The organism is Oceanobacillus sp. CF4.6, from assembly GCF_051262635.1.
Classification (GTDB): Bacteria; Bacillota; Bacilli; order Bacillales; family Amphibacillaceae; genus Oceanobacillus.
The window spans coordinates 1-115,343 of sequence record NZ_JBIMEX010000008.1; the positions used below are offsets into that span (position 1 = coordinate 1).

Annotated in this window: 109 protein-coding genes, 1 tRNA gene, 1 other RNA gene and 1 riboswitch (1 of these 112 running past the window's edge); of the genes, 78 read left to right on the plus strand and 33 right to left on the minus strand. The window is 37.6% G+C overall.

What is annotated here, in order from left to right; all coding sequences use genetic code 11:
- Positions 1-143: 143 nt before the first annotated feature.
- A complete protein-coding gene (locus tag ACHABU_RS12795) occupies positions 144-1,199 on the minus strand; it encodes a C45 family autoproteolytic acyltransferase/hydolase (RefSeq protein WP_435765292.1) in 1,056 nt (351 codons plus the stop codon).
- Positions 1,200-1,351: 152 nt separating this feature from the next.
- On the opposite strand from ACHABU_RS12795, the gene ACHABU_RS12800 reads away from it, so the two are divergent.
- Positions 1,352-1,615 (plus strand): hypothetical protein, encoded by a 264-nt coding sequence (locus tag ACHABU_RS12800; protein WP_435765293.1) that lies wholly within the window; start codon positions 1,352-1,354, stop codon positions 1,613-1,615.
- 29 nt (positions 1,616-1,644) lie between these two features.
- On the opposite strand, the gene ACHABU_RS12805 is transcribed toward ACHABU_RS12800, so the two are convergent.
- Together ACHABU_RS12805 and ACHABU_RS12810 are read right to left on the minus strand one after the other, a co-directional pair.
- Entirely contained in the window at positions 1,645-1,896 is a 252-nt protein-coding gene (locus ACHABU_RS12805) for a hypothetical protein (protein ID WP_435765294.1), read from the minus strand.
- Between the two features lie 116 nt (positions 1,897-2,012).
- Entirely contained in the window at positions 2,013-2,465 is a 453-nt protein-coding gene (locus tag ACHABU_RS12810; RefSeq protein WP_435765295.1) for a YndM family protein, read from the minus strand.
- Positions 2,466-2,576: 111 nt separating this feature from the next.
- Between ACHABU_RS12810 and ACHABU_RS12815 the strand changes: the two genes are divergently transcribed.
- The 5 genes from ACHABU_RS12815 (at position 2,577) to ACHABU_RS12835 (ending at position 5,160) form a co-directional block, all read left to right on the plus strand.
- Positions 2,577-2,795 (plus strand): YdbC family protein, encoded by a 219-nt coding sequence (locus ACHABU_RS12815; RefSeq protein ID WP_435765296.1) that lies wholly within the window; start codon positions 2,577-2,579, stop codon positions 2,793-2,795.
- An 875-nt stretch (positions 2,796-3,670) separates the two neighbouring features.
- The gene (locus tag ACHABU_RS12820) at positions 3,671-3,946 is read left to right on the plus strand and encodes a hypothetical protein (protein WP_435765297.1); all 276 of its coding nucleotides are present in this window, start codon (positions 3,671-3,673) and stop codon (positions 3,944-3,946) included.
- 134 nt (positions 3,947-4,080) lie between these two features.
- Positions 4,081-4,266 carry a hypothetical protein gene (locus ACHABU_RS12825; RefSeq protein WP_435765298.1) on the plus strand — a complete coding sequence of 62 codons (186 nt, stop codon included), beginning with the start codon at positions 4,081-4,083 and terminating at the stop codon, positions 4,264-4,266.
- Between the two features lie 12 nt (positions 4,267-4,278).
- Positions 4,279-4,533, plus strand: a complete 255-nt coding sequence (locus ACHABU_RS12830) for a spore coat protein (protein WP_435765299.1) — start codon at positions 4,279-4,281, stop codon at positions 4,531-4,533.
- A 183-nt stretch (positions 4,534-4,716) separates the two neighbouring features.
- Positions 4,717-5,160, plus strand: a complete 444-nt coding sequence (locus ACHABU_RS12835; RefSeq protein ID WP_435765463.1) for a GNAT family N-acetyltransferase — start codon at positions 4,717-4,719, stop codon at positions 5,158-5,160.
- Positions 5,161-5,308: 148 nt separating this feature from the next.
- Here ACHABU_RS12835 and ACHABU_RS12840 read toward each other — a convergent pair whose 3' ends face one another.
- Positions 5,309-5,656: a winged helix-turn-helix transcriptional regulator gene (locus ACHABU_RS12840; protein WP_435765300.1), complete on the minus strand. Its 348-nt coding sequence runs from the start codon at positions 5,654-5,656 to the stop codon at positions 5,309-5,311.
- A gap of 125 nt (positions 5,657-5,781) precedes the next feature.
- Between ACHABU_RS12840 and ACHABU_RS12845 the strand changes: the two genes are divergently transcribed.
- From ACHABU_RS12845 to ACHABU_RS12865, 5 genes are all read left to right on the plus strand, one after another.
- Entirely contained in the window at positions 5,782-6,840 is a 1,059-nt protein-coding gene (locus ACHABU_RS12845) for an LLM class flavin-dependent oxidoreductase (protein WP_435765301.1), read from the plus strand.
- Positions 6,841-6,852: 12 nt separating this feature from the next.
- Entirely contained in the window at positions 6,853-7,419 is a 567-nt protein-coding gene (locus ACHABU_RS12850; protein ID WP_435765302.1) for an NADPH-dependent FMN reductase, read from the plus strand.
- A 413-nt stretch (positions 7,420-7,832) separates the two neighbouring features.
- A complete protein-coding gene (locus ACHABU_RS12855) occupies positions 7,833-8,060 on the plus strand; it encodes a hypothetical protein (RefSeq protein WP_435765303.1) in 228 nt (75 codons plus the stop codon).
- Positions 8,061-8,185: 125 nt separating this feature from the next.
- On the plus strand, positions 8,186-8,407 hold the full coding sequence (locus ACHABU_RS12860; RefSeq protein WP_435765304.1) for a heavy-metal-associated domain-containing protein: 222 nt from the start codon (positions 8,186-8,188) through the stop codon (positions 8,405-8,407).
- A 430-nt stretch (positions 8,408-8,837) separates the two neighbouring features.
- On the plus strand, positions 8,838-9,554 hold the full coding sequence (locus ACHABU_RS12865; protein ID WP_435765305.1) for a Crp/Fnr family transcriptional regulator: 717 nt from the start codon (positions 8,838-8,840) through the stop codon (positions 9,552-9,554).
- Between the two features lie 155 nt (positions 9,555-9,709).
- Here ACHABU_RS12865 and ACHABU_RS12870 read toward each other — a convergent pair whose 3' ends face one another.
- On the minus strand, positions 9,710-10,237 hold the full coding sequence (locus tag ACHABU_RS12870; protein ID WP_435765306.1) for a ribonuclease H-like YkuK family protein: 528 nt from the start codon (positions 10,235-10,237) through the stop codon (positions 9,710-9,712).
- A 155-nt stretch (positions 10,238-10,392) separates the two neighbouring features.
- Here ACHABU_RS12870 and ACHABU_RS12875 point away from each other — a divergent pair, with 155 nt between their 5' ends.
- Positions 10,393-10,788 (plus strand): hypothetical protein, encoded by a 396-nt coding sequence (locus tag ACHABU_RS12875; protein WP_435765307.1) that lies wholly within the window; start codon positions 10,393-10,395, stop codon positions 10,786-10,788.
- A 50-nt stretch (positions 10,789-10,838) separates the two neighbouring features.
- Here ACHABU_RS12875 and ACHABU_RS12880 read toward each other — a convergent pair whose 3' ends face one another.
- On the minus strand, positions 10,839-11,813 hold the full coding sequence (locus tag ACHABU_RS12880) for an L-lactate dehydrogenase (protein ID WP_435765308.1): 975 nt from the start codon (positions 11,811-11,813) through the stop codon (positions 10,839-10,841).
- A gap of 858 nt (positions 11,814-12,671) precedes the next feature.
- Here ACHABU_RS12880 and cydD point away from each other — a divergent pair.
- Both cydD and cydC read left to right on the plus strand, forming a co-directional pair.
- Positions 12,672-14,402: a thiol reductant ABC exporter subunit CydD gene (cydD, locus tag ACHABU_RS12885; RefSeq protein ID WP_435765309.1), complete on the plus strand. Its 1,731-nt coding sequence runs from the start codon at positions 12,672-12,674 to the stop codon at positions 14,400-14,402.
- A complete protein-coding gene (cydC, locus tag ACHABU_RS12890; protein WP_435765310.1) occupies positions 14,399-16,120 on the plus strand; it encodes a thiol reductant ABC exporter subunit CydC in 1,722 nt (573 codons plus the stop codon). The genes cydD and cydC overlap by 4 nt, the downstream gene beginning before the upstream one ends.
- Positions 16,121-16,194: 74 nt before the next feature.
- Here the strand turns inward: cydC and cydS are convergent, their stop codons facing one another.
- The 4 genes from cydS to ACHABU_RS12910 form a co-directional block, all read right to left on the minus strand.
- Entirely contained in the window at positions 16,195-16,305 is a 111-nt protein-coding gene (cydS, locus tag ACHABU_RS12895; RefSeq protein ID WP_379497106.1) for a cytochrome bd oxidase small subunit CydS, read from the minus strand.
- A 5-nt stretch (positions 16,306-16,310) separates the two neighbouring features.
- Complete coding sequence (locus ACHABU_RS12900) at positions 16,311-17,336, minus strand: cytochrome d ubiquinol oxidase subunit II (RefSeq protein ID WP_435765311.1); 1,026 nt, start codon at positions 17,334-17,336, stop codon at positions 16,311-16,313.
- The gene (locus ACHABU_RS12905; RefSeq protein WP_435765312.1) at positions 17,333-18,673 is read right to left on the minus strand and encodes a cytochrome ubiquinol oxidase subunit I; all 1,341 of its coding nucleotides are present in this window, start codon (positions 18,671-18,673) and stop codon (positions 17,333-17,335) included. Before ACHABU_RS12905 ends, ACHABU_RS12900 begins: the two co-directional genes overlap by 4 nt.
- 250 nt (positions 18,674-18,923) lie before the next feature.
- A complete protein-coding gene (locus ACHABU_RS12910) occupies positions 18,924-19,694 on the minus strand; it encodes an NRDE family protein (RefSeq protein WP_435765313.1) in 771 nt (256 codons plus the stop codon).
- A gap of 746 nt (positions 19,695-20,440) precedes the next feature.
- On the opposite strand from ACHABU_RS12910, the gene proB reads away from it, so the two are divergent.
- The 4 genes from proB to menC all read left to right on the plus strand — a co-directional run bounded on the left by proB (position 20,441) and on the right by menC (position 24,918).
- A complete protein-coding gene (gene proB / locus ACHABU_RS12915) occupies positions 20,441-21,556 on the plus strand; it encodes a glutamate 5-kinase (protein ID WP_435765314.1) in 1,116 nt (371 codons plus the stop codon).
- Positions 21,556-22,803, plus strand: a complete 1,248-nt coding sequence (locus ACHABU_RS12920) for a glutamate-5-semialdehyde dehydrogenase (protein WP_435765315.1) — start codon at positions 21,556-21,558, stop codon at positions 22,801-22,803. The genes proB and ACHABU_RS12920 overlap by 1 nt, the downstream gene beginning before the upstream one ends.
- Before the next feature lie 155 nt (positions 22,804-22,958).
- Positions 22,959-23,750, plus strand: a complete 792-nt coding sequence (locus tag ACHABU_RS12925) for a GNAT family N-acetyltransferase (RefSeq protein WP_435765316.1) — start codon at positions 22,959-22,961, stop codon at positions 23,748-23,750.
- A 52-nt stretch (positions 23,751-23,802) separates the two neighbouring features.
- A complete protein-coding gene (gene menC, locus ACHABU_RS12930) occupies positions 23,803-24,918 on the plus strand; it encodes an o-succinylbenzoate synthase (protein WP_435765317.1) in 1,116 nt (371 codons plus the stop codon).
- A gap of 37 nt (positions 24,919-24,955) precedes the next feature.
- On the opposite strand, the gene ACHABU_RS12935 is transcribed toward menC, so the two are convergent.
- Positions 24,956-26,059, minus strand: a complete 1,104-nt coding sequence (locus ACHABU_RS12935) for a 5-methyltetrahydropteroyltriglutamate--homocysteine S-methyltransferase (protein ID WP_435765318.1) — start codon at positions 26,057-26,059, stop codon at positions 24,956-24,958.
- A gap of 54 nt (positions 26,060-26,113) precedes the next feature.
- On the minus strand, positions 26,114-27,217 hold the full coding sequence (locus ACHABU_RS12940) for a 5-methyltetrahydropteroyltriglutamate--homocysteine S-methyltransferase (protein WP_435765319.1): 1,104 nt from the start codon (positions 27,215-27,217) through the stop codon (positions 26,114-26,116).
- Positions 27,218-27,300: 83 nt separating this feature from the next.
- Positions 27,301-27,404: riboswitch (SAM riboswitch) on the minus strand.
- Positions 27,405-27,655: 251 nt separating this feature from the next.
- On the opposite strand from ACHABU_RS12940, the gene ACHABU_RS12945 reads away from it, so the two are divergent.
- From ACHABU_RS12945 to ACHABU_RS12985, 9 genes are all read left to right on the plus strand, one after another.
- Positions 27,656-28,630, plus strand: coding sequence for an MBL fold metallo-hydrolase (locus ACHABU_RS12945; protein ID WP_435765320.1), 975 nt, complete (start codon positions 27,656-27,658; stop codon positions 28,628-28,630).
- Positions 28,631-28,649: 19 nt separating this feature from the next.
- Entirely contained in the window at positions 28,650-29,342 is a 693-nt protein-coding gene (locus tag ACHABU_RS12950; RefSeq protein ID WP_435765321.1) for a CBS domain-containing protein, read from the plus strand.
- A gap of 73 nt (positions 29,343-29,415) precedes the next feature.
- Positions 29,416-30,030, plus strand: a complete 615-nt coding sequence (locus ACHABU_RS12955) for a 3'-5' exonuclease (protein WP_435765322.1) — start codon at positions 29,416-29,418, stop codon at positions 30,028-30,030.
- Between the two features lie 354 nt (positions 30,031-30,384).
- On the plus strand, positions 30,385-31,989 hold the full coding sequence (locus tag ACHABU_RS12960) for an acyl-CoA synthetase (protein WP_435765323.1): 1,605 nt from the start codon (positions 30,385-30,387) through the stop codon (positions 31,987-31,989).
- Between the two features lie 240 nt (positions 31,990-32,229).
- Positions 32,230-32,952: a DUF421 domain-containing protein gene (locus tag ACHABU_RS12965; RefSeq protein ID WP_435765324.1), complete on the plus strand. Its 723-nt coding sequence runs from the start codon at positions 32,230-32,232 to the stop codon at positions 32,950-32,952.
- 152 nt (positions 32,953-33,104) lie between these two features.
- A complete protein-coding gene (sspL, locus tag ACHABU_RS12970; protein WP_379497094.1) occupies positions 33,105-33,245 on the plus strand; it encodes a small, acid-soluble spore protein L in 141 nt (46 codons plus the stop codon).
- A 10-nt stretch (positions 33,246-33,255) separates the two neighbouring features.
- Positions 33,256-33,513, plus strand: a complete 258-nt coding sequence (locus ACHABU_RS12975; RefSeq protein WP_435765325.1) for a sigma-G-dependent sporulation-specific acid-soluble spore protein CsgA — start codon at positions 33,256-33,258, stop codon at positions 33,511-33,513.
- A gap of 69 nt (positions 33,514-33,582) precedes the next feature.
- A non-coding RNA gene (gene ssrS / locus ACHABU_RS12980) (6S RNA) lies at positions 33,583-33,767 on the plus strand.
- A 251-nt stretch (positions 33,768-34,018) separates the two neighbouring features.
- The gene (locus ACHABU_RS12985; protein ID WP_435765326.1) at positions 34,019-35,458 is read left to right on the plus strand and encodes a DHA2 family efflux MFS transporter permease subunit; all 1,440 of its coding nucleotides are present in this window, start codon (positions 34,019-34,021) and stop codon (positions 35,456-35,458) included.
- Between the two features lie 31 nt (positions 35,459-35,489).
- Here the strand turns inward: ACHABU_RS12985 and ACHABU_RS12990 are convergent, their stop codons facing one another.
- Positions 35,490-36,449 (minus strand): DMT family transporter, encoded by a 960-nt coding sequence (locus ACHABU_RS12990; RefSeq protein ID WP_435765327.1) that lies wholly within the window; start codon positions 36,447-36,449, stop codon positions 35,490-35,492.
- A gap of 244 nt (positions 36,450-36,693) precedes the next feature.
- Between ACHABU_RS12990 and ACHABU_RS12995 the strand changes: the two genes are divergently transcribed.
- The 3 genes from ACHABU_RS12995 (at position 36,694) to ACHABU_RS13005 (ending at position 38,591) form a co-directional block, all read left to right on the plus strand.
- Positions 36,694-37,068, plus strand: a complete 375-nt coding sequence (locus ACHABU_RS12995) for a hypothetical protein (protein ID WP_435765328.1) — start codon at positions 36,694-36,696, stop codon at positions 37,066-37,068.
- A 21-nt stretch (positions 37,069-37,089) separates the two neighbouring features.
- On the plus strand, positions 37,090-37,701 hold the full coding sequence (locus ACHABU_RS13000) for a YdcF family protein (protein ID WP_435765329.1): 612 nt from the start codon (positions 37,090-37,092) through the stop codon (positions 37,699-37,701).
- Positions 37,702-38,087: 386 nt separating this feature from the next.
- The gene (locus ACHABU_RS13005) at positions 38,088-38,591 is read left to right on the plus strand and encodes a DNA-deoxyinosine glycosylase (protein ID WP_435765330.1); all 504 of its coding nucleotides are present in this window, start codon (positions 38,088-38,090) and stop codon (positions 38,589-38,591) included.
- Between the two features lie 82 nt (positions 38,592-38,673).
- On the opposite strand, the gene ACHABU_RS13010 is transcribed toward ACHABU_RS13005, so the two are convergent.
- Entirely contained in the window at positions 38,674-39,774 is a 1,101-nt protein-coding gene (locus tag ACHABU_RS13010) for an SDR family oxidoreductase (protein ID WP_435765331.1), read from the minus strand.
- Positions 39,775-40,042: 268 nt separating this feature from the next.
- Here ACHABU_RS13010 and ACHABU_RS13015 point away from each other — a divergent pair, with 268 nt between their 5' ends.
- The 8 genes from ACHABU_RS13015 (at position 40,043) to carB (ending at position 50,830) form a co-directional block, all read left to right on the plus strand.
- Complete coding sequence (locus tag ACHABU_RS13015; RefSeq protein ID WP_435765332.1) at positions 40,043-40,852, plus strand: cytochrome c oxidase assembly protein; 810 nt, start codon at positions 40,043-40,045, stop codon at positions 40,850-40,852.
- 223 nt (positions 40,853-41,075) lie between these two features.
- Entirely contained in the window at positions 41,076-42,035 is a 960-nt protein-coding gene (locus tag ACHABU_RS13020) for an alpha/beta hydrolase (protein WP_435765333.1), read from the plus strand.
- A 190-nt stretch (positions 42,036-42,225) separates the two neighbouring features.
- Positions 42,226-43,266 (plus strand): N-acetyl-gamma-glutamyl-phosphate reductase, encoded by a 1,041-nt coding sequence (gene argC, locus ACHABU_RS13025; protein ID WP_435765334.1) that lies wholly within the window; start codon positions 42,226-42,228, stop codon positions 43,264-43,266.
- 15 nt (positions 43,267-43,281) lie between these two features.
- Positions 43,282-44,502, plus strand: coding sequence for a bifunctional ornithine acetyltransferase/N-acetylglutamate synthase (argJ, locus tag ACHABU_RS13030; protein ID WP_435765335.1), 1,221 nt, complete (start codon positions 43,282-43,284; stop codon positions 44,500-44,502).
- A 9-nt stretch (positions 44,503-44,511) separates the two neighbouring features.
- Positions 44,512-45,315, plus strand: coding sequence for an acetylglutamate kinase (argB, locus tag ACHABU_RS13035; protein ID WP_435765336.1), 804 nt, complete (start codon positions 44,512-44,514; stop codon positions 45,313-45,315).
- Positions 45,308-46,510 (plus strand): acetylornithine transaminase, encoded by a 1,203-nt coding sequence (locus tag ACHABU_RS13040; protein ID WP_435765337.1) that lies wholly within the window; start codon positions 45,308-45,310, stop codon positions 46,508-46,510. Before argB ends, ACHABU_RS13040 begins: the two co-directional genes overlap by 8 nt.
- Positions 46,507-47,607 carry a carbamoyl phosphate synthase small subunit gene (locus ACHABU_RS13045; protein ID WP_435765338.1) on the plus strand — a complete coding sequence of 367 codons (1,101 nt, stop codon included), beginning with the start codon at positions 46,507-46,509 and terminating at the stop codon, positions 47,605-47,607. Before ACHABU_RS13040 ends, ACHABU_RS13045 begins: the two co-directional genes overlap by 4 nt.
- Complete coding sequence (gene carB, locus ACHABU_RS13050; protein WP_435765339.1) at positions 47,594-50,830, plus strand: carbamoyl-phosphate synthase (glutamine-hydrolyzing) large subunit; 3,237 nt, start codon at positions 47,594-47,596, stop codon at positions 50,828-50,830. Before ACHABU_RS13045 ends, carB begins: the two co-directional genes overlap by 14 nt.
- 226 nt (positions 50,831-51,056) lie before the next feature.
- Here carB and ACHABU_RS13055 read toward each other — a convergent pair whose 3' ends face one another.
- The 3 genes from ACHABU_RS13055 to dat form a co-directional block, all read right to left on the minus strand.
- Positions 51,057-53,060, minus strand: a complete 2,004-nt coding sequence (locus tag ACHABU_RS13055; RefSeq protein WP_435765340.1) for a S9 family peptidase — start codon at positions 53,058-53,060, stop codon at positions 51,057-51,059.
- Between the two features lie 175 nt (positions 53,061-53,235).
- Positions 53,236-53,649 (minus strand): hypothetical protein, encoded by a 414-nt coding sequence (locus ACHABU_RS13060; RefSeq protein ID WP_435765341.1) that lies wholly within the window; start codon positions 53,647-53,649, stop codon positions 53,236-53,238.
- 62 nt (positions 53,650-53,711) lie between these two features.
- Positions 53,712-54,587 (minus strand): D-amino-acid transaminase, encoded by an 876-nt coding sequence (gene dat / locus ACHABU_RS13065; RefSeq protein WP_435765342.1) that lies wholly within the window; start codon positions 54,585-54,587, stop codon positions 53,712-53,714.
- A gap of 236 nt (positions 54,588-54,823) precedes the next feature.
- Between dat and ACHABU_RS13070 the strand changes: the two genes are divergently transcribed.
- The 8 genes from ACHABU_RS13070 (at position 54,824) to ACHABU_RS13105 (ending at position 65,615) form a co-directional block, all read left to right on the plus strand.
- Positions 54,824-54,897, plus strand: a tRNA-Gly gene (locus ACHABU_RS13070).
- A gap of 160 nt (positions 54,898-55,057) precedes the next feature.
- Positions 55,058-56,755, plus strand: coding sequence for an ABC-ATPase domain-containing protein (locus ACHABU_RS13075; RefSeq protein ID WP_435765343.1), 1,698 nt, complete (start codon positions 55,058-55,060; stop codon positions 56,753-56,755).
- Positions 56,756-56,775: 20 nt separating this feature from the next.
- On the plus strand, positions 56,776-57,924 hold the full coding sequence (queG, locus tag ACHABU_RS13080; protein WP_435765344.1) for a tRNA epoxyqueuosine(34) reductase QueG: 1,149 nt from the start codon (positions 56,776-56,778) through the stop codon (positions 57,922-57,924).
- 84 nt (positions 57,925-58,008) lie between these two features.
- A complete protein-coding gene (locus ACHABU_RS13085) occupies positions 58,009-58,857 on the plus strand; it encodes an amidase domain-containing protein (protein WP_435765345.1) in 849 nt (282 codons plus the stop codon).
- Between the two features lie 144 nt (positions 58,858-59,001).
- The gene (gene trmL / locus ACHABU_RS13090; RefSeq protein ID WP_435765346.1) at positions 59,002-59,475 is read left to right on the plus strand and encodes a tRNA (uridine(34)/cytosine(34)/5-carboxymethylaminomethyluridine(34)-2'-O)-methyltransferase TrmL; all 474 of its coding nucleotides are present in this window, start codon (positions 59,002-59,004) and stop codon (positions 59,473-59,475) included.
- Between the two features lie 443 nt (positions 59,476-59,918).
- Positions 59,919-62,786, plus strand: coding sequence for a 2-oxoglutarate dehydrogenase E1 component (locus ACHABU_RS13095; protein ID WP_435765347.1), 2,868 nt, complete (start codon positions 59,919-59,921; stop codon positions 62,784-62,786).
- On the plus strand, positions 62,773-64,038 hold the full coding sequence (gene odhB, locus ACHABU_RS13100) for a 2-oxoglutarate dehydrogenase complex dihydrolipoyllysine-residue succinyltransferase (RefSeq protein ID WP_435765348.1): 1,266 nt from the start codon (positions 62,773-62,775) through the stop codon (positions 64,036-64,038). Before ACHABU_RS13095 ends, odhB begins: the two co-directional genes overlap by 14 nt.
- A gap of 389 nt (positions 64,039-64,427) precedes the next feature.
- Positions 64,428-65,615: a NupC/NupG family nucleoside CNT transporter gene (locus ACHABU_RS13105; RefSeq protein ID WP_435765349.1), complete on the plus strand. Its 1,188-nt coding sequence runs from the start codon at positions 64,428-64,430 to the stop codon at positions 65,613-65,615.
- Between the two features lie 57 nt (positions 65,616-65,672).
- On the opposite strand, the gene ACHABU_RS13110 is transcribed toward ACHABU_RS13105, so the two are convergent.
- The gene (locus ACHABU_RS13110; protein ID WP_435765350.1) at positions 65,673-67,022 is read right to left on the minus strand and encodes an MATE family efflux transporter; all 1,350 of its coding nucleotides are present in this window, start codon (positions 67,020-67,022) and stop codon (positions 65,673-65,675) included.
- Between the two features lie 159 nt (positions 67,023-67,181).
- Here ACHABU_RS13110 and ACHABU_RS13115 point away from each other — a divergent pair, with 159 nt between their 5' ends.
- Positions 67,182-68,252, plus strand: a complete 1,071-nt coding sequence (locus tag ACHABU_RS13115; RefSeq protein ID WP_435765351.1) for an undecaprenyldiphospho-muramoylpentapeptide beta-N-acetylglucosaminyltransferase — start codon at positions 67,182-67,184, stop codon at positions 68,250-68,252.
- 55 nt (positions 68,253-68,307) lie between these two features.
- On the opposite strand, the gene ACHABU_RS13120 is transcribed toward ACHABU_RS13115, so the two are convergent.
- The 4 genes from ACHABU_RS13120 to ACHABU_RS13135 all read right to left on the minus strand — a co-directional run bounded on the left by ACHABU_RS13120 (position 68,308) and on the right by ACHABU_RS13135 (position 72,747).
- Positions 68,308-69,462, minus strand: a complete 1,155-nt coding sequence (locus ACHABU_RS13120; protein ID WP_435765352.1) for a Ger(x)C family spore germination protein — start codon at positions 69,460-69,462, stop codon at positions 68,308-68,310.
- Positions 69,452-70,573, minus strand: a complete 1,122-nt coding sequence (locus tag ACHABU_RS13125; RefSeq protein WP_435765353.1) for a GerAB/ArcD/ProY family transporter — start codon at positions 70,571-70,573, stop codon at positions 69,452-69,454. The genes ACHABU_RS13120 and ACHABU_RS13125 overlap by 11 nt, the downstream gene beginning before the upstream one ends.
- Positions 70,574-70,581: 8 nt before the next feature.
- The gene (locus ACHABU_RS13130; protein ID WP_435765354.1) at positions 70,582-72,084 is read right to left on the minus strand and encodes a spore germination protein; all 1,503 of its coding nucleotides are present in this window, start codon (positions 72,082-72,084) and stop codon (positions 70,582-70,584) included.
- A 111-nt stretch (positions 72,085-72,195) separates the two neighbouring features.
- Positions 72,196-72,747, minus strand: a complete 552-nt coding sequence (locus ACHABU_RS13135) for a beta-class carbonic anhydrase (protein ID WP_435765355.1) — start codon at positions 72,745-72,747, stop codon at positions 72,196-72,198.
- 183 nt (positions 72,748-72,930) lie between these two features.
- Here ACHABU_RS13135 and ACHABU_RS13140 point away from each other — a divergent pair, with 183 nt between their 5' ends.
- From ACHABU_RS13140 to ACHABU_RS13170, 7 genes are all read left to right on the plus strand, one after another.
- Positions 72,931-73,167, plus strand: a complete 237-nt coding sequence (locus tag ACHABU_RS13140) for a hypothetical protein (RefSeq protein ID WP_435765356.1) — start codon at positions 72,931-72,933, stop codon at positions 73,165-73,167.
- Positions 73,168-73,759: 592 nt separating this feature from the next.
- Positions 73,760-75,508: an ABC transporter ATP-binding protein gene (locus tag ACHABU_RS13145; protein WP_435765357.1), complete on the plus strand. Its 1,749-nt coding sequence runs from the start codon at positions 73,760-73,762 to the stop codon at positions 75,506-75,508.
- Positions 75,508-77,538 (plus strand): ABC transporter ATP-binding protein, encoded by a 2,031-nt coding sequence (locus ACHABU_RS13150; RefSeq protein ID WP_435765358.1) that lies wholly within the window; start codon positions 75,508-75,510, stop codon positions 77,536-77,538. Before ACHABU_RS13145 ends, ACHABU_RS13150 begins: the two co-directional genes overlap by 1 nt.
- 26 nt (positions 77,539-77,564) lie before the next feature.
- Positions 77,565-78,383, plus strand: coding sequence for a S1C family serine protease (locus ACHABU_RS13155; RefSeq protein WP_435765359.1), 819 nt, complete (start codon positions 77,565-77,567; stop codon positions 78,381-78,383).
- Positions 78,384-79,037: 654 nt separating this feature from the next.
- Positions 79,038-79,769 carry a PRC-barrel domain-containing protein gene (locus tag ACHABU_RS13160; protein ID WP_435765360.1) on the plus strand — a complete coding sequence of 244 codons (732 nt, stop codon included), beginning with the start codon at positions 79,038-79,040 and terminating at the stop codon, positions 79,767-79,769.
- Between the two features lie 331 nt (positions 79,770-80,100).
- A complete protein-coding gene (gene sigI, locus ACHABU_RS13165; protein ID WP_435765464.1) occupies positions 80,101-80,829 on the plus strand; it encodes an RNA polymerase sigma factor SigI in 729 nt (242 codons plus the stop codon).
- Positions 80,826-81,980, plus strand: coding sequence for an anti-sigma factor domain-containing protein (locus tag ACHABU_RS13170; protein ID WP_435765361.1), 1,155 nt, complete (start codon positions 80,826-80,828; stop codon positions 81,978-81,980). Before sigI ends, ACHABU_RS13170 begins: the two co-directional genes overlap by 4 nt.
- A gap of 42 nt (positions 81,981-82,022) precedes the next feature.
- On the opposite strand, the gene ACHABU_RS13175 is transcribed toward ACHABU_RS13170, so the two are convergent.
- A complete protein-coding gene (locus ACHABU_RS13175; protein WP_435765362.1) occupies positions 82,023-82,256 on the minus strand; it encodes a YhdB family protein in 234 nt (77 codons plus the stop codon).
- A 168-nt stretch (positions 82,257-82,424) separates the two neighbouring features.
- On the opposite strand from ACHABU_RS13175, the gene ACHABU_RS13180 reads away from it, so the two are divergent.
- The 6 genes from ACHABU_RS13180 to ACHABU_RS13205 all read left to right on the plus strand — a co-directional run bounded on the left by ACHABU_RS13180 (position 82,425) and on the right by ACHABU_RS13205 (position 86,928).
- Positions 82,425-83,072, plus strand: a complete 648-nt coding sequence (locus tag ACHABU_RS13180) for a YhcN/YlaJ family sporulation lipoprotein (RefSeq protein WP_435765363.1) — start codon at positions 82,425-82,427, stop codon at positions 83,070-83,072.
- 138 nt (positions 83,073-83,210) lie between these two features.
- Positions 83,211-83,849, plus strand: coding sequence for a class I SAM-dependent methyltransferase (locus ACHABU_RS13185; RefSeq protein ID WP_435765364.1), 639 nt, complete (start codon positions 83,211-83,213; stop codon positions 83,847-83,849).
- 23 nt (positions 83,850-83,872) lie between these two features.
- Entirely contained in the window at positions 83,873-84,334 is a 462-nt protein-coding gene (locus tag ACHABU_RS13190; protein WP_435765365.1) for an S-ribosylhomocysteine lyase, read from the plus strand.
- A gap of 158 nt (positions 84,335-84,492) precedes the next feature.
- Complete coding sequence (locus tag ACHABU_RS13195) at positions 84,493-85,860, plus strand: dipeptidase (RefSeq protein ID WP_435765366.1); 1,368 nt, start codon at positions 84,493-84,495, stop codon at positions 85,858-85,860.
- 98 nt (positions 85,861-85,958) lie between these two features.
- Positions 85,959-86,714, plus strand: coding sequence for a (S)-benzoin forming benzil reductase (locus ACHABU_RS13200; RefSeq protein ID WP_435765367.1), 756 nt, complete (start codon positions 85,959-85,961; stop codon positions 86,712-86,714).
- Positions 86,715-86,808: 94 nt separating this feature from the next.
- Positions 86,809-86,928 carry a YjcZ family sporulation protein gene (locus tag ACHABU_RS13205; protein ID WP_379497047.1) on the plus strand — a complete coding sequence of 40 codons (120 nt, stop codon included), beginning with the start codon at positions 86,809-86,811 and terminating at the stop codon, positions 86,926-86,928.
- 54 nt (positions 86,929-86,982) lie between these two features.
- Here ACHABU_RS13205 and ACHABU_RS13210 read toward each other — a convergent pair whose 3' ends face one another.
- Both ACHABU_RS13210 and ACHABU_RS13215 read right to left on the minus strand, forming a co-directional pair.
- On the minus strand, positions 86,983-88,623 hold the full coding sequence (locus ACHABU_RS13210) for a putative ABC transporter permease subunit (protein WP_435765368.1): 1,641 nt from the start codon (positions 88,621-88,623) through the stop codon (positions 86,983-86,985).
- A complete protein-coding gene (locus tag ACHABU_RS13215; protein WP_435765369.1) occupies positions 88,616-89,341 on the minus strand; it encodes an ABC transporter ATP-binding protein in 726 nt (241 codons plus the stop codon). Before ACHABU_RS13215 ends, ACHABU_RS13210 begins: the two co-directional genes overlap by 8 nt.
- Before the next feature lie 260 nt (positions 89,342-89,601).
- Here ACHABU_RS13215 and map point away from each other — a divergent pair, with 260 nt between their 5' ends.
- A complete protein-coding gene (gene map, locus ACHABU_RS13220) occupies positions 89,602-90,354 on the plus strand; it encodes a type I methionyl aminopeptidase (protein WP_435765370.1) in 753 nt (250 codons plus the stop codon).
- 34 nt (positions 90,355-90,388) lie between these two features.
- Complete coding sequence (locus ACHABU_RS13225; RefSeq protein WP_435765371.1) at positions 90,389-91,150, plus strand: cobalamin-binding protein; 762 nt, start codon at positions 90,389-90,391, stop codon at positions 91,148-91,150.
- Between the two features lie 91 nt (positions 91,151-91,241).
- On the opposite strand, the gene nhaC is transcribed toward ACHABU_RS13225, so the two are convergent.
- Positions 91,242-92,612: a Na+/H+ antiporter NhaC gene (nhaC, locus tag ACHABU_RS13230; RefSeq protein ID WP_435765372.1), complete on the minus strand. Its 1,371-nt coding sequence runs from the start codon at positions 92,610-92,612 to the stop codon at positions 91,242-91,244.
- A 430-nt stretch (positions 92,613-93,042) separates the two neighbouring features.
- Here nhaC and ACHABU_RS13235 point away from each other — a divergent pair, with 430 nt between their 5' ends.
- On the plus strand, positions 93,043-93,726 hold the full coding sequence (locus ACHABU_RS13235) for an AzlC family ABC transporter permease (RefSeq protein WP_435765465.1): 684 nt from the start codon (positions 93,043-93,045) through the stop codon (positions 93,724-93,726).
- A complete protein-coding gene (locus ACHABU_RS13240; protein WP_435765373.1) occupies positions 93,723-94,016 on the plus strand; it encodes an AzlD domain-containing protein in 294 nt (97 codons plus the stop codon). The genes ACHABU_RS13235 and ACHABU_RS13240 overlap by 4 nt, the downstream gene beginning before the upstream one ends.
- Before the next feature lie 21 nt (positions 94,017-94,037).
- Here the strand turns inward: ACHABU_RS13240 and ACHABU_RS13245 are convergent, their stop codons facing one another.
- Positions 94,038-94,916 carry a cation diffusion facilitator family transporter gene (locus ACHABU_RS13245; protein ID WP_435765374.1) on the minus strand — a complete coding sequence of 293 codons (879 nt, stop codon included), beginning with the start codon at positions 94,914-94,916 and terminating at the stop codon, positions 94,038-94,040.
- 319 nt (positions 94,917-95,235) lie between these two features.
- Here ACHABU_RS13245 and ACHABU_RS13250 point away from each other — a divergent pair, with 319 nt between their 5' ends.
- A complete protein-coding gene (locus tag ACHABU_RS13250; protein ID WP_435765375.1) occupies positions 95,236-95,469 on the plus strand; it encodes an IDEAL domain-containing protein in 234 nt (77 codons plus the stop codon).
- 265 nt (positions 95,470-95,734) lie between these two features.
- Positions 95,735-97,039: an MFS transporter gene (locus ACHABU_RS13255; RefSeq protein WP_435765376.1), complete on the plus strand. Its 1,305-nt coding sequence runs from the start codon at positions 95,735-95,737 to the stop codon at positions 97,037-97,039.
- Between the two features lie 69 nt (positions 97,040-97,108).
- Here the strand turns inward: ACHABU_RS13255 and ACHABU_RS13260 are convergent, their stop codons facing one another.
- Complete coding sequence (locus ACHABU_RS13260; protein ID WP_435765377.1) at positions 97,109-98,023, minus strand: zinc dependent phospholipase C family protein; 915 nt, start codon at positions 98,021-98,023, stop codon at positions 97,109-97,111.
- A 288-nt stretch (positions 98,024-98,311) separates the two neighbouring features.
- Here ACHABU_RS13260 and fumC point away from each other — a divergent pair, with 288 nt between their 5' ends.
- A complete protein-coding gene (gene fumC, locus ACHABU_RS13265) occupies positions 98,312-99,697 on the plus strand; it encodes a class II fumarate hydratase (protein WP_435765378.1) in 1,386 nt (461 codons plus the stop codon).
- A gap of 139 nt (positions 99,698-99,836) precedes the next feature.
- On the plus strand, positions 99,837-100,037 hold the full coding sequence (locus ACHABU_RS13270; RefSeq protein ID WP_379497034.1) for a small, acid-soluble spore protein, alpha/beta type: 201 nt from the start codon (positions 99,837-99,839) through the stop codon (positions 100,035-100,037).
- A gap of 139 nt (positions 100,038-100,176) precedes the next feature.
- Here the strand turns inward: ACHABU_RS13270 and ACHABU_RS13275 are convergent, their stop codons facing one another.
- Complete coding sequence (locus tag ACHABU_RS13275; protein WP_435765379.1) at positions 100,177-101,274, minus strand: ABC transporter ATP-binding protein; 1,098 nt, start codon at positions 101,272-101,274, stop codon at positions 100,177-100,179.
- 91 nt (positions 101,275-101,365) lie between these two features.
- Entirely contained in the window at positions 101,366-102,256 is an 891-nt protein-coding gene (locus ACHABU_RS13280) for a PucR family transcriptional regulator (RefSeq protein ID WP_435765380.1), read from the minus strand.
- A 154-nt stretch (positions 102,257-102,410) separates the two neighbouring features.
- On the opposite strand from ACHABU_RS13280, the gene ACHABU_RS13285 reads away from it, so the two are divergent.
- Positions 102,411-102,767, plus strand: a complete 357-nt coding sequence (locus ACHABU_RS13285; RefSeq protein WP_435765381.1) for a YlbF family regulator — start codon at positions 102,411-102,413, stop codon at positions 102,765-102,767.
- 66 nt (positions 102,768-102,833) lie between these two features.
- Here ACHABU_RS13285 and ACHABU_RS13290 read toward each other — a convergent pair whose 3' ends face one another.
- Positions 102,834-103,019 carry a YhzD family protein gene (locus ACHABU_RS13290; protein WP_435765382.1) on the minus strand — a complete coding sequence of 62 codons (186 nt, stop codon included), beginning with the start codon at positions 103,017-103,019 and terminating at the stop codon, positions 102,834-102,836.
- Positions 103,020-103,157: 138 nt separating this feature from the next.
- Between ACHABU_RS13290 and ACHABU_RS13295 the strand changes: the two genes are divergently transcribed.
- From ACHABU_RS13295 to ACHABU_RS13305, 3 genes are all read left to right on the plus strand, one after another.
- On the plus strand, positions 103,158-104,057 hold the full coding sequence (locus tag ACHABU_RS13295; protein ID WP_435765383.1) for an ABC transporter ATP-binding protein: 900 nt from the start codon (positions 103,158-103,160) through the stop codon (positions 104,055-104,057).
- Positions 104,050-105,303, plus strand: coding sequence for an ABC transporter permease (locus ACHABU_RS13300; protein WP_435765384.1), 1,254 nt, complete (start codon positions 104,050-104,052; stop codon positions 105,301-105,303). The genes ACHABU_RS13295 and ACHABU_RS13300 overlap by 8 nt, the downstream gene beginning before the upstream one ends.
- Before the next feature lie 203 nt (positions 105,304-105,506).
- Positions 105,507-105,767, plus strand: a complete 261-nt coding sequence (locus ACHABU_RS13305) for a metal-sensitive transcriptional regulator (protein ID WP_379497027.1) — start codon at positions 105,507-105,509, stop codon at positions 105,765-105,767.
- A gap of 66 nt (positions 105,768-105,833) precedes the next feature.
- On the opposite strand, the gene ACHABU_RS13310 is transcribed toward ACHABU_RS13305, so the two are convergent.
- Positions 105,834-106,439: a YdhK family protein gene (locus ACHABU_RS13310; RefSeq protein WP_435765385.1), complete on the minus strand. Its 606-nt coding sequence runs from the start codon at positions 106,437-106,439 to the stop codon at positions 105,834-105,836.
- Positions 106,440-106,589: 150 nt separating this feature from the next.
- Positions 106,590-106,919: a four-helix bundle copper-binding protein gene (locus ACHABU_RS13315; protein ID WP_435765386.1), complete on the minus strand. Its 330-nt coding sequence runs from the start codon at positions 106,917-106,919 to the stop codon at positions 106,590-106,592.
- 916 nt (positions 106,920-107,835) lie between these two features.
- Here ACHABU_RS13315 and ACHABU_RS13320 point away from each other — a divergent pair.
- The 6 genes from ACHABU_RS13320 to ACHABU_RS13345 form a co-directional block, all read left to right on the plus strand.
- Positions 107,836-108,138, plus strand: a complete 303-nt coding sequence (locus ACHABU_RS13320) for a metal-sensing transcriptional repressor (RefSeq protein WP_435765387.1) — start codon at positions 107,836-107,838, stop codon at positions 108,136-108,138.
- A gap of 13 nt (positions 108,139-108,151) precedes the next feature.
- Entirely contained in the window at positions 108,152-110,536 is a 2,385-nt protein-coding gene (locus tag ACHABU_RS13325) for a heavy metal translocating P-type ATPase (protein WP_435765388.1), read from the plus strand.
- Between the two features lie 32 nt (positions 110,537-110,568).
- The gene (copZ, locus tag ACHABU_RS13330; RefSeq protein ID WP_435765389.1) at positions 110,569-110,775 is read left to right on the plus strand and encodes a copper chaperone CopZ; all 207 of its coding nucleotides are present in this window, start codon (positions 110,569-110,571) and stop codon (positions 110,773-110,775) included.
- A 225-nt stretch (positions 110,776-111,000) separates the two neighbouring features.
- Positions 111,001-112,245 carry an NAD-dependent epimerase/dehydratase family protein gene (locus ACHABU_RS13335; protein ID WP_435765390.1) on the plus strand — a complete coding sequence of 415 codons (1,245 nt, stop codon included), beginning with the start codon at positions 111,001-111,003 and terminating at the stop codon, positions 112,243-112,245.
- Positions 112,246-112,375: 130 nt separating this feature from the next.
- Positions 112,376-113,596: a metallophosphoesterase family protein gene (locus tag ACHABU_RS13340; RefSeq protein WP_435765391.1), complete on the plus strand. Its 1,221-nt coding sequence runs from the start codon at positions 112,376-112,378 to the stop codon at positions 113,594-113,596.
- Between the two features lie 5 nt (positions 113,597-113,601).
- On the plus strand, positions 113,602-115,343 hold the 5' portion of the coding sequence (locus ACHABU_RS13345; protein ID WP_435765392.1) for an AAA family ATPase. Its footprint extends 1,219 nt past the window's final position; the window shows 1,742 of its 2,961 coding nt (coding positions 1-1,742); the start codon lies at positions 113,602-113,604; its stop codon lies off the right edge, out of view.

Consider the following 115,343-nt stretch of genomic DNA (forward strand, 5'->3'; position numbering starts at 1 on the left):
AAAGCGAAGTGTATTTCTCAGAGCGGTTGCCGAAGTTTCTGCTTACTGATAGAAAACCAGCAGTTACTTCGCAGTTTATAGAAAATGCAATGAAAAAAGCAAAAAAAATAATAAAAGAGCCTTGAGCAGTGTTATTTTCAGCCCTATTCTTCTGGGATAGGTGAGTCATTTATAAAAGTGTCCGTGGAATCGAGTTCTCCTTTTATTCGGGTTATATTTAGTTTTTCGCCATTCAGCCATTTGGTGAAATCAAATATTAGTGGAGGTCTATTTCCTCCTAGAGCAAACCAGGCTTTCATTTCTTTTGGTAAGTAAGCAGCAGTATGTAGCGTGCCTGCCCATGCTCCGTACTTCTTTGAGAAAATACCCTTGTCTGTATCATTTAACATCTTATAGGCTTGGAATGGATCTGTTATCGTTATTTGCTCTTGCTCCATCACTTCTTGTCTTCGAATTGAATCATCCATCTGATAGCGATTTTCTACAGTTAATTTTTCAAAATGGTTGGTACATATATTAGATTGGCGAATAGTTACGTTTCTTGGTGAAATTTCAACAACTACAGATTCACCCGTTGGATCCAGCAGAACATAACTAAAGGAATGGCGATGTGGAATTTCTTTCAAAAGTGAAATAGCTTCCTTCACACTGGCACAGGTTTCCAATATAATACGTCCAACCATATTGCAGAGAAATCCATCATCGGATTTCTTACGATTGACAAAGTTATAGCCCATGACCAGACCTTTTTCATTTAAGCCATCTGTCCTTCCTGTTATCTGCATCGAAGGTCCAATTACTGCGTATCCGCTATCTGTTGGCTGGTAAAGTAAATACCGTCCTTCATAGGTAAGTGGGGCATTATCATAGTTACGAATCATATAGTCCGAATCAGCAAAAATAGAGCAGCCACTACGCCCATACTCATAGTAATATCCGCCGAACTCACGGATGGAATCCTCAAAATCCATGGACAGCGCATCTGCAAGACCGTGAAGCTCTTCCCATATTGCCGGGGCAAAACGTGCGAATGCTTGTCTTACTTCACTTTCTTCAAAAAGAAAATGCCTCCAACGATTTTTCGATTGTTTTTTACGATGATATAGGACCTTGGAATCTTTTAACAGCTCACCTTGCATATATCCAAAATCATAATGATTACCGCGAAACTGAATAATATCGCTAAATACTTTTGGCATTATTTTTCTCCTTCATTGCTTGCTATATCCTCAAGCAAGAGTTTACTGGAAAATGATAGCTAATGGAATGAATTTGCTTCATTCGGGAATAGTATCCTAAGTTAAGACCTTATCTCGATCCAGAAGTAATTTACGAATTACCTAGAGACGTGATGCTTTTGTATGCATTTGATAAGCCGATATTCGTTGTTGATGCATATGCCAGAAGGATTTTTTACAGATTGGGAGTTAACATGCCCGCAACCTATGATGGTTTAAGAGTGGAGGTTGAAAAGGAGTTACCAAGTGATTTAAAACTGTATAATGAGTTTCATGCATTGCTAGTAGAACATGCAAAAGTACATTGTAAGTCAAATCCTATTTGTGAGTGCTGCCCATTAAACACTATCTGTGAGCAACGTCTTACGAAACGATAATAATTAACAGGAGAAACTCCATAGAATAACTAAGGATTTCTCCCGTTCTGAATTTGGTCCATCTTTTTCTGCAAATCATCAATCTGTTTTTGCATTTGGTTGAACTGTTGCATGGTGAATTGTCTTTCATTCTCTAAAGGACTAGGCTCCGAAAACTCACTTTCATAAATGATCGTTGAACCGACAAATGCAATCACACTTCCAATTGTTGCAAGCATTCCTCCATAATATAATAGTCGATCACCAATGTCTGGGGGAGTATCTTTGTACGAGTTATTCATCACAGTACACTCCTGTAAAAAGTTTATAAGATAGCATATGAATAATTGGAAGAAATATTTACAAAAAGATACGTGTCAAAATTTTATCGTATCGTGGAATCGTGTGGCAGATATCATCAATCATCTTCCGATTTTGGCTTTAAATTATGTATATCGTCTTCTTCAGCGACTTCTATCTGCATCTGATTAAGTTTACGAAAATAACCAATTTCATACGTTTGCTTGTTTAATACTTTTTCTTTCATGTAGATGTGAAAAATCGATTCACTAATGGTCATACTTAGACCAGTTGCCAATGATGCTATTAGAATGAACTCACCAGTTCCTATGAATAGGGTACTTAGAAACCAGACTGAAATAGTGGCAAGCCCAAAGTCAGCTATAGCTGCAAGAAAATAACCGAACCTGGGTAAGATGAAGAGATCCCCGATTACATATGCAATACCTGTTATAAGTACACTCATGAAAAATATTTCACCTAACCCAGCTGTTAAAAATATCGTTAAAATAGAAAAAAGTACAATGGAAGTTATTGCAAATTTAATAGCTAATGCTTTTACATGTCTCAAAGGTCTTACCTTCCTTTCTAAAAAAGATGTGAAACGATGATACTTAGTATTAGAATTTTTTGATTTAATATACGGTGTAAATTACAATATATAAAAAGGAGTCGATACATGATGGCAGAGCTGAAATATGAAATTATTGAAACAATTGCAGTACTTTCCGAATCACCAAAGGGTTGGACAAAGGAATTAAATTTAATCAGCTGGAATGGAAGAGAACCTAAATATGATTTGCGGGACTGGGCACCTAAAAAAGAGAAGATGGGAAAAGGAGTAACGCTTTCTGAAGAGGAATTAAAAAAATTGCAAGAAGTCATGGCTGCGTTGAAGTAAGTTAAAAGTAACTTTAAAATTACTTTCGATGGTATTTTTATAAAAGTATATAGGAGAATGCGAGCAGTAGTTTCTTTGAATTACTGCTCTTTTTTGTGGGAAAGGAGGATTATTCAATTAAGAAATAGAAGTAATAGTTAGGCATTGCGAAGATGTAAGAGAATGATAACCATAAGACACGTATTACATTTATTATAAAAGATAATTCATGACGGGGGAGATCAAATTTACAGAAATCATTAAAAATAACCAAGATATTCTTATATTCCTATACTGTATTGTTTTATTATGGACGAATATAGGATACTTAAAAGAGCACAAAAGTATAAGAGAAGGAATGAAAAATATCTCTTCTGAGGACGAAATAGAGATCGATGTTAATCGTTTTTCACTTGTTATTTTCAGATTAATATTTCAATTTTTTAGAAGTTGGTTAATATATTTGATTGTCTTTCAGCTAACAGAAAATGCCATGATTATTCTTATACTTGGTGTCTCAATAATAGCTGATTTATATCATTCCTTCTACAACTCAAGTTTAGAAAATCTAAGTAAGTCTAACCTAAACTTATATCGGATAGTAGCAGATACACTATTTATTACCGCCTTTGTTATTTATTATTTTGCACTTTCATAAGGAATTTGGAAAAGTAGAAGAGTGATTCATAACTCCGTCTTATCTGATGCTGGGAGTTATCAGTGAATGAAGGTGGTAAAACGAAATATACCTCGTCTTTAGGCAATTTTTGTCTTAGGGCGAGGTTTTTTGTTTTTATTATTAGTGAATTTATAACGATTACCTGCACATAATGCATTAAATCTGAGGAACAATAGATAAAGATTTTTAGTGACTTAAAAAAACGGAGGGTATGTATATGGTCGAGCAGAACATACATCAGCAATTACAGCAGGCAAGTCAGCAAATAAAAGAAGCGCAAGATGCTATTCTAAGGGCACAAGGTTACGATCGCCAACTATTGGAACAAGCAGAGCAGCAACTGCAGCAAGCGGAACAGGAATTGGAAAATACACAAAACGAGGCAGGTACAGAGGCAACAGAGAATCCGCAATTTCAGCAAGCATACGAAAAACTGCATAATACAAGACAACAAGTTAAAGAAGCGCAACAAAATATTAATGATGTTCTATAAGAGAGGCTAGGGAACTGGAACTTAAAGGTAGGTTTTCTGTTTTATTTGTACAGTGAATTTTTTACTTTTTTTATGAAGTATTTCTTTTTTTGTAATGGGTAAATTAAAGGTGATCATGGAGGAGGGATACAATTATGAATAATTTAACAGAACTTGAAGTTGAACATCTGCGCCATATTATTGGTGGGCATGGTACGATTGCGAATAAATTGGATAACTATGCACAAAGTAGCACAGATCCAGAGTTTAAAACCATTTTACAAAAAGATGCCCAAGCAGCAAGACAAGCCAAACAACAATTAATGAACTTTTTAGGATAAGGAGGAATAACAATGTTACAAGACAAAGATATGGTCAATGATTATTTAGCGGGTTTAAATGCTAGCTTAACAGGATATGCTGGCTACATTAGTGAATCCAATAATGCTGAATTAAGACAGACCCTCATTCAATTAAGAAATCAAGATGAAGTTCGCCAACGAACACTATATGACTTTGCTCTTCAAAAAGGCTATTATCAGCCTGCTGCTCCAGCTTCACAAGAAGTTGTACAACAGTTAAAAACGCAATTGAACACTGGACAGTAACACATAAATTCTTGCCCTAATCATTAAAATAAGTAGTGCTTACCAAGTGAGACAGGTAGCACTGCTTTTTTTATCCTGAATTTATTGCTTCCCTTCTCAAAATAAGTGTAAAATGAAGATAAATCGTAATTTCTTAAGATAATACATATTTAGAATTATTGGAGAGGAAGATGTTGTTTGGCAATGATTGAACGTGCAACAAAAGAAGATGCAAACGAGATTTTAGAGATCCAAAAACTTGCTTATATTAGTGAAGCAGAACTATACAATAATTATGATATCATGCCTTTAAAAGAAGATATCGAAACTGTTATCGAATCATTTGATAAGAATGTAGTGTTAAAATATTTCAACGATGGTAAAATTGTCGGTTCCGTCAGAGCATTTGAGGAGAATGGGAACTGTCACATTAATAAACTCATGGTACATCCCGAATATCAGAATCAGGGTATAGGGAGAAAATTGATGGAAGAAATCGAAAAGTACTTTAATCATGTTACTTTTAAACTGTTCACGGGCAGCCGCTCAACGAAGAATATAGCACTTTATGAAAAACTTGGTTACAAAGGATACAAAACAGAAAAATTGGACATTGAGGATACGGTGTTTCTATTTATGGAAAAGTAAAAGGACTCAGGAAATAGAGTCCTTTTATACATTATGATTTTGCATATTCTTATGTTCAGTGACGACCAGAAGAGAATAGCAACAAGCGGTATTAATAGGTTACTAATTCCTATCATCCGAGCCCCTTATGTTGTGTTTATCTTTCACATTATAAAATTTCTTGATTCATTTTTTTCCTTTTATGCAATGTGTGATTTGTACCCCATTCATGCATGGCTTCTAAAATCGGTTCCAGGCTTTTGCCGTATTCTGTAATGGAATACTCAACTTTTGGAGGAACTTGTGGATAGACAACGCGTTGTATAATATCTTCTTTTTCCAGTTCGCGTAACTGTTTGGTTAGCATCTTTTGTGTGACTTCAGGCATGCTACGTTTTAATTCACTAAAACGTTTTGTACCCTCCTGCAGTAAATGTAATAAAATAATCGGTTTCCATTTTCCAACTAAAATACCTAATGCATCCTCTACGCGGCAATATTCAGGTATCTTTTCCATAAAACATTCTCCTTAGTATCTTTTTGTATACTATACCACTTTTAAGTGCGTACTTCCTATCATTATTAATATAGTCTATAATAACAGTAGAAAGTACATCGTTGGATAGAAGGGTTGAGTCATAAATGGAAAAATATCGTATTGATCAAAGTAAAGGATTGGAGTTCGGACTTTATACATTGGGAGACCACATACCAAATCCATTAACAGGAGAGAGGATTTCTGCTGAACAACGTATTCATGAAATCATTGAATTAGCGCAGTTAGCTGAGCAGGCAGGGATTGACTTTTTTAGTGTGGGTGAAAGTCATCAGGAGTATTTTACAACGCAAGCGCATGCTGTTGTTTTAGCAGCGATTGCTCAGGCTACAGAAAAAATTAAAATCGCTAGCTCGTCTACGATCATCAGTACATCTGATCCAGTGCGTGTGTATGAGAATTTTGCTACACTTGATTTGATTTCCAAAGGACGCGCAGAGATTATTGCTGGTCGTGCATCTAGAGTTGGGCTATTTGATTTATTAGGCTACAAACTTCGTGATTATGAAGCGTTATATGAAGAAAAGTTTGAGTTGTTATTAAAGATCAACAGGGAAAAAGTTGTCAATTGGAGTGGAGAGTTCCGTGCACCATTAAAAAATGCAGAAGTTATCCCCCGTCCGCAAAACGGTTCCATGCCGATTTGGCGTGCTGTAGGTGGACCACCTGCCAGTGCAATTAAAGCGGGTTACGCAGGTGTGCCAATGTTCCTCGCTACTTTAGGAGGGCCAGCTACCAGCTTTAAGTATTCCATTGATTCTTACCGTGAGGCTGCGAAAAGCAGTGGTTTCAATCCGTCGGAGCTTCCGATATCTACTGCTGGTTTCTTCTATGCTGCTGAAACAACACAGCAGGCCCAGAAAGAAATATATCCACACGTTAACCAGGGACTGGAGCTCATTAACGGTCGAGGCTATCCGAAACAGCAATTTGCTCAAGGAGCGGATAAGCGAGATGTGATGAATATTGGTAGCCCGCAACAAATTATCGAAAAAATTCTTTATCAGCATGAACTATTTGGTCATCAGCGCTATATCGCACAAATCGACTTTGGTGGTGTACCATTTGATAAATTAATGAAAAATATTGAGTTGATCGGTACAGAAATTCTACCGGCAATCAAAAAATATACGGCACAAACGTAAGGAGTTGAGATAATGAAGGTTGTTGGAGTATCCGGTTCAATCGTGGGATCAAAAACAAGAACGGCAATGGAATCCACCGTTAAAGCAGTTACTGAAAAGTACCCGGAAGCATATGTGACATTAATTGATTTAGCTGATTATGATATTCAGTTTAGTGATGGCCGTAATTATTTGGAGTATACAGGTGATACAGGATATGTAACGAAAACTTTGATGGAAGCCGATGCCATCATTTTCGGTACACCAATTTTCCAAGCGTCCATACCAGCCACATTAAAAAACATCTTTGATTTACTACCAGAGCAAGCTTTTCTGGATAAAGTTGTTAGTATGGTTGTAACAGCAGGTTCACCAAAACATTATTTAATTGCAGAAAATCAATTAAAACCTATTTTGGGTTATATGAAAGCACAAATGGTTCAGACGTATGTATTTATTGAAGAAAAGGATTTCTATCGAAAAGAAATTACGAATGATGATGTGTTATTCCGTATCGATCGCTTGGTTGAAGATACAGTCGTATTAACGAAAACATATACCGAAATTCGTGAAGCAAAAGAAGCAGAATATGGATTTTGAAAATAGAGTTGAAAAGATGTTATACGAAGAGTACTTGATAGAGAGCGCTAATCTGCAGAAAGGATTAGTGCTCTTTATTTATTTAGAATCTGTCAAATACACTTTTTAATCTTGGGTAAGAAAGAGGCTTTTTTATCATCACAGAGTTGAGATAAACTCCCTTAGATAGATTCGATTTACTTTTAAATGCTGCGAAGTAACTGCTATCTCGCCGTCCGGGATCGCTCTGGGCGGATGCTTTCCGCGGGCACGGCCTCAGCCTCCTCGAGAAACCCACTCTGCGGGGTCTTCGGACACGTGCTTTTCCCGCAGGAGTCACCGCCCGCCGCTCACCCGGACTGGTGTAGGCAATAAAACGTAATAAACAGAAACTTTTTAAGTAATTATTCGTAGGAAAGTATAGGAGGTGCAACGTGAAAAAATATTTCGCATTTATTATCAGTTTTATTTTATTGTATTTTGTCTTCCAGATTGGAACAGGGTTACTACTCACAAATGGTTATACTCCGAACATGTCTTCAATTGGTGGAAATCATAATCAGCAAGTAGAATTTGGATTTGTTTCAGGTTTTCCACTACTGCTAATTTTAATGATTGCTACATTAGCCTATTTCATATCTCAGAAATTAGTAAAATCGTAAAAAGTACCGAATAGTACATTTAAGCTAATTTTATATGTAAATTACTCCGAAACTTGATGCTAATCAAGTTAATCTTATGAAATACGCATTACAATAAGGATATAAATAAGAGGGAGGAAAACAAAATGAGTAAAGGCGTATTTCAATTAGAAACCCTAAGTTGCCCATCATGTATTAAAAAGATTGAAACAACATTAAGTAAAACAGAAGGTATCGAATCTGCTAAAGTTTTATTCAATTCCAGTAAAGTACGAGCAGAATTTGATGATACTAAAATTGAAGCAAGCAAAATAGAAGAGACAATTAGTAAATTAGGTTATCCAGTGAAATCAACAAAAGTTTCTTAATATAGATTTTTAAGAGAAAGGCATCTGAAATTCAAAAAGAATTTTCATATGCTTTTCTTTTTTTATGCCGTAATTGATTTTGGTCAATTTTTTTAATCAAGAATAGCACTACAATGAAGACATAAAGAAAACAATAATGGAGAGGAGAAAGTGGAGAAGTGATGGATAATTTCTCCAAAGTGGATACACTTATTTTTGATAAAACAGGTACATTAACAAAAGGGAAACCGGAAGTTACGGATATAAAGACATTAAAAAAATCGTAATGCTGACAGGGGATAATCAACATACAGCTGAATTGGTTGCAACGAAGTTAGGCCACAGAGTAAATCCTTTACATTAAAGGGATTAAATTCTACGATAGATATACACATCAAAAAAAAATATAACAACAAATCCAACTAGTAATATAGGTGAAGGAGTGAAACAATTGAGTAAAGATGAACTGCATTCTTCGACACACTGCATTCATCATACCAATGATGCGCATCAATCATGTGTTTCATTGGTACCGATTTTTAATCATCTCGAAAACGACCAAATGAATGAGATAATGACAACAGCACAATCTGTTTCATTTAAAAAGGGTGAAATTATTTACCATGCAGGTGAACAATCGGATTCCTTATATATTGTGAATAAAGGGAAAGTGAGAATCTATCGATTAGCAGAATCTGGAAAAGAACAACTGGTGCGAATATTAAATATAGGAGAATATACGGGAGAATATGCGCTATTCAATGAATCCACGCACGAATCATATGCAGAAGCGATCATGGATACAAGTATTTGTAAGATTAAACGATCCGATTTACAAATGCTGCTTTTAAAATATCCCTCCATTTCCTTTAAAATTCTCACGGAATTCTCTAAGAGACTGGACCAGTCAGAAACACAAACGACACGCTTTGCGACTGAAAAAGTAGAGACTAGAATAGCACTTTTTTTAGCTGAGTGTGTGGATAACGAAGCACAAACGGACGAATTTATATTGCCGATGAGTAAAAAAGATTTAGCTTCTTATTTAGGAACTACACCTGAAACCGTTAGCCGCAAATTGGCAGATCTTGAGGAACAAGGACTAATTAAGCAGAAGTCACATAAAAGGATTGAAGTTTTTGATTTAGATGGTCTGCTCCTAGTGTGACACCTTGGCATTCTTATAGTAAATCGAAAACAAATTTCAATCTAATCAATTTACTACATTTTCCTCTACCGGATATCCTTGTATGACTTCTTCCACGCCCTAAAGTACACATCCGGGCGTTTGTTTCTTTTTCAAGCACATGTATGTAATTCCAGTTATTTTGTGAAATGATTCGCGTAAGAACTCGCGACAAAAGAATCCGGCTTGATTTTTGGTTCGATCCCTAAAATTTCCATTCGCAATACCATTTCATCGACAAAGATTTTTGTTTTGTTTCTGCTTCCAGATCCAATGTCAATATGACCTTCAATCGAGAAGGATGCACCTTTATATATATTTGGTAAAATAATGTCAATTAATTGTTCTATCTTTTCGTCGCTGAACATAGAAACTACTTCTTCTGTTAATGTAGTTTCTAAGGAGATTCTCTCATGAAGATTAATCATCTTCCTTGGTACCATTACTTTTCGAATACAAGCCCAGGCACCCTTCGTTTTACAATGAATAACAATACCGGTTATAAATCTTGTATAGTCAGGGTGGACTTGCGAATCGGTACCAAACATCAGCTTATAGCAACCGTTTGGTTCTTTTTCCATAAATTGTTTGATATACTGAAACACCTGACTGAATGACATATTCTTTCTGCTCAAATTTTGAAAATCATCGTTTAACTTAGTCATAAATTGATAGCCTCCTACTACGATTGGAGTTATTAATTTTCTGAAGCCTATACTATAATTATAAGTAATACATGTTTAAAAAATTCCTAAATTAATGTAAATTACCATGCTGAGTGAAAAGTTAGTCTGGAGAATAAATAAGTTGGAGGTTTCAGGTGAAAGAAATAGTTATTATACTAGCAGAAATCGTCAATCAAATACATGATATTTTAGTAGATATGCTTGGCTTAACCATGTCGGATAAAGAACTGCATTTTTGGGTCATTGGTGTAATCGGAATGGGTACTTTTTTCGTCGTTTATTTCTTTTTCAAACTTCTAGAAAATATGAGATGGAGTACAACTATTTTTTCATTCATTTATACGTTTACCATCATGATTGTAATTGTGTTTGCGATAGAGCTTCAGCAGGCCATAACGAATAGAGGGAATATGGAATTTGCTGATGCAGTAATGGGACTATGGGGCTTTATGGTCATGTTTTTTGTCTACGCAGTTATTGCATTGGTTATTTATCTCTTTGTAAAGTTTAATAAAAATAGAAGAAGGTAGTAGTAACAAAAAAAACGAGCGTTTTGAGCTCGTTTTTTGTTTGTATAGGATTAGCTTTTTGGTTTACATTCTTCAAAATATGGTGCCAGGATATCCTTTAATACGTTGACACTGTTGCTGAATTTGTATTTCTCATCCTGATCAAGGTCGATTTCTACAATCTCTCGAATTCCATTTCGGTTAATAATTGCAGGTACACCAATATAGACATGGTCTTCCCCATAGCTGCCATCCAAATGAGCCGATATTGTCAGAATGGAGTTCTCGTTTGAAAATATTGCCTTTGTAATCCTAGCAAGTCCCATAGCAATTCCGTAATAAGTTGCACCTTTACTTTGGATAATGGAGTAGGCAGCGTCCCTAACATTCACAAAAATTTCATCAAGATCTTCCAGCTTGTATTTATCATTCCTGCTAATAAGTTTTCGGATTGGTGTCGTTCCTATACTGGCAGAGCTATACACAGGTAGTTCGCTGTCTCCATGTTCTCCGACAATATAGGCATGCACATTATTCGGTGCCACTTTAAAGTATTCACCTAATGAATAACGAAATCTTGCTGTATCCAATATTGTACCTGATCCGATAACGCGTTCTTTTGGCAGACCACTGAATTTCCATGTAGCATACGTAAGAACATCGACAGGATTGGTTGCTACAAGGAATATGCCATCAAAGCCACTATCCATAACTTGATCTACAATGCTTTTGAAAATTTTCAAGTTCTTTTCTACCAAATCAAGTCTGGTTTCCCCAGGTTTCTGATTGGCACCAGCACAAATTACAACTAAGTCTACATTTTTACAATCTTCGTATGTACCAAAACGAATGTTCATGGGACTTGGCGCAAACCCTTTTCCATGATTTAAATCAATTACATCTCCTTTTGCTTTATCCTCATTCAAATCGATCATTACTAAATCATTCACGATCCCTTGATTCATTAAAGCAAATGCATAACTAGATCCAACAAATCCTGTTCCGATTAAAGCTACCCTACTGATACGTACATTATTGTCTATCATGATAATGACCTCCATACGTTTAAAATACCTTTAGTTATATTGCCCTAAACCTAATAAAATTTCACGTATAATGATAACTGTGGGAAATTTAGAATGTCTCTACTAATCACCTTGCTAAACTTGGTGAAATATGGATATTTTAATGTCTGTTGATTTATAATCTTCGCTATTGAGATAAACTGCGACGTAACTTCTATCATGTTAGAAATCATTTTCAGGAGAAATGTGCTCTTGCTACCGTCCGGGATTGCTCTGGGCGGATGCTTTCCACGGGCACGGCCTCAGCCTCCTCGAGAAAATCGCTCTGCGGGGTCTTCGGACACGTGCTGTTCCCGTAGGAGTCACCGCCCAGAGCAATCCCGGACTGGTGAAGTTGTATGATGTTATTTTAGCACCCGCAAGTATAGTAATTGTTAGCAACCTTAACTAGCTATGGGAAATACACGGAGACTCCAACGGGAAGAGAGGCATAGGTGAGACACTGAAATGCGTCAGCATGAAGGGGCTCACCAGCCGCCCGTGGAAAGCGCAGTGTATTTCCCATAGCGGTCGCCGAAGTTTCTGCATACTGATAGAAAACTAGCAGTCACTTCGAAATTTATAGAAACTCTGAAGTAAGAAAAGTAACTAAATTAATAAAAATCCGGAATGCTTAGGACAAACAGTTATCCAAAGTCAACCGGAGCAGTGTATCACGATTCCTCCTCATAATGTATCCATTTCATTCTGCGAAAGTTGAGTGATAATAAAATCGACATTTGTGTTAACTCAGGGTAGTAGAATTTACTACGATGAGTCAAATCATGTATACTTATGTGAAGGTGTTCACTAACCTGATTGCATATAGGAGGCATAACAATGAACAAGCTTAAAGAAATGACGATGGAGCAGAAAAATAAATTGGTCCTTCTGATCATTTTAGCTATAATATCAGGTTTTGCGATAATTGGACAAGGTTATCTGTTTGTTATGATTGTTGATCGTATATTTTTGAAGGGTAATTCCTTTTCTGAAATTATACCACTATTAGTAGGACTAGTGGCAGTTCTTTTAACTAGAACCTTTTTCACATATTTGAGTGGGAGAACAGGGATTAAGATGGCTTCGATCGTGAAGGGGAAATTAAGACAGTCCCTTTTAAATAAATTTTCGAATAACCCTAGGCAAGCATCATTGCATGGGCAATCCGGACAAAAGGTGAGCGTAATGATGGATACGGTGGATGAAATCGACAGTTATTATAGCAGCTATCTTCCGCAAGTTATCCAGTCATCTATCATCCCAATCATGCTTCTTATTGTCATTTTCATGGAACACTGGACAACAGGTGTCATTATTCTGGTTACGGCACCATTTATCCCAATCTTTATGATGGTCATTGGATTTAAAACGAAAGATAAATCGGAAGAACAATTTGATAAAATGGCTGCATTTTCAGGGACATTTCTTGATACATTACAAGGGTTAACGACACTTAAATTGTTCGGACGTGCCGAGCAGCAAAGAGATAAAATTCGAAAAAGCAGTTTGGATTTCCGTGATGCAACAATGGAGGTACTGAAGGTAGCATTCTCAAATTCGTTAGCACTTGAATTTATATCCATGCTAAGTATTGGTCTTGTGGCACTGGAAGTTGCGGTGCGCATGATTATTTTTCAGGATATTACATTTTATACCGGTTTCTTAATGCTCATACTTGCTCCGGAGTTTTATACCAAATTGAAGGATTTAGGTAGTGCCTTTCATACTGGAAGAACGAGCATGGGAGCTGCGAAGAAATTGGAAAATGAGTTATCTGAACAGGAACAGGCAGTTGAATGGGGAGAAGCGTCTATTCCAACGAATCAACCACCGTCCATTGAACTGGCTGGCGCTGGGTTTAGCTATGAATCGAACGGGTTTGCTGTTGAAAATATCAGTACGGTCATTCGTCCTTATGAACAGGTTGCAATTATAGGCAAAACTGGTGCAGGAAAATCGACACTTCTAAATATGATAGCAGGTCTTGTTTCACTAAAAGAAGGTGAGATGAGGATCAATGGAGAAAAAAGAGAGCTCATAAGTGAAAAATCCTGGTTTGATAGCCTAAGTTATATTTCCCAGGATCCATATCTTTTTTCAGGAACCATTGCGGATAACATCGCAATTGGTTCCATAGCGGAAACGACACGTGAAGAAATAACCAAAGCAGCTGAGAAGGCAGGAATAAATAAGCTAATCGATACACTTGAAAAAGGGTATGATACACCAATTGGAGAAGCTGGAAGAGGAATCTCTGGTGGTGAAAAACAGCGGATTGCTATTGCAAGAGCCTTTTTAAAACGTCCCTCTATCATTCTTTTTGATGAGCCAACTACCGGATTGGATTTGCAAACAGAGCAAATTCTCCAATCATCTATCAAAGAGCTTGGAGAAAATTCAACAGTTATTACCGTAGCTCACAGACTACACACGGTTAAGAGTGCAGATAAAATTCTGTTGCTGGATAACGGAGAACTACGCGCATTCGGTACACATACAGATCTGTTAGAGTTAGATGAAATGTATCGAAATATGGTAACTGTACAGCAGGGAGGGGAAGCGCAATGAAAGGTTTAAAGTCTGTAATTCTCGTTTTGCTGAAGGAAAAAAAGGATATTGTTCTTTCCATTATCTGTGGATTTATTGCCGGAATTACTGCTGTCGGTCTTTTTTCATCTAGTGGATATTTAATTTCACAGGCCGCACTTGCTCCGCCTATTTACACATTAATGGTGCTTGTTGCCGTCGTCAAACTGCTTGGAATTATTTCCGCATTAAGCAGATATGGGGAGAGGTATTTTTCCCACCGAGGGACTTTTACGATGCTTGGCAACCTGCGTGTGTCTTTTTATGAAAAACTCGAACCACTTGCTCCAGCAATCTTTCAAAAATATAGAAGTGGGGATTTGCTATCCAGAATCGTTGGAGATGTGGAGACATTGCAAAATTATTTCCTGCGGGTTTTCTATCCACCTATCGTTATTGTACTTGTATTTCTCGTTACGATATTTTTTACAACATTCTTATCCATCGAAACGGCATTCATTCTCGTTGTTGGGTTGCTCTTGACAACTTTTGTTGTTCCAGCACTTTTTGGATACAGCCAACGAAAAGTGGATCGTAAAGTGAGGCAGCGCAGAGGGAAACTATCGACAGATGTCACGGAGTTTTTATATGGTTTTCGTGATTTGAAAATATATCAGCAAGTAAATGACAAAGAAAAGGATTTAATACAGTCATCGAATAATTATGTGGAGGAGCAGGAACGGGAAAGCATCCATCATTTGTTTAGTGAATCGGTAAATACCTTTATATCACTTCTCGTCTCTGTAACTATTTTGGCAGTGGGAGCTTACTTGGTTACAGAAGGGCAATTGGACGGAATATTTCTTGCATTGCTTGTCATGATATCACTGACGGTATTTGAAAATACAACTGCCATGGCTGCGTATCCAAGCCATTTACAGGATAGCAGACAAGCTGTAGCGAGATTGGATAATGTTGTAAATGAAGATGAGCCGTTACCGCAAAATCAGACAGAAACGATAGAGCAAGGAATCGCTCCCTCCATTGAATTTAAAAATGTGCGTTTTTCCTTTCCTGGAGAATCAAGTGATACACTGAAAAATATATCCTTGCATCTTCCAGCAGGATCCAAAACGGCAATCGTTGGACCTAGTGGCTCAGGAAAATCGACAATCATGCAACTGTTACTGAAAATATACCCTGTCCGTAATGGGGATATCTATTTCAATAACCAATCCTTCTTGCAGACAACACAGGAAAGCGTCTGGGAAAATGCCAATGTTGTACTGCAATCGAATCATTTTTTCTATGGAACAATTAGAGAAAATCTTGAACTTGCAAAGGACGGCTTGAGTGATGTCGAAATGAAGGAAATCCTCCGAAACGTAGAGCTCGGCCAATTGGATCTCGATGATCAAGTGCTGGAAAAAGGGGAGAATCTTTCGGGTGGAGAGAAGCAACGATTAGCGATAGCCAGAGTTATGGCACGAAAAGCCCCTTTCTGGTTACTGGATGAACCGACCTCATCGATTGATGTATTAACAGAGTCTAAACTGTACGAGCGTCTTTTTGAAGTTGCGAAAGATGATACCGTTATTCTTATTAGTCACCGACTTACAGGTTTAGAGAAAATGGATCAAATTATCGTAATGGAACAGGGAACAATTATTGAATCCGGAACTTATGATGAATTGATGAATCAAAAAGGCTACTTCCAACAGATGAAAGAGATTGAAAAGAGCGTATTTCTAGGGGAGTAAATAATTTCGTCTATACCCATAAGAAAAAGGCAGTCTAAGGTATACCACCTTTAGACTGCCTTTTAAGCATTCCGTTAATCTTTCTTAGTAACTATTTCATCTTTTCCAGCTACCAAAAATGCGAGTGCGATTGCGACGATAATAATGAGAAAGGGAGCAACAAAAATTAGAAAATCGTTAAACATCTGGATCACTCCTCCTTATTTTTATTACCTTGTACATAGTTCTTATCAAAAAGAAACAGTTTCATTAATAAATATAATGATGGGAGCAAGAGAGCCATTCCCAGAATAAATACGACGACAAGTGAGATTGCCATTGCTGTATTGGTGAATCCTTCATATATGGTCAGATGTGGATAAAGTAAATATGGATAATGTGATATTCCATATGCGAAAAATGCCAAAGCGAATTGCCCTACAAGAAAGCCGAACGCCAGTCCATAATTTTCCCGTTTCCATAGAAGCCAAACGGTTCCAATCCATAATACGAATGATAAGGCGAACATCCACCAAAGATCCATAATCCTGGAAAAGTGTTCTTCATTATGAGAACTCAATTCATAGATAATTCCACTAGCTGCAATGATTAATGGTATCGACCAACCGATTGCATATTTTCGCATGAGATCCGTAGCTTTAACATCACCGGTTTTATTTGCGTACCAAGTAAGGAATACAGCCGAGATATAAAGTACAGCTCCAATACTAAGAACAACAATGGACCATGTTAATGGACTCGTGAATAAGGCTGCATAATCCAGTACCGGGTTTCCGTCAATTATGGATACAAAACCGCCTTCTGAAATAGTCAGCACAATGGATAAAGAAGCTGGAATCAATAAGCCTGAAGCTCCATACATAAATGCATATCCTCTGTGACCGCTAGTTCCATACGATTCAAAAGCATAGTAGGAACCTCGAATTGCAAGCAATATCAAACCAATACTTCCCGGAATGAGTAGTATTGTTCCGAAATAGTATGCTGTTTGTGGAAAGAACCCGACAATTCCTACGAAAAAGAAGACAAAGAATACATTTGTCACTTCCCAAACAGGGGAAAGATAACGTTGAATTATTTTTGATAGAATATGCTGTTTGCCTGTGATGATGCTGTGGGCATTAAAGAAACCTGCGCCATAATCAATGGACCCGACAATAACATATCCAAACAGGAATAACCAAAGTACGGACATACCAAGAATCTCTAAACTCATGATGGATCACCACCTTGCATTTTTTCGAGCTCTTTCTCTACGGGATCATTTTTGAAAATTCGCCTGAGCACGACAACTGTCCCAATTCCAAGAACAAGGTAAAGACCTGCAAACAGGATAAACATATGTCCGACATATTCACTCGTTGTTGCTGCTTGATCGACCGTCATAATCCCTCTTAATATCCAAGGTTGTCGACCAACTTCAGCCATCCACCATCCTGCTTCAATTGCAAGGAAGGATAATGGTCCACCGAGCACTATTAGCCAACGGTACCAATTTGCCTTAACAAATGGCCAAGATCGTTTAATGCCAATCCAGTAAACAAGGGATAGGAAAATCATAAATCCGCCAATCGTAACCATGGTGTCAAAGAAATAATGTATGACCAATGGAGGTTGTTCTTCGACAGGGAATTCATTCAACCCGATAACCTCAGATGTAGGATTTCCGTGAGCAAGCATACTTAATGCAAACGGAACCTGAATTGCATACTTAACTTCTTGTTTATCGTCCAATACGCCATACATGAGCAATGGTGCGCCTTCTTCTGTTTCAAAATGCCATTCAGCAGCAGCCAGTTTTTCTGGTTGGTATTCTGCTAAGTATTTACCGGAGAGATCCCCAATTAATGCAGTAGCTATTGCGAATACAAGACCAACTTTCATTGTCATATACAACGCTTTTTTGTGATATTCATGATTGGATCCTTTAATTAACTTGAAAGCTGCAATCGCTGCGAGCATAAATGCTACTGTCATATAAGCTGTAGCTAAAACATGCGATACCTTTGTAGGCATGGATGCAGTGAACATTGCTGCCAATGGGTTTGCATTCATCAGTTGCCCATTTATAATATCAAATCCACCTGGTGAATTCATAAACGAATTTACGATCGTAATAAAGAAAGCTGACATACCCGCTCCGAGGGCAACAGGGATTAACAATAGGAAATGTTTTTTAGGATTTTCAAATCGATCCCACGTGTACAAATAAATCCCTAAGAAAATTGCTTCAAAGAAGAAAGCAAATACTTCCATAAATAAAGGTAGTGCAATAATGTTACCGGCAAGTTCCATAAATCTAGGCCACAGTAAAGAAAGCTGTAGTCCAATAATCGTACCTGTTACAACACCAACGGCAACTGTCACAACAAAACCTTTCGCCCATCTTCTTGCCATCAAAATATAATGATTATCATTCTTTTTGATTCCAATCCATTGTGCGATCATAATCATTAGTGGTACCCCAACCCCGATTGTTGCATAGATAATGTGAAAGGATAAGGTTAGGAGGGTTAGTAATCTGCTAGCGTATACTGGATCATCAAATAACAATGTGAAATCCTCCTCTTTAAGTACGCAAGTATACTGTCTGAGCATAAATAAGCGTTTTTTTATAATCATTATTAACAGTTTGTTAAATAATGCACATAGTTTTATTATAACCTTATAACTGACGGAAATGTAATTTATTTATGGCAACTTTTCAACATCGAAATGAATATCTTGTGAACAAATATATTGAATTCAAGTGATAATGCAAATCGAATATACCTACGTTTAAATTAACCTAAGAGTTACCGTGTTACCCTTTTTTAATATCGAATGTGTAATGATTCTCAGTTAGAAAAACTCCCTTTTCATAAGTTCGTTCCGCAAAAGTGACATGATTGTTATGATCGATTAATACAACCGTAGAAGAGCGTGTTCCGTAATCAGGTGTTCGAATGAATAGAGGAGACAGCTTTCTTTCCAATTCCATACCTACGCCAGTTTCCGGTAAATCTGTATCGTCTACTTCTTCGGCATTCGATACAATATCAAATAGATTTTCAATATGAACCGTCCGATTTTGTTGGAGATAATCGTTTAACATACTTCGTCCTTTTGTTACCTTTGGCCATGGAGTATTAAGAAAATGATTACTCAGCGCATGCGTGCCATGACTGATTCTGGAATATTTGTCTTGAATATTATTATAATAAAATAGCTGATCAGCATCTCCGACAATAACATTAAACCCTGCATAATTTTCACGGTTTTTACTTAATCCGTTTAAAAATTCCTCGGAAGTCTTGTTGCTTTGCAGATAGTCCGTCACGATTTCACCACGTGATGACTTCCTTTTTTCTTCCATTTTCGGATCCCGATAATTTGTCAGTGCGGCAAAGCGGCCACTTTTCGTAATTCCGAGCCATGTCCCCATCAGCAATAAATCCCTACCTGCCAGGATTTCAGGATTGTCTTTCCAATAGTGAGCCTGTTCGGTTGGACGCTCGTAAAACTCATCTCGGTTAGCTGCTATTACTAATTTATAGTTCGAATGATCATGAAGTTGAAAATTAATTAAACACATCGTTAAAATCTCTCCTTTCTACCTTATTATAGAAGGAGGAGAAGTTTATAATCAAAAATATTGATCATTAGAGCTTGGAGATAAACCTAGTTTTCTTAGAAAACTTGGTTGTCACCAAGCCTTTCGGTGACAACCTTAGTTGCACTTATGCAGGTAGGAAAGTTTTATACTTTCCTACCTGCTAAAAAAGACCTGGTCTCCCGTTCAAAATAATGCTATACTTAACAAGCGATGAGCTGATTTGTGTAAGACGGAAGGATAACGTATTACATGTGATGTGAACCACATGATCCTGCGCCACAATTATTAAACGCATAGAAAGAGGCTGACTTAATTTTTTAAGCAGTCTTTTTTTTATGATTTACATTAAATTAATAATTTCCCTATTGACATAATCTCTTTTACTATACATAATAATAGCAACAATAATGAACGTTAATGAAGGATTAGTATGCGGACAATTGATATGAAAGAGAGCGGGGTTTATCAGCTGGAAGACCCTGTCGTATTCTATCCGCAGAACCTGCCTGCAGAGTCCCGTGCCAATACACGGGCGCTTCTCCAGCGTTATGGATTCAAGCGGAATGTGCATACATTCAAGTAATGGTGGTACCGCGGAAGTAGAGTTCTTTCGTCCTTATAATTGAGGATGATTGGGCTTTTTTTTATTTGCAACTAAGGCATTCGCTAAAGGCTTGGCGAATGCAAAGGTTTTCTAATAAATAATGAATTAGGGGTAATGCATGATGCGTAAACAGAGAATCGTAGTCAAAATTGGAAGCAGTTCTTTAACAAATGATAAGGGTGAAATCGATCAGCAAAAACTCGATGATCATATTCATGCATTGGCTGCGCTTCGACATGCTAACCATGAAGTAATTCTCGTATCATCAGGTGCGGTCGCGGCAGGCTTTGCAAGACTTGGTTATTCCTCTAGACCAGTTACATTAAAAGGAAAACAGGCAGCAGCGGCGGTAGGACAAAGTCTGTTAATCCAGACATACATTGAAAAATTTAACAATTACAAAATTACATCCGCTCAGTTACTTTTAACGAGAGGTGATTTTTCCAACCGGGAGCGCTATCGAAATGCTTTTGCAACGATTATGGAGCTTTTGGAAAGAGGGATTTTACCGATCATTAACGAAAATGATACCGTGTCAGTTGAAGAGTTGACATTTGGTGATAATGATATGCTGTCAGCCTTAGTTAGTGGATTTATCCACGCAGATCAACTGATTATTTTAACGGATATTAATGGGATATATAGTGGTAATCCAAGAACGAATCCATCGGCTATAAAATATGATTTTCTAGATACTATTACAAATGAAATGATTGGTGTTGCGGATACGAACGGTTCCAAAGTGGGTACCGGCGGGATGAAATCAAAACTGATGGCTGCCAAAACAGCAACATCACTTGGCGTACCAGTTTTTATCGGACATGGAAAAGGTAGGGATAAACTCCTCGACGCCTTAAAAGGAGAAGGGGATGGGACATATATCGCTAGTCATTCGAATTCTCCCATTAATACAAGAAGGCAATGGATATCTCTTCATTCAGAATCGATGGGGAAATTATATGTTGATCAAGGTGCGGAGGAGGCTATTTTATATCACGGTAGCAGTCTTCTTTCGCCAGGAGTTTTTAAAGTAATTGGAACATTTCAACGAGGAGATGTTGTACAGGTGTTTGGCTTAGATGAACTACTTGGCAGAGGGCAGGTTAGCTGTTCATCCGACGATTTGAAAAAATTGACTGAGAACCGAATGGGAAATGAAAAGGACCATTTACCAACGATAGAGGTTATTCATCGTGATGGTTGGGTGAAAGCAAAAAAAACGGGGAGGAATGTATAATGCGTGAAGTAATCCAAAAGGGTAAGGCTGCCAAAGCTGCAAGTTATCTGATGACAGGAGTAACAACAGAAGAAAAAAATGTAGCATTATGTTTAATGGCAGAACAATTAATCATCGACCAGCAGTTCATTCTTCGTGAAAATAAGAAAGATATTGAAGCAGGTAAAACAAAGGGTTTGTCACAGTCCGTATTGGACCGGATTATGTTAAACTCAGAAAGAATGAAGGGAATTGCGGATGCTATAACTCAGGTTACCGAACTTAAAGACCCCATCGGTGATACGTTGGAAACAATTGAGAAAGAAAACGGACTTCATATTCATAAAAAGCGGGTGCCAATTGGTGTTGTCGGTATGATATATGAAGCAAGACCGAATGTGACGGTTGATGCAGCTGCACTTACTTTAAAAACTGGAAATGCAGTTATTTTAAGAGGGAGTTCGTCAGCAAGGAACTCCAATATTGCGCTCGTTACATCGATACACCGTGCATTGGAAAAAAGCGGAATTCCGACGGATGCAGTTCAATTAATTGAAGACACAAGCAGAGAGACAGCAAAGGAGCTATTCCGCTTAAACGACTATTTGGATGTGTTAATACCAAGAGGTGGAAAAAACCTGATCGATACAGTAATTAGGGAAGCTTCTGTACCCGTTATTGAAACTGGTGCTGGCAATTGTCATATCTTCATTGATGAAACTGCAAGCAAGAAGATGGCAGAACAGATTGTATTAAATGCGAAGCTGCAGCGTCCATCCGTTTGTAATGCAATTGAATCCATTCTGATCCAATCGCAATGGTTTAACGTACATGGAGATGAGCTATTGCATAAGCTTTTAGAAAATGATGTGGAAATTTATGGGGATGATAAAGTGAAGGAAGTGTATCCGCAGGCAAATAAAGCATTGGAAGAAGACTGGTATAAAGAATATCTCGGTCTAGCGGTAAGCATCAAAATAGTGGATGGTGTCACAGAGGCAATACAGCATATTAATAAATATGGAACAAGACATTCCGAAGCGATTATTACAGAAGTTGAGGAACATGCAGAAATGTTTTTGAAAAATGTGGACGCCGCTGCAGTATATCATAACGCATCCACCAGATTCACAGATGGCTTCGAATTTGGTTATGGAGCTGAAATCGGAATCAGCACCCAAAAGCTGCACGCCAGAGGGCCAATGGGGTTAGAGGCATTAACATCGAGTAAATACTTTATCAAAGGAACTGGCCAAACGCGAAACTAGCGGCAACTTAGATGTCCCCGCCCAATGTAAACGATATTCGACAAAATTCGGGGAGTGACAGGCACTGTTCGGTTTTGAGAATTTTGTAGTAGGATTATTGATTAATAACGAATGGATGATAGAGTTTCTGAATCACATTAAAAGGGGCTTTTTTTATGGAAGATAAAATTAAAATAAAGCAATTAACAAAAATGGAACAATTAAAGGAAGTACAACATATTGAGGAATTGGTTTGGCATATGCCTCCCACCCCACTACATCAAACCTATACAGGAATCAATAATGGTGGAATGATTTTAGGTGCTTATGAAGGTGACAAAATGGTCGGATTTCTTTATAGTTTCCCGGGATTTGACGGAAAAAATGCTTATCTATGTTCGCATATGATGGGGATATTGAAGGAATATCGTAAAATCGGAATCGGCAAAAAAATAAAAGTGAGACAGGCGGAAATTGCAAAAAAGATGGGTTATGAAATGGTTACATGGACGTTCGATCCGTTGGAAAGTGTCAACGCTTATTTAAACTTGCACAAACTTGGAGCAAGAGGCACGGATTTCAAAGGAAACCATTACGGCGATTTGCAGAATGAATTCAGCGAGGGACTGCCATCTGATCGAATACAGATTATGTGGGATATCAGTGAACCATGCAGGGAAAAGGATGCAGTCGTTTTTGATGAAACAAAAGTCTTAATTACCATGGATGTAGAAAAGAGACCGGTAATAAATGATAATTTTCACGTTCATTATAACAAGCATAGTGACGTATGGTTCGTGGAAATTCCAACAAACTTTCAGGAAATCAAGCAGAAAGATTTGGAACTTGCAAAAGACTGGAGACAGGCGACAAAGAAGGTTTTCAATCTGCTATTTGATGACGGATATCAAGCAGATGATTTTATTCACTCTCGTTCAGAATGCAGCTATTATATTTTCACGAGATAAAAACGCTTTATTATCCCCTCTAATGGGATAGTTTGGTTAAGGGAGGCACATAATGACGATACCTATGAAACAATTTAAGTTGCATAAGTTGACGATGCGTTTAAAGAATCCGTTTCGTACAAGCTTTGGTACCTTTCAGGAGAAGGAATTTTTCATCACTGAAGCAATTGATTATGAAGGAAATCGTGGATTTGGTGAATCTGTTGCATTTTCAAGCCCTTGGTACAGCGAGGAAACGGTGATGACAAATTTACATGTGATGGAAGACTTTCTGATACCTATTTTAAAAGAAAATGAAATAAAACACCCCGATCAGGTAACGGAACTCTTTCGACCGATTAGACGTAATAATATGGCGAAAGCTGCATTGGAAGGTGCCATATGGGATCTATACGCAAAACGGGAAAATCTGAGTTTAGCAAAAGCCCTCGGTGGTGGCAAGAAAGAAATTGATGTTGGAATAAGCATTGGGATAAAGCCTACCATACCTGATTTAATTGAAAAGATCCATCAATTTGTAGAAGAGGGTTATAAGCGGATCAAACTTAAAATTAAACCAGGTTGGGACTATGAAGTATTAAAAGAAGTTCGAAAGCATTTTCCGGATACGCCAATCATGGCAGATGCGAATTCAGCATATACTCTAAATGATATGGACAAGCTACAGCAATTGGACGAATTAAACTTAATGATGATCGAACAGCCACTGGCACATGATGATATTGTCGATCATGCTAAACTTCAGTCGGTAATGAAGACACCTATCTGTTTGGATGAAAGTATTCATTCGATCGAGGATACAAAAAAAGCCTATGAACTCGGTAGCTGCAAAATCATTAATATTAAGATTGGCCGTGTTGGCGGACTGACAGAAGCAAAGAAAATTCATGATTTCTGTCAGGAAAAAGGAATGGAAGTGTGGTGTGGTGGAATGCTAGAGGCTGGTGTTGGACGAGCCCATAATATAGCTTTAACCACATTAAACCAATTTGTATTACCAGGAGATACAGCAGGCTCATCCCAATACTGGGAAAAAGATATTATCAAACCTGAAGTTGTTGTAGAAAATGGGGTAATTGATGTTCCTGAACGGCCAGGTATAGGATATGAAATCGATGAAAAAGCATTCAATCATTTTACAGAGTGGACAAAGAATTATCATTTTTAATAAAAAGGGAACAGCATAATTGCTGTTCCTTTTACGTTTATCCCCAAATTTCTTTGGAAAGATCAACGATATATTCTAATTTTGCCCATTGCTCATCTTCTGTTAATTTATTGCCGTGATGTGTAGAAGCGAATCCGCATTGTGGGCTAAGGCAAAGCTGTTCTAATGGAACGAATTCCGATGCCGCTTTAATGCGTGCTTTGATTGCTTCTTTATCTTCCAGTTCACCGGATTTAGATGTAACTGCACCAATAACTACTTGTGCTCCACCATTTGGAATATATTTCAAAGGTTCAAAACTCCCGGAACGCTCATCATCATATTCAAGGAAGAAACCATCTACCTTTTCTTTAGCGAATAGAGTTGGAGCAATTTCCGCATAGCTTCCAGTAAACGCCCATGTAGAACGGTAATTTCCTCGGCATAAATGAGTTGTTACATACAAGTCATCTGGTTTATTTTCAAGGGATTCGTTTACAACACGCAATGCCAGTTCAATTAATTTCTCTTTTGAATATCCATCTTCCGTTAATTGGAAGTCAGGAGATGACAGACCTGCAATATATACATCATCTAATTGTAAATAACGTACACCTGCATCATAGAAAGCTTTAATCGCATCTTGGTATGTTTTTATGATGTCATTGGCATATTCTTCAATATCCGCATAAATTTCCGGATTCCGTATACCTGCTTCAAACAATTGATTAGGGCTCGGAATGGCTTGCTTTGGAATTGCACGGTCACCAACGATTTCTTTAAAATCAATAAAATCTTTCACAAAAAAATGATCTGGGTTAAATGAAATTTTACCGGTATTGCGAATGTGATGTTTATCTGTTTCGATGCCATCAAATACATACCCTTTTTCTTTTTCATAGCCTTCGATACCATTCAAATTTTCCAGGAAATCGAGATGCCACCAGCTACGGCGGAATTCGCCATCTGTAACTGCCTGTAATCCAATTTCAATTTGCTTATCGACAATGCGCTCGATTTCTTTTGTTTCGACTTCACGTAATTGGGAAGCTGAAATCTTTCCTTCTTTAAAATTTTCTCTTGCCTGGTGCAAATTTTCTGGTCTCAGGAAGCTTCCTACATGGTCTGCTTTGAAAGGAGCTTTAACTACTGTTTTTGTCATTTTATTTCCCCTTTTCTAATATGTAATGTTATTTCTAAAATAGTGATAGGGAGCTTAACCCCAAAGTTCTTTTGAAACGTCAACAACGAATTTCAATTTGTCCCACTGTTGTTCTTCAGTAAGTTTATTACCGTGATGTGTCGACGAAAATCCACACTGTGGGCTTATACATAATTGTTCAAAGGGGACATATTTCGCCGCTTCTTTTACCCGCGTTTTAATTGCCTCTTTATCTTCGAGTTCACCAAACTTGGATGTTACTGCACCGATAACTACCTGTGCTCCACCATTTGGAATATATTTCAATGGTTCGAAACTTCCAGAGCGTTCGTCATCATATTCCAGGAAAAAACCATCTACTTTTTCTTTTGCAAACAGTGTTGGTGCAATTTTTGCGTAGCTTCCTTCAAATGCCCACGTAGACTGATAGTTTCCGCGACATAAATGGGTTGTAACGGTTAAATCCTCTGGTTTATCTTCCAGAACTTCGTTGACAACTCGCAATGCTAAATCTATCAGTTGCTGTCTGGAATAGCTGCCTTCTATAGATGGATTGTCATCTGCTGATAGTCTTGCAATATACACATCATCCAGTTGAATATAACGTGCACCGACATTGTAAAATGCTTTTAATGCAGCGCGGTAAGCTTCGATAACATCATCTGCGTATGCTTCAATGTCCGGATAAATTTCCGGATTTCTAATACCAGCGATAAATAACTGATTTGGACTTGGAATCGTTTGTTTAGGAACTGCACGATCGCCTACCATTTCTTTTAACTCCATAAAATCATGAATGAATGGATGGTCCTCGTTGAAAGAAATTTTTCCAGTGTTTCGTACACTGTGTTTTTCTGTTTCAACACCATGGAAATTCTGTCCTTTCTCTGGTTCAAATCCTTCAAGTCCATTCAGATTTTCTATGAAATCATAATGCCACCAGGTACGTCTGAATTCTCCGTCGGTTACTGCTTCTAAACCAACTTCAATCTGCTTATCTACAACTCTTTTAATTTCCTTTGTTTCCACTGCCCGTAATTCCTCAGCAGTAATGTTTCCATCTTTAAATTCTTTTCTCGCAATATGTATGGCTTCCGGACGCAGTAGGCTTCCTACATGGTCTGCTTTAAATGGTGCATTTCCTTTTTTCTTGGACATTACTTCACCTCATCTTAAGTTTTACAAACAAAAAAACCTCTTCCAAAGATAAGAAGAGGTTTAGATACCGTGACTAGTTTCTCTTCTTATCTTCAAGCAGATCACTGCTTCTGGAATTGGCACAGTACATTTTCAGTCTGTTGCCGAGGCTTCAAAGGGCCAGTCCCTCCACCTCTCTAAATAAGAAATACATATTTAATTAACTGTTAATAGACAGAATACATGCTAAAATCGAATAAGTCAAGAATAGATTAAATAATCTACTAAAAGATACGTCACTTACTTCGTTAATTCTTGTTGTGGAATTCTATAAAGCAATAGAGATTACTTAAGAAACTGTTTGCTTGGCATTTAATAGTAGTAACGATAAAATAGAAATTATAAAGTTTTAATCTTATTGTTGCATCTACTGGAGATTAATGAAAAGGGGACAGTAATATGTTAAGTAAAGTAACTGAAAATATATTCAAACTCGTTATCCATATTCCCGGTGGAATGCATGAAGTGAACAGTTATCTTATAAAAGGAAATAACGGTTATACAGTTATTGATACCGGTTTATATTCAAAAGAAGCGATGGACACGTGGAAAATAGTATTGGAATCAGGTGTAGTAGTTGAAAAAGTTATTTTGACACACACCCACCAGGATCATATCGGTCTTGCAAAATGGTTTCAGGAGCACATTGGTGTTCCTGTTTTTACTTCTAAGCTTGGATATAAAGAAATGTTGAAAGGCCGTAACGCCGACGCTTCTAATAGGAAACTCAAAGGGCTAATTAAGAAACATGGTATTCCTGAATTACCCGATCATCTTAAAAATGATTCACTTATTTATGATTTTGAGCCCGATGGTTTCTTTGAAGAACATGATAAAATCCAATTTGGCAATGATTTCTATGAAGTAGTCTGGACACCTGGTCATGCTCCCGATCAGTATTGCTTTTACCAAAGGGAAAAAAAGGTAATGATAGTGGGAGACCATGTATTAAAAAATATCTCTCCTGTAATTGGACTATGGACAGGAGAAGAATTAAATCCAATGAAAGAATACTATCATTCGCTTGCAAAAATAATCAATTATCCGGTCGATATTGCGCTTCCAGGTCATGGTGAAGCGATTATGGACTTAGAGGAACGTGTGCAAAGAATAAAAGAAAAGCATGATTATCGTCTGCAGCAACTGTTGGAACATATATCTGAAAAAGGGAAGACAGCAAACGATTTATGTGAAGTAATTTATGGGGAGTCAACGATTCATACATATATTAGTCCATTTATGGCTACGTTAACCCGATTAATTTATTTGGAAGCAGTAGGCGAACTTTTGAGAGTGGAAGAAAATGGAATCGTATTCTTCAAAAAGTCGATACACGGAAGCAACGCTCAGAGCAAGTTCCTAAAAAACCTTTAATTTCACGGGAGAATTTATCATGTACAAAAATTCGGAACGATTTATAACTGCATTTAATCGAATTGAAAAAGAGATAAAAGCATTGCTTATTAAAAAAGAAATGGGTTTTTCCAGAGCTGTCAGAGTGCTTCGAGATTCTAATGCAATTATTAAACGGTACACGGATGACTTACTGGAATTTGCTGAACTAAGAAATGCGATTGTTCATAACAAAATTGATATGGCTTTTGCGATTGCTGAACCACATGATACTGTCGTAGAACGTATCGAAAGAATTGAACAGGAACTCACCCGTCCACGCAAAGTAGATCCACTTTTTATAAGAAAAGTGATATCCTTTCAGCAAAATGAGCCAATGACCAATATGCTGGAAGTCATTAATCACAAGGGGATAACAAAATTTCCTGTTTATAACGATGACGAATTCCAAGGGTTGATTACGCATAAGGGGATTACGAAATGGCTGGCAAAAGGAATGCAAGATGGTACAGTACCTTTATTGGACACCAAATTGAAGGAAATCCTTCAATGTGAGAAAAATGATAATTATAAATTTATATCAAGAGATACATCTGTATATGAGGCAATGGAAATTTTTAAGAAGCAGATTGGAAAAGGATATCGCCTGGAAGCATTGCTCATAACAGGAAAAGGAAACTCTCAAGAGAAACTATTGGGAATCGTAACAAACTGGGATATAATGGAAATATAATTCCCTAATTGATTTGACCAATAAAGTTTTTAAGATGACCAAGAAGGTAATAGCTGTAAGAGGAGGGAGAACCATGAATTTCGTATCCATCGATTTTGAAACAGCGAATGAAAAACGCCACAGTCCGTGTGCTGTTGGTCTTGTTGTCGCCAACGAACATGAAATTATTGATGAATATTATAGTCTAATTAACCCAATGACGGATTTTCGTCCGTTTAATACATATATTCATGGGATTACCGAAGAAGATGTTGCAGATGCTCCTACATTTGCTGAATTGTGGCCAACACTTCATGCGTATTTGATGAATAATTTGGTTGTCGCGCATAACGCGAGCTTTGACATGAGTGTGATCCGTAATACACTCGATTATTTTAAACTGCCATATCCATTCATGGACTATCTATGCACCGTGAAAATTTCGCAGCGTATGTGGCCTGAATTATACAACCATAAGTTAAATACATTAGCATCACATCATGGCATATCATTTGAACACCACCATGCCTTGGAAGATGCACGAGTCGCTGCAAAAGTTTTTATGAAAGCAATGGAAGAATATCCAACAAGTTCAATGGACATCTTTTTAGATGAATGTAATCTAACAAAAGGTAAAATTTATGAACGGGGCTATATGCCACCAAAAACAAAACGAGCAAAAGGCAGCAGGAAAATTTCTTTTAAATAATCAAGGACTAAGCGATGTATGCTTAGTCCTTTCGTTTACATGAAAGTTATCTTTTTTCGACAAATAGTAAGATTAACGTTGCAATTGGATTGGACCGATGAATAAAGAAAGAAAAAACCAATTAAATCCGGTTCTGTTTTTGCGTTATGCTAATCCTGCATTTATTAATGCTAAGCTTCCCCATCCAACAAAATAGCCGTTATCCATATAAAATTTTTTCTATGTTGAGTATATCTTGATAAGCAAAGAAATTTAATACATCTCGTACTTGCTATTAAAAGTTAACTGAAATAAACTAATAGAAAGAATATTCAGCATGAAAATCATCTTCAACCCTATTTAAGGAGTGGTGTAATGAGTATAAATGCAAAAGTGCAGGATGACCTTCGTAAGATTGTAAGCCGAGCACGAAGAAATACGCTTGGTGATTTATTGGATCGCACGAAAGACCGTATTCCCGATAAATTTGCAATCGCTTACAATGGGCAGCGATTAACCTTTTCGGAACTCGATAATTTAGTGAATCAAACGGCGCAATCCTTCCTGAGTGATGGCATGAAAAAAGGTGACATGGTAACTGTTATGTCAAAGAACAGCCTGGATTTCGTCGTCGTTAATTTCGCGTTGGCCCGTATCGGGGCTGTTATGATTCCAATAAATTATATGCTAACACGAGAGGATATAAGATATATTTTGGAACATGCTGAAGTTAGTGGACTAATTGCATCGGAGGAATATGCTCAAGTGCTGGATCAGTCGGCCGTTAGTCTGGAAATCAGACACCGCTATGTAATGGATGTGACGAAGGATTACGCTGGAGAACTTTCTTCTTGGGTTGCTTTGTCTAAGGCACGTGAAGGACAGCCGGTTGAATTTGTCGATGTCGAAATGGATGATGATGATTTAGCACATGTATTGTATACAAGTGGAACGGAATCAAGGCCAAAAGGAGTTATGCTAACACATAAGAGCATTATAAGTGAGTATGTAAGTACAATTATTGATGCAAAAATGGAAACAACAGATGTGGCTATACATGCATTACCGCTATACCATAGTGCACAGCTTCACGTATTTTTAGGTCCGAGTGTATACGTTGGTTCGAGTGGAATTGTATTAGAAGCTGCAAGTCCAGAGCTCATACTTAAAACGATTGAAGAAGAAAAAGCGACACAACTATTCTGCCCGCCGACCGTGTGGATTGCTTTGCTTCGTCATCCTGATTTTGATAAGCGGGATTTGTCATCGTTAAAAAAATGCTATTACGGAGCGGCAATAATGCCGATGGAAGTTATAAAAGAGCTTACCAAACGACTGCCAAACGCAAAGTTATGGAATTGTTATGGACAAACAGAAGTAGCGCCACTTGTAACGGTATTGCAACCTGAGGATCAATTAACCAAACTGGGTTCTGCAGGTACACCTATATTAAATGTACAAACTAAGATTTTCGATGAAAACGACAAAGAAGTTCCACGTGGTGAAATAGGTGAAATCGTTCATCGCACCCCACATGCGATGAAAGGCTATCTGCATGACCCTGATAAAACAGCTGAAGCATTCCGCAATGGATGGTTCCACAGTGGTGATCTTGGGGTGATGGATGAAGAAGGCTATATTACCATTGTTGACCGTAAAAAAGACATGATTAATACTGGGGGAGTAAATGTTTCAAGTCGGGAAGTAGAAGAGGCCATCTATCAACTAGAAGGAGTTTCGGAAGTTGCCGTAATCAGTATTCCCGATGCATATTGGATAGAGGCAGTAACAGCTATCATTGTATTAAAAGACGGTGCTAAATTAACGGAAGAAGATGTCATTCAATTTTGTAAAGAACATTTATCGAAATTTAAAATTCCAAAGTATATCGATTTCACTAAAGAATTGCCGAAAAATCCGAGTGGGAAGGTGCTGAAACGTTCCTTGCGTGATCAGTATGAAGGTTTAAGTCAAAAGTAGTTTTTTTAGCAGTAAAGAAAGTATATCCATATTTCTTTCTGCATAAGTGCAACTAAGGCATCGCCCACAGGCTTGGCGAATGCCAAGTTTTCTAAAAATGCTGTGAGTCTCACAGCATTTTTTTTATTAGGTAAGAATCTTCATGCAGTAAAATCCAAGTTATTTATTTCAGCCCGTTACATAGTAATTCTCACTTTGATACATTCTAAGGAATAACTCAATTAACTTGGAGGTGCATATGTGGAATTGGCAAAAGAGCTTTTAATTTTATTAGTTCGAATTATAACCATACTACCATTACTTCTTATGGTGACCTTATTTATGGGGAAACGCTCGATCGGTCAGCTTCCCGTTTTTGATTTTCTTATTTTTCTTTCACTTGGGGCGGTTGTTGGGGCTGATATCGCAGATCCGAAAATTGAACATATTCATACAGCTGTTGCTATTATCTTAATCGGAATTCTACAAAAAGTAATATCAAAATGGAAAATAAGAAATAGAAGTGTTGGTAAGAAGCTGACGTTCGAACCAACCGTTGTCATGAGTGATGGGAAATTTATCATTGAAAACATGAAAAAAATACAGTACTCCATTGATAATGTGCTGATGATGCTTCGGGAAAAGGATGTATTTGATACGAGCGTTGTTAAAATGGCAATCATTGAAGCAAATGGAAATTTATCCGTGTTAAGAAAACCCAGTAAGTCTCCAGTAACCAAAGAAGATATGAATATGTACAATAAACCTCCTGAGTTCTCCTATCCGGTTATTGTTGAAGGCAAACTTTATACAGATGTACTGGAATATTTGCATCTAAATGAAACGTGGTTAAAAGAGATGTTAAAGAAATTGAGTATTACTAACATGGACAATGTCTTTTTTGCTTCTGTCGATTATGAAAATAATCTACATGTGACTTTAAAAACAGAAAAGATCAATAAATTGCCACGCGTTTATCATTAGTTCAAGAAAGACTTTGCCAAAAAGATTGAACAAGATTACCGATATATCCTGAAATATAATCCGAATCATTCATCTTTAAAGAATTTTTTTATAAAACAGTAGTTGGATAAAAGTAATTATTCTTGAAAGACTATTTAATGGAGGTGTTTTCATTGGCTAAGAAAAATGATAATTGGAGCAAACAAAGAGTAAACTCCAGTGTTAATCCGCAGGGGCTGACTGAAGATGTTGCAGATCAACAACCAAAGTCCCAGTTAGAACAACGTGCAAAAAAGAAAAATACGAAAATATAAGTAAGCAGGAGTGATTATCATCGATCAAACATTGCAGTATTTACGTGAATCTTTGTCTAATTATATGGAGAATGACGTGTGTCAGCAAATACTAAGCAAGATAGAAGCCAATAATTATACAAGTGAAGAAAGCTTTGTAAGTGACTTGGATGGTAAGGAAATGGACTACTTGGATATGGTGCTTGAGAATGAACTTGACTATGCAAAAAATGTACAAGATGATACAAGAGTGAAAGAACTGAACGAAGTATATGAACAGTTATTTTAATTAAACACCCGAAGTTAAATAGTAAAAATTTACCATTGTACTTTCTGGTGAAAAAGGTTATTATATATTTACAAGCTACAATGTTCGTATTTAATTAAGTTTTAACCTCTAATTAATGTATAGGGAGTTTTACATCGAGATTGGAATGTCGCGCCGCCAATAGCAGTGGAAGACAGGAAGGTTTCTGCGAACACCCACTTTGCGAAGTGGTGGTTTAAAACTTGTTATAACAATACGGCATTTGTGGCCTGTATACATAGCTTATTATTGACCAGTCTCCTTCTCAGGAGCTGGTCTTTTTGTGTTATGTGAAAATTTTGCATAATACAATCATTCTTAAGTGCTTAAGGAGTATCAAAGAAGTAGGAAAGCATCAAGTTGCTTTCCTACTTCTTTTTTATTTAACGCTACGTATATAAAATAATTCCAAATTTTCTATAGACAATAAGGCATTCATTCCATATAATTCAATGTAGTCTTAACAGTTACGTTGAAGGAGATTCAAATGAAAAATAGAGAAATAGAAGATATACAAAATATAAACAGAAAACCAATTGTTGCTGTACTTATAACAGGAGCATTTCTAGCGATTTTAAATCAAACATTACTTGCAACGGCTATTCCACATATCATGCAGGATTTGAATCTTACAGAAAATACAGCCCAATGGCTGACAACTATATTTATGTTAGTGAACGGAATTATGATACCAATCACAGCATTTTTAATAGATACATTTACGACAAGACGTTTATTTATGATTGCGATGATCACGTTTACACTAGGTACCCTTATCTGTGCATTTTCGCCGAACTTCGCTGTCTTAATGACAGGCCGTATTATTCAGGCTGCTGGTGCAGGTGTGATGATGCCGTTGATGATGACTATATTACTCCTGATATTCCCGATTGAAAAAAGAGGCAGTGCCATGGGAATGGTTGGTTTGGTTATCGGTTTTGCTCCTGCGCTTGGTCCTGTAATTTCCGGATGGCTAGTTGAACAGTATCATTGGCGATCTTTATTTTTTCTAGTGTTGCCGCTGGCAGTTATAAACATAATCATATCCTACTTTGTAATGAAAAATATTACGGAACGAACATTTCCCAAAGTGGATTACCTGTCCATCATCCTCTCCACACTTGGTTTTGGCGGTTTGTTATATGGCTTCAGCAGTGCAGGGAATTATGGATGGACAGATACCGTCGTTATTAGTTCTATGATTATTGGTGCTGTGTCACTTACTTTCTTTATCCTGCGACAGTTCAAGCTTAAACAGCCAATATTGGAATTTCGTATTTTTAAAAACAAAATTTATACGATGACAACCATTATTGGGATGATTACTTTTATTGGTTTAATTGCCTCCGAAACGATTTTACCGATCTATATGCAAAATATGGCGGGGTTTAGCGCCTTGGAATCAGGAATGATGATCTTGCCGGGGGCTTTGATTATGGGATTCATGTCACCGATTAATGGGAGGATTTTTGATCGGTTTGGTGCCAGGTATTTGCTTATTATTGGTTTGTCCCTTTTGACGATAACATCTTTTTTGTATACGAATTTGACACCTGATACATCGCTAATCTATCTCACAATTGTTTTTGCATTTCGAATGTTTGGCATTTCTATGATTATGATGCCTGCTACAACACAAGGTCTCAATCAATTGCCAAGACGTTTGTTGGCACACGGATCTGCTATGACAAACACAATGAGGCAGGTAGCTGCTTCGATTGGAACAGCGATTTTAGTTACAATCATGACAACTACGGCACCAAATACTGGTGAGCAGGCTTTACCGATGGAGATGGTTCATGGTGTTAACATGGCATTCTATGTGGCAGCAGCTATATCGCTTATCGGGCTTATCTTATCCCTTTTGATTAGAGGTGGAACGCCTGCAGAAGAAAGGGATCGCATGAAAATGGAAGGAAATGAATAATAAAAAGGGATAGAGCTGTATATATTCAGCTCTATCCCTTTTTTTGTGTAACGTTCTGGTAGAATGCTAGTTTCTTCCGATTACCTAATGCAGAAACAACGCTATGTAAAATCATACCAAAAATGAGAAGTCCCATCCCGATAAAAGAAACGGTGCTAGGCAATGGGGCACCTAATATTAGAATTTCGCCAATCAAGGCGAAAATAACTTCGCCCGATTGCGTCGCCTCTACACCAGCTAACTTCTGATTGTCGTTTTGAACCATTTCTGTAGCATAGAAAAATAGAACAGTCGCAATAATTCCAGATGAGACTGCTACGATAAAGGACTGGATTACTTGACTCTGACTAGGTAACCCATGTGTTGCGAATCCATAAATGGAAAACATGAACCAAAACGGCATCGAAGCAATAGTCATACCGAGAATACGTTGAAATGAATTCAAATTTCCATTTACAAACATCATCATTTTACGGTTGCCAAGCGGATAGGCAAACGAAGCAATAATAATAGGCACTACACATAATACTACATTTACAATTGGAACAGATGAGGCATGGTCGATCTGCATGATAAACACACCAGCAAGAATAATGAGTGAGATGAATATCCCTTGGATTGGCATACGTTGTTTCTTTTTTTTATTTAAAAATGGGACAAGTAATGAACCAGCAACGATGGTAAACTGAAACGTTGCAGCTCCGAGCCAGCCTGGACCATAAATGGCTGCAAACGTAAGTGGAGCATAAAATAATCCAAATCCAATCGTACTCCATAGGAACCAAGGGGCAGGACTGTTCTTCATATGTTTCATGACCGGCTTTATATTTCGCTTATAGCCAACAATAATAAATAAAATGGGTAACATAAATATGTATCTCAGTGATGCACTCCAAGCCCAGCTTCCACCTTCTAATTCCATTGACCGGTTCAAAACAAAGGTCACGGAAAAGAATAAAGCAGCTATAATACCGATAAGTATAGCTTTCACAACATCACCTCAGATAATAGAAAGTAAATTTAGTAGTATCATAACAGAAATTGCTATGGGAAAATATATTTCTCCATAAAACATATCTGACTATCCTTCTTTCATATAAATATAGTGCAGGAATACTTTCTTTCAAAAGAGGAAGGCGACTTTTGTTCTTTAAAGAAATATGCTTGTTAAAGCAGGATGATTCATTTCTTTGCCGAATTAAATAAAGGTAAGGGAAGTTTTTGGGGGGATTGAAATGGAAACATTACCAAATTGGTTCTGGGTTCTTTATTACATCATCATTTTCCTGACATTAGTTAGTGGAATCATCAATTGGGTGCGTCAAATATATAGTCCTTTAGCAGCTGTTACAATTATATTATCGCTTCTCCTACCGCTTGTTGGATTTCTTTATAGTATTGGCAGACCAGAAGGGGTAAATGAGTATGAATATGTGTGGGCACAATTCCAAACGAGAAATCTTTGGTCTGTATTTATCATCTTCGTACATATTTACTTAATTGTATGGTGGTTTTTATTTTTGAACGCATGGCATTATTTAAATAAATTAACACCTTATAAGGATATGCTGGTTGAAAAAATCAAAAATTTAAAGAAAGAAGAAGTATAACCAAAACGAAGAAGGTGACTTATGAAAATATCACAATTACAGCCTGGGAAACTGACGGATGCGCAAATGACAGAGTTGCTTTATAACAATATGGAGGACGACCATAAGAAAGGCGATTGTATTTTTGTTCCAGGAAGCAGTAAGGCCGTCATATACCGTTTGCCTAAAGCAGTTGAATTATATAAAAATGGAAGATCCAAGAAAATATTATTTTCCGGTGGAGTCGTTTGGGAGGACGCCGTCTTAACGGAGGCGGAATTACTTCGAAATAAAGCAATTGAAATGGGAATTCCCGACGAAGATATTATAATTGAAAAAGAATCCCTACATACGAAGGAAAATGTATTGGCTTCATTACTTGTGCTCGACCGGGCATTGGGATTGCATAATATCCAAAGATTGATCGTTGTAACTACGAATATACATATGCGGAGAATGCATCTGTCCTTAAAAACGTTTATGCCACCATGGATTTCATTTTCATTATGTATGGTAGATGATAAAACAACTACACAGGGTAACTGGTTTGAGTATCCATATGGTAGAAAAAGAGTGGAAATGGAAGTTGAAAAAATCATTAATTATGTAAAACTTGGATACATCATGGATGAAGAGATAGCTATTTCTGATTAACAAGAAATAAAGGCTAAGCGAGGGCATTATTCCAATAACCTCACTTAGTCTTATTTAAATATTCACGTTCATACGTGTTTTCTCCATTATACTTCAATAGTTTATTCTCCACATAGCTATCATTCCAGCTTCATTGGCCGAGGTTGCTATCTGTCTCATTGTATCCCGTATAACGGAGTGGGGTGAGGTGATAATCAACGGTTCTCCTTGTTTCCGGTCAGATTGATATAGACTTTTTGATGTTATATTCCAAGCTTCCTTACCGATTAATATTTATATTATTCTATTCATAAATGGGCATATGTGTTATTTGGATCTTTCCGTTTTGAACAGGAACGATTCATTGGGGTATGATGATAATAAAACGTATGATTGGAGGAATCTTCATGGAGGAAAAACTACTATCGTTCTCTCCTGTTTTGCCTGAAAAACCGAAAGTACTAATTCTCGGGTCGATGCCTGGAGGGATGTCGTTGACAAAGAGCGAATACTATGGAAATCCCCGTAATCATTTTTGGGCGATCATGTTTGAATTATTTCATGAACAACCTACGCGTGATTACGAGGAGAAGATTAAATTGATTAAAAGGAATGGAATAGCGCTCTGGGATACGATAGGGTCCTGTTATCGAAAGGGAAGTCTTGATGCGAGCATTAGAGACGAAGAGACAAATGACATAGAAGGTTTACTTCGGGGAAACCCATCCATAAAATTGATAGCCTGTAATGGAACGAAGTCATATCAAACGTTTACGAAAAACTTTCCAGTCGAAAAACGTACGAATGTGAACGTGGTGAAAATGCCCTCGACAAGCCCAATTCCAGGACGATATACAAAAACATTTGAAGGTAAAGTGGAGGAATGGAGCAAAATCCTAGATTATTTGTAAGCTGAGTGGAGAAGGTGATACGTAAAAAATGGAAGCCAAATCCGTACAAATGTGTGAGGAGCTCCATCAAGCCCCACACCAATCATTTAATTTCAATATGTTTGTTCCCATCATGCTTATACTTACGATAAAAATCGATCATTGGTTCAATCGTATCTTTCAAATCAGGACAAACGATACCGGATCTTTCCAAATCCTTGACGGTCTGGGTGCTGTCATACGAAGCATGAAAGGTGAAATAATCCATTGCTTCTTTTTCCACTTGAAGCCATTTGCGAATAGATGGAATGGATAAAGGAATCTTTGAATATGTTACGGGCATGGTTCCACAAGGTATCTTCCCAAGATATGCTTCAGAAATGATGCGGTATAATTCACGCATCGTATATGGATTCGGATCTGTTAAATGGTAAGTCTTTCCCTTGCCGATTTCGTTAAGCGCTAAATAGCTTGTTGCCTTAAATACATAATCAGATGGAACAAAGTTACCTTCTGCACTACCTTCGCCTAAATAAGGGATCACCGGTAAATGACGTAAATGTTCAAACATGTTCAATAAAAAATAGATGCCATCAAATTTAACCGTAAACCCTGTTTCAGAATGACCTTTAACAATACCTGGACGAATAATCGTTGTTGGCACCGACTTTTTCATATCTTCAACAAGTAACTCTGCTTCATATTTTGTTTGTTCATAATGATTTTTAAATGTTTGCCCTTCCGCAAGTTCGTTTTCATATATGCGTCCTTCACGAGTTCCAGATACATAAGCCGTGCTGAAGTATATATAGCGGTCAAGACTGCCTAATGTCTTCACCCAGTTATTTACATTCGCAGTCCCATTAACATTTATGTTATAAGCAAGTTCTGAGGGGACAGCCAAATCATAAATCGCTGCCAGGTGGAAAACATGTGTGATTGATTCCTGCAATTCACGATTCATATCTGTGTCCATAGACAGATTTGATTTTGTAATATCGCCAGTAATGATGGAGAAGAAAGTGGGATCTAAATCATTACTTTTAGCAAGGTATCTAATTTCTTCCGTTGCCTTTCTTTCTTGATCTGGCAAGACAAGCAAATAAATATGTTCAATATGATCTCGCTGATCATGTAAAAGTTGACGGATCAGACTGCTTGCCAAGAAACCGGGGTAACCGGTAATGAAATAGGTTTGAATCAATATGTACAACCCCTTAAACAAATTATTCTACCATTATACCACGATATTTTTATACTTTTCTAACATTTATTGATTAAACGAATACACTCCGTATAATTACGATAATAAACCATGTGATAACGGTAAAGCCAGCATGGGATAGAATGTTTCTTATAACGGATTCTTTGTTGAATGTGTCATAAGATTGTTATATCTTTGTTTCTTCTATTGCTCTATATGATTTATAATTTAAGTGCACGCTAACATGAACGGAAAGGTGGTGGCACTTATGCTCGATATAATTTTGGATGAATTCCATTTCTCCACATTATGGAATGGTGGAATATTGATATTTTCCATGTTTGCAGCAATCATCTATTTCTTCTTGCTTCCTACATCAAGGAAACATCCTTTATGGAAATCGATTGTTTTTGTAATCGGTTTAATTGTTATATTTATTGCAATTGGGAGTCCGTTGAATGTGACAGGCAGAATAAAATTCAGTAGCCATATTTTCCAAATGGTACTATTATTACTTGTTGCTCCTCCATTATTAATTGCTGGATTGAAAACAGAAATTTTGGAGCGGTTAAAGTCTTTTGCCTTTTTGGAAAGGGTAGTAAATGAGCTAAGAAGGCCAGTAACAGCAATACTTATTTTTCAACTATTTTTTTATGGTTATCATATTCCATTCATCTTTAATTTTGCACGAATCGATCTTTATTTGAATTACTTCTTTTTATTGGCGTTATTTATCTCTGCTATCATACTCTGGATCCCAATCATGTCTTTAACGCAATTAACAGATGAAAAAAAGTGGAAGTATACCTTAATTAACATGGTTTTACTGATTCCCTTTAGTGTTCTATTGTTTGTGGCTAGTGAAGGAATTTATGCAATCTATTCCGATATTGATTTGTTTATGTCCGCACTCGCACTTTGTTTGCCTGATTTAACGGACGTACCAGTAGAATTTTTTGCCTCCCTTTTACCTTTTGATCCAGTACAAGAACAAAAAATAGGTGCAATCATTTTCCTAGTTAGTCAGGTGATTTTTTTTAGTGTTGTTACATTAGTTGGAATTAAACGAAGGAAATAGAAACATAGAAAAACGTTTCGCTTTCGCGGAGGGTTTTTTTATTTGCCGTTAAGAAAGTATAAACTACTTTCTTACTGCATAAGTGCGGGCTTTGGCTGTCACCCAAAAGCTTAGTTGCAACCAAGCTTTCTAATAAATCGTTTCCATACCAAAACATGGATACCTATTTATGTAAATTTTCTAGTATAATTGTATTATATAATTATAGGAAAGGGGCGTTCATGTGCAGAAAAAGAAAATATGGAAGAAAATTGCTTTGGGACTAATTGCGGTTCTGTTGATTATAGATATTATTGCTGGTTTTTTCTTTTATGACCTTGCAATTGAACGAAATGTTAAAGATTTTTTGACGGGTAATACTGATTTGGAGGTTTCCGCTGAAACAATGGAAATGCTGTTAGATGGAGATTGGCGTGACTGGTCTGCAGAACAGGATTTCCAGCAGTGGGAAATGGAGTCATACGATGGTTTAGACTTGAAAGGGTATTATTTAGAAGGAGAAGTACCAACAAATAAGACGGCCGTGTTTGCACACGGATATCTTGGACGGGCAAATGATATGTCATTGTTTGGTAAATATTACTATGAAGAGTTAGGATATAATATGTTCACGGCTGATCTTCGTGGACACGGCCAAAGTGAGGGAGATTATATCGGATTTGGCTGGCATGATCGTCTGGATTATATGGATTGGTTAGACAAAATTCTGGATGAGCTAGGTCCCGATACCGAAATTGTAATGCACGGTGTTTCGATGGGGGCAGCGACTGTTTTAATGGCAAGTGGAGAAGAACTGCCAAAGAATGTGAAAGCAATTGTTGCGGATAGTGCCTATACTGGAGTCGAGGAACTGTTCTCTTACCAGCTTGAGCGCATGTTCCATCTTCCTGAATTTCCGATTATATCGACAACAGGAATCGTAACAAATTTGAAAGCCGGCTACACGCTAAAAGAAGCTTCTGCACTGAAGCAAGTACGGAAATCAGAGATACCTATCCTTTATATTCATGGCAATAAAGATACTTTTGTACCAACTGCGATGGCAGAAGAATTATATGAAAATACGAAAAGCGATGCTGAACTAGTCATATTCGAAGAGGCAAGTCATGGTGAATCCTTCGTGAAGGATAGGGAGAAGTACATGAATAATCTTTCAGCATTTCTAAATAAATATATACCTTAACCGGAAAATACCCCTTTAACATAAAAGGGGTATTTTTTATGCATAATTTATGCGTTATATTCAATTAAAACAGATTTATTATTAATTTTTATGTATAATTATAAATATTTTTTTATAATTATACTTGCATAAATGTCCGGTTATCACTATAATAATGAATAATTCGAAATTAATGAAGGGGCGGAATTCTTTGAAGAACGTAGGTATCATCGGGGGAACTGGATATGGAGCAATTGAGCTTATAAGACTACTGCAAACACACGAACATATGCAGTTGAAAAAGATAATCTCTCATTCACAGCATGGCGAACACATTGCGGCTATTTATCCACATTTAACTGATTTCATAGAGGATCCAATGCAAGAATTACAGATTGAGAGTTTGAAAGAGGAAGTGGATATATTATTTTTTGCAACACCTGCTGGAATTGCAAAGGAGATCATTCCTCAGCTTGCTGGGTCTTCGATTCAGTGTATCGATCTTTCTGGTGACTTGCGTTTGGATTCACCATCTGAATACGAATATTGGTACGGAAAGAAAGCAGCACCAAAGCAATTGATTGATAAGGCAGTTTATGGTTTGTCGGAAATTTATCCAGAACAAATAAAACAAGCAACGATTATTTCCAATCCTGGATGTTTTCCAACCTCAGCATTGCTCGGTCTGATTCCGGCTTTGGAAAACAAGGTTATTCTAGAAAGCGGAATTGTTATCGATGGAAAGACAGGGGTATCTGGTGCTGGAAGAACACCGACAGCAATGACCCACTATTCAGAGACGAATGAAAATATTAAACCATATAAGATTGGCAAACATCAGCATATTCCTGAAATCGAACAATACTTAACGGCTCAGGCAAAGGAACCGATTACCGTTGCATTTACGACACATCTTGTGCCGATGACAAGAGGATTGATTTGTACGATGTATGGCCAATTGGCGAAGGAAACGTCAACAGAGGAAGTTATCAAGCAGTACCAATCCTTCTACGAAAAGCATCCATTTGTAAGAGTTCGGGAAGAAGGATTTTTTCCAACTACGAAAGATGTTTATGCGAGTAATTATTGTGATATTGGGATTCACGTGGATCAGAGAAGCAATCGGATAATTATCGCATCTGCCATCGATAACCTCGTTAAGGGTGCGGCAGGTCAGGCAATTCAAAATGTGAATTTGATGAATGGCTGGGAAGAAACACACGGATTATATACAATACCGGTTTATCCATAAGGAGGCGGAAGCAAGATGGCAATAATGACAGAGAGTACTATACAGGTCTTGAAGGATGGACATGTGACAAGTCCAAAAGGGTTTACGGCAGGCGGGGTACATTGTGGACTAAGAAAAAAGAAACTAGATTTCGGCTGGATCCATTCCGAAAACCCTGCCGCGGCTGCAGGAGTGTATACATTAAATGCTTTTCAGGCTGCACCATTAAAGGTTACGAAAAATAGTATCGAACAGAATAAGCAAATACAGACAATCATCGTAAATTCAGCAAATGCCAATTCCTGCACAGGTGAACAAGGGTATAGCGATGCATTAACAATGCAGCAATGGGCGGCAGAGAAAATGGATGTATCTACGGACCATGTAGCTGTCGCTTCAACAGGATTGATTGGCGTACCTTTACCAATGGACAAAATTAAAAAAGGGATCGACTTAATGGGAAGCGAAACTTCTACCGAAAATTTTGAGCATGCAATCTTAACGACAGATACCGTTACGAAACATACTGCAATCCAATTGGAAATTGATAATAAAACGATAACAATCGGTGGTGCTGCTAAAGGTTCGGGGATGATTCATCCGAACATGGCGACCATGCTATCGTTTATTACAACAGATGCAGCAGTAGATCCAGATAGTTTACAGCAAGCTTTACGTGAAGTTACCAATAAATCATTTAACATGATTACGGTTGATGGAGACAGTAGTACGAATGATATGGTGCTAGTCCTTGCAAATGGACAGCAAAATAACAATCTACTAAATGAGTCACATCCAGAATGGGCGACGTTTATTCAAGCATTGCAATTGATAAGTGAGGAACTAGCAAAGATGATTGCCCGTGATGGCGAGGGAGCAACAAAGCTGATCGAAGTAAATGTGAAAGGTGCTCCAACAGAGGAATCGGCAGGCCAAGTGGCAAAAGCAGTCATTTCTTCCAATCTCGTAAAAACAGCGGTATATGGTTCAGATCCAAATTGGGGAAGAATTGTATGTGCAGTTGGCTATAGCGAGCAACCACTTGACCCAGAAAAAATTGGTGTATCCCTTGGTGATATTGAGGTGGTAAAAGACGGTCTGCCACTGGACTTTGATGAGAGCGAAGGTAAAAGTTATCTGGAAAACAAAACGGTGAAACTAGGGATTGATCTACAAAATGGTAACTGTGAAGCAACTGCCTGGGGCTGTGATTTAACTTATGATTATGTCAAAATAAATGCTTCCTATCGAACGTGAGGTGAAAAGATGAATATCGTTGTGTTAAAAATGGGTGGCAGTGTATTGGCGAAACTTCCTGATTCCTTTTATAAGATGGTCGTAAATTTAAAGGAACAAAACATATGTCAACCAATTATCGTGCATGGTGGTGGTCCGGAAATAAACCATGCTTTAAAGCAGTTGAATGTTAAAACCGAATTTATTGATGGCTTACGTGTAACGACAAAGGAAGTGCTAGATGTAGCTGAGATGGTAATGAGTGGTTCAATTAATAAAAAAATTGTTGGTAAACTGCAAAAAGAAGGTGGAACAGCTATTGGGATGAGCGGTGTAGATTGTTCCCTTCTTCAGACAATACCTATTGATTCAGAATGTTCACTCGGATTTGTCGGGCAGGTGGAAAAAGTAAATTCTTTCTGGTTGCAGCTGATTATCGAAAATGGAGGAATACCGGTTATATCTCCAATTGGCGTGGATATTTCAGGTCAACGAAATAACATTAACGGTGATATGGCTGCAGCAGCCGTTGCGCAGGCTCTAAAAGGAAAACTGGTATTGATCAGTGATATACCTGGGGTAATGGAGGAAATTTCTGGTAAAAAGATTGTCCATGAACAACTGACAGAAGAAGAAATTGAGGCAAAAATAGCATCTGGCATTATCTATGGAGGCATGATTCCAAAGGTTCGATCTGCATTAAAAGGGTTATCCGGTGGGGTAAAGGAATCCGTTATCTTAAACGGTCTTGACCCAGAGGATTTAAAAAAGTTCATGGAAGGAAAGCAGGCCGGAACAAAAGTAATTCAAAACAAGGAGGTACAGCATGTCTAATACAGTGATTAATCAACCTGCCCATTCCGTAATGCATACGTATCAGCGTTTCCCACTTACAATCGTGAAAGGCAAGGGAAGCTATGTATGGAACGAGAAAGGGGATAAATTTCTGGATTACACATCTGGAATTGCAACGTGTAATTTAGGGCATGTACCCGAAAAGGTACATCAGAAACTGAGTAATCAGCTTAATCAACTATGGCATTGCTCCAATCTGTACGAAATACCTTCGCAAAATGAGCTTGCAGCATTATTAACAAATAACAGTTGCTATGATAAAGTATTTTTTTGTAATAGTGGTGCAGAGGCAAATGAAGCTGCAATTAAATTAGCGAAAAAATATGCAAAGGACAACAGTCATCCGGAACGTACCGAGATAGTAACGTTTCACCAATCATTTCACGGTCGCACAGGCTCAACAATGGCAGCAACAGGGCAAGAGAAAATTCATCAAGGATTTAGCCCATTAACATCAGGATTTCGTTATTTGACCTATAACGATGAAGCGTCTCTAGAACAAGTTGATAATGGTACAACAACGGCAGTACTACTCGAGTTGATTCAAGGTGAAGGTGGCGTGAATAAGGCGGAGCAGGCTTGGGTTGAGAAACTATCTGTTATCTGTAAGGAAGCGGATATTTTACTGATGGTTGATGAGGTGCAAACGGGGATAGGTAGAACAGGTACATTGTTTGCTTATGAGCAATACGGAATAGAGCCGGATGTCATGACACTCGCAAAAGGTCTTGGATCTGGATTTCCGATAGGCGCCTTGCTTGCTAAAGAAAAAGCTGCAACCACATTTCAGCCTGGAACACATGGCAGTACTTTTGGCGGTAATCCACTTTCAACGACCGCAGGAATTGCGACAATCGAAACCTTGTTAGATGAAGAAATACTAAACCAAGTGAAATCCAATAGTAATTGGTTAATGGATCAGCTGGAAGCGTTAATGTTAAAACATGAAATGATTCAGGATATTCGTGGACTCGGCTTTCTTATTGGAATGGAATTGACTGTAGAAGCAGCTTCATTAATTGAAGCTTTCCGTGAAAAAGGTGTACTCGTTTTATCGGCTGGAATGAATGTATTACGGTTTTTACCTCCACTAACAACTACAAAACAGGAACTGGAGAACTTTCTTCAGTTATTCAAAGAGGTCATAACAGAAGCGGAGGGCATTACATCATGAGCAAAGGATACCTCATACTTGAAACCGGTGAACAATTTGAAGGTGATTGGATCGGTGCAGAGCAGGAAATAAGTGGTGAAGTTGTATTTAATACGAGCATGACGGGTTATCAAGAGATGATGACCGATCCTTCTTATGCTGGGCAAATATTAACATTTTGTTATCCGATTATTGGTAACTACGGTATAAATGATATGGATGATGAAAGCCATAAACTGTCCGTGACCGCTGTAATCGCAAGTGATATTTGTGATGAACCAAGTCATTATCAGTCCACTTCATCATTCTCGGAAAAACTAAAGGAAGCAAATATTTCAGGATTGAAAAATGTGGATACACGTTCACTCGTTGCTGCAATTCGTAAACATAAGACGGTAGTTGGAAAAATTGTTAGCGAAAAAGAGAAAGATAAGGAGCAATTGTCTTCCGATTGGGGAAAGATGGAAAATATGGACCTGGTGAATCGTGTTTCCGTTAAATCTCCCCAAACGTATGGGAATGGTTTATACCATGTTGTATTAATCGATTATGGTTATAAAAAGTCAATTCTTCAGGCATTGCTAGCACAATGCAAAGTTACAGTCGTTCCTTATCACACTTCTTTGGAAACGATAAAATCCATGAATCCGAATGGAATACTACTGAGCAATGGTCCTGGAGATCCAATGGAATTGAAGGAATATTTTCCAGTAATCAAAGCACTAACAGAAAACTACCCTACACTTGGGATTTGCCTTGGACATCAGCTTATTGCGCTTGCCTATGGAGCTACTACAAAGAAAATGCCTTTTGGTCATCGTGGGGCTAATCACCCTGTTAAGGATCTACTGACAGGAAAGGTACGCATGACATCACAAAACCATGGTTATGTCGTAGAAGAAAATAGTATTGATTCTCGTGATTTTCAAGTTTTATTCAGAAATGTGAATGACCGCTCGCTTGAAGGAATGAAACATGTAAGCAAACCAATACAGTCTGTACAGTTTCATCCAGAAGCACACCCCGGTCCAAGTGATACAGAATATATTTTCAATGCGTTTATCCAGCAAGTAGTTACTGCAGCTCAGGAGGGAGTACCAGCATATGTCGAAGCATAATTCCATTAAAAAAGTATTGGTCATTGGTTCCGGACCAATCGTGATCGGGCAGGCAGCAGAGTTTGACTATGCAGGTACCCAAGCATGTCTGGCATTAAAAGAAGAAGGTATTGAAGTCGTTCTAGTTAATAATAATCCGGCAACCATTATGACGGATGATCGTATTGCTGATCATGTCTATATGGAGCCATTAAAGGCTGAGACGATTGAAAGAATCATTGCAAAAGAAAAGCCAGACGGATTGATAGGAAGTCTTGGAGGACAGACCGGATTAAATTTAACAGTGGAACTTTTTGAAAAGGGAATACTGGAAAAATATGATGTAAGACTGTTGGGGACGAGTGTATCCTCAATAAAAAACGGTGAGGACAGGGAATTATTTCGTCAACTCATGATTGATATTGATGAACCTATATCAGAATCAAAAATTGTCCAGTCGGTTGAAGAAGGATTGGCGTTTATTAATGAAATCGGTTTTCCAGTTATTTTGCGTCCTGCCTATACCCTTGGAGGTGAAGGTGGAGGATTTGCATATAACGAGGAAGAGTATAAGAATCTATTGAATAAAGGACTTATGTTAAGCCCCATTGATCAAGTACTTGTTGAGCGGAGCATTAAAGGATGGAAGGAAATCGAATACGAGGTCATGCGTGATGCAAATGATACGTGTGTGATTGTATGTAATATGGAAAATATGGATCCGGTCGGTGTGCATACAGGTGATTCCATTGTGGTGGCACCTTCCCAGACATTGTCCGATGTCCAATATCAAATGCTTCGTACTTCATCCCTAAAGGTCATCCGTGCACTGGATGTTGTCGGAGGATGTAATATTCAATTTGCTCTAAATCCGGAATCCAATGAGTATTGTATTATTGAAGTAAATCCAAGGGTGAGCAGATCTTCTGCACTTGCTTCCAAGGCGACAGGTTATCCGATTGCCCGAATAGCTGCCAAATGTGCAATTGGCTATACACTTGATGAAATTTTAAATCCGATTACAGGAAATACATACGCATCATTTGAACCAGCGTTGGATTATATTGTAGTAAAACTTCCACGTTTTCCTTTTGATAAATTTACGGAGGCAGATCGAACACTTGGCACACAAATGAAGGCAACTGGCGAAGTTATGGCTATTGACCGGACTTTTGAAGGGGCATTGAATAAAGCAATACGATCATTGGAAATGAATGTTTACAGTTTCCAATGGCCAGGGATGGCTGCTAAGTCAGAGGATGAACTTCTGGAACTTTTGGAGATTCCGAATGATTTGCGTATTTTTGCAATCGGAGAAGCCTTAAACCGTAAAATGGCAATAAAGAAATTGATGGATATCACAAAAATCGATTATTGGTTTTTACGTAAAATCGATCGAATTATTCAATGTGAAAATGAATTAGAAAAATACGAATGGCCACATATCCCGTTTGAAAAGGTGAAAGAAGCAAAACGATTTAATATTAGTGATATTCGACTAGCTGAACTGTTTGGTACAACGGCTAAAGAGCTAAGAAAATCATATAAGGAAAATGCAATTATCCCGTCCTATAAATTGGTTGATACTTGCGCTGGGGAATTTGACGCGATAACGCCGTATTATTATTCGACATGGCATGGCACGGATGAAGTAGTTGTAACGGAGAACACGAAAAAAGTGCTCGTTCTAGGTTCAGGTCCAATTCGGATTGGGCAGGGAGTTGAATTTGATTACTGTTCTGTACATGCCGCTTTAGCCCTTAAAAAAAATGGCTATGAAGCAGTGGTTATTAATAATAATCCGGAAACAGTCAGTACAGATTACTCGGTAGCAGATCGTCTCTATTTTGAGCCTTTGGCACTTGAAGATGTGTTGGCAGTAATCGAGAAAGAAAATGTTGCTGGAGTACTGATTCAATTTGGAGGTCAAACGGCGATTAATCTCGCTAATGACTTGAAGGATGAAGGAATTGAGGTGCTTGGTACATCACCGGAACGTATTGATCAGATGGAGGACAGGGAGCAATTCTATGAATTTCTGAATCAATTGGATATTCCACATATTGCCGGACATATTGTTCATCAATCGGAAGTACTACCAACATTGGTTTCAGAGCTTGGTTTTCCAGTATTAATTCGACCGTCTTACGTTATTGGTGGTCAGTCCATGTTTATTTGCTATAACGAGACAGAGCTGCACCATTATGTCGCTAGAATACAAAAGGATACAAATGACCGTTGCTGGCCATTACTGATTGACCAATATCTTCCAGGATTAGAATGTGAGATTGATGTCATCAGCGATGGAAAACAAATCATCGTGCCTGGTATTTTTGAACATATCGAAAAAGCCGGCGTTCACTCCGGAGATAGTATGAGTATCTTCCCACCGACGACACTGGATGATAAACAGAAAAATGGCATCGTCCAAATTGCACAGAAAATTTGTAGTAACTTGCCAATCATCGGGATGATGAATATTCAATTTGTTATTCATGATCATATCATTTATGTGTTGGAAGTGAACCCAAGATCTTCTCGGACAGTTCCAATTATGAGTAAGGTAACAGGAATTCCGATGATTGAATGGGCGGTAAAAGCGCAATTAGGAATTCCATTACATGAACTGAGTGATGAAGTTGGTTTAGTTGAGGAACCTGCCTATTTCACGGTAAAAGCTCCTATATTTTCAGCAAGCAAATTAAAAGGTGTTGACCATGTTCTTGGACCAGAAATGAAATCGACCGGTGAGATTATAGGAATGGCTTATAATAAAAAAGAAGCGCTTAAAAAAGCTTCTCCATTAGCTATTCAAACGGAGGGAAAGACAATGCCTATCCAATTGTTTGTCTCTGTCTCTGATCGTTTGAAAGAGGAAAGTTTACCTCTAATTCGTGAATTTTCAAATTTGGGTGCAACGATCACAGCAACAGCTGGAACTGCATTATTTTTAGAGGAGAGCGGAATAAAAACAACGGCTATGGTAAAGAGTAAAGGTGATTTGCTCGATCACTGGCAACAGTATAAGCCACATATTGTTCTGAATATCCCTAATCAAGGGCGAGAAAAAGAGAAAATTGGCTTTTATATCCGTGAGTTATCTGTCCGTTATCAGGTACCATATTATACGAGTCTGGAAACATTAGAGGCTGTAATGGATTGGTATAATAGCGATATTACAGAAGCAGAACCGCTATCACTGCAGGAATATATAAGCAGCATACCCTTAGCAGAATATCAATAAATAGGAAAACAGTAGGCATACGCCTGCTGTTTTCTTTTTGGAAAAGAAGAGAGAGGCGATTCGCCGATAAATGAGCTAAATGAGCCGTTAAAATTAAAAAAATGCCGATAAACTACTCATTTTCGCCGATAAAATCAAAAATCAGCCGATAAAACACAACAATCCGCCGATAAACAAAACAGCTGCTTACCCTATAGGTAGTAGCAGCTGTACGTATCCATATTGTTTATAAATAGTTATCAAACCAGCGGCAGATGTGATCAAGTCTAGCAATTCTCATTTCCGGTTTTCCGCTCCTGCTTAATTCATGAGTTGCTCCAGGGAAGCGTACAAATTCTACTTCCTTGTGAAGGTGCTTTAATGTAATAAAGAGCTGTTCGCCTTGCTCTATTGGACAACGGAAATCTCGTTCGCCATGTAATATTAATAACGGTGTTTCCACATTTTCGGCATACTTCAATGGTGAAATATCCCATAGTTTGGCGGGATCATCCAATAAATTTAACCCATGCTCCCATTTCGTGAAAAAGAAACCGATATCACTCACACCGTAAAAGCTCAACCAGTTTGAAATAGAGCGCTGTGTTACTGCAGCTTTGAAACGATTCGTTTGACCGACAATCCAGTTCGTCATAAAGCCACCGTAGCTTCCACCAGTTACGCCAAGTCTTGATTCATCTATAAAACGGTAATTTTTAAGTGCATAATCAACAGCACTCATCAAGTCGGTATAGTCGCCTTTACCGTAGTTGGAACGTACGGCATCCACGAATGTTTGACCATAGCCATGACTGCCGCGTGGGTTCGTGTAAAGTACGACATACCCTTTTACGGATAGTAATTGCATTTCGTGGAAAAATGTTTGCCCATACATCGCATGAGGACCACCGTGAATTTCAAGTACAAATGGGTATTTTTTATTCTCCTCAAAACCATAAGGGCGCAGCAGCCAACCTTGTATTTCCATCCCGTCTTCAACTGTAATTGTTAATGTCTCCGGTTCTGTGATTGCTACTTCCTCAAGAAACGTTGCGTTGGCATTTGTTAAACGTGATAATTTCCTATTTGCATCCAATTTATAAAAATTACATGGATTTGTAGGCGTGCTGATCCCGAGAATAAACGAATCGGATGCGTCATGATAAGTGAAACCAAAAATATGATTATCATCTTTGTATCGTACTTTCAAATCGCCATCGATTGTAACTTGATAAAGCCCTGTTGCACCGTAATCTGTAGCAATAAAGAAAATGCTGTTCTCATCCTGTGCCCATACTGGCCCAGTTGTTGAATCCCCTAATCTTGTATCTCCTACCATCACATCGCCAAGCTGCATATCCCAATCCGTACTCAGCGAAGTTCGTTCCGCCGTCGCCTTGTCAATCAGATATAATTCGCTTAATGTCGCACCACTATATTCATAGTCATGACCGAAGCAAATAACCTTATCGCCACTTGGGGAAAAGCTTGCACGATGGTTCGTACCTGTTCCCTTCGTCAGTTTTGATACTTCTTTGGTTTTGAGATTCATTGTATAGAGATCGCTAATTAGTTCAGAATCAGCGTTTTCACTTAAATTCGCGCTAAAGAGAATTTGATTTCCATCTGGTGAAATATCCTGAAAACCATGATCTGCTTCATCACTGGTCAATTGTGTGAATGTGCCTTGTTCGAAACTATATAATACGATTTGTACTTTTTTGTTATCGTGAAACCCTTTTGAATCCGATTTGTATTTTAGCGTGTTAACAACAAGTGGTTGTTTGTTTATTTCTTCATTTTCTTTTTGTCGCTCTTCTTTAGATTGTTCTTTTTGACTTGTTATATCTTCTGAATCATCCAGAGAAGCACTGAATACGAGATATTTTCCATCTTTTGACCATGTCGGGTTATATGCTCCATTTTTAAACGTAGTTAATGGTCTTGCTTCACCGCCATCTGTTTCAATCAGCCAAAGCTGAGGGAGCCCGCTTCTTGTTGATTGGAAAACAGCTTTTTCCCCGTGTGGAGAAAAGCGGAGGTTACTGTTTTTGTCACTTCCGAAAGTCCATTGCTTCGCTTTTTCATCGTCCATTTTTTGAAAGAATAAGTTGGACTGGTATTCATCCTTTTCATTTATAATCGTAGAGACGTATGTATATGCATTTCCATTTGGTACGTATTGAGGGTCACTAAATACTTCTATGTTCTTCAAATCTTCAGAAGTGATAGCTCTTTTGGAATGACGCATTGAATTACCTCCATATTGAATTGTCGAAACTCTATCTTTGTCTATTCTATTTCGTGTTACGAATCCATTGGGAAGTTAGGGCGACTACTCTCCAATTCTATGAGATAGTTTCTTAGTTGTTTAGGAGATTTGAATACGAGTATCGTTTTATTTTCCAGAAGGGATAAGCGTTTATTTATTGCAGGCACTTTTGTTCTGTTGAAGTTTCTAACCCAATTAAAAAATTCCCAATCAAGCTTTTCTGGGCAGTCATTTCCCATATCAGGTCGGGTTTTGTTATGGTATTGTAAGCGTCGTTTGGTGATGCCATACAGACAGCGAATCGTTTTAAAATGGAGAAAGATAATGATATCCGCTTGTGATAATCTCTCATCCATCGTACCACCATAATTTCCATCGATAATCCATGCATCATTTTGCAGGATCTTTTGCTGTTCGTTACGAAATGCTCCTTATTGGTGGGTACCCATCCCGGCTGCCAGAAAAGGGCATCCAAATGATAGACCGGAAGATGAAGCATGGCACCCAATGTTCGTGCCAAAGTGGATTTTCCTGATCCGCTGCAACCAATAATAGCTACCTTTTTCATAGAAACCTCCAGTGTGAAAAATGCCACCACATTGTATATATGTGGGGCATTTCCTTAATTTATTAAACCGTGTGTTTTGTTTTGGTTTCATGGATATTCGCATCCAACTCATAGGCAGTTTGTAATTGAAGCGTAATTTGACCAGGTTTTCCGTTAGCAATTTGAATATGATCCACTTTAACGATTGGTGTAATTTCCGATGTGCTACTGGAAAGGAACATTTCGTCAGCGAGACTGATATCTTCAATTGAAAATGCTTCCTCAATGAATGGAATGTTCATCTCTTTGGTAAATCTTTCAATAGCCATTCGTACACAACCGTGTAAAATATTATTTGTTGCCGGATGTGTATAAATTTTACCATCTTTCACCATATACGCATTTGATGAACTGCATTCGGTAACCGTACCATCTTTATGAAGGATTGCTTCGTAACAACCATTTTCCTTTGCGGTTTGTTTGGCAAGGACGTTTGGCAAGAGGTTTAAGCTTTTAATGTAGCAATAATCCCAGCGGTGATCTCTATGGGTAATTGTCTTTACACCGTTTTCCATGCCTTCCAAGTTACGAGGTTGATCCTGTACATATGCGTAAATATTAGGCATGATTTCTGCAGGGAATACATGATCACGGGGAGCAGACCCACGAGTTACTTGCACGTATAATTTACCATCCGTTTTCATTTCATTCTTCTCAAGCAGTTCAAGCAATTGACTGGTTACCTCTTCTTTATTAAATGGAAGTTGTATTTTTATGGCTTCCGCAGATCGGAATAAGCGATCAACATGCGCTTCTAATAAATAATATGTTCCATGGTAAATACGTATTACTTCATATATTCCATCACCAAACTGAAGACCACGTTCTTCAAATGGATATTTTAAATTATCTTTGTGTGTGAATTTGGATTGTGTCATAATTATTGGATAAACAGACATCGATCCATCCCCTCTCTAAAAATATATATCTAGTTTATAGCCTCATTACAGTAATGTAAATATTTAATAGTTCTGAAATTAATTTTATTTACATAAAACACGATAGTATCAGCACTTGTAACAGTAGTTTAAATTTTTTGTAAAAAAATGTTGAATTTCCTGTTGATTTGTTCCTACGTACTTGCTATAATAGATTCTGCAATCAAAAACGTATTGCACAGCACAATTTAATTTATGCGGGTGTAGTTTAGTGGTAAAACCTCAGCCTTCCAAGCTGATGATGAGGGTTCGATTCCCTTCACCCGCTCCATACATATGTGATAACGCAGTGTTTCGTAAGATAAATTACGAAGCGTTGCGTTTTTGATTTTTATCCTAACGCACATAGGCCTCCGCATATCTGCCACTTGAATACTTCTTCTCCAACATAGTATCCTATAGAAAATACAATCAAAATATGAGGGATATAAATGAATAACCTTTTTCGTGAATTAACACAATTGGATAATAAAGGCTATAAAGCTTATAAAAGTATACAAGGTCACTTTAGGTTTAATGACTTTGAGTTATATATAGATTATGTGCAAGGCGATCCTTTTGCGACACCTTCTAAAATTCGAATCGTCATTTCAAATGAAAAGCGCGCAATTCAACCTGCGTGGCTCGGGTCACCGAAACGCAAAGTTGCAGTAGAAGATGCTTTTGCAAGAGCAGTTGGTAATGCTGTTGCAGGTGAGCGTTTTGCCGTAAAAGGATCGGGGAAAAGTGGAATGATTCTTTTCGATATGCCGGGACAGGAAGTCATTGAACGGACGGCATTACAACTAAATCATAAAGCAATTACCGTTTGTATTTCTGTTGGTTTACCTGCAAATGGTCGCCGGATCAATGGCAGAGAAGCTGAAAAACTTTTTGCTGAAATAATTCCTTCTATCATAAAAAAATCGATATTTAAAATTAGGGATGAAGCTATAAATCATGCCATCATACTGGCCGACCAACAGGAGGCAATCCATAATGAAATGACTAAAAATAATTGGATTGCTTTTCTTGCTAATGGTTCCATCCTTCCAAGGGAGAGTGGTATCAGTAATCGACCGCTTCGGAAAGCTGTTCCTTTTCAGAGCCCTAAAGAAACGGAAGTCACCATCGCCATCCCACATCAAGAAGAAGCCTTAACAGGGATGGCGATAAAAAAAGGCATTACGTTGATCGTTGGTGGAGGATATCACGGGAAAAGTACCATTTTAAAAGCCGTGGAACGTGGGGTATACTTTCATACAAAGGGAGACGGGCGTGAATTTGTTATTACGGACCCGGATGCTGTAAAGGTTCGTGCGGAAGATGGCAGACAAATATCATCTGTCAATATATCACCGTTTATTAATAACGTACCACATCTGCAAACGACCCATTCTTTTTCAACCGAAAATGCCAGTGGCAGTACATCACAGGCAGCAAATGTAATGGAGGCATTGGAGACTGGTGCCACGACTTTACTAATCGATGAAGATACTAGTGCAACCAACTTCATGATTCGTGATCATCGGATGCAGCAGCTTGTAAAACAGGATAAAGAGCCAATTACTCCTTTTATCGATCGAATAAGACAACTTTCAAATCAGTTGGATGTCTCTACCATACTTGTTATGGGAGGATCTGGTGATTATTTTTCAGCAGCAGATACAGTGATTATGATGGATGAATATATCCCACATGATGTAACGGATAAGGCAAAAACAATTATGCAGGAATTTCCAATCGAACGTGAACCTGCAAGTAAGGCGGATTTCGGTCAGATTATAAATCGTACCTTCCAGCAACAATCACTACAGTTGGATAAGGGAAACCGAACGAAAATCCAGGCAAAAGGATTACATCAAATCATTTTGGGGAGAACAGATATCTCTTTTAACTATACAGAACAACTGGTTGATATCTCACAGACACGTATGATAGCTGAGATGATTAACCATTTGCATCGAACAAATGGATTGCAAAATAAATCATTGCGAGATGTTCTAAATGCGATTGAGAAACAGATGGATCAAGCAGGGCTATCCTCTTTAACAACTTTTAAAGAAAAGCATCCAGGAGATTTGGCGCGTCCTCGCAGACATGAAATTGCTGCAGTACTCAACCGGATGCGGACAGCTAAAGTGAATTAAAATGGAAGGGAGGGATCATGATGCAAACGGAACAATTGAAACAGGAGATTATTCAATATGCCAAGAAAATTGGAATAGATAAAATTGGCTTTGCTTCAGCAGATATATTCGGGGAACTAAAAGAACGGTTGAAGAGACAACAGGAATTAAGCTACCAGTCAGGTTTTGAAAAAGGTTCTTTGGAAGAACGAACGGAACCACAACGCCTATTACCTGAAGCACAGTCGATTATATCGATTGCGATTGCATATCCCTCACGTATGAAAAATGCTCCGAAAAGTACAAAAGAAGAACGTCGGGGATTATTTGCCCGTGCATCATGGGGGATTGATTACCATGTTGTATTGCGTGAACGTTTGGAAAAACTTTCAGCCTTTATACAAGAGCAAGTTCCAGATGCAGTTAATAAAGTAATGGTAGACACCGGGGAACTTTCGGACCGTGCTGTTGCCGAAAGGGCAGGTATCGGGTTTAGTGGAAAAAACACTTCCATTATTACCCCAGAGTATGGCTCCTTTGTTTATCTTGGTGAAATGATTACCAACATCCCATTTCTACCAGATGAACCTCTTGAAGACAGCTGTGGAGACTGCCGGAAATGTATGGATGCCTGTCCAACGGGGGCATTAGTCGGTGATGGTGGACAGTTAAATGCTCAGCGTTGTATCGCTTTTCTAACACAGACGAAAGACTTTTTACCGGATGAGTTTCGAACAAAAATTGGCAATCGTGTTTATGGTTGTGACACATGTCAGCAAGTTTGCCCCAAAAACAAAGGAATCGACTTTCATATTCATCCGGAATTTGAACCGGAACATGACATCGCGAAACCAAAATTAATCCCAATGCTGCAAATATCAAATCGGGAATTCAAAGAGAAATTTGGTTCTATTTCTGGAGCTTGGCGTGGGAAAAAACCACTTCAGCGCAATGCTTTAATAGCTCTTGGGCATTATAAAGACAAAACAGCCATTACAGAGATGATTGAAGTAATGAATAATGATCCAAGGCCTGTTATTCGTGGTACAGCTGCATGGTCATTGGGGAAAATTGGTACTGAAGAAGCTTTTCAAGCCATTAAAGATGCAATGAAAAAAGAGACAGATGAACAAGTTTTATTTGAAATAGAGAAAGGTCTTGCGTTTCAGAAACCATCGGCCGTACAATAAAACAAATTTTATCTAAGGTGCTTCCGGCAAATAAATCGTTAAACAAGCATCCCCTCCATATACTTTAATTGGAGGGGATTTTTTATGGAAAAAATAAGAGAACTTTGGATTGATTTTTTTCATGAGAAAAGACAAGAAGAAAATTGGTGGAGCAGAAAGGAGAAAATATGGGAAAAAAGAAATGCTGAAATTATTCGAGTGGAGGGAAGAGGAAAGGTTTTCCGAAAGCTTGTTTACGATAACGAAATTTTCTACCACTATTTCATGCATTTAACGTACGTCATCAAACAGAAACAAAAAATTCACATAGAAGAGCAGATGATACCATACCGTTTTCGCTTGGTAGACGGTATGATAAAGGATCATGAAGAAATCGAAAGAATGGAAGATGAAGTCAGGCAGGACCCGGTTGATTCCTATGAAATAGGTGAACAAATCAGTGATCGTTTTAAGTATAATCGATTGGCAGCGGTTCAATATGCAGAAGCGTGGTGGAACAGTTACAATCCTGCATATCGTGTATTCGATGTGGATTGCACCAATTATATCTCTCAATGCCTTCGTGCTGGCGGTGTACCAATGTGGGGGGAGCCTGTTAGGGAGCGGGGTTGGTGGTATGGTTCCAATACGTGGAGCTTTAGCTGGGCAGTTGCTCATTCCCTTCGATGGTATCTTAGCGGTTCAAAGCAAGGATTAAAAGGGAAGGAAATGGAGCGTGCTGACCAACTTATTCCAGGTGATATCATTTGTTATGATTTTCAAGGGGACGGAAGATGGGATCATAATACAATTGTTGTAGCTAAAGACGCGGAGGGAATGCCTTTAGTAAATGCCCATACAGACAATAGTCGACATCGTTATTGGTCCTATGAAGATTCCACGGCTTATACACCAAATATAAACTATAAATTTTTCCGAATAGGGGATGATTAATGGTATAATAGGTGAGTTATCCCTTCTTATGCAATTAAGAAAGTATAAACTTTCTTAATTGCATAAGTGCAACTAAGGCATTCGCCGAAAGGCTTGGCGGATGCCAAGTTTTCTAAGAACCCTAACTTGTAAGGAGAATGAATTTTGAGTTTACATGTCGTATTATATCAACCTGAGATACCAGCAAATACTGGTAATATAGGCAGAACTTGCCTAGCAACAGATACAACACTTCATCTAATACGTCCACTGGGCTTTTCGACGGAAGACAAAATGCTACGTAGAGCTGGATTGGATTATTGGAAAGATGTTGATGTTCATGAGTACGATTCGATCGAGGAGCTTTATGAGAAATATCCGGATGGAGACTTTTATTATATTGAAAACTTTGGAACGAAGCATTATTCCGATTTTAATTTTAATAAACCGGAGGAAGACATATTCTTTATGTTTGGCCGGGAAACAACTGGAATTCCAAAAGAACTTTTAATCGGTAAAGAAGAACAATGTCTGCGCATTCATATGAACGATAAAGTCAGATCATTGAATCTGTCTAATACAGCAGCAATTATTATTTATGAAGCATTGAGACAGCAACGATTTCCAAATTTAACATGAACTTATTTTATTGGCACAAAAAAACCGTCATGCATTTCCTGCATGACGGTTTGCTAATTATTGATCCTGTTTTGGAACACCAGGTTTTGCTTCATAGCCAGAAGTAAAGCATGAAACGATAAATGTTATCATGACGCCGAATAATAGTGCTAATTTCATAAAAACATCCTCCTCAATTTCTATAGAGTAAAGCAATATTCGTTAAGTATACCCCTATTATAACCAAAAAAATAGATTATGTGAACTATCAACAAAAATTTTGTGAATAGGAGTGATTTGTATTGTCTTTTCTGAAATTTTCTAGATTCACGAAATTATTTGTACAAATGTTGTAACAGTGCGAAAAATAAGGTATATTAGTTGAAGAAACAAATAAGGAATTCTATAATAAAATTGAACCGTTTACATAACGGAAAAGTTAACTTCTAATGGGGGTATCAGACGTGGCAGAAAATGGAGAATCTGTAGAAAGATTCTGGGGGCAGTTTCATGGACCAAACATGGGGTATTTAGAACAACAATATGAGTTGTACAAAGAGGATCCAGAAGCTATTGAATCATCTATAAAAGAGATTTTCGATACTTACGGAGCTCCTGCATGGCTGCAGTCATCAAACAGCGCAGACCAGACAGTGACTCAATCAATATCAGAATACGATGTGAAAAAACTTACCTCAGCGATGAAACTTGTTGAGGCTATTCGACGTTATGGTCACACCGAGGCAGATATTTATCCGGTAGGTGGCTATAAAGGAGATATAACAGAATTATTAAATTTAGAAACCTATGATTTAAGTGAGCAAGACTTAGAAAATATTCCGGCGTCCTGGTTGTGGGAGAACTCACCTGGTGATGTGGAAAACGGATTAGAAGTAGTTAATAGATTAAAGAAATATTATACAGGTACGATTACATTTGAGTATGATCATGTTAATAACCATGAAGAACGCAAATGGCTTTTTGATTTAATTGAAGATGGCAAGGCACGTTTGGAATTATCACCTGACCAGCGGAAAGCAGTTCTGCAACGCCTCGTAGATGTGGAAGGGTTTGAAGTATTTTTGCAAAAAACGTTTGTTGGACAAAAGAGATTTTCCATCGAAGGTCTGGAATCCATGATACCAATGATTGATGGCATCGTTAATAATGCTGCTAAAGATAAAATTGAACATGTCATGATGGGGATGGCTCACCGTGGCCGTTTATCGGTGCTTGCCAATGTTTTAGGGAAACCTTATGACAAGATATTTTCTGAATTTAATTATTCCAAAGAAAGAGAGTTAATGCCTTCGGAGGGATCGATCGGAATTAATTATGGCTGGACTGGGGATGTGAAATATCATTTCGGAGCTAAAAAAGAAGTTAATACGGGGGAGGAAATTAAAACACGGATTACATTAGCTCATAATCCATCCCATTTGGAGTTTGTAAATCCAGTTGTGGAAGGATTTGCACGTGCTGCACAGGATAATCGCTCCGATAAAGGTTATCCGAAACGTGATACGAATAAAGCCATTCCTGTATTGATTCATGGGGATGCGGCTTTTATCGGTGAAGGTGTCGTTGCCGAAACGTTGAATCTAAGTGGACTTCCAGGATATAACACTGGTGGAACACTTCATATCATTGCAAATAACTTGTTAGGTTACACAACAGATCGTGAAGATGGGCGTTCAACGCGCTATGCAAGTGATCTAGCTAAAGGCTTTGAGATTCCGGTCATCCGTGTGAATGCGGATGATCCAGTATCTTGTATTTCAGCTATTAAAATAGCATACGAATATCGAAAGAAATTTAACAAAGACTTTCTCATAGATTTGGTAGGGTACCGTCGATATGGTCATAATGAAATGGATGAACCAAGAACAACTCAACCAAAACTATATCATGAGATTGATAACCATCCATCTGTAGCAAATCTCTTTGCTGAAGCACTCGAAAGTAAAGGAGTTATTAAAGCAGGGGAATTTGACAAGATCAAGGAAGCTTTTGATACGAAATTAAGCGATATTTATAACAATATGATTGCAAATGAAATTGGGCAGCCGGAAGCAAAACTGATGCCTAAAGTACTGCTGAATGGATTAGATAAATTTAAAACAGCAGTAGATCTGGATACACTAAAAGCCTTAAACAAGGAATTATTGAACCGTCCAGAAGGATTTAACGGATTCAAAAAGACTGAAAAGATTCTTAAACGTCGTGCGGATGCTTTGGAAGAAGGTAATAAAGCTGATTGGGGTACTGGAGAAGCATTGGCATATGCATCTATTCTAAGAGACGGTATTCCGATTCGTTTGACTGGACAGGATTCTGAAAGAGGCACATTTGCACATCGACATATTGTATTGCATGATACGGAAACGAATGAAAAGTATAGCCCGATGCATGGAATATCAGGTGCCAATGTAACATTTGATATCAGAAACAGTCCGTTATCTGAGACGGGTGTGCTTGGATTTGAATATGGGTACAGTGTCCAGTCACCAAATACATTGGTAATCTGGGAAGCACAATTCGGTGACTTTGCAAACGCTGGACAGGTTATATTCGATCAGTTTATTTCCTCATCAAGAGCAAAATGGGGAGAAAAATCAAATATGGTTATGCTTCTGCCACACGGCTATGAAGGACAGGGGCCAGAACATTCTAGTGCTCGTCTAGAAAGATTCCTGCTAATGGCAGCAGAAAACAACTGGATTATAGCGAATGTGACGTCTTCTGCACAACTTTTCCATTTGCTTCGTAGACAAGCAGCAATGCGTGGTCGTGAAGAAGCCAGACCATTAATTTTAATGACACCGAAAAGTAGTTTAATCCGCCATCAACGCATGGCTTCATCTGCAGAGGAATTCTCTGAAGGGAAATTTCAACCGTTACGGAATCAACCAAATTTGGAAGTTAGTACCGAAAATGTAACACGTCTACTTATCGGAAGTGGTAAAGTTATGGTAGATATTGAGGAAGTTATTGATAATTCAGAGCAGAATTTCGAGTGGCTACGTGCTTTAAGACTGGAGCAAATTTATCCATTTCCTGCGAAATCTCTAAAAGAAGAATTGGAGCAATTGCCTAACTTGAAGGAAATTGTCTGGGTACAAGAAGAACCGAAAAATATGGGAGCCTGGAATTTCGTGGATGATTATTTAAGAGATTTATTACAAGAAGGCCAAAATTTACGTGTGATTAGTCGCCCGAATCGTTCAGCACCAGCTGGAGGTATACCGAGCGTTCATAAAACAGCACAAAATAAAATTATAAATCAGGCATTAAACATATCTGAAGGAGGAAATTCCAGTGCAAGAAATTAAGATTCCAGAACTAGCTGAATCCATCACAGAAGGTACCATCGCCGAGTGGCTCGTGAAAAAAGGCGATAAAGTAGAAAAGGGCGATCCAATCGTGGAATTGGAAACGGATAAAGTAAATGTGGAAGTAAATGCTGAAATTTCCGGTGTTATCACTGAAATTATAAGCTCTGAAGGCGACGATGTGGCAGTAGGCGACACGATTGCAAAAGTGGATGAAAATGGAGAAGCTGGTGGAGATGCATCTCCTGCAGAGGAAGCTCCCAAAGAAGAAAAAGAGGCACCTGCTGCAAAAGAGGAAAAAGCAGAAACACCTAAATCTTCGGAAAAAGACGAGCCTGCAAAGGAAAGCAAAGGTGAAGTTATTGCTTCTCCAGCTGCGAGAAAACGTGCGCGTGAACTAAATATTGATTTAAGCAAAGTTGCTGCACGGGATCCACTTGGAAGAGTCCGCCCAGAAGATGTGGAAGCTGCAGCGAAAGCTGGAAATGAATCAAAACCGTCCAATACGAAAAAGCAGGAAGCACCTAAAGCTGCGAAAACGGATTTTGAAAAACCGGTCGAACGTGTGAAAATGACACGTCGTCGTCAAACAATCGCAAAAAATCTGGTTAATGTCCAACAAGAGACAGCGATGCTGACTACATTCAATGAAGTAGATATGACTGCAGTCATGCAACTTCGTAGTGAACGGAAAGAGAAATTTGTAAAGAAAAATGGTGTGAAACTTGGATTTATGTCGTTCTTCACAAAAGCAGTGGTTGGAGCATTAAAAGAATTCCCATTACTGAATGCGGAAATTCAAGGCAACGAACTCGTTATTAAAAAATTCTATGATATTGGTATTGCCGTATCCACGGACGATGGATTAGTCGTACCGATTGTACGTGATGCAGACCGTAAAGACTTTGCAGGTATTGAACAATCGATTGTTGATATGGGAACAAAAGCACGTGATAACAAACTAGCATTGAGTGATTTACAAGGTGGATCGTTTACAATTACAAATGGTGGTACATTCGGTTCGATGATGTCCACACCAATTTTAAATGCTCCACAAGTTGGTATTCTTGGAATGCATAACATCGTAAAACGTGCGATGGTGATGCCGGACGATTCTATCAAAGTTCGTCCAATGATGTACCTGGCACTTTCTTATGATCACCGTATTGTAGATGGTGCAGAAGCAGTACAATTCCTTGTACGCATCAAGCAAATGCTGGAAGATCCATATGATTTATTGTTGGAAGGTTAATAAACAAAAGCTGAGACGACTGTCCCTTGCTTATGACGGCAGCTTCTAGGAGCCGAAGCTGGATGAAATAAAATAACGAAAAGAATCCCATTGCTGTATGAAGCAATGGGATTCTTTTGATTATAAAAAATGCTGTACTTTTCTGTAATCTGCTTATCTATTAATCACTACCTATACCTATTTAAAAAACCCTCTATTTTACCATTGCAAAATAGCACGCAGTCGAATATTATAGTAAACGTTGGTTAAATTATAGTAGCAGTTCATACATAGTATCGTTTTTTACTTTAAAGATTGGAACCGAAAGATAATAAAAGTCATTTATCTTGTTAATAAAACTGGAATTAGGGAAAAACTAATTTAATACCTTAATTAAAGGAGGCATCACCGTGGATATTCTTCTCGGTATTTTAGCAATCATTATTACATTGGGATTAGCCTATTTAATGTCCAATGATAAGAAACATATTAATTATAAGGGTATAGGAATCATGCTTTTATTTCAATTGCTGATTACTTGGTTCATGTTTTCCACAGAACTAGGTAAGATCATTATCAATGGCATATCTGCAGGATTTAATAAATTAATTGAATTTGGTACGGAGGGTATTATGTTCGTACTAGGTGGATTTGTAGTTGATGAGGGTGGCGTATTCTTCTTCAATGTTTTGCTGCTTATTATCTTTTTTGCGACAATCCTATCCGTACTTACCTATCTGAAAATACTACCGACGATTATTAAGTACTTTGGTGGGCTTATTTCGAAAATTACCGGATTACCTAAAATTGAATCATTTAACGGAGTAAATAGTATCTTTTTTGGTCAATCGGAAGCCTTAATCGCTATTCGATCCCAGTTTCACCATTTAACCGCAAATCGTTTGTATATTGTTAGTGCTTCTGCCATGAGCTCAGTGTCTGCCGCGATTGTTGGTGCATATATCCAAATGCTCCCTGCAGAGTACATCCTGGTAGCACTTCCATTAAATATGTTCAGTGCATTAATGGTTGCTTCCATTATTGCACCTGTGACCGTACCGAAGGAAGAAGATTATGTTGATGTATCTAATGTAACAGAGGATAGAAGTGTTTTTGAAGCAATGGGGAATGGTGCACTTGAGGGTGGTAAAATTGCCTTAATTGTAGCAGCCATGCTCATCGCCTTTATAGCATCTTTGGAGCTTGTCAACTGGATAATTCAAGCTGTATTTGCTGGTGTAACCCTTCAACAGATCTTAGGATATATTCTTGCACCGATTGGAGTTTTAATGGGAATTGCACCAAATGAAGTCATTGAAGCCGGTTCTATAATGGGTACCAAGATTGTTACCAATGAGTTTGTAGCTATGCTCGAATTCCAGCCGTTGCTTGATACAATGTCTGAGAAAACAATTGGTATCGTATCGGTATTCTTAACAAGCTTTGCCAACTTCTCTTCGATCGGAATTATCGCAGGAACAGTGAAAGGTATTGATAGTGAGAAGGCTGGCATCGTTTCTGGATTTGGTATGAAATTATTGGGTGGTGCGATCCTTACTTCCATCTTATCTGCAACGATAGCAGGCTTGTTCCTATAAAAATTAGAATAACGTGTTAAAAAGCTCATCCGCACGTAATGCGGATGAGCTTTTTCCTTATATTTTGGCGTATTTCTTTTGAATATGAATTAACCTCCATAACAATGCTACTGCACCACAGCTAAGACCGACGATAATACCGACCCAATATCCGAATGGTTCAAGGGATGTGTAATTTGCTAATATCCATCCTATTGGGAGCCCGATAACCCAATAGGAAACTAATGCGATAATTAATGTCATGTTTACATCTTTATAACCCCGAAGTGCACCTTGAATCGGCGCTCCAAATGCATCTGCCAATTGATAGAAGATAGCAAAGAAGATAAATTGCTTCGTAAGCTCAATTACTTCTGGATTCGTATTGTATAGGGCTGCAACTGGACCCTTAAAAACGAACAGAATAATTCCGGCGAATATGGCAATAAATACACCGCCACTCATACCAATATATCCGTAGATCCGTGCTTCTTTATAACGGTTAGCTCCAGCTTCAAATCCAATAACTATCGTTAACGCCATCCCAACACTTAATGGGATCATGTATAGAAGTCCGGCAAAGTTTAGAGCAGCCTGATGTGCTGCGATCGTATATGTGTCATAGGCACTCATTAATAAGGTTACAGCAGAAAAGATACTTGTTTCAAAAAAAATCGCGGCCCCAATCGGAACACCAATTTTTAATTGATTTGCCCATAGTCTGAGTGAGGGAAGGTACCAATTGCCAAATATATTATATTTCCGGAAAGGGTGTACTCGAAGCATTACAATAAGAGAAATGATACATACGACCCAATACGTCAGGGCTGTAGCGATACCAGCTCCAATCCCACCAAGAGCTGGAATTCCAAGTTTGCCGAATATAAAGATATAATTAAAAAAGACATTAAGGGGTAAGGATATTAAGATAATGATCATGGAAGCCCGAGTCTGTCCCAATCCGTCCATAAAACAACGGATCGTATTAAAAATAAATAATGGCATAATCCCTGCGCCTATAGAAATAAGATAGTATTTTGCGATATTGCTTACTTCTGGCTCCAAATCCATTAACGAAAGTACCGGATTCAGAACAGAGGCACCTGCTGCAATAATAAGAAAGGAAAAGGCGATTGCCAAGTAAATTCCCTGCTGAACAATTTTGGGAACTTCACCTTTCAATTTAGCACCAAGAAGTTGAGCAATAATCGGAGTAATTGCCAGGACGACCCCATTAATTCCAGTCGATACAGGTATCCAGAGACTGGACCCGATTGCGACACCTGCTAAATCCGATGCTCCTGCACGGCCGGACATCACTGTATCAAAGAATGTCATTAAATTCAGGCTGATTTGTGTAATCAGAATTGGGAATAAAATTATTATAAATAGCTTTATTTTTTCTTTGAGCGTAGATGTTTCGTACATTTAACTCTTCCTTTTTCTGATATTTTCTAATAGGATAGAGAATGTATCCTAATGAGAAATAAGAGAGGATGTTCAAAAGTCCATCCTCCTATTTGAACAGACACATAAAAGTTATTATACTTGGTTATGATGATTTGTGAAAGAAAGGAAGTCCTTTTAATGAAAAATAAACGTATTCTCTTCACTGGTGGCGGAACAGCCGGCCATGTTATTGTCAATTTGGCTCTGATTCCTTTTTATCAGGAACAAGGGTGGGAAATTGATTATATAGGTTCCTATGATGGAATCGAAAGAAAACTAATCGGTCAACTTGAAGGTGTCACTTACCACCCGATAGCCACCGGTAAATTGCGCCGTTATATGTCCAAGGAAAATTTGAAAGATCCATTTAAAGTGATGAAAGGTACGATGCAGGCATATCGGATTATAGGAAAACGTAAGCCGGCCGTCATTTTTTCAAAAGGTGGATTCGTCTCCGTACCAGTTGTTGCGGCTGCGAAACTGCGCGGCGTGCCATCTGTTATTCACGAATCTGACTATACACCAGGGCTTGCAAATAAACTTTCTATCCCATTTACAAAGAAAGTTCTTGCAACATTTCCAGAAACCATGCAATATCTTCCAGAGAAAAAAGCGGAATATGTAGGTGCGGTTGTTCGCGAAGAACTTTTTAAAGGGAGTAAACAAGATGGTCTGAGCTTTGCCGGTTTAACAGGTAAATTGCCTGTACTGCTTATCATGGGTGGGAGTGGCGGCTCTCAAAAGATTAATGAAACAGTCAGGAGAAGTTTACCTGAGCTTTTATCCTCATTACAAATTATACATATTTGCGGACAGGATAAAATCGATCATTCGATAGATGAAGCCGGATATGTGCAGTTTGAATACATTAACGAAGAATTAAAAGATATTTTTGCGGCGACAGACTATGTGTTATCACGTGCAGGTTCGAATGCTATATTTGAATTCCTGGCATTACGTATTCCGATGCTGTTAATTCCGTTATCCAAAAATGCGAGTCGGGGAGACCAAATCATCAATGCGAACTCATTTCAGGAAAAACGTTATGCAAGAGTCCTTGAGGAAGAAAATCTTACCGAACGAACACTGAAAGAAGAACTGTTACAACTAAAAGAATATGCGCCGATCATGGTTGATACAATGAAAGAGTTTAAAAGTGAACAATCACGCAATCGAGTGATTGAAGTTATTAAAAGTGTTAGTAAGTAACAAGAATCATCCCTGGCCTTGATAGCCTGGGATGATTTTTTATACCAACTCAATCTTATTGGATCGTTCCGTAATGCTTGATTTCCACGTTTATATTGAAATCCATTGTCACATCCGGATATTTTTCACGCCATTCTTCCGTAGTAAAATTACCCTCCCTTTTTTTAGAGTGATAAATGGTTCCAAGGCCAAAAGGATCTGTATTGAGTTCTTGTAGTTTAGCGAAAAGGGTGTCATACTGCCTTGTGATTTCTTTTTCAACTTCTTTTTCGAGTAAATTTAAAATCTTCTCATCATCTATCCTTATGTGTTCGGACAGTTCATATAAGTCTGTCTCTATGTCAATATTTGCTTTATAATTCAATTTTTCAAAATCAGTTAGCTTTGCCTTGTTTTTCCCTTTTATAACGGTTAGTCTCAGATGCAGATTTTCTTTATCTTTTAATTCCTCCCTATTTTTCATATACTTTTTAAATGGTTCTAAAGGGATAGTTATATCAAGAGGCGTGTTTTTTGTTGTATCTAGAAATTGTTGAATTAAATAGGCATCTTCTAATGAAACCTCACCAACAAGTTTATCGTCCTTGAATACGGCAAGTCCTGTTAAAGCCGGTTTGTCTTCTACTAAGTCAATAATAGGCAATACCGGATCTTGTCCAATTTCAGTTTCCCTACGTGAGAAGTCATATAAAGAAGAATTGGGAATCACATTTTCCTCAATTTCTTTTTCCAATATACCCTCAATATATTGCCCTACGGTAGAGGTAACTGCATCTTGCCCTTTGGTAAGCAATTCTTTTGCATGTGTATTACTTATTGCTAAGAACATCGTATCTGCAACACGGGAGTCTCGTACCAATGTACTTATATACGGTATAATACCTCTTTGTGCAATTTCTTTACTGTAAATTTCCACACGGATCTGTCCTGGTGTTAAAGCATATCTTGTTTGACGTCCAGCATCATTCAAGGATTGTTTTAAAGTATGACCTTTGCCGTATAAAGTTGTGGTGATTTCCTCGGATTGGGCATCAAATTGAAAGACAATGAGGGAAGTTTCAATTTGATTATCGTCGTCCGCTGCAATATCTATGCCCCGTGTATGTATAATCCCTAAACTCTCTATTTCCCTTGTTTGTAAAATACAAGCTGACAGGAAAATAAGTAGCGTAATAATTATTATAAGAACTATTTTTCTTTTAATGCCCATTACTTACACCCTCTTTATGATTACGCCATCTTTTCTTTAACAATACAATTGGAAGTAGCAGAAATGGATATACAAATACAAGCCAAAAGCCAGCTTGTGAAATAAAATTAGTTACCTTTTGAATTTGAAAATGATGGTCAAGTAAGATACAGGCCAATAACAATAATGCAGATGCAATATATAATGTGACCTTTTGAGGAACTTGAAACAACCGCTTCATTCCATGAGTTACTCCCCACATGAGAAGAACCATATTTGGAGTGACAACCATCATCCATTCTGCTACAACGACAAAATCAAAGCGTTCCACAAAGGAAAAGGTTTGAACTTTAAAGAGGCCTAGCACAGACCATTCTCTTCTTGAAATTTGATCTGCACTGAGAAACCCAATTGCAATGATTGTTGCTATCAGGATAATCCCAGATGTCCATAAAGATCCTAATATTACAGGTAATTTGGCTTTTTCTTTATTCTGTATAAATGGATAGAGCATAAAAAGTATTTCAAACCCTGAGAATGTATACGATGAAGCCTTAGCCCCCTGTAACAATTCGACTAGAGAAGCTTGCATGACGGGCTGAAAGTGCATGATATCTATATCCAATGCTGGTTCAATTAAGAGTAATAAGAGCCATTGTGGAAAGAGAAAAAAGATAAAACACACTCCAATAATTACACGGATACCACCAAGTACCGAATAAATGATTAGAATTAGTAACAATAAGCCCATTGTAAATGTGCTTATTTCAGGGAAAAGAAAAATCTGCACAACTTCTATATAAGTTATTACGACCGATAATAATGCAGATGCAAAATAAACGATATAAACGAAACCGAGTAATTTTCCAAACCATTTCCCAAAAATGTCAACTTGAATCCCGAGTATATCCGCATTCTCGTATTGTTTTAGGATGAAAAGCATAACGAGTAATTCAATGATGATAAAGATGGAAGAAATAATAATCGAAATCCAGGAATCCTGACGAGCTTCGGCAAAGATATAGGTAGGAATTCCTAACATGCCGACACCTAATTGAATCGAAGAAATAATGAAAAATAAATAAAATGCTTTAAATTGTAAGCTTGATTTCATTTTTACATTAATATCCATACTATCTCCTACTCATCGATGTCATTTTTATTTTTTGCTCTTCTTTCTTTGAAACGAATCAAATTCTTCGGTCGGAATGAAGCAAATCTTTTTCCCTGAAAGGATTGAGGTAAGCGAAATAATACTTTATTAAGATCTTCCATACGAAATGGGTAGATGGGTGCCAAATACGGACGTCCCAATGAAGTTACTTTTAATAAATGGATGATTAAAAAGCTAATCCCAAACAGGATCCCAATAATACCAAGCATTCCAGCTAGCAAAATCATAGGAAACCGGAGGATACGAATGGTTGTACCCATTAAATAGCTTGGTGCTGTAAAAGAGGCCAGGGCACTAATAGTGATAAAAATAATCAATATATTACTTGTAATTCCTGCTTGTACGGCAGCTGTTCCAACAACAACACCGCCTACAATACCAATCGTTTGCCCGACCTTTGTTGGCAGCCTTGCACCAGCTTCTCTTAAGAGTTCAATCATCAATTCAAGAAAGATTGCTTCAAATATGGGTGGAAAAGGTACAGAAGCCCTGGATTGTCCTACTGAAACAAGTAATTGAGTTGGTATGGTTTCAAAGTGGTAGGTAACCCCAGCAACATACAGCGGGGTAAGTGTTACCGCTATAATCATCGATATAAACCGAAGTAATCTTAAAAAAGAGCCCGTATTCCAACGCATATATAAGTCTTCTGTTGATTCAAAAAAGCTAAATAAGGTAGATGGAGCAAGGATTGCGTTTGGACTATTCTCCATGAGTACGCCAATTCTTCCTTTTGTTATTGCATATGTTGCGCGATCTGGAAGCTCAGTTGAATAAAATTGTGGGAAAACGGTAAAGGAATCGTCCTCGATATATTGCATTAGTACATTATTATCTTCCAATTCATCGACATGCAGTTCTTGTAATCGTTGCCGCATCGTATTAATGTCGGTTTCATTTGCAATTGATTTAACATAGACTAAACGTACTTCGCGGGGGAATCTTTCACCAACCATGATTTTCTCCATAACGAGATCAGTTGAGCGGATTCGCCAGCGCATAATATTTAGATTTGTAGTTAATGATTCCGTAAAGGCAACTTGAGGGCCAATGACGACCGTTTCTGTTTCGGCTTTTGACAATGCTCTTTTTTGTACATTTAACATAGGGTAGGTAATTGCCGCGTCTTCATTTTCTACATAGATAATTACGTTCCCATTAATTATCTTCTCGAGTATTTCCTCTAATACAGTTGTCTTTTCTCCAGAACTTAAGGGGATATCATTTAAAATCTTCTCTGGGTCCCACGCTTTTTCATTTTCCAATAATGGCTTTAATAATAAAGCTTCGACTTTTTCTGGTGTCACCTGATAGGGGATATAAAATACCGCTATTTTTTTATTTAAATGCTTATAGACAGAGAAGCTCAAATCGGTGTTATTTTCAAATTTACTTGTAAGCATTTCTTCGAGTTGTTCCATATTGATTGGAAAAATAGTTGTATTTTTGTTTTTTCGACTTTTTCTCATAGAAACCCTCCGGCATACCATCTTTCTTCCATTTAGTATGCCGGTAAAAAGAAATATTTATGAATAAAAATAAAAAACTACCAACTCCTTTTAGAGTGGTAGTTCAAATATTTAATGTCTTGTAACAACATCAACTTTTCCTGTATCTGGGTCGATAACCAACCCGTGGACTTTCACTTCTTTTGGAAGTAGTGGGTGGTTTCGAATAATAGATACACTTTGCATGACAGACTCTTCTACAGTATCAAATCCATGAAACTCTTCATCCAGATTAATTCCCCCGTTTGTCAGGTTGTGTATGGTATCTTCAGAAATTCCACGATCAACCATGGTGTTCTTAAGAGCAGCTGTATCAACATTGGACATTCCGCAGTCATGATGTCCAATGACCACCACTTCATCTGCCTTTAATTTTAATACTGCTACAAGAATACTTTTCATTATACTGTCAAAAGGTTTCCGAATAATAGTACCTGCATTTTTAACCATCTTTACATCTCCATTATGGATATTTAATGCTCGATGTAATAATTCGACTAATCGTGATTCCATACAAGTAAATATGACCATTTTTTTATTTGGATACGTATCCGTTGTATATTCCTGGTATTTTTTTTCCGATACAAATTGTTTATTGTATTCAAGCATTTCATCTAAGTGCATTTAATCAACTCCTTTAATCTTTAGTAAAAACTATAGCATTTTTTTAGGATATATGAAACTATATTGAAAAGGAATGACAGAATTTGAGGCTAAGGAACTGTTTTTCGAAATATTCGTAATTATCATTGTTAAGGTGTATTTATTGAGGTAATATGTAAGTATAAACTAAAAAGGGGTGAGGAAATGGGAGATTTTGTTCGAAATTGTCGTTTATGTAAAGAACCTATGAAAAGCAGCCCGTTCATGATGTGCCTAACATGTCTTAAGGACAGCGAACAAGTTCGTAATTATATCCGTAAAAGACCTCATGCAACCCTGGAAGAAATTTCTCTATCGACCAATGTGTCACATGAAAAAGTTGAAAATATGGTGAGTCTTGGCTGTAATAAAAAGGATGAACTTGAACCAGAAATGAATTAGTTAATATATAAACCTAAAATAGAGAGCAGTTCAACCTAAATTGAGCAGTTCTTTTTTTTGGTGTTTTCTAAAAAATTATTGTTATTTCGCAAAATGTACAAACTCCGAACTAGGATAAGTTACTTCGGCGACCGCTCTGGGAAATATACTTCGCTTTCCACGGACGGCGGGAAAAGCAGTTACGTCGCATTTTATCTCGATTCTGCAATGGTTTAAAAGCAAATCATTATGAAAATAGCTTTTTATGGCTAGTTAAATTTCAAAAATACAGGAGAACTAAAAAAAGCTATTGACTAATAATATTCTTAATACTATAATTATTGGGAATTAAAATATATGGAAGGAGGTCACTACGATGGAAAGAGTTATCATTCATAATCCGTATAATTGCATAGTAGTACCCGTGACCTCTGTGATGAATGAGTTTAGTGTTTACATAACTACTTGATCATTTAAAGGTCATATCTGTGACCTTTTGAAATATGAGGGTGAAATTTGCCCTATTGTATGCATACGTCATAGACGTATGCATTTTTTGTGTAAGTAGACACTTAACTTTTTGGCTTAAAAAGAAAGAATAGAAGGTGAAAAAATGTTTCAGGTATTTAAAAAATTGGATTGGTTCTTTAAGCATTACTGGAAAAGGTATTCATTTGCAATAGTCTCATTGATTCTCGCGAGTGCAATTGGACTTATTCCACCTAAACTTGTTGGTATAACGATAGATCATATACAGTTCGAGACATTGACGATGCAGCTATTAACAGCGCTGATTATTGGCTATCTCGTACTAACAATTGTTCATTATGCGATTTCGTTTTTATGGGATTACACCCTGTTTGGAGGGGCAGTTATTCTTGAAAGGTGGATGCGAAGCCGATTGATCTCACATTTTCTTAAGATGACCCCAACTTTTTATGGGAAGTATCGTACGGGTGATTTAATGGCAAGATCCACTAATGACTTAAAAGCGATAAGTCAGACTGCTGGATTTGGAGTTCTTACCCTTGTGGACTCAAGTATTTTTATGTTGATGATAGTGGCGGTTATGGGATTCACAATCAGTTGGGAGTTAACCCTTGCTTCTCTCATTCCATTGCCAATCATGGCTGTTGTTATGAATAAATATGGTTCGGCAATCCATTCGAGATTCACAGAAGCACAGGCGGCATTTGGAAATTTGAATAACGAGGTATTGGAGTCAATCAGAGGAGTGCGCGTTATCCGGGCATTTGTTCAGGAAAAACAGGATACTGGTAGGTTTCAGTTAATGACCGAAAATGTATATAAGAAAAATATCGAGGTAGCAAAAATCGATGCATTGTTCGAGCCAACCATGAAAATTCTTGTTGGATTGTCTTATACGATTGGTTTAGGTTATGGTGCCTTACTCGTATTTGAAAGTGTAATGACACTTGGGGACCTTGTAACATTTAATGTCTATCTTGGGATGCTCATATGGCCAATGTTTGCAATTGGAGAGCTAATCAATATCATGCAGCGTGGTAATGCATCATTGGATCGAGTAAATGAGACGATGTCCTATGAAGCCGATGTACAAAATCCATCTAATCCGAAATTGGTTCGAACTGTCGATTCCATTCATTTTAACCATGTATCCTTTTCCTATCCTTCAGTGGAAAGAAATCAATTAGAAAACATATCTATAAATGTTTTAAAGGGTCAAACCATTGGTGTGGTAGGAAAAACAGGTGCAGGCAAAACAACGCTCTTTAAATTAATGCTCAGACAGTTTCCTGGTGTGGAAGGTACAATTAACGTGTCGGATACAGACATCAATGATATTAGCTTAGATTTGATGAGAAGTTGGATTGGCTATGTACCGCAAGATCAAATGATGTTTTCCAAAACAATAAGAGAAAATATTCAATTTGGGAAATCGAAAGCAACAGATGAGGAAATATTCCGGGCCATGGACCTTGCCTATTTTCTTGATGATATGAAACAACTTCCGAATGGATTAGATACACAAGTTGGTGAGAGTGGAATTACTTTATCTGGTGGTCAGAAACAACGTGTTGCCTTGGCACGAGCATTTATTAAAAATCCTGAAATACTCATACTGGATGATTCGATGTCAGCTGTAGATGGAAAGACGGAAGCAAAAATTATTGAACATTTACGAAAAGAAAGACGTAATAAAACGACCTTTATTGCAGCACATCGGATGTCAGCAGTAACCCATGCGGATCATATTATTGTACTCGAGGACGGTAAGATTGTCGAAGAAGGGACACATGAACAATTAGTGCAGCGGGATGGCTGGTATAAAGAACAGTATCAGCAGCAACAGCTTGAGGATGGGGAGGTGGCACTGTAATGAAGCCATCAACGGAAAAGAGATTATTCCAATATGCACTAAAATACAAGAAAGGGATATTAATCGGTTTATTTTGTTTAATGATTGCTGTTGCATTGGAACTTTCAGGACCATTAATCGCAAAAACAGTTATCGATAAACATATTCTTGGAATAGAAGGATACTGGCACGAAATTGCGGATAATGACGATAATCAAACGGTTGAATATAATAGTCGTTACTATAAACGAAATGATCGTCTATCCGGTTTAGATGATCTGATAGGTGATCAAGCAACGTTATTCCAAATTGGCACAACCTACTATTTTATAAATGAGGAAGTACCACTGGAAGGGGAACGTTCTCTTGAGGGAAATCAAATTCGTATTACAACATCTGATCAGATTTATAGCTATGATGCTGAGAGTCTATCACTAACCGAAATATATCCTTTCTTTCAACCGGAACAGAGACCTATTATGATGCTGTTGATATTATATATGGTACTTCTCGTTGTTGCAGGGGTGTTTCAATTCTTTAAGACATTTTTACTGCAGAAATCAGCTAATCAGATAGTTAAGAAGATGCGTAATGATTTATTTGATCATACACAGCGTATCCCAATCAATTATTTTGTGGATCAGCCTGCAGGTTCGATTGTGGCGAGAATTACAAATGATACGGAAGCTATTCGGGATTTATATGAGCGGGTATTATCTATTATTGTTACAAGCGTTGTCTACATGGGTGGTATTTTTGTAGCCTTGTTTATATTGGATGCACAGCTTGCAGCAATGTGTTTATTATTAATTCCATTATTATTTGGGTGGATGAAAGCCTATAAGTATTTTGGTACAAAATATAATAAAGTAATCCGTGCAACAATCAGTCAAATAAATGGGAATATTAACGAAGCCATTCAGGGAATGCCAGTCATACAAGCATTCAATCGTGAAAACAAAACAAAAGAGGAATTTGAAGTATTAAATGAGCGTAATTATACGTATCAGAAAAAGCTGATTAAATTAAGTGCACTGACATCGTATAATTTGGTAACTGTTATTAGAAACCTGACATTCGTTGGGTTTATCTGGTATTTCGGTTCCTCCTCCATTGGAATGACAAGTGTTATTTCAATCGGAATGCTTTATGCATTTGTTGATTATATTACAAGGCTTTTTGAACCAGTTACAGACATTGTGAACCAGCTTCCATTGCTTGAACAGGCACGTGTTGCAGGGGCTCGAGTATTTGAATTACTGGATCGTAATGGGGAACATGTCCATAATGAGAAAGTGGATAAATATCATGGAAAAATCGTATTTGAACATGTATCTTTTGCCTATAATAATGAAGATTACGTACTGAAAGACATTTCATTTCAGATAAATGAAGGCCAGACCGCTGCATTTGTAGGTCATACGGGTTCTGGGAAAAGTTCCATTATGAATTTATTGTTTCGATTTTATGACGCCGGGAAGGGAGTTATAACAATCGATGGTCACAATACAAGAGAATGGTCCAGACAACAAGTGCGAAGTCATATGGGAATCGTACTACAGGATCCATTTTTATTTTCAGGGACAATCATCTCCAACGTAACCATGAATGATCCGAAAATAACGAAAAAAGCTGCGATAAGCGCATTAAAAGCGGTTGGAGCAGATCGTTTTATTGATAAACTGCCGAATTCCTATGAGGAAGCTGTAACGGAAGGTGGTACAACATTCTCGCTTGGGGAGCGTCAGCTTATTTCCTTTGCACGTGCATTGGCATTCGACCCAGCGATTCTGATTTTGGATGAAGCAACGGCGAATATTGATACGGAAACGGAAAATATTATTCAAAAAGCGTTGGAAGTCCTGAAAGAAGGCCGAACGACACTTGTCATTGCACACCGTCTATCAACTATCCAACAGGCTGATATGATATTTGTTCTTGATCATGGCACTATCAAAGAACAAGGAAATCATGATAAACTCATAAAAGAGAGAGGTTTATATTATCAGATGTATCAGATGCAAAAGGGCGAAGTGAAAGCTGTTGTCTAAACATTATTCAGTGCGTGGGGTGACATATGGATTCCAAAGATAACAAACCAGAAGACATAATAGATGAAGATTTATATGAAGAATTTGATGACGAGGAATTATATGAGCTTGTTCAGAAAGAACGTAAAAAAGCATTGGAACGAGCTAAATTGAATGAAGAATCTGCACCAAAACGTCCATTTCCCAAATGGGCGTTTTGGCTAATTGCCTGTGCATTAGCTTTTAATGTATTTGCTCTGTTACCCCAGACATTTTCTATTCCAGCAATTGATTTTCTGATTACTTCTGCAAAATTATCAACGGATGAAGATATTCAAAGGTATAAAAAGGCAGTAGTAGTTGTTGAAACGGATGATAGTAAGGGAACAGGTTTTTCTATAACAGAGGATGGGACTATTCTGACGAACCATCATGTAGTTGAAGGAGAAGAAAGTGTGACAGTCGCATTTCCTGATGAAGGTCTATTTAATGCAGATGTAGTTGAAACCTATCCTAATATCGATTTGGCTGTACTTCAAATAGGTGAAGAGAATCTGCCATATTTAACATTGGCAGATAAAACGGTATTTGATGAGAATGAGCCAATCCATTTTATAGGAAACCCACTACGATTCAATGGTATTGCAAACGAAGGAAACATTATAGGTTATACCCAGTTATCAAACTGGGATAAAGAAGTATTGATGATAAAGGCACCTGTCTATAGAGGAAATAGCGGCAGCCCGATTATTAATGAGGACGGAGAAGTACTTGGCATCATATTCGCAACGATGGATCATGATCATTATGGCAAAGTAGGGCTGTTTATACCAATCGATCATTATTACTCAACTTTTGCAGAATGAAATGAATAAATTAGCCTTGGTAGAATGAGGAGGGTTCGTGATACTGCTCAAGTTGACTTTGGATTTTCTATAAACTGCGAAGTAACTGCTTTTCCTCCCGTCCGGGATCGCTCTGGGCGGATGCTTTCCGCGGGCACGGCCTCAGCCCTGAAGAGAAAACCACTCTTCTGGTCTTCGGACACGTGCTGTTCCCGCAGGAGTCACCGCCCGCCGCTCACCCGGACTGGTGAAGCTGTATGTTGCTATTTTAGCCATTCAAGTGTAATTATTAGCAACCTTCTAGCCAGCTCTGGGAAATACACGGAGACTCCTACGGGAAGAGAGGCATAGGTGAGACACTGAAATGCGTCAGCATGAAGGGGCTCACCAGCCGCCCGTGGAAAGCGCAGTGTATTTCCCAGAGCGATCGCCGAAGTTACTTGCCCTAGTTCACATTTTATCTCAACTGCGATGCTTAAAAATCAACAGACATTACGTATATAGCCTTAATTACCAAATTTAGTAAGAATTCTACGTTTTACCCAGTTACCTATTTGAACCTATTTTACTGCTGCGAAAGTTAAGTTATTATAAATACAACTAAATAAGATTATTGGTTTAACGTCTCTACTAAAGGGTATACAGTAAATAAATCCTTTTATGGAGGCGTTTTATATGTACTATTATACATCGCAAATTAAAAACTTCAGTATACATGCAACAGATGGCGAAATGGGAAAAATTAAAGATTTATATTTTAACGATGAAAACTGGAACATTCGATACGCTATTGTGGATACAAGAAAGTGGCTTCCGGGAAGAAAAGTTTTATTACCACCAAATACATTTGTAAGTGTGAATAATAATGATGAATATGTTGATGTGGAATATGATAAAGATACGATACGCAACAGTCCACCTGTACCGGAAAATGAAGATCTTTCATCCGAACAGGAAAATAACTTGGTTGACTATTATGGTTGGAATTCGTTTCGGGATAATGCTTTATTGGGAACAGAACGTACACCTTTAGGTACATTTGAACAGAGCAGTCGTCTTAAGGAAAAAGTACCGGAAGAACCTCATCTCCAGCAGGAGCAGCATCAAAGCTCGAATGAAAAAAATCTGCGAAGTGAAGATGAGACGATTGGTTTCAAAGTTCATGCAAAGGATGGAAAAATTGGGAAGATCGTGGATATGATTTATGATTCTGAACAGTGGGAGATTAAATATATTGTAGTAAATAGCAATGAAAACCTTTTAGACGACGAATTATTTATTTATCGAGTTGAACAAATAACGACGGTGGATTGGTTCGAAAAAGATTTATATATCAATGATTCAGTGAAAGGAATTTCAAGTAGCAAGCCCTTTACGAATAAAAAAGATATCATAGCAACGCTTTAACATCCAGAAATGTCTACCTCTGTAAAAGGAAAGGTAGGCATTTTTAATGTGCAATTATACATAATGGTCATGGGATCTTAAACGAAATGTAATCTAATTGAGATAGCAAAGGGTTAATCATTAGGTTAACATTAGTTATACTAAAAAAATAGATGAATTTTGTCGATTAATATATTAAGAAACAAAATAATAAATGAAAATGGTGGGAACATCATATGACAGATATAAATAATATTATAAAAATGAAATATAAATTTAATATCTTTGTAACAACACCCGGAAAAGGGAATAAATATACGAAATCTATAGTGCCTGGGAGGTCTTCGGATTGATGATAAGCAACCAGGTAAAAGACAAACCTCTTGAGGAAATGGTTGCAACCACTCAGCAGGGGAACAAAACCATGCAAAACTATTTGTTACGTACCTACCAGCCATTTATCGCCAAAAGTGTTTCGGAAGTCTGCAAGCGATATATCGATCCGAAGAGAGACGATGAATTTAGTATTGGTTTATCCGCATTCAATGAAGCAATTTTTTCTTATTCTCCTGACAGAGGAAGTTCATTTTTATCGTTTGCCAAACTTGTAATTAAGCGGAAAGTAATCGATTATATCAGATACAATCAGAAAAGACCTACTCCATTATCATTGGATGAATCTTTTGATGCAGAACAAATGGAAAATCCAATGGAATTACTTGCCGTAAAAGAAAAGTATAATCAAGAGCAGGACACCATCCACCGTAGAGAAGAAATAATGGACTTCAAAGAAAAGCTTCAAGAATATAGATTAACACTGATTGACCTTACCGAGGCGTCACCGAAACATAAAGATGCACGAGATTCAGCTGTGAAAACAGCAAGGATCCTTTTTGATGATGAACAATTAAGGGAGTTTGTCCAGATTAAGAAAAAGCTTCCAATTAAAGACTTATTAAAAAAAGTTGATGTTAGTAAGAAAACGCTGGAGCGAAATCGCAAATTTATTATAGCGATTTTTATCGTACTCAGTGAAGACTATATTTATCTTAAGGATTATCTTAAGGGAGTGGGGCAATGAAAAAAGGAATTGTGCTGGAACGCCATCGCGACTACACGATTATAATGACCAAAGACGGTTCCTTTGAAAAAGCTTTGTTAGTTGAAGGAAACGCTGATGTAGGAGAAGAAGTTTCCTATAATCCGTTAAAGTCAGAGAAAAAAAGGACGCTGTTATTTTCCTGGGAAAAAATGAATATTCCAGTTAAAACACTGTCCATGGCATGTATTATCCTTCTATTCGTATTGCCTTTTTATTTTTTGAGTGGCCAAAAAGAAACGTACGCCTATGTTACCGTGGATATTAACCCAAGTATTGAAATGGAAGTAGATAAAGATTTTTATGTACAACATATTCGTGCATTAAATGATGATGCTTCAACGATTTTAAAAGACCTAATTGATTTTAAAAATCAGGATGTTGAAACGATAATTGATCAAATTATTAATAAGAGTGAACATAACGGAATGGTTAATGAGGAGAAGAATATGATTGTCGGAATCAGCTATGTTGACGATGGTTCAGATAGAGATGTTTCGACGGTACCTGTGAACCTGCAATCTTACTTTTCAAACATATCCGGATGGACAATTGCCACCCTTGTTGTACCGAAAGATATTAGAGAACAAGCAAAGAATAAAGAGACTTCAATGAATGAAGTGATGGCTTTGGAAATAATCGGAGAAGATTCATCAGATTCAGTGAAAGAAGATAGCTTTGATCCTAATGATAAAGCAATTATTAATTCCTTTTACAATGCGGATACGGATGAGGATCAGAGTAACTCTTCTCAGTTGAAAGAAGATGAATTAATTAGTACTCCTGTTACAGATAAAGCGGATATAGAAAAAAGTTCTGATACGAATTCAGATGAAAAGCAACCGGAACAAAAAGAAAGTAATAAGGAAGCGACTCCCCCCCACCCAAGTGAATTAAAAAGTGAAAATGGGGCTGTTAATTCCAATTCGAACGGTTCAGTGAAAAAAGAGCAAAACGAAGGTAAGCTAGGAAAGAATGACAGTAAAGACAAAGATAATGAGAAAAGAAATAAAAATAATCATGGTAAAGATATAGATAAAGATAACGGCAATAATAAAGAAAAAAGTCCAAATAAAGAGAAACAAAAAGGTAATAATAAAGAAAATAATAACAAAGTTAATAATAATAATTAATGGAAAAGCACTTTAAAGTGCTTTTCCATTTTTAAATGCATTCTACATTTCCACAATTACAGGTGGATTGTATTTCATCGCATGGTCCAGATAATAAAGAAGTGTATCATGTGAATCGACTACTTTTGTTTGATCCAATGAGTAATGATAGGCATTCAGGAACTGTTCGATTTTTTTGGATAGTATATCATCGTTTGTCCGAACCATTAATACCAGCAAGTCATCCCATTGTCCCCATAACGTGTAATAAAGAGCTTTGTCGTAGTCCGGAATCATTGTTACCCCTCCTTGATTGTCAAGGGTTACTAGTTATGTTTTCCCGCTTTCTATATATAATGTTCGTAACATTTATGGTGTGAATACCATAATAAGGATTTATTCAGAACGAATAGTAATAAACCTCCGTCGCATACTAAAATCAAACATGTAAGGAGGAATAAAAAAATGAAATACAAATTAATGAGCATTTTTGCAGTACTTTTTCTGACGATGGTTGCATGTCAGAACGCCGATAATAATGGTCAAGATACAGGAACTAATGGAAATGACACTGCAGAACAAACCAGATATAACAACAACCCAAATAACAATACTGGAGATGGACTGACAGGTGTACGTAACAATACAATGGATCGTAATGCTGATCGTTACCAGCGTGATACAGCTCAAAACATTAACAATGACAATAATCAATATGATGTATCAGAAGAAGCAGCAGAACGTATAACGGATGAAGTAAAGGAAATTGACAGGGTGCAAGTTCTTACAACGGACAATAATGCATACGTAGCAGCAAGCTTTGACAATGATGAGCGTCAAAATAGAAATCAAAATCAAGGTGAAAATCAAAATAACCAAGGGAACAACAATCGAGATAATGGAGAAGAAATAACGGATGAAGTGAAAGAAAAAATTGGGGACATCGTAAGATCGGTAGACAACAGTATTGAAAATGTATACGTTTCAACCAACCCTGATTTTGTTGACTTAACAAATAATTATGTGGACGATATGGATAATGGAGAGCCAATTGAAGGGTTCTTTGATCAAATGGGAAATATGATTGAACGTATTTTCCCGCAAAATAATTAATCATAAAAAGTAAAAAAACGGGTGCACAAGCACTCGTTTTTTATTTGAGTTAGGAACCTGTTCAATCGTTCATACATATAATTCATATTATCCACAGTAATTTACTTTGGTTTAATAATCCTTAAGGGGAATTTAAAAATGGGAAGAGAATTTATTGAGATATTTGAGGAATGGGCATTGGATTATGATAAGAGTGTTATGGGAGAACATCCGCAATATGTGGAGGTATTTGCTAATTATGATGCTATACTCAACGAAGTAGTACAACAGAGTTTGGGTACGGTGTTGGAATTTGGCGTTGGTACAGGTAATTTATCCAACAAATTGCTGAGTGCGGGTCATCACGTTATAGGTATTGAACCATCAAAGGCAATGAGAAATATTGCAAGCAGGAAGCTACCATCGATGACCGTATTGGATGGTGATTTTATTAACTATCCCTACATTTCAGTACGAATTGAAACAATAGCGAGCACTTACGCTTTCCATCATTTAACCGACACTGAAAAGGAGATAGCTATAAAAAAGTTTGCTTCTGTACTTCCTCAAAAAGGAAGGATTGTTTTTGGTGATACTATGTTTAAAACAGAGGCCGATAAACAACTGGAAATTGAAAAAGCGTTTGATAAAGGATTTGCCGATTTGGCAGATGATTTGAATCGCGAATATTATCCGACACTTGATATAATGAAGAATGCTTTTGAAAAGCATCATTTTAATGTATCATTTAAACAAATGAATGATTTTGTTTGGGTAATAACCGCGGACAAAAAATAAGCCAAATGAGGAGAGTTACAGGTATGACAAAAAAAATGAATGTAGAAAGCTTTAATCTTGACCATACAAAAGTAAAAGCACCATATGTACGTTTGGTAGGTGTAACAGAGGGTTCCAATGGAGATAAGGTACACAAATACGATATCCGTTTTAAGCAGCCCAATAAAGAACATATGGAAATGGCGGGTCTCCATTCTTTGGAACATATGATGGCAGAACTTATCCGAAACCACACAGATTCTGTCTTGGATATTGGTCCGATGGGCTGTCAAACAGGATTTTATTTATCCCTTCTCAATCATGAAGATTACGATGAGGTACTCGTTATGTTGGAGAAAACATTAAAGGATGTACAAATAGCACAGGAAGTTCCAGCATGCAATGAAGTGCAATGTGGCTGGGCTGCAAACCATAGCCTTGAAGGTGCAAAGGAAATTGCGACTGAAATGCTGAACCAGAGAGATGAATGGCACGAAGTTTTTTAAGCAGCATTAAATTAACAGATAAGGACAGTCTGTTTTTTAGATTGTCCTTATTTATTTCTCTATGTGGTAAAATAGGAATATAATTAATAGAGGCACTTTGAACCCAGTAAATGTTATTCGTGCGCGAGTTAAGTTAAAAGCTTATGGAGGTATACACAATGAGTGAGAAAGCACTGCAATATATTAGAGATAACCGAGATCGTCTGCTTGAAAAGTTGAATGAATTTTTATCGATTCCAAGTGTAAGCACGGACAAAAAACATAAAACAGATGTGAGCAATGCAGCAGATTTTGTCGTTACATATTTAAATGATATTGGCTTTGAAAATGTGGAAAAACAGGAAACAAATGGGCACCCCCTTGTATACGGTGAATATAATGGAGCAGGCCCGGATGCACCAACAGTACTTTTCTATGGTCATTATGATGTGCAACCAGCGGATCCAATTGATTTATGGGATAGTGATCCGTTTATGCCGGAAGTAAGAAATGGAAGACTCTTTGCACGTGGTTCCAGTGATGATAAAGGGCAGGTTTTTATGCATCTGGCAGTTTTTGAGGCATACATGAAAACTGAAGGAAATATTCCTATCAATGTAAAGGTGTGTATTGAAGGAGAGGAAGAGATTGGGAGTGAAAATCTCTATGATATTCTCCATGAAAAAAAGGAACAGTTTCAAGCAGATTTTGCGGTAATTTCAGATTCCGGTATGGCTGCAAAGAACCAACCAACGATTCTTTATGGATTAAAAGGGTTTACAGGTATTGAAATAACGGTGACTGGACCAGACCATGATTTACACTCAGGTATGTATGGTGGTGCTGTAAGAAATCCAATCGTCGCACTCAGTCACATTCTTGCCTCAATGAAAGATGAAAATGAAGTTGTTACGGTAGATGGTTTCTATGATGATGTGGAAGCCTTGACGGATGAGGAAAGAAAATTGATGGAGCAGGCACCTGGTGAAGATTTTCTTGAAACAACTGGAATATCGGAAACTGTATCTGAAAAAGGGTTTACAGCCAAAGAGCATACGATGGGGCGTCCAACTTTTGAAATAAATGGGATTTACGGAGGTTATCAAGGGGAAGGTACTAAAACAATTATTCCATCGTCAGCAACTGCGAAAATAACCTGTAGGCTTGTTCCTGGACAGGATCCAAACAAAATACAACAATTATTGGAAATGCATGTAAATAGAGTAGCACCATCTGGAGTTACAGTGGAAGTGAAAAAGGAAAAACTTTCAGCAAAAGCATACAAAGTAGAGCCTACACATCCACTCATAAAGAAGGCAGCAATCAGTTATACGAAAGCATTTGGAAAGGAAACAGTCTACCTTCGCATGGGTGGTTCTATTCCCGTAGTTGAATGGATGGAAGCAATCTATGATATGCCGATTGTCTTGTTGGGATTTGGAACACCTGATGACCGGTTGCATTCGCCAAATGAAAGTTTTCCATTGGACAGCTTTGATAAGGGAATGGAGACACTTGTGTATTATTGGGATGAAGTAAAGAAATGAAGTGAAGTGAAGTGAAAGTTCTATCGTACTCCGCTTTTGCAAATCAAATTCGAGGTATTTCACTTTAAGCAGGTAAACGAGAAAATGGGGGTTAATGAATGAAATATGCGATAGTAACAGGATCCTCAAAAGGACTTGGTGAATCGATTGCAAAATTATTTTTGGAATCTGGTGTTAACGTGGTTGGTCTATCAAGAAGTACAAGTGATCGTCTTTCGGTAATAGCCAAAGAGAATAACACAACTTTTAAACATGTACCTTGTGATCTTGGGAAAATTGAAACACTAGAGCAGATATGTCAGGAAATAACAGATACCGTCTTTACCGAAGATACGACTACGATTTATTTGGTCAACAATGCAGGTGTCATCGACCCCGTTAAACAATCCATTCACATACAACCTGATGAATTAGTTGGACATGTGAATGTGAATACCATTGCTCCAATGGTGCTTACGAATTATTTATTGAATCAAGCAACCGAAAAGGATGTTCCACTTATAAGTGTAATCATTACTTCAGGTGCTGCAGAATCACCAATGTATGGTTGGAGTGCGTATTGCACGACGAAGGCAAGTATGAATATGTATACAAGAACGGTTGCACTAGAACAAGAGGAATTAGAAACAGATAACAAAATTATCGCATTCAGTCCAGGTGTGATGGATACAGGAATGCAGGAAAAGATCCGTTCCAGTTCGAAGTCTGAATTTGTTGAATTAGACACCTTCAAAGGATATAAAGAAAATAACTTACTGAAAGATACAGAACTTGTCGGTGGAGTTCTGATTGATATACTAGTCGATGATGATATCCAGAATGGAAAAGTTTATTATGTGAAAAATTACCTGTAACCATATTCGATCATAAATAATAAGCAATTAGCCCTCCCCATTTCAGAAACCTTGCATAAATTAAAGTAGTCTCGAAAATAGAGGAGGGAAAATAATGAGTAAAGAATCAGGTTTCGGATCCAGTGGGTTTGCATTGCTGGTTGTTTTATTTATCTTATTAATTATCATCGGAACAGCATATACAGGCGGTTACGGTGGTGGCGGATACTACTAAGAAACGAAGAAAGATGTAGCGGATTTCCGCTGCATTTTTCTTGTTTTAAAGTAATTATAATTGTTGAAATGTGTTTTCGTTAAATTTCCGATGAAATAGCTTATTGATAATAAAGATACATATCAAAAGGGACACGAAGAGTATGACTGAATTGACATAGACATTCTGTATGGCATCCGTTTTCCACAAAATTATCGTAATGATTCCAATTATTCCTGCCTCAATCAGAAAACCGATCAAACCAATAAAACGGCCCTTGAAAAGCTCCTGTTCATCTGTCCAATACAACTTTGGTTGCATTAAATCCAGATAGGTTCCAAAACTGCTTGTGAACCAGCTGGCTGTTAGAATGAGTACAAGCCAAATCAGTACGATTTCTACCGGGATGCTAACAAAAAGGGTAACGATAAGAAATAAGAATAGGACAAGTAAATTTATTATCCAGGAAGCTGCAATTTTACTGAATGTAATTTGTTTTGGTTCAAGCGGCAAGAAGAGATTGGTATGCCATGTTTTTCCTTCACGTGAAAAAGAAGTAAAAGGGGTGACATTTGTACTGATCATCAAAAACGACGCCAAAAATAATCCGAGTAACGTCTGTTTCTCTGTCAATACATCGAGTACTTCTACAGATAAGCCAGTTCCAAAATCAAACATAAGGATGACGACAATAAATATGGGGCCGAACAAACTTTGGATAATACATTGCATTAGAAAAGTTGGGGTTCTGAAAATTATACGCAATTCCTTGATGATATATGCAACGCATACCGGGCGGCTTCTAACCTTTTTGTTTATTTTTTCGTCCGACAACTTTCGCTTGCTTCCTGTACTAAGTCCCAGAACTCCTTTTAAATAAATTAATTGTCCCAACCAAGCAAATAGTAGGACGGCAAAGATAACGAGGACAAGGAAAAAAACGAAAAAGAGCAATCCAAGCCATGTCTGTGCTTCACTTAGAATTCGGGCGCTTAGATATGCTGGTGGATAGTAAGAAGTCATCTTTTCAAGCAGGCCATCCTGTTCTTGAATCAATCTTGTTAATTCATTAATCATCTGATTGGAATTCGTATTTAATCGTATTAAAATATTGATTAGGATAATAAAAAGAAAGGATGCGATACCCGCAATTATTTTCGACCTGTCTTTATTTTTGGAAACATTTACAAATCGCATCATAAACATGAGCAGAACCGATGCAATCGTAAATGGAATGATTGGTATCAATAGAAACAGGATGATGCCATATACATAGTATAGAAATGGTCCCCCGCTGGCACTACCGTAGGAAAAGAATATCGGTAAATATACAAAAATAGTTGTCACATATAAATATAGGAATGGACTTGCTGCTTTCCCTATCAGCAATTGATAGGGATGAAAAGGAAGTGAAATATAGGATTGTATATCCTCAGCAAAATAAAATGCGCCTAGTACAGTAACTAAGCTCATAATAAATAACAGAATATGAATGCTCAAAAATAAAATCCCCAGTAGAAGCGATTCCTGGCCGTATGGTAGAAGTCCGTCATACAAAATATGAATAAGTTGATCCATGAACGTTATATAGATAAATAGCAAAGGCACTAGAAATAAAAGAGATAAAACATATAACCACACATGGGAACTTTTTTGGCCAGCATTGGAATACTGCATTTTAAGCATTGTTTTAATTAGAAGCCAGGTTTTATTCATCGCTGGTCAGCTCCAAAAATACGTTTTCCAATGATTGATCGGATTGATATTGTGATCTCAATTCATCCATATTTCCATAAAAAATTAGTTTTCCCTTGTTGATGATTGCAACAATATCACATAATTGCTCGACTACTTCAAGACCGTGACTTGAGAAAAACACCGTATTTCCTTTATCCGCGTGATTGCGCATCATTTCTTTCAATAGGTACGCTGATTTAGGATCCAGACCGGTAAGTGGTTCATCCAATATCCATATATCGGGATCATGGATTAAAACACCAGTGATAATTATTTTTTGTCTCATCCCGTGTGAATACGTTTGAATATAATCTTCCAATGCTTCATAAATCGAGAATTGCTTTGTGTAGTATTCCATTCTTTCCTTCCGGAGATCAGTTGGCACATTGAAAATATCGGCGATGAAATTTAAATATTCGATTCCTTTCAAACGAAGGAACATATCCGGTTGGTCAGGTACCAATCCAAAAATCCTTTTAGCTTCCAATGGTTGTTTCACGATATCTATGCCATTCAGCTTGATTGTCCCTTCATCAATTGGAAGAATTCCTGTCATCATCTTAATGGTCGTTGACTTTCCAGCACCATTTGGTCCCAGAAAACCGACAATTTTTCCATCTGGTATTATTAAATTAAGCTCGTGAATTGCATTATGTTTTCCATGAAAACTTTTACTAACATGATTAATCTCAATCATTACTTGCACCTCAATTCGAATTAACTGTTTAGAAGTGTTCCGATACTGTATTTAACAGTATTTTATGATACACTTTATTTTGGCAAGTAAGAAAGTATAAACATTCTTACTTGTATAAGTGTGGGCTTTGGCAAATGCCTAAGTTTTCTAAGATATTTCACTTATTATTGAATGAAATTGATATATACTACTAACCATTTAAACGCACATACAATAGTATACCGCATTTTAATGTCCCATAGAAGAGAGGAAGTTAATCTATGATTACAAGAAAAAGCAAACGTGAAATTGAACAAATGCAGGCAGCAAGTGAAGTTCTTGTTGCGTGTCATAAGCAAATCGCTAAAATGATAAAACCTGGAATAACAACACTGGAAATTGATACCTTTGCAGAAAAATTTATGGCTGACCGTGGTGCGACTCCTGAACAAAAGGGATATAGTGGTTATCCTTTTGCCATTTGTGCATCTGTTAATGATGAAATATGCCATGGCTTTCCAACAGAAGAAAAATTAAAGGATGGAGATATTGTAACGATTGATATGGTCGTCAACCTTCATGGAGGATTGGCCGATTCTGCCTGGACGTATGCAGTAGGCAATGTGGATTCAGTAGGCAAACGATTGATGGATGTCACAAAAGCAGCTCTCTACAAAGGAATTGAGCAAGCTCAATTAGGTAGTCGAATCGGAGATATTGGTCATGCAATCCAAACCTATGCGGAAGGGGAAGGCTTCTCTGTTGTTCGGGATTTTACAGGACATGGAATAGGACCAACCATTCATGAAGAACCGCATGTACCACATTTTGGATTACCGAATAAAGGTTTGCGCCTGAAAGAGGGCATGGTCATTACAATTGAACCGATGATTAATGAAGGAACATGGGAAAGCCAAATGGATGACAATGGCTGGACAGCAAGAACGATTGATCAAGGACGCTCCGCACAGTTTGAACATCAAATTGTTGTCACAAAAGAAGGTCCGCTAATTTTAACCGATCAAGATAAATAATGAATCGTAAACTTGGGTAAAGGAGAGGATAGCAATGCGCGTTGTATCTATTTGTCCGAGCAACACGGAAATTTTGGCTTATTTAGATCAGTTGGATGTACTCGTTGGTGTTGACGATTTCTCAGATTGGCCGACTTCCATATGGAGCTTGCCGAAAGTTGGTCCGGATCTTTCCATTGATATGGAAAAGGTGGAGGAGCTACAACCGGATCTTGTTCTAGCGTCCTTAAGCGTCCCAGGTATGGAAAAAAATATTGAGGCCCTGGATGAAAGGGGTCTGCCATACATTATATTAAATCCTAATTCATTAGAAGAGATAGCTCATGATATTAAAACTGTAGGAGAAGCACTGAACCTTGTACAGTTGGGGAAGGAAAAATCGGAAGGGTTTCTTAAAGAGGTAGCCCATCTGAAGGAAATTGCTTCGGATAGGAATACTCGTCCTTCTTTATACTGGGAATGGTGGCCTAAACCGGTATTCACTCCAGGAAAAGTGAATTGGCTTACAGAAATCAGTGAACTAGCGGGAGCAGAAAATATTTTTGCAACCGAAAACGTAGCAAGCTATCAAACGGATTGGGAAGATGTCAAAGCAAGAAATCCCGATCACATTTGCATGGTCTGGGTCGGAATCAAAGAAGCGAAAATGAGACCCGAATTAGTCATCAAGCGCCCTGGCTGGAATGAAATGAAGGCAGTTCAAAATGGAAATATTCACGTACTCGAAGAATCACTCTTCTGCAGACCATCTCCACGATTGCTCGAAGGTTTAAAGAAGTTAATGGAAGTTATATGAATGGATAGAGGAGAAGGGGAATGAGTCCCGCCTATCACCTCCATCAAAAAGAGAACCAAGAGGAATATTTCCTCTTGGTTCTCTTCACGTATCATCTATTCACTCTTGCTGTGTTTGCACCAAATAGGATAGTTATCAACGGGCTAATCAGGCAGAAGAATGCGAATGGCAAATACTCAAGAACAGAAACACCTAATACATTTGCGATAAATACACCGCAGACACTCCATGGTATAAGTGGATTAATGACTGTTCCGGCGTCTTCTAATGTTCTAGAAAGGGCTTTTTTAGTGAGACCTGCTTTTTCATATATTCCCTTGAATGTTTCACCTGTTAGCAAAATAGATAAATATTGTTCTCCGATTAGAACATTCACACCAATTGCTGTTGCGGCGGTGGAAAGAATAATCGAGCGGGTGTTACGTAATTTTTCCTGTAAAGCTGTAAGGATGCTTGGAAGTATTCCGGTAACAAACAATAGCCCTCCAAAGCTTAAAGCTAATATGACGAGAGATATCGTAAATAACATACTGTTGATGCCACCTTTCGTTAATAATTCATTAACGGGGGCAAAGTCAGTTGTGCCGGTATAGCCATTAAACCAGATGGTCCAGATCTCAGACCAGTTCAGATTCGTTGTGAAAACTGCAGATACAGTAGCAATTAAACTGCTGACAGTTAAGGCAATAAAGGCAGGAACTTTAAATAGAGTACAGAAAACTAAAATGATTAACGGGATCCAGGAAGCCCAGTGTATAAGCCCAGCAGACAATAGTGCTGTTTGGTATGCTTCCACATTATTTAAGGATGTGGACTGTTCTGGTGATAAAATAACAAATAATATAAAGGAAACAATAAATGCCGGAATTGTCGTTAAACTAATATGTTTAATATGGTCAAATAAATCCACGCCAACGATCGTAGAGGCAAGATTAGTCGTATCGGATAGAGGAGACATTTTATCACCGAAAAAGGCTCCTGAGACAATTGCTCCAGCTGTAATTGCGAGCGAAGAATCCATTGCACCTGCCATACCTATAAACGCAACCCCAATAGTTGCGGTCGTCGTTAACGAACTTCCCAGAGCTACTCCGATTATCGCAGTAACAGCAAACACAATTGCGTAAAACCATGTTCCACCTATTACTGAAAAACCAGTATTAATTAAAGCAGGAATAGTTCCGCTAATAATCCAGCTACTGATGAGTATTCCAATCAGAAAGAATAGGAATATCGCGCCCATTCCTGCACTTGCCCCTGAAATCATTGCTTCTTGCAAACTTTTAAAAGAGATCCGTTTTATTAACCCGTAGGCAACTAAGGAAAAAATCCCAAGTAATATCGGTATATGCGGTACTGTCTCCAATCCGATAATAAAATAACTGATGAGACCAATGATGAAAACAAAGAATAATACTGCTTCGATAAATGAAGGAAGATGTTTTGGTTTAATGGGAATCATGATGTTTCCTCCTCTAAAATTAATAAAAGCTCCGCCCCTAAAAAAGGGACGAAGCGTACTCCGCGTTACCACCCTGATTGGTGAAATAAATTCACCCTCTCAATGTAATAATCCATTTATAATACGTCCGTACAAAACAAACATATTCGGATCTGTAATTCAATCATTACCTGCCAAAGCTTGCACCAACCACTTTGTCTCTAGTTTCTGCATGGATATAATCTACTTTAATCCCGGATATCTAAACTATTTGATTATGATAGTATTGACTATACATCGTTGATTCTTTATTTGTCAATAACATATATTTCTCATTAGAGAGACTTCAACTTTGCAAAAAATTCAGTTATAATAAGAGTATTTTACTAAAGGAGGATTTTCAGAAATTGTGACAAACCGAGAAGAAATTCATACATCTGCTTCGATACATATGATTAAAAAAGGAATCTTCACCGGCTTGCCAATCATGCTCGGTTACTTGCCTGTAGCAATTACATATGGAGTATTGGCAAAACAAGCAGGAATGTCATTAACTGAATTAACATTGATGAGTGTTTTGGTTTTTGCCGGAGCGAGTCAGTTTATGGCCGTTAATATGATTGCTGTTGGTACAGGTGCGCTTGAGATAATTATTGCAACGTTTGTACTTAATTTCCGCCATTTTGTCATGAGTCTTTCATTTATGAATCAGCTTAGGAATTTTAGTTTAAAATGGAAAATTCCTTTGTCATTTGGTTTAACGGATGAATCATTTGCAGTCTCGTCCGTAAATAAGGACGAAGCAAAAATGGAAAAGGGTGCACTTTTTTATGGGACAATTTTAATCATTGCATACGTATCCTGGATTTTCGGTTCTTTCCTAGGTGGCGTTTTAGGGGATGTTATCCCAGACAGACTGAGTCAAAGCATGGGAATCGCACTGTATGCCATGTTTATAGGTTTATTACTACCTTCCGTTAAAAAGGATAAAAGGATCGCTGTAATTGCTCTATTTGCCATGCTGATTAATGCTTTATGTATTCAACTCGGAATGAGCACCGGATGGGCAATCGTGGTTGGGACCATCATTGGTGGTATGAGCGGAATATATTTACTTAAGGAGGAACCGGCATGATTATTTTAATTATAATTGGTATGTCAATCGTAACCATGCTGCCAAGGGTTGTTCCTGCTTTCATTATTGAGAAGATGCAGTTCCGCCCTTGGGTAAACAGGTGGTTGAATGCCATTCCGTTTGCCGCATTAGGGGCACTTATATTTCCTGGCATATTATCCGTGAAACCGGATGAACCGCATATAGGCATGCTTGGTGGACTTGTAGCTATTGTTCTGGCGACAGCAGGGTTAAATGTTGTATTGGTTGTTATTGGAGCCATATTTACAGTTTACTTTTTATTGTTATAAACAGGCTTAACGTTAAATACGTTAAGCCTGTTTCCCTTCATACGGTTCAATATGAATATGTGCATGTGTAATATCATGTTTTTTATCAAGGTAATATTCAATTCTCTCCGTGATTTGATGACTTTCTGCGACATTCAGGTTTGGATCAACAAGTATGGTGATTTCTATTAATGCCTGATTACCGTGTATTCTTCCTTTAACATCAACAACTTCTTTAACATCTTTATCTTTAGTAATACTACTTTTAATTCCTTTCAGCTGTTCTTCATCAAATCCGTCTGTCAAAGTAATGGTGGAATCTTTAAAAATATCCCAAGCAGTTTTACAAATAATGAGACCGACAATTAGTCCTGCTAGGGCGTCAAGCCAGAAAACCCCAAATTGTGCTCCAATAATTCCAATAAAAACGCCGATACTTACCAGTGCATCTGAGCGGTTATCCTGTGCTGCAGCATTCAGGGAACTGCTTTTAATTTTTTTTGCAAGTTTAAAATTATAGCGGTAAACCAGTAGCATAACGACCGCTGAACCGAGAGCAGTCCAGGCAGTCAGCATGTCAGGCTGAGGGACTTCAGTAATAAACAAGTTTTGAAACGTATCGAATATTACTTGTACACCGATAAACATCATAATAAAGGCTGCAAATAGAGAAGCAATGGTTTCTGCCCGGTAATGTCCATAACGATGTACTTCATCCGGAGGCTTTCTTGATATTTTTAGACCGATCAAAACGGCGACAGAAGCAATCACATCGGTTGAATTGTTTAAACCATCTGCCCTTAATGCCTCTGAATTACCTGTGCCAGCGATATACAGCTTGGTAATTGCAAGTACAATGTAAGCGATAATGCTTAGCCAAGCACCTTTTTCCCCTTTTTTCAGATTGTCTGAATGATTCATTCCTTTTCCTCCATGTTTCATTGCTTTATGTATTTCTATTCCTTTAGAGGTTGTTCAAAAACGGCGAAACTTATAAGCTGTCCATATCTTTAAAAAGCTGGATTTGTATCTTTTATAAGAGGGAACATGTAACTTTAACAGTGTATCAGAGGTGTGCTAGGTGGGTCTAGAGAAACATTCAAGCATTAGTGAACATGTATTGTGGGCTAGTAAGTTATTTTGCTTAGGGAAAACATTCCATTTAAATCTTAAAATTTAGGTTGCAATTATTCTAAAAATTTAGGATAATGATAAAAAGGGAACAAAGGGGGCGTGTTCCGTGAAAAAGGAGAAAATAGTTTACAGATTTTGTCGCTATCAAGGTGAAAGATTGCAAGCTAAACGTGAAATTCCTTATGAATTGAGACTCTTTGCTCGCTTGATTTTAGATGAGCTTTGCTTTAACTGGAATAAGAAAAGATTAGAAGAAGATATAAATGGATCGATAGAAAAAGGAAATAAAGAAAACTTTATTAAATTAAGTAACGAATACAAGCATTTTATTTGGGAATAGAAACGGTTTAATAAGCCTTACCTTCATGTGGTGGGGCTTTTTTATTGCGAATAGAAGGAATGATACATAACTTTGGCGGATAAAATGTGGACACAAAAAATACGTTAATACATAGACAGAATGATATTATTTTTTATATCTTATTATTTTCAGTAGTACTTGGGGTAGAAGCAGAACTTTTTATGTATTTTTTGTAAAATTTCGGATTTATGATGTGCCGTTTGTTCCTTGTTTGCTATGCTGAGAAAATAAGGGGGATCGTACAATGGAAAATAAAAAGAAAATTCAACGGAGCTGGATGCTTTATGACTTTGGAAACTCAGCATTTGCGACAACAATTATGGCAGCAGTGTTACCAGTTTACTATTCAAGTGTTGCAGCATCGGGACTGGAAGATGGTCTTGCAACAAGTTATTGGGGTTACTCACAATCGATTTCCGTACTGATTGTCGCTGTATTGGCTCCCATATTAGGGGCTATCAGTGATTTCTCTGCAGCAAAGAAGAAGTTTCTCCAATTTTTTGCATTTATGGGTATTATTGCCAGTGTCCTTTTATTTTTTGTAGGTGAAGGAGATTATATATTAGCTTCGGTCTTATTTATTGTTGGTTCAATCGGTTTCTCAGGAGCCAATATTTTTTATGATGGCTTCCTACCTGAGATTGCAGATAAGGATGAAATGGATCGCGTTTCATCCGGTGGTTTTGCTTTCGGCTATATTGGTGGAGGAATCTTGCTCTCCATTAATGTATTAATGATATTGAACCCAGGTTGGTTTGGGCTTGCAGATACAGCTATGGCAAGTCGTGTATCATTTGCAACCGTTGGCGTTTGGTGGCTCCTTTTTTCCATACCATTAATAAAGAATATAAAAGAAGAAAAAAAATCGCTTGTTAAGCGGGATCAATCGTATATTGCAATTGGTTTCTCCAGGGTAGGAAATACATTTAAAGAGATTAAGCAATATAAACAACTACTTATCTTCCTATTGGCATTTTGGCTATATAATGACGGTATATCCACGATTATTCGTATGGCGACTATCTATGGAAGTGAGATAGGAATAGCTCAGAATGATTTAATTATTGCACTATTAATCACACAGTTCGTTGGTATTCCATTTACATTTTTCTTTGGCTGGCTTGCCTCTATTATCACAGCAAAGAAAGCATTGAATATAACTCTTTTTGTCTATCTAGGTATCGTTATACTTGGATACTTTATGAATTCATCCCTTCATTTTTATATTTTAGCAATCTGTGTTGGAATGGTTCAGGGTGGGGCGCAATCCTTGAGCAGGTCTATTTATGGACGTATGGTTCCTGCCAACAAACATGCAGAATTCTTTGGGTTTTATGGGATTTCCTCTAAATTTGCAGCAGTAATCGGTCCTTTTATGTTTGCATTCATTGGTCAGATTACAGGAAATAGCAGATTAGGAATTATTTCACTAGTTTTCTTCTTTATAATCGGTATCTTTTTACTCCGATTTGTGGATATTGATCAGGGGATACGGGATGCAGAACGACTTTCCGATCCAAAAGGAAAAGTGGAGGTAAAACCAAAATAAAAGTGTGTCATACGTTACTTTTTGAACAATCTCTAATTAAAAACAGAGTGCCTATGCACTCTGTTTTTTTTATACGATTGGATCACTATATATATTTTCAAGACCGAGCTCCAATGGCTTTCCAGTATCATATGAAATATGATCAATCAGATCAATTAGTCTCTGCAAAGAATAATCATTCTTGTTCTCCCAATAATTCTGTAACTCCATCAAAATTTCAATGCTTTCTCCCCGAGCTCTATTATAGAGTTCAATAAAACTTTTATTGGAAGGCTCATTTGTTGCTGGATGATGCCAAGTTGTATGATTCAGATTCAAATAATCAATATCATCTTTTATTGGTCGATGAGAATAAGATGAGATCATCGATCCTAACACTAGATTTTTCCATCCATACGGGTCGGCGAGTATTTTAAGTGCAAGCTTCATATCTCTGTACGCCTTTTGAATATATTCCGAAGAAGAGCTGCCAAGTTCCGGATAATATTTATTAATTGTTTGAGCTAGTAATATATTCACTTCTTTATTCAACGATTTTCCAACATCTATTTCTTTATAAACGGAGGACTTCCAAGTTTTTAGCTTGTGATATTTTTCCATCATGCGTGTATCAATAAGTATTTCTAACTTTTGATGATTACTTCCTTCATAACCTGCACGATAATGGATATAAGGATGGGTATTACGGTCTAATATGTGATGTGTGACAAAACCAGTAACATAAGCTTTTACCTCACTACATTGCTCCTTGGAATTAATAATCATATCGATTAAAAATTCACCACACCGCTTCGTATGGAGCGCCATTCCGACTTCATGTACAGGCTCATCTTTAATCCAAGGCCAAAAATTATAATAGAAAAAGGGGTCAGGACCCTGAGCACCTAACTTCATGTATGGTTCGTATTGTGAAAAAGGATAAGGACGGTTTACCGCATCTATAACATCTTCACAAAATAAAATATGGGTCCATATATTCGGCATAGAGAAATCCTCCTTTCTACGCGTACCAAAATCTATATTGCCAGAAAGACCTCTGCTGTAATCAGTCTTCCTATCTTAAAATAGTTCTTCACCCATTATACTTAAAAAAATCCTTTGATTGGCAAAGATTGTAGTACAATTTTGTGTCACCTACATATATCTGCCATTTTCCGAGTATACGGGCAAAAGTTTTAAAAGATAAGTATTATAAGTATTATTTTATTTGGAAAATTTGATACAATAGAGTAGGTTTCAACAATTATTATACATAACGAGGGAGGAATTAACATGGATTTTCGTGTCGAAAGAGATACGATAGGGGAAATTAATGTACCATCTGACAAATATTGGGGGGCACAAACGCAAAGAAGTAAACAGAATTTCCCAATCGGTAATGAAAAAATGCCAACTGAAATAATAAAAGCGTTTGCAATATTAAAGCGCAGTGCAGCAAAGGCTAACAGTGATTTAGGGCTGCTGGAAAGTGAAAAGGCGGAAGCAATTTATTATGCTGTAGATCAAGTGCTAGAAGATAAATTGAATGAACATTTTCCTCTCGTTGTTTGGCAAACAGGTAGTGGCACGCAATCAAATATGAACGTAAATGAAGTATTGGCTTTTGTCGGTAACAAGTGGCTTGAAGAAAAGAAAAGCGAACTAATCCTTCATCCAAATGATGATGTTAACAAATCACAAAGCTCCAATGATACATATCCTACAGCAATGCATGTAGCATCTGTCATAAAATTGGAAGATACAGTAATCCCTGCAATACAGCAATTAAAAAGGACCCTAAATGAGAAAGTACAAGCATTCTCAGATATAGTTAAAATAGGGAGAACCCATTTACAGGATGCAACCCCAATAACACTCGGTCAGGAGATTAGCGGATGGCACCGTATGCTGGAAAAATCTGAATTGATGATTAATGAAAGTACAAATCATTTAAGAGAACTTGCTATTGGTGGTACAGCAGTTGGAACAGGATTAAATGCACATCCCGAGTTTTCTGAACGGGTATGTGAAGCGATCAGTGAATACACTGGGAAAAAATTCATTTCTGCACCAAATAAATTTCATGCATTAACAAGTCATGATGAGACAGTGTATGCTCATGGAGCGCTAAAAGCATTGGCGGCCGATATGATGAAGATTGCCAATGATGTACGCTGGCTGGCAAGTGGGCCGCGTTGCGGAATTGGTGAAATTACAATCCCGGCAAACGAACCTGGAAGTTCCATTATGCCAGGAAAAGTTAACCCAACCCAAAGTGAAGCAGTGACAATGGTCGCAGCACAGGTTATGGGGAATGATGCAACGATTGGATTTGCCGCAAGTCAAGGGAATTTTGAACTGAATGTATTTAAACCTGTTATTGCATTTAACTTTCTTCAGTCCAGTCAACTATTAGCAGATAGTATACTTTCGTTTGATGAACGATGTGCAGTAGGTATCGAGCCAAATCATGAACAAATTGAAAAATATTTAAATGATTCTTTAATGCTTGTTACAGCATTAAACCCTCACATTGGATATGAAAATGCAGCAAAAATAGCTAAAAAGGCATTTAATGACAATTCAACATTAAAAGAGACTGCTCTTGAGCTTGGATTGTTGACTGAAGAAGAATTTGATGAATATGTTAATCCGAAAGAAATGACATTTCCAAAATAAGAAGTGGGATAGAGCACATTGTCTAAAAACAGCGTGCTCTATTTTTTGTTAAATTGGAATTCATCCTACAATTTACCAGCAAAATCTTGTGATAAGTTTTTTTAAAGTGCAGACAATAGAGTTACAGGAGGTGATAAATATGGCTAACAACAACTCAAATCAACTACTTGTTCCTGGAGTACAACAAGCGCTTGATCAAATGAAATATGAAATTGCTCAAGAATTTGGTGTTAATCTTGGAGCAGACACAACTTCACGTGCGAATGGTTCTGTAGGTGGGGAGATTACGAAACGTCTTGTACAAACTGCTCAACAACAAATGAATGGACAAAACTTCTAAATAATATGGCTGGAGGGAAGTCTTTTGAGGCTTCCCTCCCTTACATATGGTCTCAGAAGCGTGAAGCTAGGGAAGCGGCATTTGGCTGTTGCGGCAATACACGAAAAAAAGAGAAGCAGAGCTCGCTTCCCTTCACCCGTTATCTTATTCGAAGTTCAGTTTCTGAATCAAAGAAATGTACTTTATTCATATCGATCGCAAGTTCAATGGTATCTCCACCTTTGATATCTGTCCGTGAATCGACTCTTGCAACAAAGTCTTGAGAATCTAACTTGGAGTATAAGATTGACTCAGCACCCATTAATTCAGCAACTTCTATGGAAGCAGTAATTTTAGTATCAGGGGTCGATTCAATAAATATAAGTTCATCATGAATATCTTCTGGACGAACTCCGAGTATTACTTCTTTTCCTATATTATTTTTTTGACGAAGTGTTTTTAACTTACCTTCTGGAACTTTTAACTTCGAATCACCAACAACAAAATAACCATCTGTTAATGTACCAGTAAAGAAGTTCATAGAAGGCGATCCGATAAATCCACCAACGAAAACATTATCCGGATTATCGTAGACATCCTTTGGTGCTCCAACTTGTTGAATAATACCGTCTTTCATAACTACCAATCGTGTTGCCATTGTCATCGCTTCTGTCTGGTCATGTGTTACATAAACAGTAGTTGTTTGTAACCGCTGATGAAGTTTTTGAATTTCCGCACGCATTTGTACCCGTAATTTTGCATCAAGGTTGGATAAAGGTTCATCCATCAAGAATACTTTTGCATCACGAACGATAGCTCGTCCAAGAGCAACACGCTGACGTTGACCACCAGAGAGTGCTTTTGGCTTACGATCAAGATACGCTTCCAAACCGAGAATGTTTGCTGCATTGTTAACACGTTGTTCAATTTCATCCTTTTTAAACTTACGAAGCTTTAATCCAAATGCCATGTTATCGTATACATTCATATGTGGATATAATGCATAGTTTTGGAATACCATCGCAATATCACGGTCTTTCGGTGCAACATCATTCATCAACTTGTCATCAATATAGAATTCACCATCCGTAATTTCTTCCAACCCTGCAATCATTCTTAACGTGGTTGATTTACCACAACCAGAAGGTCCAACAAAAACAATAAATTCTTTATCCTTAACATGTAAATTAAAGTCATTTACTGCAACAATATTTTTATCATATGATTTTTGAATATGTTCTAACCGTAATTCAGCCATTCTATATTCCCTCCAAATGTAAACGTTTTATTAACCTTATTGTACCGAATAGATATCGGTTATGAAATGGCAAAGATGCACAAAGATAGGCTCAAGTTATGTGCATATTGGATAGTAGTGCAAGATAAACCGTAACAGCCTGGTCAAACTGTCTCAGATCAATTCCAGTTTTCTCATGAAACTTATCGATTCTATATTGAAGACTATTGCGATGCATATATAATTTTTTAGCTGTAACTGAGATATTTAGATTGCATTGGATAAACGTTCGAATCGTTTGGAGGAAGTCCTCATCGTTTTTAAATTCTTGCAAAATGAGGCTACTAATTTGTTCTCGATGGTAGGGAGTTGTATTTTTTACCAAGTCTAAGGGAATGGCATCCACATACGTTACAACGGATTTGTCCGTATATGTAAAAGCAGTTTGTGCTGACTGCAACAGCGATGCATGATGCTGACGTAACCCAGTGAATTGGTTTAGAAAAGGACCAACAAAAAATTTGGTATTTACAAACAAATCACTCATCAGTGTGTCACTTATCTGTGCGTAGGATATATTTTCTTCCAAGTGATCTTCCTGTTGTTCAATAATGATTCCTTCATTCTCATTTTCCCATAGAATAGATACAGACCAGGAAAAGAATTCCTGTATGGTAGCTTTAAAGATATCGGCTTCTATTTGGTTTTTCTTATAGGAAAAATAGATAAAGCGGAAACCTTGATCAGGTATGTCACTGGCGGGTGAAGTTTGAATTCGCTCTTTCCATAAAAGTTCCTGTTTTGTTGGCTTAGGTATATTTAAGTTATAAGGTGTTAAAAACGCAGACAAGATAGCTGTATCCTTTTTACTTAATTCATTTTTATGTATGCCGATAATTTCATTTGTAGCTGTTAGAAACCATTGATAGTCGTCGGGTACAGGACGTGAATTATTATCATAAATTAAAAAAGTGGAAAATACATTTTTAAGCATTTTTTGCATGCAGAAAACTCCTTTTTGTCAGATCTAATACAATTATAGCAGGATAAAGAGTTCAAAAAATATTTGTTCTTCATTTTGTCTTTGTACCTGAAACTATACATGAGTCTTTTCCTCTGTTATAGTAACCATAGAAATAATATAAGGAGGGAATTTCATGCCTAATATTTATGATAGTGCATATAATTTAGAAACAGCTATTCGTGAAAGCGAAGAGTTTCAAAACTTAAAAACAGCATACGAAACAGTTATGAATGATCCAAGTGCCAAGGAAATGTTTGAAAGTTTCCGCGATACACAAATGGAGTTACAGGAAAAGCAAATGCAAGGGCTCGAAATTAGCGAAGAAGAAGTCGAAAAAGCGCGTACCGTTGTTGAAGCAGTCCAGGAGCATCAGGATATTGCTAAATTAATGGAGGAAGAACAACGCTTGAACACTGTAATTAATGATATTAGCCGTATTATAACGAAACCGTTGGAAGAACTTTACGGAAGTACAGAAGAAGCTAACTAAATGAGTACATAAGAATCCCGCAGAATTCAATTCTGCGGGATTTACGTTTTTCCTCTGCTTTCCGAATCATCTATGAAAAAGTACAAGCTTTGCTTCTTGATTTACGCATCGATGCGTATGTTCTGTGTAACCCTTTTCGTTCAAAAGGTCTGTTCCGATTTTTTTGGCATCGTCATCGGTTGATGCTGTAAAAGATTCATCAAGTAGTTTTTCTCCAGACGATTCAAAAACGGTTAATGCATATGTTCTCATAAGCTTCCCTCCTATCTTATGTAACCGCTTAATTAGGCGCACTTCCATTATAGTTTAAATTTTAACAGAAGTGAATAAAAATTATGAAACTATTACCTATTTTCATCGTAGTATATACAGGAAAGGGGAGAGAGAATATTGACATTAATATTAAAACAAGTTACAAAACGATTTGATGAACACATAGCAGTTAATCGACTTTCACTTGAAATTCCTGAGAAGGAAATGTTTGGTTTTTTAGGCGGAAATGGTGCAGGGAAGACAACTACCTTCCGTATGATCCTTGGTTTGTTGGATAAAACAGAAGGTGAGATTTCGTGGAAAGGGGAATCGATTAATTACGATAAGAGCCATTTAATTGGTTATCTCCCAGAAGAAAGAGGGTTATATCCGAAGTTAACGGTAAGGGATCAGTTAATTTATCTCGGGAAACTGCGGGGGATGAAAAAGCAAGAGGTCAATATAGAGCTTGAAAGCTGGCTTGAACGTTTTAAAGTACCAGAATACATAGACAAAAAAGTGGATGAACTGTCAAAAGGGAATCAACAAAAAATTCAATTTATCACTGCAGTTATCCATAAACCAAAATTGTTGATTTTAGATGAACCATTTTCTGGCCTAGACCCAATTAATGTTGAAATGTTAAAAGCAGCTGTCGTAGATTTAAAAATGCAGGGTACCTCGATTGTGTTTTCATCACACCGAATGGAACATGTTGAAGAGTTATGTGAGCATCTATGTATTTTACACAAAGGAAAACCAGTTGTTCAAGGTTCATTGAAAGACATAAAACAAACATTTGGCAGAAAGAATCTTGTCGTTCATGGGGATCATTCATTTGATTTTTTAGAGAACTTCCCAGGAGTTGTACAATATAAAAAAATAACACAGGGATGCGAATTGCAAATCGAAAATGAAGAAATCTCACAAAAGATTTTTTCCGCATTACAAGGTCAGGGTTTTATCCGTAAATTTGATTTGGAGGAACCGTCATTGAACGATATTTTTATTGAGAAGGTAGGTGCATCTTATGAATAAATTTTGGATTATTCTGTCGCATACTTATCTCACAAAGGTAAAGACAAAATCGTTTGTGATCAGTACTGCAATTATGCTGCTTGTACTTATTGGTCTTGCGAATTTTCAAAGTGTCATTGAACTATTTTCAGATGATAGCACAGAAGAAGTGGCAATTATAGATGAATCTGGTACCTATGTGGAATCTTTGCAGGAAAGTTTTGCTGCAGCGGATGTAGATGTGGAATTAGTCCCCTTTGATGGAGCCGTAGATGAAGCGCAATCAGCGGTTCAAAATGAGGAATATAAAGCACTTGTGGTACTAACTATGAATGAAGAACAAATCCCGGAAGCTACATACTACGCAAATAATATTGCAGAGTCAGGGACTAAAACAGTATTCGAACAACATCTTCAACAGTTGAAGATTGTTATTGCAACACAACAATCAGGAATTGATCAGGCAACGATTGCCGATATTTACGCCCCAATCCCATTTGAAACAGTGGCGTTGGATGAATCTGCAAAAACTTCTGAAGAACTTAGCCAAGCTAGAGGCATTGTTTATATTATGCTGTTTGTACTATATATGGCAGTTATCATTTATGGGCAAATGATTGCGACAGATGTTGCTACCGAAAAGTCTTCAAGAGTTATGGAAATACTGATTTCAAGTGCATCCCCTGTCACGCATATGTTTGCAAAAATTATTGGGGTAGCATTCGTTGGGTTAACACAAGTAGGACTGTTTATTGCTGTTGGATATGGGTTAATCGTCTCCAAACAAGATGAATTTAACGGAGAATTCTTTAGTTCATTTGGTTTCCAGGACACCTCGCCTACTATTTTTATTTATGCAATTGTATTTTTTATTCTAGGATATCTACTATACGCAACATTGGCTGCGATGCTAGGATCACTCGTTAGTCGGATTGAGGACGTCAATCAACTTTTAGGACCAATGATTATGCTTATAATGGTTGCATTCTTTATTGCAATGTTCGGTTTAAATATGCCGAATTCTACATTTATACAAGTAACTTCATTTATCCCATTTTTTACACCGATGATTATGTTTTTACGCGTTGGTATGCTCGATATTCCAATTTGGGAAGTAGCCTTATCCATTGGCATACTGATAGGTACGATAGCATTGCTTGCCTATGTAGGTGCTAAAGTTTATAGTGGAGGCGTCTTAATTTATGGACGTTCCGGTTCATTAAAAGACTTCAAAAAGGCGATTGCTCTGTCCAAAAAAGAGAAATAATATGTGATACCAATAATATTTGATATAATAGAAAAGCCACTTCGATTAAAGGAAGTGGCTTTTGACGACTTCAAGTGGAACGATTAACTAAAAACGGACACTTTTATATTTTCATTCCAATTTTAAGACAACACTTTAATGAAATCCCCAATACACTTGTTATTGCAGCTAATGCTTTTAAAAAATGAAGGAGATGTATTATTTTGAATTATGATGAAAAAGTAATGAATCGAATGAAACGAATTGAAGGACAAATTAGAGGCGTATTAAAAATGATGGAGGAAGAAAAAGATTGTAAAGAAGTTGTTACTCAGTTATCAGCAGCCAAAAGTGCCCTTGATCGAACTTCCGCATTAATTGTGAGTAAAAATTTAGAACAATGCATTCGAGAAGAACAAGCAAATGGAGAAAGTGCAGAATCGGTAATTAATGAAGCAGTTAATTTACTTGTTCGAAGTAGATAGAGAATCTCAGGAAGACATAGAGGACTTCTTTGATATTAAAATCAAAGTCGTCCTTTTATCGTGAAACTATTCAACTGGGGCTAATTCACTTTCCGTAAGCCATTTGTGATTCGTCACTTCTTCCCCTGTTGTTGAGGTATAATCCACCATATAGACCGTTGTTTCCTCAGCTGAATCAATTTCAGCTTTTGCACCTTCCATGCCTTCCATATGGTTTGCATTTAAAGTAACTTCTTCCCCTGTTTCTAAAGGCTGATCTCCTGCATCTTCCATTTCTTCATGAACGACCCATTTATGGTTTTCCACGCTATCTCCGCCGGTTGTAGGGGTATAAGAAACAGTATAGGCGGTAGTATCATAGGCAGCTGTAATAGTTGCTTCAGTTCCCTGCATACCTTCCATATGATCTGCCTCTATAATCGCTTGACTTCCAACTTCATAGGTGGGATTTGAAGCTTCTTCAAGACCTTCGGGAACATCTCCTGAACCGGAATGATTCATACCCGAATGGTCACCTTCCATACCTTCATCCACACCGTCCTCCGTTTCTTGCTCCGTATTCAAATCCGTATTTTCTTCTAGATTCGTGTCTTCCGTTCCGCCAGTACATGCTGATAAGAGAAAAATAGAAACTATTGATACTAGACCTATTGCTAATCTATTGCTTTTCATTAATAAAACTCCTTTCAAATCGACTGATTAATAATCTACCCAAATTTTAGGATAATACTTAAGATAGAATTGATATTTAAATTATGCAAAAAAGTTGCTCCATAGAGAAGTATTCAAACCCTATTAGAACAACTTATTAATAAGCAGCGTTTATGAAGCTACATTTTTACATGCCTCTGCACACTTAAAGCATGCTTCCGCACATTTTTGACAATGATCATGTGCATGCTTGTTGCATTCATTTCCACATGCCTCGCAGATTGTAGCGCATACAGACGCTAATTCAGCAACAAATGGTGTGTTTCTGGAAAGAGCCTGTTCCAGATAGGTACAAATATCCGCACACTCTCTATCCAAACGAATACACTCCGACATCATCTTAACATCTTCTTCTTTTAGACACGCATCGAAACAATGGTTACATGCTGTCATACACGAATGTAAAGTTTGAATTAACTCCTGATGTTGTTCATGGGACATTTATAAAACCTCCTGAATAAATTGTCTATTATAGTTATACAGTTATATGTTCCCGGGGTGTATTTGAACTAAACCAATTTTAACAGATTCTTTAGTGATTTGGTCACAACACGTCATTGATTTTATACATATAAGTTCAAACAATAACTGGGCTAAACTTAGAAAGTTGCTAATAATCCCCTTGCAAACCCGGGTACAAATAAGGTTGTTTTCGTAATGTTTATTGCTTTTTAATCATCGTAGAGTTGAGAAAAACTACGAACTAGTATAAGGAACTTCGGCGACCGCTCTGGGAAATACACTGCGCTTTTCGCGGGCGGCTGGTGAGCCTCTTCATGCTGACGCATTTCAGAGTCTCACCTATGCCTTTCCTCCCGCAGAAGTCTCCGTGTATTTCCCAGAGCTGGTTAGAAGGTTGCTAATAATTACTATACTAGCGTAGCTGAAATAGCATTATAAAACTTCACCAGTCCGGGTGAACGGCGGGCGGTGACTCCTGCGGGAAAAGCACGTGTCCGAAGACCCCGCAGAGTGGGATTCTCGAGGAGGCTGAGGCCGTGCCCGCGGAAAGCATCCGCCCAGAGTGATCCCGGACGGCGGGAAAAGCAGTTACTTCGCAGTTTATATAAAACTCGATGATAAAAGCACCAAATTTAATGAAAAGAGCTTTGGATTCTGGATGTATCCGGACTGCTCAGCACAAAGAGTTAATCCAGAGTCAACTTGAGCAGTGTATCTCTAGCCCCCACTAATTCTATCAAGGCTTATTTGTTCATTTCACCCTCCGAAAGTTGAGTAATTACATTAAGTGAGGCACTTATACATTTACTTTCTTATTTTCAGAGCTACTGAATAATTCTTGACTATTATACATTAGGGGGGTATAGTATAAGTATAAACAAAAGGAAGTGAATATATGGATAAATTTTTACATGACCACCCGACAACACCCCGAACGAAGGATGAGAAACAAGCTGTCGTTAACCGCTTGAAGCGGATAGAAGGGCAAGTTCGTGGCATTCAAAAAATGGTTGAGGAAGACCGTTATTGTGTAGATATTTTAGTGCAAATTAGTGCAATAAATGCCGCAATGAAAAATGTGGGATTTGAAGTAGCAGAACGACATGTGAAACATTGTGTCAGTGATGCAGTAAAATCCGGTGAAGGCAATGAAGCCATCGATGAATTGATGGATGTTATGAAACAGTTTTCAAAGTAAGGGAGTGATTCAGATGAGTGATGCAAAACATACAACACTTGGTGTAACGGGAATGACCTGTGCCGCTTGCTCAAATAGAATTGAGAAAGTGTTAAATAAAATGGATGGTGTTGAAGCTCAAGTAAATCTTACGACGGAAAAGGCAACTGTCGATTATGATCCAGCTAAAACATCGATGGATAAAATTACAGGGAAAATAGAAAAAATTGGCTACGGCGTTCTTAATGAGAAAGCGGAGCTGGATGTTTTTGGAATGACTTGTGCTGCATGTTCAACACGCATTGAGAAGGTATTGAATAAGCAGGAAGGTGTCAAGCTTGCGAATGTTAACTTGGCTACGGAGAGTGCTGTCATTGAATACAACCCTGGCATGATTGAAGTATCTGAAATTCTCGGTAGAATTGAAAAAATTGGGTATCATGCAGAACCAAAGATAGACAAGGAAGAGAAGAAAACACATAAAGAAAAGCAACTTAAGAATATGGAAAGAAAACTGATTGCTTCGGCCATCTTATCTTTACCATTATTATTAACGATGTTGGTTCATTTATTTGGTATGCAAATCCCCGATATATTCATGAATCCATGGTTCCAATTTGCCTTAGCAACGCCAGTCCAATTCGTTATTGGTTGGCAGTTCTATGTTGGTGCTTATAAAAACTTGCGTAATGGGGGAGCGAATATGGATGTCCTCGTTGCCCTTGGAACTAGTGCAGCATATTTCTACAGTTTATATGAAGCATTTAAAACCATAGGCAACCCGCCTTACATGCCACATCTTTATTTTGAAACGAGTGCCATTTTGATTACATTAATTTTATTCGGAAAATATCTGGAAACGCGGGCAAAAAGTCAAACAACAGTTGCTATTTCCAAATTGCTTCATTTACAAGCAAAACAAGCTCGAGTTATAAGAAATGGCGAAGAGGCGATGATTCCAATTGAAGATGTGATTGTTGGTGATCGCATCGTTGTAAAGCCAGGGGAGAAAATACCAGTAGATGGTATTGTTGTTAAGGGTAGAACAGCTGTGGATGAATCCATGATTACTGGTGAATCGATCCCAATTGAAAAAGACCTAAAAGCAACCGTTATTGGTTCAACAATCAATAAGAATGGATCGATTGAAATGGAAGCGACAAAAGTCGGTAAAGACACAGCACTTGCATCGATTGTAAAAGCAGTAGAAGATGCTCAAGGGTCAAAAGCTCCAATTCAGCGTTTGGCAGATGTCATATCTGGATATTTTGTTCCGATTGTCGTTGGAATTGCGATAATAACTTTTGCTGTTTGGATTATCTTTGTGCAGCCAGGTGATTTTGAAACGGCTCTTATCGCATCGATTGCTGTGCTAGTCATTGCATGTCCATGTGCACTGGGTCTTGCAACACCAACTTCAATCATGGTTGGCACCGGAAGAGCCGCAGAGAGCGGGATTTTGTTCAAAGGTGGCGAGCATCTGGAGCGTACGCATGCAATAAATTCGATTGTCCTGGATAAAACGGGAACGATTACAAAAGGAAAACCTGAGGTTACTGACTTTACAGGCGACAATGAAACATTAAAATTACTTGCTAGTGCAGAAAAAGGCTCTGAGCATCCACTTGCAGAAGCAATCGTTGCTTATGCAACAGAGCAAGATATTGAATTAGTAGAAGTGGCGAGTTTCACTGCGATACCTGGACATGGTATTGAAGCAACGATTTCAGGGAATAAGATAGTTGTCGGAAATCGGAAATTAATGAATGATAATCAGGTAAACATTACTGACGTTGAACAAGAGTTAATTGATTTTGAATTAACTGGTAAAACAGCAATGATGATTGCTGTTGATGGAACATATCGTGGTTCGGTTGCAGTAGCTGATACAATTAAAGAATCTGCACCGGAAGCAATCAGACAATTGAAAGAGCAAGGTCTGGAAGTAATCATGTTAACAGGTGATAATGAAAGAACTGCACAAGCGATTGCAAAGCAGGTTGGAATAGATCAAGTAATTGCTCAAGTATTGCCTGAAGGAAAAGCAGATAAAATAAAAGAAATTCAGAATAAAGGTAAGAAAGTAGCTATGGTTGGTGATGGAGTTAATGACGCCCCTGCACTTGCGACTGCCGATATTGGTATCGCAATTGGAACAGGTACTGAAGTCGCAATTGAGGCAGCTGATGTTACGATTCTAGGTGGAGAGTTATTGCTCCTACCAAAAGCAATTAAAATCAGTCATGCAACCATTAAGAATATCCGCCAAAATTTATTCTGGGCTTTTGGTTACAATACGGCCGGAATTCCAATTGCAGCTCTAGGTCTTCTTGCTCCATGGATTGCTGGGGCAGCAATGGCATTAAGTTCTGTTAGTGTTGTTACGAACTCACTTCGCTTGAAGCGAGTTAAAATATAACATTATTTCTGACTTGAAAGGAGGGATAAAAGATGAAAGCGACTTTAAACGTGCAAGGTATGACTTGTGGACATTGCAAAATGTCTGTAGAAGGTGCCCTTAATGAATTGAATGGTGTCACGAATACCGAAGTGGATTTGGCTACAGGAAAAGTAGATGTTACTTACGATGAAGACAAAGTAACCTCAGAAGCGATGCGTGAAGCAGTAGAAGAGCAAGGCTATGATGTTGTAGCTTAACATAAGGTAAGCTGGTTTCTCTTTGAGAAGCCAGCTTTTTTGGTATAAATAGATAAGCAAGGTTGGTTTACTAATTTAAATCAAACTTTTGTAAAAAATTACATAAGCAAAGGAATATACGTAACTCTGTTATTATTTTGATATGTTAGTTATACTTTGTTTAAATTAACTTTTATGTGTATATCTTCTTTCCATATGAAGAAAACATAAGAAAGGGTGGAAAAGTTGAACTTACAAAATAAACTTTTAAAATCAAATAAAAAAATTGTTGTCTTGGGTGGGGATGGATTTTGTGGGTGGCCTACAAGCCTTCATCTATCCAATTCAGGCCATGATGTTATTATCATTGACAATTTGTCGAGACGTAACATTGACAATGAACTGGAAGCCGAGTCATTAACACCTATCCAGCCAATGGGGACAAGATTGAAAGTTTGGGAGGAAGTTTCCGGAAGAAAAATAGACTTTTATAATATTAATATAGCCGATGATTATGATCATTTATTAAAAGTAATCACAGATGAACAACCGGATGCCATTATACATTTTGCTGAGCAGCGATCTGCTCCATATTCAATGAAATCACCAAAACATAAGCGCTATACTGTTAATAATAATTTGAATGCAACACATAATGTGTTATGTGCAATGGTTGAGTCAGGTCTGGATATACACCTCGTCCATTTGGGAACAATGGGCGTCTACGGCTATGGTACTGCGGGGATGAAAATTCCTGAAGGTTACCTTGATATCGAAGTGGAGATGGAGACGGGGGATAGAATTGATCAGCAAATTCTTTACCCAACAAATCCTGGCTCTATTTATCATATGACGAAATCGCAGGACCAACTACTTTTTCAATACTATAACAAAAATGATAGCGTGAGAATAACAGATCTCCATCAGGGAATTGTTTGGGGAACAAATACAAAAGAGACGAAAATGGATGAAAGACTCATTAATCGTTTTGACTATGATGGTGACTATGGCACTGTATTAAATCGATTTCTCATGCAAGCGGCAGTTGGGCACCCAATTACCGTTCATGGAACAGGTGGACAAACACGTGCATTTATTCATATTCAGGATACGGTACGTTGTATACAGTTGGCGATTGAAAATTCACCAAAACGTGAAGAGAGAGTCATGATCTATAATCAAATGACAGAAACACACCGTGTGAATGATTTGGCTCACCTTGTTAGTGAACTTACAAATGGAGAGATTGCATATGTCCCCAATCCTCGTAAAGAAGCAGCTGAAAACGATTTACATGTGAAAAATGACTTGTTCCTATCAAAAGGTTTAAAACCTATTACGTTGGATGAGGGCTTAATGCAGGAAGTTACGAAGATCGCGAAAAAGTACGCAAGCCGTGCTGATTATACAAAAATTCCTGCCAAGAGTACATGGACGCAAGAGCAACATCCAGGTACACTAGAGGAAAGAGCAACGGACTTAGTTAAATAGAAGGATAAAAAAGATGACACTGATTATCATAGTGTCATCTTTTTTGTGGCGGGCTTCTATATAGAACGTGCATTCTGTTATTTATTTTGATAGAATAGAGATAAGTAAATGAAGAAAAAAGGGGGACCATATGAGAAAACAAATATCATTTATTCATGCTGCTGATTTGCATTTGGACAGCCCATTTAAAGGTTTAATCAATGCCCCTGGCAACGTTTTTCGGGAAATCAGGGAAAGTACGTTTAAGGCACTAGATCATTTAGTATATGCAGCCATTGAAAGAAACGTGGATTTTGTGCTTATTGCAGGAGATCTATTTGACAATGAAAAGCAAAGTCTGAAGGCGCAGATACGATTGCGTAAAGCATTTGAAAGATTACAGCAGTACAAGATAAACGTGTATCTATCCTATGGGAACCACGATTATATAAACGGAAATATTCATCCGGTGACCTATCCAGAAAATGTTTTCATTTTTCCGAATGAGAAGGTAAGCCAGTTTACATTTGAAAGTGATGGTCAAAAGGTGGCACAAATCTATGGATTCAGCTATGAAAATCGTGCCGTCGTGGAGAGAAAAGTTGAAGAATACAATATCAGCAGCGAAGCTATACCATTTCACATTGCGATGCTTCACGGAAGTATTTTAAGCAACACAGAACATGATGTATATGCACCTTTTCAATTAAATGACATGTTGAAGAAGGATTTTGACTACTGGGCATTGGGACATATACATAAACGGGAAATTCTGAAACAATCACCTCCGATTGTTTATCCAGGCAACATACAGGGACGAAACAGAAAGGAAACGGATGAAAAAGGCTGTTATCATGTTATTTTGGATGAACAGGGTTCAGAGCTTTCTTTTATTCCCCTGCAGGCAATTCAGTTTAAAGCACTTACCATCGATGTCTCAGCCTGTGAACAAATCCATGAATTAGAAAAACATATTCTAAAAACAGTTATCGATACAGACACTCCACAGCTTTTGGATGTGACGTTAAAAAGCGATCAAATACGCATAAAGGAATGGGAGAATGAAAAACGGATTGAGGATGTTATTGAACTTGTAAATGAATCTATAATAGGTAAACAAAATTGGAGTTTTATTTTTAGAGTGTCTGTCGATGTTAACCAACAGATTTCAGATAAAGAGGCGGTTAAAGGAAATCATTTTATTGGAGAACTAACACGTCATTTTGAGGAGGAATCAATTCATTCCTATACGAATGAATTGTTTGGGCATAAACAAGCAAGAAAATACTTGAACAGATTATCTGATGAAGAAGAGATGGAAATAAAAGAAGAAGCAAAGCAGCTGCTGATCAATGAGCTATTGAAAGGGTGAGGATGTTGAAAATCCTGAATGCAACAATTAATGGATTCGGAAAATGGACGGATTATAAAATCGACTTTTCACAGAAATCTGCCACTTGTATTTTCGGTGAAAATGAGTCAGGAAAGTCAACAATCCAAAGGTTTATTTTATTTATGCTATTTGGTCTCACCCCGAAACAGCGCGCTTTTTATCGACCAAAAACAAGCGGGAAAATGGGGGGACGGATGACACTTGATCATCCAGAGACAGGGAGTATTGTCATCGAACGGTTCGATGAAGTGAAAAATGGTGCTGCAGTATGTTTAACACCAGATGGTGAAGTACATGATGAAGTATGGCTGCAAAAAATACTCAACGGAATGACAGCAAAAACATACCAATCTATCTTTTCTTTTTCAGCTTTGGATTTAACAGAAATTCGGAACATGAAGGATGAGGATTTAGGGGAAGTATTATTAGGAATTGGTCTAACAGGCTCAAACAGTATTTATTCCATTGAGAGACGATTGGACATGAAAATCGGTGAGTTATTTAAACCGACAGGCAAAAAACCGGTGATCAACCAGCAAATCGACTCCCTAAAAACGATAGATGACTCATTGCAAAGCTTTCGTGAAAAAGAGGCATCCTATCGAAACAAGCAGGAAGCGCTAATGGTGTCACAACGTGAATTAAGCAAACACCAGCAGGATTTAAAAGTGGAAAATAACAAGGCAATTTCCATTGAAAAGCGTTTGCATGCCTTTGCATTCATTCAGGATTATCATCAACTGAAAGACAGACTTGCTGCGTACCCGGAAAATATTCCATTTCCCGAAAGTGGGGTAGAACGTCTAGAAAAATGGAAAGAAGCATTGCTTCCTCTACAAAGTGAATGGAATGTCCTCAATGAAAATGAGATAACCTACACAGATCGATTGAAAAGGATTGAAAAGGATCTGCATTCAGAATCCATCCAAAATGAAGCGATAGCACTCTTGGATAACCAAATAGAAGTAGATTCATCTATGTTAGAGCTGAGAAAAATGAAGAATACGATGCTTGATAACAAACGTCGTATAGATGAAGAAATGGAGCACTTAAATATAGGTATACAGAAAGAAGAAATGGAAAACCTAGAACTCCCTTTTTACTTAGAAAATAATTGGAATCAAATCAGAAATGAGAATGAACAACAAAAACTGGAAAAGGAACAACTTTTAGTGGAGCATAATCAACTGGAGCAGGAACAAAATTTTCTACTGAATCAAATTCAACAGCTTGAAAATCAACTTTTAACAGATAACCAAGTTGTTGAGCTTCATGATCGGGTACGTGCATTTAGTGAGTACCATCTAATGGAGAAACTAAAACAGGAGACCAAATCAGGGAAGAAAGCCTGGGATAAAAGTAAAGCAGCAAAGTCAAAGAAAACATCTTCTATTTTCATTGGTAGTATCTTATTGGCTCTTTTGTCAGGAATAGGAGCATTTGTTGCGGATGTACCATGGCTATTTATGGTTATGATTGTTGCTATCGCGTTCGGTACAGGGCAATGGTTGATGTCAAAACGTTCCGTTAATGAAGTGGACAGGATGTTCCAAACAGACTCTCAGCAATCCGCTGTCCTGGTTACAGAAGCGGAAAAAGTGGAAGCTGAGAATTTATTGGAACTTCATCATAAAAATAAAAACGAATTAACAGCATTTCAGGAACAAGAGAAACTTGGACGTGTGCAGTTCATTAAATGGACTGAAAAGAAAAAACAATTGGATGA

Bases quoted from the DNA above. Each gene is read 5' to 3' on its own strand.
- ACHABU_RS12795 (WP_435765292.1), bottom strand. From the start codon at position 1,199: ATGCCAAAAGTATTTAGCGATATTATTCAGTTTCGCGGTAATCATTAT.
- ACHABU_RS12800 (WP_435765293.1), top strand. From the start codon at position 1,352: ATGCTTTTGTATGCATTTGATAAGCCGATATTCGTTGTTGATGCATAT.
- ACHABU_RS12805 (WP_435765294.1), bottom strand. From the start codon at position 1,896: ATGAATAACTCGTACAAAGATACTCCCCCAGACATTGGTGATCGACTA.
- ACHABU_RS12815 (WP_435765296.1), top strand. From the start codon at position 2,577: ATGGCAGAGCTGAAATATGAAATTATTGAAACAATTGCAGTACTTTCC.
- ACHABU_RS12820 (WP_435765297.1), top strand. From the start codon at position 3,671: ATGGTCGAGCAGAACATACATCAGCAATTACAGCAGGCAAGTCAGCAA.
- ACHABU_RS12825 (WP_435765298.1), top strand. From the start codon at position 4,081: ATGAATAATTTAACAGAACTTGAAGTTGAACATCTGCGCCATATTATT.
- ACHABU_RS12830 (WP_435765299.1), top strand. From the start codon at position 4,279: ATGTTACAAGACAAAGATATGGTCAATGATTATTTAGCGGGTTTAAAT.
- ACHABU_RS12835 (WP_435765463.1), top strand. From the start codon at position 4,717: ATGATTGAACGTGCAACAAAAGAAGATGCAAACGAGATTTTAGAGATC.
- ACHABU_RS12840 (WP_435765300.1), bottom strand. From the start codon at position 5,656: ATGGAAAAGATACCTGAATATTGCCGCGTAGAGGATGCATTAGGTATT.
- ACHABU_RS12845 (WP_435765301.1), top strand. From the start codon at position 5,782: ATGGAAAAATATCGTATTGATCAAAGTAAAGGATTGGAGTTCGGACTT.
- ACHABU_RS12850 (WP_435765302.1), top strand. From the start codon at position 6,853: ATGAAGGTTGTTGGAGTATCCGGTTCAATCGTGGGATCAAAAACAAGA.
- ACHABU_RS12860 (WP_435765304.1), top strand. From the start codon at position 8,186: ATGAGTAAAGGCGTATTTCAATTAGAAACCCTAAGTTGCCCATCATGT.
- ACHABU_RS12870 (WP_435765306.1), bottom strand. From the start codon at position 10,237: ATGACTAAGTTAAACGATGATTTTCAAAATTTGAGCAGAAAGAATATG.
- ACHABU_RS12880 (WP_435765308.1), bottom strand. From the start codon at position 11,813: ATGATAGACAATAATGTACGTATCAGTAGGGTAGCTTTAATCGGAACA.
- cydD (WP_435765309.1), top strand. From the start codon at position 12,672: ATGAACAAGCTTAAAGAAATGACGATGGAGCAGAAAAATAAATTGGTC.
- cydC (WP_435765310.1), top strand. From the start codon at position 14,399: ATGAAAGGTTTAAAGTCTGTAATTCTCGTTTTGCTGAAGGAAAAAAAG.
- cydS (WP_379497106.1), bottom strand. From the start codon at position 16,305: ATGTTTAACGATTTTCTAATTTTTGTTGCTCCCTTTCTCATTATTATC.
- ACHABU_RS12900 (WP_435765311.1), bottom strand. From the start codon at position 17,336: ATGAGTTTAGAGATTCTTGGTATGTCCGTACTTTGGTTATTCCTGTTT.
- ACHABU_RS12910 (WP_435765313.1), bottom strand. From the start codon at position 19,694: ATGTGTTTAATTAATTTTCAACTTCATGATCATTCGAACTATAAATTA.
- proB (WP_435765314.1), top strand. From the start codon at position 20,441: ATGCGTAAACAGAGAATCGTAGTCAAAATTGGAAGCAGTTCTTTAACA.
- ACHABU_RS12920 (WP_435765315.1), top strand. From the start codon at position 21,556: ATGCGTGAAGTAATCCAAAAGGGTAAGGCTGCCAAAGCTGCAAGTTAT.
- ACHABU_RS12925 (WP_435765316.1), top strand. From the start codon at position 22,959: ATGGAAGATAAAATTAAAATAAAGCAATTAACAAAAATGGAACAATTA.
- menC (WP_435765317.1), top strand. From the start codon at position 23,803: ATGACGATACCTATGAAACAATTTAAGTTGCATAAGTTGACGATGCGT.
- ACHABU_RS12935 (WP_435765318.1), bottom strand. From the start codon at position 26,059: ATGACAAAAACAGTAGTTAAAGCTCCTTTCAAAGCAGACCATGTAGGA.
- ACHABU_RS12940 (WP_435765319.1), bottom strand. From the start codon at position 27,217: ATGTCCAAGAAAAAAGGAAATGCACCATTTAAAGCAGACCATGTAGGA.
- ACHABU_RS12945 (WP_435765320.1), top strand. From the start codon at position 27,656: ATGTTAAGTAAAGTAACTGAAAATATATTCAAACTCGTTATCCATATT.
- ACHABU_RS12950 (WP_435765321.1), top strand. From the start codon at position 28,650: ATGTACAAAAATTCGGAACGATTTATAACTGCATTTAATCGAATTGAA.
- ACHABU_RS12955 (WP_435765322.1), top strand. From the start codon at position 29,416: ATGAATTTCGTATCCATCGATTTTGAAACAGCGAATGAAAAACGCCAC.
- ACHABU_RS12960 (WP_435765323.1), top strand. From the start codon at position 30,385: ATGAGTATAAATGCAAAAGTGCAGGATGACCTTCGTAAGATTGTAAGC.
- ACHABU_RS12985 (WP_435765326.1), top strand. From the start codon at position 34,019: ATGAAAAATAGAGAAATAGAAGATATACAAAATATAAACAGAAAACCA.
- ACHABU_RS12995 (WP_435765328.1), top strand. From the start codon at position 36,694: ATGGAAACATTACCAAATTGGTTCTGGGTTCTTTATTACATCATCATT.
- ACHABU_RS13000 (WP_435765329.1), top strand. From the start codon at position 37,090: ATGAAAATATCACAATTACAGCCTGGGAAACTGACGGATGCGCAAATG.
- ACHABU_RS13005 (WP_435765330.1), top strand. From the start codon at position 38,088: ATGGAGGAAAAACTACTATCGTTCTCTCCTGTTTTGCCTGAAAAACCG.
- ACHABU_RS13015 (WP_435765332.1), top strand. From the start codon at position 40,043: ATGCTCGATATAATTTTGGATGAATTCCATTTCTCCACATTATGGAAT.
- argJ (WP_435765335.1), top strand. From the start codon at position 43,282: ATGGCAATAATGACAGAGAGTACTATACAGGTCTTGAAGGATGGACAT.
- argB (WP_435765336.1), top strand. From the start codon at position 44,512: ATGAATATCGTTGTGTTAAAAATGGGTGGCAGTGTATTGGCGAAACTT.
- ACHABU_RS13040 (WP_435765337.1), top strand. From the start codon at position 45,308: ATGTCTAATACAGTGATTAATCAACCTGCCCATTCCGTAATGCATACG.
- ACHABU_RS13045 (WP_435765338.1), top strand. From the start codon at position 46,507: ATGAGCAAAGGATACCTCATACTTGAAACCGGTGAACAATTTGAAGGT.
- carB (WP_435765339.1), top strand. From the start codon at position 47,594: ATGTCGAAGCATAATTCCATTAAAAAAGTATTGGTCATTGGTTCCGGA.
- ACHABU_RS13055 (WP_435765340.1), bottom strand. From the start codon at position 53,060: ATGCGTCATTCCAAAAGAGCTATCACTTCTGAAGATTTGAAGAACATA.
- ACHABU_RS13060 (WP_435765341.1), bottom strand. From the start codon at position 53,649: ATGAAAAAGGTAGCTATTATTGGTTGCAGCGGATCAGGAAAATCCACT.
- dat (WP_435765342.1), bottom strand. From the start codon at position 54,587: ATGTCTGTTTATCCAATAATTATGACACAATCCAAATTCACACACAAA.
- ACHABU_RS13075 (WP_435765343.1), top strand. From the start codon at position 55,058: ATGAATAACCTTTTTCGTGAATTAACACAATTGGATAATAAAGGCTAT.
- queG (WP_435765344.1), top strand. From the start codon at position 56,776: ATGCAAACGGAACAATTGAAACAGGAGATTATTCAATATGCCAAGAAA.
- ACHABU_RS13085 (WP_435765345.1), top strand. From the start codon at position 58,009: ATGGAAAAAATAAGAGAACTTTGGATTGATTTTTTTCATGAGAAAAGA.
- ACHABU_RS13110 (WP_435765350.1), bottom strand. From the start codon at position 67,022: ATGTACGAAACATCTACGCTCAAAGAAAAAATAAAGCTATTTATAATA.
- ACHABU_RS13115 (WP_435765351.1), top strand. From the start codon at position 67,182: ATGAAAAATAAACGTATTCTCTTCACTGGTGGCGGAACAGCCGGCCAT.
- ACHABU_RS13120 (WP_435765352.1), bottom strand. From the start codon at position 69,462: ATGGGCATTAAAAGAAAAATAGTTCTTATAATAATTATTACGCTACTT.
- ACHABU_RS13125 (WP_435765353.1), bottom strand. From the start codon at position 70,573: ATGGATATTAATGTAAAAATGAAATCAAGCTTACAATTTAAAGCATTT.
- ACHABU_RS13130 (WP_435765354.1), bottom strand. From the start codon at position 72,084: ATGAGAAAAAGTCGAAAAAACAAAAATACAACTATTTTTCCAATCAAT.
- ACHABU_RS13135 (WP_435765355.1), bottom strand. From the start codon at position 72,747: ATGCACTTAGATGAAATGCTTGAATACAATAAACAATTTGTATCGGAA.
- ACHABU_RS13140 (WP_435765356.1), top strand. From the start codon at position 72,931: ATGGGAGATTTTGTTCGAAATTGTCGTTTATGTAAAGAACCTATGAAA.
- ACHABU_RS13145 (WP_435765357.1), top strand. From the start codon at position 73,760: ATGTTTCAGGTATTTAAAAAATTGGATTGGTTCTTTAAGCATTACTGG.
- ACHABU_RS13150 (WP_435765358.1), top strand. From the start codon at position 75,508: ATGAAGCCATCAACGGAAAAGAGATTATTCCAATATGCACTAAAATAC.
- ACHABU_RS13155 (WP_435765359.1), top strand. From the start codon at position 77,565: ATGGATTCCAAAGATAACAAACCAGAAGACATAATAGATGAAGATTTA.
- ACHABU_RS13160 (WP_435765360.1), top strand. From the start codon at position 79,038: ATGTACTATTATACATCGCAAATTAAAAACTTCAGTATACATGCAACA.
- sigI (WP_435765464.1), top strand. From the start codon at position 80,101: ATGATAAGCAACCAGGTAAAAGACAAACCTCTTGAGGAAATGGTTGCA.
- ACHABU_RS13170 (WP_435765361.1), top strand. From the start codon at position 80,826: ATGAAAAAAGGAATTGTGCTGGAACGCCATCGCGACTACACGATTATA.
- ACHABU_RS13175 (WP_435765362.1), bottom strand. From the start codon at position 82,256: ATGATTCCGGACTACGACAAAGCTCTTTATTACACGTTATGGGGACAA.
- ACHABU_RS13180 (WP_435765363.1), top strand. From the start codon at position 82,425: ATGAAATACAAATTAATGAGCATTTTTGCAGTACTTTTTCTGACGATG.
- ACHABU_RS13185 (WP_435765364.1), top strand. From the start codon at position 83,211: ATGGGAAGAGAATTTATTGAGATATTTGAGGAATGGGCATTGGATTAT.
- ACHABU_RS13190 (WP_435765365.1), top strand. From the start codon at position 83,873: ATGACAAAAAAAATGAATGTAGAAAGCTTTAATCTTGACCATACAAAA.
- ACHABU_RS13195 (WP_435765366.1), top strand. From the start codon at position 84,493: ATGAGTGAGAAAGCACTGCAATATATTAGAGATAACCGAGATCGTCTG.
- ACHABU_RS13200 (WP_435765367.1), top strand. From the start codon at position 85,959: ATGAAATATGCGATAGTAACAGGATCCTCAAAAGGACTTGGTGAATCG.
- ACHABU_RS13205 (WP_379497047.1), top strand. From the start codon at position 86,809: ATGAGTAAAGAATCAGGTTTCGGATCCAGTGGGTTTGCATTGCTGGTT.
- ACHABU_RS13210 (WP_435765368.1), bottom strand. From the start codon at position 88,623: ATGAATAAAACCTGGCTTCTAATTAAAACAATGCTTAAAATGCAGTAT.
- ACHABU_RS13215 (WP_435765369.1), bottom strand. From the start codon at position 89,341: ATGATTGAGATTAATCATGTTAGTAAAAGTTTTCATGGAAAACATAAT.
- map (WP_435765370.1), top strand. From the start codon at position 89,602: ATGATTACAAGAAAAAGCAAACGTGAAATTGAACAAATGCAGGCAGCA.
- ACHABU_RS13225 (WP_435765371.1), top strand. From the start codon at position 90,389: ATGCGCGTTGTATCTATTTGTCCGAGCAACACGGAAATTTTGGCTTAT.
- nhaC (WP_435765372.1), bottom strand. From the start codon at position 92,612: ATGATTCCCATTAAACCAAAACATCTTCCTTCATTTATCGAAGCAGTA.
- ACHABU_RS13235 (WP_435765465.1), top strand. From the start codon at position 93,043: ATGATTAAAAAAGGAATCTTCACCGGCTTGCCAATCATGCTCGGTTAC.
- ACHABU_RS13240 (WP_435765373.1), top strand. From the start codon at position 93,723: ATGATTATTTTAATTATAATTGGTATGTCAATCGTAACCATGCTGCCA.
- ACHABU_RS13245 (WP_435765374.1), bottom strand. From the start codon at position 94,916: ATGAATCATTCAGACAATCTGAAAAAAGGGGAAAAAGGTGCTTGGCTA.
- ACHABU_RS13255 (WP_435765376.1), top strand. From the start codon at position 95,735: ATGGAAAATAAAAAGAAAATTCAACGGAGCTGGATGCTTTATGACTTT.
- ACHABU_RS13260 (WP_435765377.1), bottom strand. From the start codon at position 98,023: ATGCCGAATATATGGACCCATATTTTATTTTGTGAAGATGTTATAGAT.
- fumC (WP_435765378.1), top strand. From the start codon at position 98,312: ATGGATTTTCGTGTCGAAAGAGATACGATAGGGGAAATTAATGTACCA.
- ACHABU_RS13270 (WP_379497034.1), top strand. From the start codon at position 99,837: ATGGCTAACAACAACTCAAATCAACTACTTGTTCCTGGAGTACAACAA.
- ACHABU_RS13275 (WP_435765379.1), bottom strand. From the start codon at position 101,274: ATGGCTGAATTACGGTTAGAACATATTCAAAAATCATATGATAAAAAT.
- ACHABU_RS13280 (WP_435765380.1), bottom strand. From the start codon at position 102,256: ATGCAAAAAATGCTTAAAAATGTATTTTCCACTTTTTTAATTTATGAT.
- ACHABU_RS13285 (WP_435765381.1), top strand. From the start codon at position 102,411: ATGCCTAATATTTATGATAGTGCATATAATTTAGAAACAGCTATTCGT.
- ACHABU_RS13290 (WP_435765382.1), bottom strand. From the start codon at position 103,019: ATGAGAACATATGCATTAACCGTTTTTGAATCGTCTGGAGAAAAACTA.
- ACHABU_RS13300 (WP_435765384.1), top strand. From the start codon at position 104,050: ATGAATAAATTTTGGATTATTCTGTCGCATACTTATCTCACAAAGGTA.
- ACHABU_RS13310 (WP_435765385.1), bottom strand. From the start codon at position 106,439: ATGAAAAGCAATAGATTAGCAATAGGTCTAGTATCAATAGTTTCTATT.
- ACHABU_RS13315 (WP_435765386.1), bottom strand. From the start codon at position 106,919: ATGTCCCATGAACAACATCAGGAGTTAATTCAAACTTTACATTCGTGT.
- ACHABU_RS13320 (WP_435765387.1), top strand. From the start codon at position 107,836: ATGGATAAATTTTTACATGACCACCCGACAACACCCCGAACGAAGGAT.
- ACHABU_RS13325 (WP_435765388.1), top strand. From the start codon at position 108,152: ATGAGTGATGCAAAACATACAACACTTGGTGTAACGGGAATGACCTGT.
- copZ (WP_435765389.1), top strand. From the start codon at position 110,569: ATGAAAGCGACTTTAAACGTGCAAGGTATGACTTGTGGACATTGCAAA.
- ACHABU_RS13340 (WP_435765391.1), top strand. From the start codon at position 112,376: ATGAGAAAACAAATATCATTTATTCATGCTGCTGATTTGCATTTGGAC.